A 115,343-nucleotide genomic window follows, 5' to 3' on the forward strand; every position below is an offset into this window, starting at 1 on the left:
TTTTATTTTTATTTTTAATTTTATTTTTCATGGTGGGGGGCTGCGGCCCACACCGACTTGGGGGGCGGCATATCGCCGCCGCCCCCCAAGACCCCCCCGGGCTCTTTTACTGCGTTCTCGCAGGCGGGCTATGTTTCAGACACTCCTCCTATTGCCGCAAAATCCCGCCGCTTCGCGGTGCCCTCCGCTCGGGTTACAACCCGCGCAAACAGACGCGCGGTTTTCCACCGCTCCCTCCGGCGTGATTTTTGAGCGCGGCCACTGGCTATGTCATTCAAAAGATCATAGAGACTTAAGTTTTGAATTAAAAAGTCGAAAACGGTGCCACTCCCTCCGGCGTGATTTTCTGTACGGCCACTGGCATTTCAAAATCAAAGGAAATGTGTTTGGTTTTGCTTTACATAGCCTTTGGCCGCGCTCAAAACGACGTCGAATGAACGGTGAGAAACCGCGAGGGTGTTTTTCCGAGCGGGTTCGAACCTGAAATGAGAGGACCGCGTAGCGGCGGAGTTTGCGGCAATAACCGGAGCCGCTGGAATATAGCCAGCGAGCGGCAGCGCGCAGTGAAAAGAGCCTGGGATTCTTAAGGGGGGCGGCGATAAGCCCCCCTTAAGGCCGGTGTGGGTGGCAACCCACGGTCTTGACGTTGAAACTCAGCCCGCGCCCCTAACCCTTACCGTTCTACCCTCATTGAATCCCCATTGCTCCCTTCATGGTGAAGAAAAGATCAGTCTGATCGGTCAGACCCACCACATTCCCTGCGTGTGGACCGAACGCGGCAACGCGCAGTTGCGTGCCGGTGTGGCCCTGGGAATCGTCTTCTGAGTTGCCGTAACTGATGGTCATCGGTGCGCCATCTTTCGTGGTCAGCGTTTGTGTCAGACCCGGCGCTTTGGCGTCGGTTTCGATGATCTGGCTGGAATGCGCGTGGTCGGCGGTGACGATAACCAGCGTGTTGCCGTCCTGACGGGCGAATTCCAGCGCTTTTTGCACGGCTTCGTCTAAATCAACGGTTTCACCAAACTGTCCGCACGGGTTCGCGGCGTGATCCTGTTTATCAATCGATGCGCCTTCAACCTGCAGGAAGAAACCCTTTTCATTGGTTTTCAGCAGATCGATGGCTTTTTCAGTCATGGCGGCAAGCGTCGGGATATCCGCAGTTCGCTGCGGGTTGGCTTCGCAGGTGACGGCAGGTTTATCAATGTTGCCGTGATACGAGGCTTTCGGACCCTGCCAGCGTACCGGCATGTTGCCTTCGGAGAACAGGCCGAGAACCGGTTTTTTCTGGTCGGCTTGCGTTACCGCGCTGAGCTCACCGGCGTTTTCCACCCACACATAACCTTGCGCCAGTGCCTGATCTTTCAAGGATTTGCCCTGGAAATCACCGGCTTTGGCCAGCTGACTGAAGGATTTTCTGCCGCCACCCAGCGTCACATCGGCGCGCGTCTGCAATAACTGTTCGGTGATGGAGCCACGGCCACCGTTTTCCAGCGCGTTAGTGGCGCATTTCTCAGTGGTTTCTTGCGGACCGTAACATTTACGGGAGGTGACGTGGGCGATTTGTGCGGCCGGGGTGGCGTCCTGTAATTCGGCGGTCGACACGTTGCCGGTGGCTTTTCCGGCGGCTTTCGCAATTTCAAGGATTGTCTGGTGATCCTTACCGTTTACATCCACGCCAATCGCGCCGTTATAGCTTTTCACGCCGGTGGACCAGGCGGTGGCTGAAGCGGCAGAGTCGGTGACGTAGTCAGGTTTTTGCGTTTTCTTATCGAGAGAATAATGGGTGTACTGGCCGGTCAGCGGCAGGGCGTCGATGCCTTTGAAATAACCGCCTGCGCCTTCCGCGTAATTTCGCGCCGAGGTGATTTCAGAATCACTCATGCCGTCGCCGATCAGCAAAATAACGTTTTTGACCGTTTTGTCAGAAAGCGAGGCTTTCAGCGCGGCCGTCTGATCACCGCTGAGACGGCGTGCGCCACCTTGTTCGGTCAGGACGCCTTTTGCCGCACGGTCGGTCAGAACGGTGTTTTCATCAGCGAAAGACCCGGCAGAAGCGGAAAGCAGCAGGGCGGCAGCGATGGCGCGGGCGAGCAGAGATACAGGTTGTTGCATTGTCAAAACTCCTTTTTATAAAGCGGAAGAAATACAAATACACAGTTTGATTTATTTTGTTACTGGCAGGGTAAGTCAGAGGGATGACGGATTTATGACAGAGGAGACAGATGTTGTGGCTTGCGGGCTACGTGTCGGGGATTGCCTTACATGGGGGAGTCTCAGAGCGCGTACATCGCTTCCGCGATAAAGCATGTCTGAAAAAAAACTCGGGAGATCAAAGAGGGAGGCACTTTCCTCCCTCTCTGGCGGTGTCGGCACAACGCGTTAAGCGAACACTGCAATTGAGCAACCGACACTGTTTCGGTCAGGGTTAAAGGCCGCCATTGCGGCGGCCACTGATATCAACCCTCACCCGATGGTCATCAGACTCGCATTTCCTCCCGCCGCGGCGGTGTTCACACTCAATGAGCGCTCGTGAAGCAGGCGCTCCAGCAACACATTGTCATCGCCGCGCGCAAAGCCCTGCACTGACACAATGGCGCCAGGGCGGTTGGCGATAATCTGACACAGTTCCCGCAGCTGGTCGGCGTCGCCGTGGTAGATGACCGCATCGAAGACCGGCGCATCGTTTTGCCAGTCTTGTGCGAAGTCCACGCGTTCCTGTACCGCCCCGGGTAACTGGCTGAACAGTTCGCGCTGTAACGGCGCTTCCGGCCACAGGATCCGGCAACCGGTCGCGGTGATGGCGGCAAGCTGGAGCAGGGCGTCGGCCTGATTATCGGCCAGTGCCAGAATACGTTCGCGGGGTAACAGGGCGTAGGTGTTGCGTTCGCCCGTTGGCCCCGGCAGGGTGCGCAATGTGCCGCCCTGGCTGCTTTCGGCGAAGCGCGTGCAGACGTCGATAAAGGCGGCCGGTTGCTGGCTGCGGGTTGCCCACTGCTGCAACGCGCGGTGCGGTGCAAGCAGCGCGTCGCGCACGGACGTGTCCAGCGGCAGATCGCGATCCTGACGCAGCAAGGTTTGTTGCACGGCAAATGGCGGACGGCTGCTGAGCAGGCGATAAAGATAGAGCGGGCCGCCCGCTTTCGGGCCGGTGCCGGACAAGCCTTCGCCGCCAAACGGCTGTACACCAACCACGGCGCCAACCATGTTGCGGTTCACGTACATGTTGCCGACGTGCGCCTGCTGGGTCACACGGTGGATGGTTTCGTCGATGCGGGTGTGAATGCCCAGCGTCAGGCCGTAACCGGCGGCATTAATCTGACCGATCAGCTTATCCAGATCCTGACGGGCATAACGCACCACGTGCAGCACCGGGCCGAAGATCTCTTTCTTCATCTCATCAAAGCTTTCCAGCTCGATAAGCGTCGGTTTTACAAAGGTACCGCGGTTCCATTCCTGCTGGTCAGCGGCGAATTCCTGCGTGGCCTGATACACCGTGCGGCCTTTGGCGCGCATGGAATCGATATGTTTTTCAATACCAGCTTTGGCATCGGCGTCAATCACCGGCCCGATATCGGTAGACAGGCGTTCCGGATTGCCCATGCGGCATTCGGCCATGGCACCGCGCAGCATCTGCAGGGTGTGCTCGGCCACGTCATCCTGAATGCAGAGCACGCGCAGAGCAGAACAACGCTGACCGGCGCTGTCAAAGGCGGAGGCCACCACGTCCATCACGACCTGCTCGGTCAGGGCGGAGGAATCGACAATCATCGCATTCAGGCCGCCGGTTTCGGCGATAAGCGGCGTCGGACGCCCCTGCGGATCGAGTCTTCCTGCAATGTTGCGTTGCAAAATACCCGCCACGTCGGTGGAGCCGGTGAACAGCACGCCGCGAACGCGTTCGTCATTGACCAGTTGCGCACCGACGGTTTCGCCTTTGCCCGGCAGCAGTTGAAGTACCCCGGCCGGAACCCCGGCTTCGTGCAGAATACCGACGGCAAGCGCCGCAATCAGAGGCGTTTGCTCCGCCGGTTTTGCCAGCACGCTGTTGCCTGCGGCCAGTGCGGCCGCGATCTGGCCGGTGAAAATCGCCAGCGGGAAGTTCCACGGGCTGATACACACCACCGGGCCGAGCGGACGGTGCGTGTCGTTGGTGAAATCTTCGCGGATCTGACCGGCATAGTAGTGCAGGAAATCCACCGCTTCGCGCACTTCGGCGATGGCGTTATTAAAGGTTTTTCCGGCCTCGCGCACCAGCACGCCAAGCAGACTTTGCAACTGCGCTTCCATCAATTCTGCACCGCGTTGCAGGATTGCGGCGCGCTCTTCGGGAGGTGTCGCAAACCAGATGGCGCCAGCCGTGGCGGAGGCGTCCAGCGCACGGCTGATTTCCGCTTCTGTGGCTTCACGTACGTGCCCGACGATGTCGGTATGTTCAGACGGGTTGATGACCGGCAAAAATTCGCCGTCGTCAGTGGGCGCATCGATCATCGGCTGCGCGGTGACCGTATGGCTGGCGCTTTGCAACAGGGCGCTGGACAGCGAGGCCAGACGATGCTCGCTGGACATATCCAGCCCGGCAGAGTTGACGCGTTTATCGCCGTACAAATTGCGTGGCAGGGCGATGCGCGGGTGCGGCAATCCGACCTGTCCTTCCGTGGCGGCCAGCGCTTCAACGGCCAGAACCGGATCGGCGATCAGTTCGTCGATTGGCAGCGTGGCATCGGCGATGCGGTTGACAAAAGAGGTGTTGGCGCCGTTTTCCAGCAGGCGGCGAACCAGATAGGCGAGCAGCGTTTCGTGGGTGCCGACCGGGGCATAGATGCGGCAAGGGCGGTTGAGTTTTCCTTCGGCAATTTTACCGACAACCTGCTCGTACAGCGGTTCGCCCATGCCGTGCAGGCACTGGAATTCGTACTGACCCGGATAATAGTTGTTACCGGCCAGCTGATAAATGGCAGCGACGGTGTGGGCATTGTGGGTGGCGAACTGCGGATAAATCAGGTTCGGCACGGCCAGCAGTTTACGGGCACAGGCCAGATAAGAGACGTCGGTGTAAACCTTGCGGGTGTAGACCGGATAATCGTCCAGCCCGTCCATTTGGGCGCGCTTGATTTCACTGTCCCAGTACGCGCCTTTTACCAGACGGATCATCAGGCGGCGACGGCTGCGCTGCGCCAGGCTGGTCAGGTAGTCGATCACCATCGGACAGCGTTTCTGATAAGCCTGGATCACAAAACCGATGCCGTTCCAGCCCGCCAGTTCCGGCTCAAAGCAGAGTTTTTCCAGCAAATCGAGAGAGATTTCCAGACGATCGGCCTCTTCGGCATCGACGTTAATGCCGATGTCGTAGCTGCGGGCCAGCAAGGTCAGCGACAGCAGGCGGGGGTAAAGTTCTTCCATGACGCGTTCGTACTGCGCACGGCTGTAGCGCGGGTGCAGGGCGGAAAGTTTGATGGAAATGCCGGGGCCTTCATAAATGCCACGGCCATTGGAGGCTTTACCGATCGCGTGGATCGCCTGCTGGTAAGACTGCAAATAGGCCTGCGCGTCTTTTTCTGTCAGCGCGGCTTCACCCAGCATGTCGTAGGAATAACGGAAACCTTTGTCTTCGTGCTTGCGGGCATTGGCCAGCGCTTCGGCAATGGTTTCGCCGGTCACGAACTGTTCGCCCATCAGGCGCATGGCCATGTCCACGCCTTTACGGATCAGCGGCTCGCCGCCTTTACCGATAATGCGGCTGAGAGATTTAGACAGGCTGGTCTCGTTGTGCGTGGCCACCAGTTTGCCGGTGAACAGCAGACCCCAGGTGGCGGCGTTGACGAACAGCGACGGGCTGCGGCCCAGGTGAGAGTGCCAGTTACCGTTGCTGATTTTGTCGCGGATCAGCGCATCGCGCGTCGGTTTATCGGGAATGCGCAGCAGGGCTTCCGCCAGACACATCAGCGCCACGCCTTCCTGCGAGGAAAGTGAGAACTCCTGCAACAGGCTTTGCACCATACCGGCACGGCCATTGGCGCTCTTCTGGTTACGCAGTTTGGTGGCGATGTCGGCAGCCAGTTTCTGCGCTGCGTCATGAAGCGGCGCAGGTAAACGCGCCTGTTCGAGCAGCATGGAAACGGCTTCCGGCTCAGGGCGGCGATAGGCGGCGGTGATTGCTGAACGGCTGACGGACTGCGGCTGGATCTGCTCGGCAAAATCGAGGAAGGGCTGATGTGATTCCTGAACCGTCAGCGGCGGGGTATCGTCGGCGTTTTCAGCCGCAGCGCCGTTCAGCGCGGGGATTTCCGGCAGCGCGTCGCCATTTTCCAGCCGTTCAAGATAGGAAAAGATCGCCTGTTTGATCAGCCAGTGCGGCGTGCGGTCAATTTGCTGTGCGGCCACTTTAAGCCTGTCGCGCGTGCCTTCGTCCAGCTTCACGCCCATCGTCGTCATACCCATGCGCCAATACTCCATATAAAGAGGTTCAGGTGATTTCATTATGTTTATGGCAAGCAATATCTTCTATGTTGCAACCTTGTGCAACCTCATTCACGCAGGAAGTCTGCCTGATGTGATTTGGCTGGCATTTTTAACATCTTAACAACCGCGCTGACCTCACAGAGGCCGCTGTGCGGGTTCCTTCGTGATGCTGTGGAGGGTGCAACCTTTGCGTCTGTAACGTGCAACCGGTTATCAGAATAAGTGTGATGGAGCGTGAAGTTTGTGTATCTGATTTGTTAATTATCTTGAATTCAATGGTGTGCTAAACCAGTATCCGCCCGACAGGAAATTTGAATAAAAACCTGATTACCCACCTGTAAAAAGAAAAAATATGGAGAGTAATGCTGCATCCTTTACGGGTTTCAGCCATCATCTCGCCCCGGCATGAGCTTGACCGCGTTTATTGCCGCGTCAGGACAGACAGGTGCCGGCCTGCATGGAATATGCATCGCTCATAAGCACGACAAATAACAAGAAGTGGAGAAAACAATGACAATGAACACACCGATGCTGGTGACGTTTTGTGTTTATATTTTCGGGATGATTTTGATTGGACTCATCGCGTATTTACGGACCAAAAACTTTGATGATTATATTCTGGGTGGCCGCAGTTTAGGCAGCGTGGTGACCGCGCTTTCCGCCGGGGCGTCGGACATGAGCGGCTGGCTGCTGATGGGGTTGCCGGGGGCGATTTTTATTTCCGGCATTTCCGAAAGCTGGATTGCCATCGGCCTGACCATCGGCGCGTATCTGAACTGGAAACTGGTGGCAGGGCGTTTACGTGTGCATACCGAAGCCAACAATAACGCGCTGACCCTGCCGGATTACTTTACCCATCGTTTTGAAGATTCCAGCAAACTGCTGCGCATTATCTCGGCGGTGGTGATCCTGGTCTTTTTCACCATCTATTGCGCCTCCGGCATTGTGGCCGGTGCGCGTTTGTTTGAAAGTACCTTCGGCATGACCTACCAGACCGCGTTGTGGGCGGGGGCGGCTGCAACTATCATTTATACCTTTATCGGGGGCTTTCTGGCCGTCAGCTGGACGGACACCGTGCAGGCCAGTCTGATGATTTTTGCACTGATCCTGACGCCGGTGATCGTCATCCTCGCGGTTGGCGGTATTGATACCTCAATGATGGTCATTCAGGCTAAAAACCCGCAATACACCGACATGTTCAAGAACATGAATCTGGTGGCTATCCTGTCGCTGCTGGGCTGGGGGCTGGGCTATTTCGGCCAGCCGCACATTCTGGCGCGTTTCATGGCGGCGGATTCTCACCGTACCATTCGCAGCGCGCGCCGCATCAGCATGACGTGGATGATTCTGTGTCTGGCGGGCACCATCGCGGTCGGCTTCTTCGGCATTGCGTACTTCAGCAATAATCCGGGCCAAGCGGGGAACGTGACGCAAAACGGTGAGCGCGTGTTTATCGAACTGGCGAAACTGCTGTTCAATCCGTGGATTGCCGGTGTTTTACTGTCCGCGATCCTGGCTGCGGTGATGAGTACGCTGAGCTGTCAGTTGCTGGTGTGCTCCAGTGCTATCACCGAAGACCTGTATAAAGCGTTTCTGCGCAAGGGCGCGAGCCAGCGTGAGCTGGTGTGGATTGGTCGTCTGATGGTTCTGGTGGTGGCGCTGGTGGCGATTGCGCTGGCGGCAAACCCTGAAAACCGCGTGCTGGGTCTGGTGAGTTACGCCTGGGCAGGCTTTGGTGCGGCATTCGGCCCCGTTATCCTGATCTCGGTGATGTGGAAACGCATGACCCGCAACGGCGCGCTGGCCGGGATGGTGGTCGGTGCGGCTACCGTGATTTTGTGGAAGCAGTACGGCTGGGCCGAGCTGTATGAAATCATCCCCGGCTTTATCTTCGCCTCGCTGGCTATCTGGATTGTCAGCCTGACCGGCAGCAAGCCGTCAAAAGCGGTTGAAGAACGTTTCAACACGGCGGAAGCCGAATACAACAGCATCTGATTTTCGCCCCGGGCGGTGAATCAGACAGTGACCTCACGGAGCCTTCAGGGCTCCGTTTTCTTTTACGGCACCCTGTATCCGGGGTGCTGAAACAACCGGCAATATTTTTTCGTGCGCTTTTCCCCTCCCGTGCTCAAAAAACAGCATGCGGCCTCTTGTATTTATCTCGCCAGGAATGATAATCACTATCGTTTCGATTTTACTTTTCTTTACAGAGTGCTTGCACAAACTGTAAGTCATTTGTTCTACGGGAGTTCCGCTATGTTCGTTCCGTTTCTCATTATGTTCCGCGAAGGGCTGGAAGCCGCGCTTATCGTCAGCCTGATCGCCAGTTATCTGAAACGGACGCAGCGCGGGCAGTGGCTCGGCGTGGTCTGGATTGGCGTGATCGTGGCGGCAGCATTGTGTCTGGCGCTGGGTATTTTCATCAATGAAACCACCGGCGAGTTTCCGCAAAAGCAGCAGGAGCTGTTCGAAGGCATTGTGGCGGTTGTGGCCGTCTGCATTCTGACCTACATGGTGTTCTGGATGCGTAAGGTGTCGCGTTCAATCAAAGTACATCTGGAAGGCGCGATTGATAACGCGCTCAACTCCAGCCGCGGGCAGGGCTGGGCGCTGGTGGCGATGGTGTTCTTTGCGGTGGCGCGCGAAGGGCTGGAATCGGTGTTCTTCCTGCTGGCTGCGTTCCAGCAAGACGTGGGTATCGAAGCGCCGATTGGCGCACTGCTCGGCCTGGGCGCGGCGATCGTGCTCGGTTTCCTCATCTATTACGGCGGCGTGAAGCTGCATCTGGCGAAATTCTTTAAATGGACCAGCCTGTTTATTCTGTTTGTCGCCGCCGGTCTGGCTGCGGGCGCGATCCGCGCGTTTCACGAAGCAGGGTTGTGGAACCGTATGCAGGATATCGCCTTTGACCTGAGCGGGACGCTCTCCACGCACTCTTTATTCGGAACCTTGCTGGAAGGCATGTTCGGGTATCAGGAAGCGCCGACAGTCAGTGAAGTCGCGGTGTATTTCCTGTATCTGATCCCGGCGCTGTTCCTGTTCTTTATGCCGCAGAGCAAATCGCCTGTGGCCGCTGCGGCATCTGCCGGGCACAAAACACAACGCTGATTTTACGTTAATTGTCTCTTCACACAGTTTGTCATGGAGTGGTACATGTCCTATTCATCCCCGCTGTTTCGCCGTAAAGCTTTACAGATTGCACTGTTGTCTCTGCCCGCTTTTGCGCTGAGCGCCAACGTGCTGGCTGCTGATGTTCGTCAGGTAAAAATTACCGTTAATGATAAACAGTGTGAACCGATGGCGCTGACCGTGCCTGCCGGTAAAACGCAGTTTGTCGTGCATAACGCCAGCCAGAAAGGTCTGGAATGGGAAATTCTCAAAGGCGTGATGGTGGTGGAAGAGCGCGAAAATATCGCGCCAGGTTTCACCCAGAAAATGACGGCTAACCTGGAACCGGGCGAATACGACATGACCTGCGGTCTGCTGAGCAATCCAAAAGGCAAACTGACCGTGACCGCAGAAGGCGCAGCGGCCGCCACCAAACCGGACGCCATGGCGCTGGTTGGCCCGATTGCGGAATACAAAGTCTATGTGACTCAACAGGTGGGTGAACTGGTTTCCCACACCAAAGCGTTCACTGAGGCGATTAAAAAGGGCGACCTGAAAAAAGCGCAATCCCTGTACGCTTCTACCCGCGTTTATTACGAGCGCATTGAGCCCATCGCCGAACTGTTCTCCGATCTGGATGGCAGCATCGACGCCCGTGAAGACGATTTCGAGAAAAAAGCGGAAGATCCTAACTTCACCGGTTTCCACCGTCTGGAGAAAATCCTCTTCGCCGATAAAACCACCCAGGGCACCGAGAAATTTGCCGATAAGTTGTACGCCGATACGGTGGATCTGCAAAAACGCATTACCGATCTGACCTTCCCGCCAAGCAAAGTGGTCGGCGGGGCAGCGGGTCTTATCGAAGAAGTGGCATCCAGCAAAATCAGCGGTGAAGAAGACCGTTACAGCCGCACCGACTTGTGGGATTTCCGTGCCAACCTCGATGGCGCTCAGAAAATCGTTAACCTGCTGCGTCCGTTGCTGGAAAAAGCCGACAAACCGTTGCTGGATAAAATCGACGCTAACTTCAAAACCGTCGATACGCTGCTGGATAAATACAAAACCAAAGACGGTTATGAGAATTACGAAAAACTGTCTGATGCAGACCGTAACGCAATGAAAGGGCCAATCACCACCCTGGCAGAAGATTTAGCCAAACTGCGTGGTGTTCTTGGTTTAGATTGATTTTTCAGCGCCTTTCCCCTGACCGGGAAGGGCGCTTTTAAATTTCCGAGGCAGAGTAATGAGTCATAAAAACAATAATCAGGATGACGTTTCTTCTTCACGCCGCAGTTTACTCAAAGGCGTGGGATTGTTAGGCGGGGCATTTGCCCTGGGCGGCGCATCCACTGTGCAGGCCGAAAAAACACCCGGTGCAAAACCAGAGTACACACCAGGTACGGTGTCCCCGGACGAACGCTGGGGCAGGCAGCCTTACTATGGTGAACATCAGGCCGGTATTCTGACGCCACAACAGGCGTCGATGATGCTGGTGGCGTTTGATGTGCTGGCGACAACGAAGGCCGATCTGGAGCGTCTGTTCCGGCTGCTCGACACCCGTTTCAGCTTCCTGACCACCGGTGGCACCGCGCCTTCTGTGGATCCTAAATTCCCGCCGATGGATTCCGGCGTCATGGGTAGCGAGATTTATCCGGATAATCTCACCCTGACGCTCTCCGCCGGTGATTCCCTGTTCGATGAACGTTTTGGGCTGGCCGCGCACAAGCCGCTGAAACTTCAGCGCATGGCGCGTTTCCCGAACGATTCTCTTGATGCCAAACTTTGCCACGGCGATTTGCTGCTGCAAATTTGCGCCAACAACAGCGATACCGTGGTTCATGCGCTGCGTGACATCATCAAATACACGCCGGATTTGCTCAGCGTGCGCTGGCGCCGCGACGGGTTTATTTCGTCCCACGCTGCGCGCAGCCAGGGCAAAGAAACGCCGATCAACCTGCTGGGCTTTAAAGACGGCACGGCCAATCCTGACAGTAAAGACAAGGCGCTGATGGACAAAGCCATCTGGGTTACTGCCGATCAGGGCGAACCGGCCTGGACCGTCGGCGGCAGCTATCAGGCCACCCGGATTATCCCGTTCCACGTCGAATTCTGGGACCGCACGCCGTTGCAGGAGCAGCAGACCATCTTTGGCCGCCACAAGGCCACAGGTGCGCCGCTGGGCATGGAAAAAGAGCACGACGTGCCGGATTACACTAAAGATCCGGAAGGGAAGGTGATCCCACTGGATGCGCACATTCGTCTGGCTAACCCGCGCACCAAGGCCACTGACGATAATCTGATGCTGCGCCGTGGATACAGCTATTCTCTGGGCGTCACCAATTCCGGCCAACTGGAGATGGGTCTGCTGTTCGTCTGCTTCCAGCACGATCTGGAAAAAGGCTTTCTCACGGTACAAAAACGCCTGAACGGCGAACCGCTCGAAGAGTATATCCGCCCGACAGGCGGCGGCTTCTTCTTCACGCTGCCAGGTGTGCAGGATGAGAAACATTATCTCGGACAAACGCTGATCGAGGCGTAATCCCTGCTCCTCCTTCCTGCCGGAAGGAGGAGTCCCGCTGTATGTTGTGACCACGCGATTGTGACCACGCGATTGTGAAAAACTAGTTGTGGAAAAAGCCCTCTGGCTGATGCGCGGTTTAACTGAGTTTGTGTAATCTGTTCATCTAACATCAACAGAATCAGTGAAACCCTGACATGCCCCAATTGAATCCTCCCGCAGAAACCAGCCCGTTATGGCGGCTGACCGCAGCCACTTTGTGTACCGGCATTCTGGCCGGTCTGGGCGGCATGCTGCTGGCGCTGCTGCTGCATTTCATCCAGCACCTTGCGTTTGGCTACAGCCCCGACTTTATCATCAGCAACGAAAGCTTTTTACAGGGTGTCAGCGAGGCCACGCGCTCGCGGCGTCTGGCGGTGCTGGTCTTGTGTGGCGCCGTGGCGGGGTTCGGCTGGTGGGCGCTTTACCGCTGGGGCAAGCCGCTGGTCAGCATTGCGGCGGCGGTGAAATCTGATCAACCGCGTATGCCTCTTGTCAGCACCACGCTCCATGCGTTGCTGCAAATTATTACCGTGGCGCTCGGTTCGCCGCTCGGGCGCGAAGTCGCGCCGCGCGAGATCGGGGCGGTGTCTGCCAGCTGGCTGGCCGGGCGGTTCAGCCTGACGGTGCGTGAAACGCAGATCATGATTGCCTGCGGGGCAGGCGCCGGGCTGGCGGCGGTGTATAACGTGCCGCTGGGTGGCGCGGTGTTTGTACTTGAAGTGTTGCTCGGCGCGTTCAGCTGGCGGTTGCTGTTACCGGCTATCGCGACTTCCTCCATTGCGGCGCTGGTGGCGTGGATCGGGCTTGGCAATGAATCGCAGTATCATCTGATGCAACTGAATACCACGCCCTCGCTGATGGTCTGGTCAGTGGTGATGGGGCCGGTATTTGGCGTGGCCGCATACGGGTTTACGCGCATGACCAACCGCGCAAAAGCGCAGGCACCGCGCGATGCCCGGCTGATTATTTTCAATCTGCTGAACTTTGCGTTCATCGGCATTCTGGCGGGCTGGTTGCCGCAATTGCTGGGCAACGGGAAGGGGCCAGCACAGCTCAGTTTTGATAATCAGATTACGGTGGCGCTGGCGGCAACGGTGCTGGCCGGCAAACTGGTGATCACCTGGAGTACGCTGCGCGCCGGTGCGCAGGGCGGATTGCTGACGCCGGGGCTGTCTAACGGCGCGCTGCTGGCCTGTATTCTGGGTGCCGTGTGGAATATGTTCTGGCCCGGCACCTCGCTCGGTGCGTTTGCCATTATCGGGGCGGCGGCATTTCTGGCCTCTTCAATGAAAATGCCGTTAACCGCGGTGGTGCTGATTATGGAGTTTACGCGGGTTGATCATGACTTTTTAATTCCGATTCTTTTCGCCGTCAGCGGGTCGATCGCCTGCTTTACCTTATGCAGTAAAATCAGCGGGGAAAAATAACCGGAGGGAGGATCCCAAAAAGATCCTCAAGATCCTGTTGACGAAGACTACAAATTTTTTTACATTTTAGTAACGCATTTATTTCAGGTGTCATTATACTGAAATCATAGCGCGATAGTTTTTGAGTGGTACGGTAAATAGGTTTTTGAGCAGCACTGTAAAAGGTTTTTCTGAGTGTACGGCCAATGCCGTTAATAACACTGCGGGGAGCGCGAATGGTAAAGTCCTTGTTTGGGCTGGTGAGAGTAAATAACAGGCTTCACTCATTCACTCGTTGTTGTCGCGTCACTGCAAACGAGGGCAAGGCTTCCGACTCTTTATTATTTCGTCACGCATTTTCAGCATATTCCTATCTTTCTTCACTGATGTTTTCATCCACGCAACAACAACCCTGTTCTTTAACTGACTCTTCTTCTCCTAAATCCGGGAGACTCTTTCACACTGGTGCGAACAGCATTGGCTTTAATTCTGGCAATTTTATTGTGCGGGTCAGCGGTTTGTCATTATTGACATTCAGTTCATTACTGACAATGCCTCTTCGTGAAAAGAAAACAGCCAGGAGATTATTTCTTAATCAATGGGATCGATTTTCCTCTTCACGTTATTCATTGGCTTCAATTGGTCTAAAAGGAGACCAAAACCTCATTTGTGAGTGAAACATAACCGTGCGGGAAACCGCCTTAGCGTTAAGTGAATCAAACTGTAAGGTGCCACTATGGGAAGACAGAAAGCAGTGATCAAAGCTCGCCGTGAAGCAAAACGAGTCATTCGTAGCGACTCACGCAGTCACCGCCAGCGCGAGGAAGAATCTGTGACATCACTGGTACAGATGGGCGGTTTGGAATCGATTGGAATGGCACGGGATACACGCGACCACTCCGTAATCGAAGCACGTACCGAAGCTCAAGGTCATTACTTATCAGCCATAGAGAATAAGCAGTTAATTTTTGCCACAGGTGAAGCCGGTTGCGGCAAAACATTCATCAGCGCTGCGAAAGCAGCTGAGGCATTAATTCACAAAGAAATCGACAGGATTATTGTGACACGTCCGGTATTGCAGGCCGATGAAGATCTCGGTTTCCTGCCAGGCGATATTTCAGAGAAGTTTGCCCCTTATTTCCGCCCGGTCTACGACATCTTATTACGTCGCCTGGGATCTTCATTCCTGCAATATTGTTTGCGGCCGGAAATTGGGAAAGTGGAAATTGCGCCTTTTGCTTACATGCGTGGACGCACTTTCGAAAACGCAGTGGTTATTCTGGATGAAGCGCAGAATGTCACCGCCAGTCAGATGAAAATGTTCCTGACCCGACTGGGTGAAAATGTGACGGTGATTGTGAATGGTGATATTACCCAGTGTGATTTACCACGTGGCGTAGTATCAGGGCTCAGCGATGCATTATCCCGTTTCGAAGAAGACGAAATGGTGGGCATCATTAAGTTTGGTAAACAGGATTGCGTGCGCTCTGAGTTGTGCCAGAGAACGCTGAATGCTTACTCATAATTAATTCCCCATAAATGACCGAATTGATGACAATAAAAAGGCCGCTCCGATGAGCGGCCTTTCTTGTTATGGCGTTTATCTGCCAGGGTTAAAGCATAATAATCATCATATAGGCACAGAATAAGGCCAGATGCGCCGTTCCGTTCAGGACATTAGTACGTCCGGTCGAGAATGAAATCTGACACAGGATCAGCACCGCCAGCATCACCACGATGTTCGCCGGGTCGAGGCCGAAAATCAGGTCCTGACCGGTGAGGGTGGCAATCACGGTCACCGCCGGAACGGTCAGGGAAATGGTCGCAAGCACCGAGCCGAAGAACAAATTCATCGCACGCTGTACCTGGTTTTGCAGCACCGCTTTCAGCGCGCCCAGCCCTTCAGGGGAGAGGATCAACAGCGCCACCAGGAAACCGGTGAACTGCGCAGGGGCGTTCAGTTCAGTCAGCAGGCTTTCCAGCGGATTGGCATTGAATTTAGTGACGGCGATAACCAGCACCAGATGCACGATAAGCCATAAGGTGTGCGTCAGATTACTTTTGGAAGAGGGCTTTCCGTGGCCGCTTTCTTCATCGTCATCTTCGTGCTCGTAAATAAACAGGCTCTGATGCGTTTTGGTCTGAATGAGCAGGAACACGCCGTACATGGCGGCGGAAATCACGGCGACAAACAGAGCCTGCGTGGTGGAGAAGTTACCGCCGGGCAGCGCAGCAGGCAGAACCAGCACGATAACGGCCAGCGGGAAAATCGCCATCAGATATTGTTTGATACCACCAAGATTAACGTACTGAGTCGCAAATTTACGACCGCCCAGCAGCAGGGCAACGCCCACCAGGCCGGCAGTGACGATCATGATGATCGAGAATAAGGTGTCACGCATCAGCGCGGGAGCGGCATCACCGGTCGCCATCAGGGCAGAAATCAGGCTGACTTCGAGGATAACCACTGAAAGGCTGAGGATGAGCGAGCCATAAGGTTCGCCAAGACGGTGTGCCAGCACGTCCGCATGACGCACTACGCTGAATGCACTGGCAAGGATCCCCACCAGAGCAATGAGATTGATACCAACGACCGAGGCAAAGTTACTGCTGTTGCCCCAAAAAACGAGGACGATAAGGGCGGCAATGGGAAAAATCAGGGAATATTCCTGATGGCGGGTTTTGATTTTGGGATGTTCCTGAGACGACACCATGATGATTTTTCTCCTTATAAACATGCGTGACCCTGCAAAGCGGGTGTCACGAAGAAAACAATAACCGCCTGTCCGTCGGTTATCAGTAAAAACGCGCTGTTGCGTAATGGTGTAACCTGTTAAGTATAGTAGATAAATTAATCTATTAACAGAAAATAATGCAGGTTAACCACAAAAAAACGACGTACTGCCTGTTTATCAGCAGGTTTGGCGAATTAAAGGCGATTATAAGCAGACTTAACTTCCCGTGTTAAATAATTAAAACAATATTAATCAATCAGTTGGGTTTTCATATTTACCTTATGGAGGCATTGCGTCAACTTATGTAAATAAACACGATACCCACAGGCTGAACAGGTGAAAAACCGCTTTTTTCGCTCAGATAAGGCGATTCATAAGCGGCCTGTGCATGGCCTCCCGCAAGCGTAGCACCGGTCTTGCGGCGAGGCAGATCTTGTCGGTTTATCTGTGATATTCCCGCCTCAAATTCAACATTCATACAATGTTCATAAAATAATCACTTTATTTTCGTTTTGTGATCGTTCTCAACCTTGATTGCAACGAGAGAAACGAATAAGGTTTCAAAGAGTGGGGTATACCAAAAATCTTAAATCTGATCGCCCCGCAGACCATCACTAACCGCGATAACGGAGAACACAGCGTTAACAGCATGGCATGTTCAAAAGTACGTCGTAATGAAGGAGGGAATGAATGTTAACCCGAGATTTTCTGCGTAACGCAGATTGTAAGACAGCATTCGGCAGCATCGACGAATCGATGTTATTAACCTCCGAACAACGCGCCGCCTCACTCGATTGCACGCTGGCGAGACGCCCTGACAACAGTCCTGTGTGGATTTTTGGTTATGGCTCGCTGATGTGGAACCCGGTCTTCGACTCGGAAGAGGCACGGCCTGCCACTTTGCACGGTTATCATCGTGCTTTCTGTTTACGCCTGACGGCAGGGCGCGGCACCCACGCGCAGCCGGGACGTATGCTGGCGCTGCGTGACGGCGGCCAGACGACCGGCCTGGCATTTCGTCTGCCGGAAGATAAGCTGCACGAGGAGCTGGAGTTGCTGTGGAAGCGTGAAATGCTCACCGGCTGTTACCGCCCGACCTGGTGCGAACTGGCGCTCGATGATGGGCGCATCGTCACTGCATTGGTGTTTATTATGGATCCCTCGCACCCTCAGTACGAAGCGGATACGGATTATCAGATCATTGCGCCGCTGATCGCCCGGGCGAGTGGCCCGTTGGGCACCAATGCGCAATACCTGTTTGCCCTTGAGAAAGAGCTTGAGAGTTACGGTATGCGCGATGACTGCATGAGTGAACTGGTGAAGCAGGTGCGTATGCTGCTGGCGGTTTCTCCCGGCTTCGATGTGCCCGGCCTGAGCTGACGCTGTTGTTTACGTTTTGCAGGCTGCGTGATGTCCCTACGCAGTCTGTTTTCCTTCCGCATTATTTATTCCCCAGATTTCAGTGAATTACCCGCCTGACGAATAATAAAATTCCTAACCCACAATAAATAACCTTTTTAACATCCTGTTTACCCTGAGGTTATTACACCGAAGTCGGTTGCAATTAGAGTCCCGATAAGCATAATTCAAATCGTTTTGATAATTATTACTATTACCATTTGAACTTTTCAGGGAACTCTCATGCATACTGAAAGTGAAATTTTTCACTCTTCTGTTTCACCGTGTACGCCTGTTTTTAAACGCAAAATGTTACCCGCCGTTATTTCTGCTGCGCTGGGAATGCTGACGCTGCCTGCCTTCGCGGTTCCCGCGACCGCGCCGGCGAAAGAGGGCGACACCATCACCATCAGCGCAGCACCGCAAACTTTCTCACCGGGCGGCAACGACACTGTTCCAGCTTACCTCGACGGGCAGATCGCCAACGGCGGGCGTCTGGGGATCCTCGGCGAGCAGGACGCCATGAATGTGCCGTTTAACGTGGTGAGCTTTACCGACAAGCTGATACAGGATCAGCAGAGCCGTACGCTGGGTGATGTGCTGAATAACGATGCTGCGGTGCAAACCGGCTACGGTTATGGCAATTATTCAGAAACGTTTGTCATCCGTGGTTTTGAACTCTCCGGCGATGATATTTCGTACGGCGGCTTGTACGGCGTACTGCCACGCCAGATCTTGCCCATGGAATTTGCCGATCGCGTGGAACTGCTCAAAGGCTCCAGCGCCTTCCTCAACGGCGTACCTCCTGGCGGTACCGGTGTGGGCGGGAACGTCAACATTGAACCAAAACGCGCCACGGATACCGCAATTAACCGCGTATCGGTCGATTACACGTCGTCTTCCCAGGTGGGCGGCGCAGTGGATGTTGGCCGCCGTTTTGGTGATAACAACCAGTGGGGCGTGCGGGTTAACGCCGTTCATCGCGAAGGGGAAAGCGCGATCGATGATGAAAAACGGCGTCTGACGCTTGGCTCTCTCGGGCTGGACTACCGCGGCGACCGCTTTCGTTCCTCACTGGATTTCGGCATGAGCAAAACGAGTGTCCACGGCGGGCGTCCGGTGGTGTATCTCGGCAAAGCCACTAAAATCCCTGACGTGCCTTCTGCCACCGGCAATTACGGCCAGCAATATGCCTCGACCGATATGGAAAACGAATTCGGCATGCTGAAAGGCGAGTATGACGTGGCCGATAACTGGACTGTCTACGCGGCAGCAGGCGCCAACCATACGCACGAATTTGGTAAATACAGTTCGCCGACGCTGCAGGACAACGACGGCAACGCCACCATGAGCCGCATGACGGTACCCTATTTCGCCGACAGCTTATCTTCACAGGCTGGCGTTCGCGGTAAGTTCGACACCGGATTCGTCAACCACAGCGTGAACCTCGGTGTCTCGACGCTGTATCGCAAATACAAAACTGCCTACACCATGACGGCGGCATCGATCAGGACCAACATTTACGACCCCGTTGATTACAGTGAACCGCTGACCAACTTGTACAAAGGCGGCGACATGAGCGATCCGCTGGTGCGTAACCGCACCCGGACCTACGGCGTTTCGCTGTCTGACACGATGTCCGTACTCGACGATCGTCTGCAGTTCATTGCCGGTTTACGCCGCCAGAACGTGGTGGTGAAAAACTACAATTACGACGGATCGGAAAATACGTCATTTGACGAAATGAAAGTGACACCAGCCTTAGGTCTGGTGGTCAAGCCGTGGGAACACTACTCCTTCTACGCCAACCACATCGAAGCCTTACAGGCGGGCGAAACCGCAGGCACCACCTATAACGGCAGCATCGTCTCCAACGGCGGGCAGGTGAGCGGCATCGAAACGTCGAAACAAAACGAAGTGGGTGTTAAAGCCGATTTTGGTCGCGTGGCGGGTTCACTGGCGCTGTACGAAATCAAAAAACCGATTGGTATGTACCGCGCAACCGGCGAGGGTTACACCTACGGCAACTACGGTGAAGTACGAAACCGTGGGGTCGAGCTGAACGTCTTTGGTGAGCCGGTGCTGGGTGTGCGCGTCAACAGCAGCGTGACCTGGATGAACCCGGAAATGACCAAAACGCAGGGCGGCACCTATGATGGAAACGATGCCGTCGGTGTGCCGCGTTATCAGTGGGTGGTGGGCGGCGAGTGGGATATTCCCGGCGGCAGCGGCGTGACCGCGACCGGTAAAGTGATCCGTTCTGGTTCGCAGTATGCGGACGAAGCCAACAAACTGAAAGTGGATGGCTGGACGCGTCTTGATCTCGGCGTGCGCTATGCCATGCCTGTCGGGCAGAGCACGCTGACCTGGCGCGCAAATCTGGAAAACGTCACCAACGAGAAGTATTGGGCCTCCGCCACCGGCGGTTATCTGACGCAGGGCGATCCGCGCGAATTCAAGCTCTCCGCAACCTACGACTTCTGATTTTGAGCCACTCCCTTTCCCACACGGCGAAAGGGAGTATTTCTCCCACTTTTGTACAGTAACAATTCCCTGCCAGCCCGCATTCCGTCGCTTTAATAACCAATCAGATAACGTTATGCAAAATTCGCATAACGATAGTATTTATCAGACTTTCTGGGGAGTTGAAGAAACTTTACACTCCGTGTATTGGTTATTAAATAAGAGCAATTTCGCTACTTTGGAGAGTCTGTCTTGATGAAAGCTTTATTACCGTCCGTCCTGTTTACGGCTATTGCGGCTACTTTCTCTGTTCAGGCAGCCACACCGCCGGACACACTGGTGATCGCTCAGTCCATTGATGATACCTCCAGCTTCGACCCGGCTCAGGGTTTTGAGCTGACGACGGTGCAGGCTTTCAATAACATTTATCAGCGTCTGGTGCAGTCTGACCCGACCAATCCGATTGATTTAAAACCGACGCTGGCGACCTCCTGGGAAGCGGCAAAAGATAACCGCAGCCTGACGTTCACGCTGTCACCGAAAGCGACCTTTGCCAGTGGCAACCCGTTGACCGCCGATGACGTCATTTTCTCTCTGTCCCGCGTGGTGAAACTGAATCTTGAGCCGTCATTTATCCTGACGCAGCTGGGCTGGAACGACAAAAACGTCGATACCTTCCTGACCAAAATCGACGATCAGCACGTAAAAATCAGCTGGACCGCCGACGTCAGCCCGTCTTTCGTGCTGAGCCTGTTGTCTGCGCCGGTGTCTTCCATCGTGGACAGCAAACTGGTGAAAACCAATGCCGCAGGGGATGATCTGGGCCACCAGTGGCTGAGCAACCATTCCGCCGGTTCCGGTCCGTACCAGATCCGCAATTATATCCCGCATGAAGTGGTGATTCTGGCGGCTAACCCGACGTCGCCAGAAGGCGCGCCGAAGCTGAAAACCATCCTGATCAAAAACGTGCCTGATCCTGCGGCCCGCCGTCTGTTGATTGAGCAGGGCGATGCCGATATGGCGCGTAACCTCGGTTCAGACCAGATGGCCGCGCTCGAAGGGAAGAAAGGGGTGAAACCGCTGGCTATCCCTTACGCCTCGTTGTATTTCATGCAGTTCAACGCCAAAGCCTCCCCGGCGCTGGGCAACCCGGCCTTCTGGGAAGCGGCGCGTTATCTGTTCGACTACAACCACATCGCCCACGACCTGATGAAAAATCAGTTCCAGGTGCATCAGTCATTCCTGCCTGAAGGTTACCTCGGCGCCGTAAACGACACGCCATACACTTATGATCCGGCGAAGGCCAAAGCGATTCTGGCGAAGGCCGGTCTGACTAACGTCAGCTTCACGCTTTCCACCTCTAATCAGCCACCGTATCTCGACATTGCCCAGGCGTTGCAGGCCAGCTTTGCGCAGGGTGGCGTGACCGTGAAACTGGATCCGGGTCTGAGTCAGCAGATTTCCACCAAAGTGAAGTCACATGATTACGACGCGTACATGTCTTCATGGGGCCCGGATTACTTTGACCCGAACACCAACGCCTCGGCGTTTGCCTTCAACCCGGAAGACGGCAGCAAAACGCTGGCATGGCGCGCTAACTGGTCAATTCCAGCGCTGAACAAACTGACGCTGGCCGCCATCGCGGAACCGGATCAGGCCAAACGCGTGGCGGATTACCGTCAGCTGCAACTGGAAGTGCAGAAGAACTCACCGTTCGTCATCGGCCTGCAAGCCAAAAGCCTGATTGCTGTGCGTGACAACATCAAAGGGTACGTGCAGGGCATCAACCCTGACATGGTCTTCTACAGCAAGGTCACCAAGTAATGACAGACAGTTCAACACCCGCCGGATTCGTCCGGCAGGGTTGGCGCTGGTCAGGCCGTCTGCTGACCGGCGTGATTTCGCTGGCGCTGACGTTGCTCGGCCTGCTGGCGTTCACCTTTACGCTTTCCCATCTCGCGCCGATTGACCCGACGCTGCAGGTTGCAGGCGATCACGCCAGCGAAGCCACCTATGCACAGGTGCGTCGCGATTTAGGGCTTGATCAGTCAGTGCCGGTGCAGTTCGCCCGATATCTCGATCATCTGGCGCATGGCGATATGGGGATTTCCCGCATCACCGCGCAGCCGGTTGCCAACGATCTGATGCGCACCTTCCCGGCAACGGTGGAACTGGCGACCTGCGCCATTCTGCTCGGCGGGAGTTTCGGCATTCTGCTGGCGTTACTGGCGGTGTGGAAGCCGGGAAGCTGGCTGGATAACGTGGCGCGACTGGTGTCGCTGCTCGGCTATTCTGTACCGATTTTCTGGCTGAGCCTGCTCGGCCTGTTGCTGTTTTACGCCGTGCTGCACTGGGCTGGCGGGCCGGGGCGCCTTGACGATGTGTATATGTACACCATGACGCCGCGTACCGGTTTTGTGCTGATCGATACCTGGCTTTCCGGCGACCGCGACATGTTCTACAACGCCATCAGCCATTTATGGTTGCCGGTGACGGTGCTGGCGATGCTGTCGATGGCCGGGATTACCCGTCTGCTGCGTGCCTCGATGCTCGGTGAAATGAACAAAGAGTATGTGATTCTGGCGCGGTCGAAAGGCGCGGGCAGGGTGCGCGTGCTGCTGTGCCATGTGTTTCCCAACGTGCTGGGGACGCTGATTACCGTGCTGACGCTTTCCTACGCCAGCCTGCTGGAAGGCGCGGTTCTGACCGAAACGGTGTTTGCCTGGCCGGGCGTCGGACGTTATCTGACCACAGCACTGTTCGCCGCCGATACCCCGGCAATTCTTGGCGCTACGCTGCTGATCGGCACCTGTTTCGTGCTGCTTAATGCGCTGGCTGACGCCCTTACTTATCTGCTCGATCCGCGAACCCGGTAGTGGCTGCTTATGACACAAATGATCCCCGAACAACCGACGCAGGTTGAGGCTGAGGCCGACACGCCCGTCTGGAAACCTGCGCGGCGCATTACCACACTTTCCATCGGCACGGTGCTGGTGGTGATTCTGGTGCTGACCGCGCTGCTGGCCCCCTGGCTTGCACCCTTTGACCCGAATATTCAGCACATCGAACTGCGCCTGCTGCCGCCTTCGCACGCCCACTGGCTGGGCACTGACGGCTTTGGCCGCGACCTGCTTTCGCGCGTGGTGTACGGCGCGCGTCCGACACTGCTGCTGGTTTCGCTGATCCTGTTGCTGACCATTCCGGTCGGTTTGCTGATCGGCATCAGTGCCGGTTACATCGGTGGCTGGTTTGAGCGCATTGTGATGCGCCTGACCGATATCGTGATGTCACTGCCGAGTCTGGTGATGGCGCTGGCGCTGGTCGCCATCCTCGGCCCCGGCCTGATGAACGGTGCGCTGGCGCTGGCATTTACCAGCTGGCCGCCGTTTGCGCGTCAGGCGCGGGCGGAAACGCTGGCGCTGCGCCGCAGTGATTATCTGGCAGCCGCGCGCATGCAGGGCATTGGCGGTTTTCGGCTGATGTTCGGCCATATTCTGCCGTTGTGTCTGCCAAGCGCGGTAGTGCGTGCGGCACTCAGTCTGGGCGGCATCATTCTGGCGTCTGCCGGTCTGGGTTTCCTCGGCATGGGGATTCAGCCGCCGACCGCCGAATGGGGCTCGATGGTGGCTGAGGGCAGTAAAGTGATTTTCGATCAGTGGTGGGTCGCCGCTGCACCAGGCGGGGCAATTCTGTTTGCCAGCCTGGCTTTCAACCTGCTGGGCGATGGCCTGCGTGACAAAATGGATCCACGACATGGCAACTGATGCGCTCTCTCTTCATCAAAAACACAATCATGCCAAAACGCTGCAAAACGACCGGCTGATTGCCAGGGATATGACCATCTGGCTGCCGGGTGAACGCCCGGTAGAGCTGGTGAAATCGCTCTCCCTGAACGTCGGGCAGGAGCGTGTGGCGCTGGTCGGGGAATCCGGTTCCGGTAAATCCCTCACCGCCCGCGCGCTGATGGGCCTGCTGCCACACCCTTGTCAGATGCGCGCAACGCAGCTGACGCTGGGCGATAACGATCTGACCACGCTGAAAGAGCGCGAGTGGAGCCGTTTGCGCGGTAACCGCGTCTCGATGGTGATGCAGGATCCCAAACATGCGCTGAACCCGACGCAAAAAATCGGCAAGCAGGTGGAAGAACCGCTGCGCCTGCATACCCGTCTCGGGCGCAAAGAGCGCCAGGAAAAAGTGACGGAAATGCTCAGCGCCGTCGGCCTGCCGAATCCGGCATTTCTGCAACAGCAATATCCGCATCAGCTTTCCGGCGGCATGGGGCAGCGTGTGATGCTGGCGATTGCGCTGATCAACGATCCGCAATGGCTGATCGCTGATGAACCGACGTCGGCGCTGGATTTTGACATGCGTGAACAGGTGCTGGGGCTTATCGAGCGTTTAGTCGAGCAACGCAACATGGGGCTGATTCTCATCAGCCATGATTTACAACAGGTGGCGCACTACTGTGAGCGCGTGCTGGTGATGTACAAAGGCGAACTGCTGGACGAACTTGCGGCGGACCAGCTGGCGCATGCCACGCATCCCTACACGCAGACGCTCTGGTCGTGTCGTCCGAGTAAGTTTACTCACGGTGAACGTCTGCCGGTATTGGATCGCGAGCTTCTGGCGTCGCTGAAAAAGGAGCCTCGCCATGAGTGAAGCTATCGCTGAACTGCAACAGTTAAGCGTTTCCCACCGTATGGGGCATGAAGTGCGCACCGTGGTGCATAACGTGAATCTGACCATCAACAAGGGCGAATGCTTCGGTCTGGTGGGGCCGTCCGGTTGCGGTAAATCGTCGCTGCTGTGGGTGCTGGCGGGTCTGAACGGCCAGTGGGACGGCAGCCTGACGCTGCTCGGGCAGCAGGTCAAACCCGGCAAACCGTTCACCGGCAGCCTGCGCCGCGACGTGCAGATGGTCTTTCAGGATCCGTATGCCTCGCTGCATCCGAAACATAAACTGCTGCGCACGCTGGCAGAGCCACTGAAAATCATCAAAGAGCAGGACATTGAGCAAAAAATTGCCGAAGGTTTCCGGCAGGTCGGGCTGGATCCGGCGCTGATGAAGCGTTATCCGCATCAGCTCTCTGGCGGACAGCGTCAGCGCGTCGCGATTGTGCGCGCTTTATTGCTCAAACCGAAACTGCTGCTGCTTGATGAACCGACCTCCGCCCTGGATATGTCGGTGCAGGCAGAAATCCTCAACCTGCTCAACGATTTAAAATCCGCAGGGGATCTGACCATGTTGCTGGTCAGCCATGATGCTGACGTGATTGATCATATGTGTGATCGTGCGGTGCATATGGCCAAGGGATATGTTTTGAGCTAAATCTAATTTATTAAATAACAAAGCTTTTATTGATGGTTCTTGCGCTGAGGTTGCCCGTCTACACTCGAAAAAAATGTCTTTTCATCTGTGGAGATCGACCTTAATGAAAGTACGAGTGCCTTCCCTGTTATTTTTACTCATGATGGCGGTAACCCGTGTGGATGCGGCGACGCCAGCCGATACGCTGGTGGTGGCGGGGTCGCTGGAAGGGATCATCAGTCTGGATCCGGCGGAAAGTTTTGAAACCGTCAGCTCCGGCAATCTGGTTAACCTGTATCAGCAACTGGTGGTGTCTGACCGCCAGCATCCGGACCAGCTCGATCCCGATATCGCCGCCAGCTGGCAGGCGGGGGCGGACGGGCGTAGCCTGATTTTTACCCTCAAGCCGGGACTGAAATTTTCCAGCGGCAATCCGGTCACCGCCGATGATGTGATCTATTCGTTTACCCGCGTCGTCAAACTCAATAAAAGCCCGTCGTTTATTCTCGGAGAGCTGGGATGGACGCCGGAAAATGTTGACGGCAATCTGAAAAAGCTGGCTGACGATAAAGTGCAGCTGACCTGGTCTGCGGATATCGGCAGCGGTCTGGTGCTGAGTATTCTCTCTGCACCGGTGGCGGGGATCGTCGACAGCAAATTGCTGAAAGAACACACCGATAAAGACGATTTCGGTAACAGCTGGCTGCGCTCCCGTTCGGCGGGCAGCGGCGCCTATGTAGTGCGTAACTATGTGCCGCACGAAGCGCTGATCTTTAAACGTAATCCGAACGCGAAACCGCTGGCAAGGCTTGAGAACGTACTGTTTAAAAACGTGGGCGATCCGTCCACCCGTCGTCTGCTGGTGGTCAATGGCGACGCCGATGTGGCCTATGATTTAGGTGCGGATCAGTTCAGCTCGCTGCAAAACGAGAAGGGCGTGCACGTGGCGCAGTTCCCGGCGGCGAAGGTGTTCTATCTGGCGTTTAATGTCGGTGACACCACCCAACCGGCGCTGGCGAATCCGGCACTGTGGGAAGCGGCCCGCTGGCTGGTGGATTATCAGGGGATTTCAACCGAACTGCTGAAAGGGCAATACGGCATTCATCAGACCTTCCTGCCGGACGGTCTGGCGGGGGCGATTGACGATCAGCCGTTTAAATATGACGTGGCAAAAGCCAAAGCGATTCTCAGCAAAGGCGGAATTGCGCCGGGGACTAAAATCGATTTGATCGTCATTAACCAGCCACCGTATTCCGATATTGCTCAGGCGTTGCAGGCCAGTTTTGCCAAAGCCGATATCAATCTTGTGGTGCATCCGCTGGTGGAAAGCGATGTGCTGACCCGCATGCGGGCGCATAAATTCCAGTCAATCTTCACCTACTGGGGCGCGGATTATCTCGATCCGAACACCAACGCCAGTACCTTCGCTTATAACGTGCCCAACGGGCCAAAAACCCTGGCGCAGCGCATTCAGTGGGTGATCCCGGAAATCAGTAAACAAACGCGTGCGGCAGCGGCAGAGTCCGACCCGACCAAACGCAAAGCGCTCTATGCAGATTTACAGCGCGAGTTGCAACGCAGTTCACCGTTTGTTGTGGCGCTACAGAGTAAATTGCTGGTGGCAATCCGCGATAACGTGAAGGGCGCAAGCCAGAATGTGGCGGGTAGCCAGTTGTATCTCGATTCGATTACGAAAGAGTAATTTTGACAGTAATACAGGTATCACCGACGTTGCACTTTTTATCAACGCTGCACATCAGCAGGGAATTTGTTGATTAAATGTCGATAAAGTGTGCAAGAAGTAAAGCTGTGATCTTGCAGCTTGTAGTCAAAGCACTGACAAATCAGGTGTTTGTGAATTCACAGTGAGTTGGCATAGAAGCTGCATTATTTATTCCACAGGGTTCACCCCACGGAAGGCTGATCAAAGTTATCAAAAAGGCGTCCGTTAGCGTTCAGGAAAACTGAGCGCTAACTGGACGCTTTTTTTTGCCCCGCGGGCAACTGCCTGAACTTACGCTAGAATCACAGCATCAGGTCAGAAAGAAGGTGCGGATGCAGACATTCACAGGGTGGCAAAAAGGCGGGGCGCTCTGCCTGGCGTTGGGCGGATTGCAGTATGTCGTGGCGGAGAAAATCAGTGCGTTGGCGTGGCGCGCACCTGACTATTCTTATCGTCAGAATTACATCAGTGATTTAGGGATCGCATCGTGCGGTATGACGGCGGACGGACGCGACATTTGCTCCCCGCTTCATGGCCTGATGAACAGCGGATTTGCGCTGGAAGGCGTTTTATTTTTCATCGCCTGCTGGCTGTTAAGGGCAGTGTTTCATGAAAAGGGGCAGGCGCTGTTTCTGTTTTTCGGGCTGCTGCACGGCCTGGGCGGCGTGCTCATCGCACTCTTTCACAGCGGCGGTGGCACTGGCGGCGTGACACTGCATCAGACGGGCGCCGTGCTGGCGATCGCTGGCGGAAATGTTTGCCTGCTGAGCGCAGGGTGGATGAAGCGTGGTATTTCAGGGTGGGAGATATTTTCGGCGCTGAGTCTGCTGTCCGGCTGCATTGGCCTCATCAGCATGATGACGATTTCGCTGGACGTACTGCCAACAGGCCTGATTGAACGCCTGTCGGTTTACACCATCACCGCATGGCAGGTGTGCACCGGTTTGTGGTTGCTCAGACGAAAAAAAGCGCCCGCAGGCGCTTAATTCAGAACGGTATTTGCAGATTAACGGCCAAACAAATCGCGGCGTTTCGGCTTCACAAACTGAGCCAGCAGCACCAGCACACCGATAATCATAAATACGCTGAACACCACGACCAGCCACTGTGGCATGCCGAGTGTCAGGAATTCCCACTGCTTTTCTGCACAGTCACCGGTGGCAACGAACATGCCAGGGAACCATTTGTCCAGAGGCAGCCAGGTCGGGAAGCGCGCGGCGAAATCACAGGTGGCAAACGGAGAGGGGTGCAGCTGGATCATGGTGTGTTCCCATGACAGGCGGATCCCTTCGTAAGCACTGTATAACCAAATCAGAATACCGGCGTAACGCAACCAGGTAGCAGGCGCGATGGCACCCACCAGACCGGCACCGAGAATACCCAGCAAAGCACAACGCTCGTAAATACACATGACGCATGGTTGAAGCAACATGACGTGTTGGAAATAGAGCGCAACCAGCTCAAGGATCAGCGCGGTCAGTGCCATCAGAAGCCAGGCACCGCGTCCCTGTGAGCAGCGGTTAAGATATTGCAACATAGAAATTTTTTCCCTGCAGTTAGCTACTGAGACGCAGTGTAAACCAATTGCTTCCCGCTGCCAGCCTGTCTGCATGAAAATTAGGTAAATAATTGCGTGAATTCGGAGAATTCGACTTTTAATTTCGGTAATTTCCTCCACGGCATACGCATCAGAAATTACCGGGTCTTGCGCCTGCGCCATCAGGCCAGCGAAATCCATCCCATCTGCGTGTACCACTCCGTCATTCCCGGCAGCAGGTACTGCACGCACAGCAGGCCGACCAGCGTCATCACCACCGTATAAGGCAGCGCCATCCACACCATTCTTCCGTAAGAGAGGCGGATCAACGGCGCAAGCGCAGACGTCAGCAGGAACAGAAATGCCGCCTGTCCGTTAGGCGTCGCCACCGACGGCAGATTGGTGCCGGTGTTGATCGCCACCGCCAGCAGCTCGAACTGTTGCAGGCTGACAGCGCCGCTTTCCAGCGCGGCTTTGGCTTCGTTAATGTAAACCGTGCCGACGAACACGTTATCTGACACCGACGACAGCAGGCCATTAAAGAGATAGAACAATGACAGCTGGTTCGACGGGGCAGCCTGAAGAACGAAATGAATGATCGGGCTGAAGAGGTGCTGCTCGATGATCACGGCGACCACGGCAAAGAAGACCGTCAGCAAGGCGGTAAACGGCAGCGATTCCTGGAAGGCTTTGCCGATGGCATGTTCATCGGTCACGCCGCAGAACGCGGTGGCAAAGATGATCACCGAAAGCCCGATCAGGCCGACTTCGGCAAGATGAAATGCCAGCGCGGCAATCAGCCAGACGCCGATCAGCGCCTGCACGGCCAGCCTGATTTGCTCCTGTTTCGTCATGTTTTCGCTGTTTTTCTGGTCGAACTTTTTCAGGACTTCAAAGACTGGCTGCGGCAGCTGCGCACCATAACCAAACCAGCGGAAACGCTCGACCAGCGCGCAGACAATAAACCCGCAGATAAACACCGGTACGCTGACCGGCGACATCCTGATCAGGAAGTCGGCAAACTGCCAGCCTGCGCTTTTGGCGATGATCAGGTTTTGCGGTTCCCCCACCATGGTCATCACGCCGCCGAGCGCCGTGCCGACACCGGCATGTATCATCAGGCTGCGCAGAAAGGCGCGGAACTGCTCAAGGATTGCCTGGCGCTGCGTGTTCCCGGTAAAGGCGCTGTCGTCGCTGATCCCGGCGTCTTCAGGCTGGTTCGAGGCAACGTTGTGATAAATGGAATAGAACCCGACCGACACGCTGATCACCACGGCGATCACCGTCAGCGCATCCAGGAAGGCGGAAAGAAACGCTGCAGCAAAACAAAACGCCAGGGAAAGCGCGATTTTATTGCGCAGGTTTAACAGCAGCTTGGTGAAGACGTACAGCAGCAGTTGCTTCATGAAGTAGATACCGGCCACCATGAAAATCAGCAGCAGGATCACTTCCAGATTGGCAGAGATCTCCTCACGGATGCGCTCTGCGCTGGTCATGCCGATCATCACCGCTTCAATAGCCAGCAAACCGCCGGGCTGTAACGGGTAACATTTCAGCGCCATGCCCAGCGTGAAAATAAATTCCACCACCAGTAACCAGCCCGCCAGAAAGGGGCTGACCAGGAAGAAAACCAGCGGATTAACAATCAGAAAGACCAAAATAGTGATTTTGTACCAACCGGGAGACTGACCCAGAAAGTTTTTTATAAACGCGCGCGTGAAGGTGGTTTCCATATTTCCCCAAAGGCTCCTGTTATTATCATTTATATTTCAAATGGTTAATCAAATAGCATCATAATTAATTTAGCAATGACGGGGCAGACAGCGGCAATAAGTGATTCAAAAATTTAAATTTATGCCAACCCCTGCACAGTTTCCACATTGCCTGTCACTGCGGCCTATAACCGGGGATTTTCATCTGGTATGATGAGCTCAACTTTACCCCCAATAAATGCCCCAAACGGAACGACAAACACATGGTTATTAAGGCACAAAGTCCTGCCGGTTTTGCCGAAGAGTATATCATCGAAAGCATCTGGAACAGTCGGTTCCCGCCCGGTTCAATCTTACCGGCTGAAAGAGAACTTTCAGAACTCATTGGGGTAACCCGAACGACCTTACGTGAAGTGTTACAGCGTCTTTCCCGCGACGGCTGGCTGACCATTCAGCACGGTAAGCCGACGAAAGTGAACAACTTCTGGGAAACCTCCGGCCTGAATATTCTTGAAACGCTGGCGCGTCTGGATCACGACAGTGTTCCGCAGCTGATCGACAATCTTCTTTCCGTGCGTACCAATATCGCGACAATTTTCATCCGCAAAGCGATGCGCACTAACCCGGAAGAGACGCAGAAAGTGCTGGCTACCGCCGAGGTGGTTGAAGACCAGGCCGAAGCCTTTACCGTGCTGGATTACGACATTTTCCGCGGCCTGGCGTTTGCGTCTGGCAATCCGATTTACGGTCTGATCATCAACGGATTGCGCGGTTTGTACACGCGCGTCGGGCGTTATTACTTCTCCAATCCTGAAGCCCGTAAACTGGCTATCGCGTTCTACAAGAAATTGTCAGACATCTGCCACGAAAAAAGTTACGAGCAGATTGTGGATTGCGTGCGCAATTATGGCCGTCAGAGCGGTGAAATCTGGCACAGTATGCAAGGCACCATGCCGGGTGATCTTACCGATCAAAAGAAGTAAAAAATTCAGTCCGTCAGGTCTGAACAGTAAAATGAGAAAAGGGCGCTTAGCGCCCTTTTTTAATGCCTGAACAGACTCTTTTCATCGCAGACGTTCGCCCGTCAGAGCGGTGCAGGGCGCGGCGGGCAACGCTCCAAAAGTTCGACGCTGCCATCGGCGTTCAGTTGCTCGATAAACACATCGAAGCCCCAGAGACGATGAACGTGCTTCATCACTTCGCGGCGGCTTTTATCCAGCGGCGCGCGATCCTGCGGGATATAACGCAGCGTCAGCGAACGGTCCCCGCGCAAATCGACGTTCCACACCTGAATGTTAGGTTCATGATTGCTCAGATTATATTGCGCTGATAACTCCTGACGGATAGCGCGGTAGCCTTCTTCATTGTGGATCGCCGCGATTTCCAGATAGTTATTGTGATCGTCATCGAGCACGGTAAACAGGCGGAAATCACGCATCACTTTCGGCGACAGGAACTGACTGATGAAACTCTCATCTTTAAAATCACGCATCGCGAAATGCAGCGTGGTCAGCCAGTCCGATCCGGCAATGTCCGGGAACCAGTAATGATCTTCTTCGGTCGGTTCCTGACAGATGCGCTTGATGTCCTGGAACATCGCAAAGCCCAGCGCATAAGGGTTGATCCCGCTGTAATACGGGCTGTTATAAGGCGGCTGGTATACCACGTTGGTGTGGCTGTGCAGGAATTCCAGGATGAAACGGTCAGAGACTTTCCCCTCGTCATACAGATGATTGAGGATGGTGTAATGCCAGAAAGTCGCCCAGCCTTCATTCATCACCTGAGTCTGTTTCTGCGGATAGAAATACTGACTGATTTTGCGCACGATGCGTAAAATTTCGCGCTGCCACGGCTCCAGCAACGGGGCATTTTTTTCCATGAAATACAGCAGGTTTTCCTGCGGTTCGGAAGGGAAACGGCGCGCCTGTTCCGGTGCATCGATGGCGTCTTTGCGCGGAAGGGTTTTCCACAGCGTATTCACCTGGCTTTGCAGATATTCCTCGCGGCTTTTTTGTCGCGCCAGCTCTTCCTGCAGCGAGATTTTTTGCGGACGTTTATAGCGGTCAACGCCATAATTCATCAGCGCGTGGCAGGAATCGAGCAACCGTTCCACTTCATCAGTACCGTAACGCTCCTCACACTCACTGATGTAGCGTTTGGCGAACAGCAGATAATCGACAATGGAACTGGCGTCGGTCCAGCTTTTAAACAGGTAGTTATTTTTAAAGAAAGAGTTATGCCCGTAGCAGGCATGAGCCATCACCAGCGCCTGCATCGTAATGGTATTTTCTTCCATCAGATAGGCGATACAGGGATTGGAATTGATGACGATCTCATACGCCAGACCTTGCTGGCCGTGTTTGTAGAGTTGCTCGGTTTCGATGAATTTTTTGCCGAACGACCAGTGTGTATAGTTGATGGGCATGCCGATGCTGGAGTAGGCATCCATCATCTGTTCGGAGGTGATGATTTCGATTTGATGGGGATAGGTGTCCAGCCGGTAAGACTTCGCTACCCGATCTATCTCAGCGAGATAGGTTTGCAACAAATCAAACGTCCAGTCCGGTCCATCGCTAAGACGTTTGTCCTCAGTATTTTTCTTTTGGGTCACTGTCGTCATAAGCCGCACCCTCATTCAGTTATGGACGCTACAGAGTGTTTGATTCACAACCTTTTCTTAAGATTTCGCACGTCCATTAATAATCGTAGCTCAATCTGATTTTGCTGCCTGATAAACACCAGAAATCCATTCCTCTGCCATTCTATATCCCCCGGTCTGCGCGCTGTCAACGTGCGGGTTGCCGGATAAAAAACGCCCTGCGGGCAGGGCGGGGGTGGCGTTCAGGGGCGGCGAGGGGGGTTAACTGCGGATAAACGCCAGCAGATCCTGATTGATTTCCTCTTTGTGCGTGCTGCACAGGCCATGCGATGCGCCCGCATAGACTTTACTTTTGCCGTCCGGCAGAAGTTTCAGCGCGGCTTCGCTGGAGGACACCGGCGGCACGATTTGATCGTCGTCGCCGTAAATGACCAGCGTCGGGATGGTCATCTTTTTCAGATCTTCGCGCTGGTCGGTTTCCGAAAACGCTTTCACACAGTCATACAGAGATTTGATGGACCCCTGCATTCCCTGAAGCCAGAAACTTTCGCGCAGCCCTTCGGACACCTCGGCACCAGGACGGTTGAAACCATAAAATGCGTCGGGCAGATCGCGGAAGAATTGAGAGCGGTCTTTCTGCACACCGTCGCGGATGCCGTCAAAAACGGAAAGGGGTAAACCGTCAGGGTTAAAATCCGTTTTGATCATGATCGGCGGCACCGCTGCAATCAGCACCACTTTTGCCACGCGCGAGGTGCCGTGACGGCCAATGTAGCGGGCGACCTCACCGCCGCCGGTAGAGTGCCCGACGTGCACCGCGTCTTTCAGATCGAGGTACGCGGTTAACTCGGCCATATCATCGCCGTATTGATCCATAGTGTTGCCGTCCCACGACTGCGAGGAGCGGCCATGCCCGCGGCGGTCGGCTGCAATCACGCGATATCCATTGTTGGCCAGAAACAGCATCTGATCTTCGAAGGCGTCTGAAGTCAGGGGCCAACCGTGGCTGAACACCACCGGCTGCCCGCTTCCCCAGTCTTTGTAAAACAACTGCGTACCATCTTTAAGTGTCAGAAAGTTTGAATTATTCACACATCGTCCCCTCAGGCTGGATGAAAAGTTGCTCAACATGAACCGATCGAAGTGTAGGAGATTTTTCCGCCTGTGGCCGGAAAAGTGATCTGCAGCAAATTTTAGCGGGGTGATAAACGCCACAGGCGTCTGCCCTGCAATCTGCGCAATAAATGAGGGAATATCACTGCGCGACTTCTTTGTAGTGGTTTGTTCTGACAAATGGCTTGTATACAAGAATAAATGTCCGTTATGAAAGCCGGGCTGATGGCCTTAAAACTCAGTGACAGCAATGCTGTCATTGCTTTCATAAAACCATAAGTTTCTCTCTGCGCAGCATAAATGTTGCGTGATATCGTTATTTATTTCCGCCTATTGATAAATTTGCTGGTATGAACGATAAATAATTGTGAAACAACTCACGGTTATGAATGCCTGTGTTGGCGATTTTTAACAGTCAGGTTAATTTCCTGTCATCAGAATATTATGCTTTGTTTGGGCGTTGAGTGGAGTCGATATGCGTGTAGTGATTTTAGGCAGTGGTGTGGTCGGTGTCGCCAGTGCATGGTATCTGGCAAAAGCGGGTCATCAGGTGACGGTTATCGATCGTCAGTCCGGCCCGGCAGAAGAAACCAGCGCGGGCAATGCGGGGCAGATCTCACCGGGCTACGCGGCACCCTGGGCGGCTCCCGGCGTTCCGGTCAAGGCGGTGAAATGGATGTTTCAGAAACACGCGCCGCTGGCGATCCGCCTCGACGGTACGCAGTTCCAGCTCAAATGGATGTGGCAGATGCTGCGCAACTGCGACATGAACCATTATCAGACCAATAAAGGCCGCATGGTCCGGCTGGCAGAGTACAGCCGCGATTGCATGAAAGCGCTGCGCGAAGATACCGGCATTCAGTATGAAGGGCGTCAGGGCGGCACATTACAACTGTTTCGTACCGCGCAGCAGTTTGAAAGCGCCGCGAAAGATATCGCCGTGCTGGAAGATGCGGGCGTGCCGTATCAGCTGCTGGAGTCCGCGCAGCTGGCGAGCGCAGAACCCGCGCTGGCACAGGTAGCGCACAAGCTGACCGGCGGGTTACGTTTGCCAAACGATGAAACCGGCGACTGCCAGATGTTTACCCGCAGGCTGGCGGAGATGGCGCGTCAGGCAGGTGTGGTGTTTGAATTTAACCGCACGGTGGATAAGCTGCATGTGGAAAACGGCGAAATTACCGGCGTGCAATGCGGCAATGACATCGTTAAAGCAGATGCTTATGTTGTGGCGTTCGGTTCCTATTCCACCGCGCTGCTGGCCGATCTGGTGTCGATTCCGGTGTATCCGCTGAAAGGCTATTCGCTGACGATCCCGATTACCGATCCTGCTTCTGCGCCAGTTTCCACCGTGCTGGATGAAACCTACAAAATTGCTATTACCCGTTTTGACGACCGTATCCGCGTGGGCGGCATGGCGGAGATCGTCGGCTTCAACCTGAAGCTGGCGCAGGCGCGCCGCGAAACACTGGAAATGGTGGTGAAAGATTTATACCCAAACGGGGGCAATGTCGAACAGGCCACTTTCTGGACCGGTCTGAGGCCGATGACGCCGGACGGCACGCCGATTGTCGGACGCACCCGCATCAAAAATCTGTTCCTCAATACCGGTCACGGTACGCTGGGCTGGACCATGGCCTGCGGCTCCGGCCAGTTGCTGTCAGACATTATGTCCGGCGTGACGCCGGCTATCCCCTCTGATGATTTATCCGTTGAGCGCTACAGCCCGGACTTCATTGCCCGCCCGGCGGGCCCGCATAAAATGCATCCGGTGGGCTGAACCCGATGCGCATTTCCGCCGGTGCAGCCGCTGTGCTGCACCGGCGTTACTTTGATCACTACCGGAGCTGGTATGCCTCGCCCGATTTCTGCCACTATCTCTCTCTCTGCGCTCACACATAACGTCAATGTCATCCGGGGTTTCGCGCCGGACAGTAAAATCTGGGCCGTGGTGAAAGCCAACGGCTACGGTCACGGCATCGAACGTATCTGGAAAAGTTTATCCGGCGCGGACGGCTTCGCCTTACTCGATTTTAAAGAAGCGATTTTACTGCGTGAATCAGGCTGGGAAGGCCCGGTTCTGCTGCTCGAAGGTTTTTTCAGCGCCGCAGATATCGCCACCCTCGATCAGTATCGCCTGACCACGTCAATTCACAGTGAATGGCAGATTGCCGCGCTGGCGCAGGCGCAAGTCAGTCACCCGGTGAACATCTATCTGAAGGTGAACAGCGGCATGAACCGGCTGGGGTTTGCCCCTGAGCGTATTCCTGCGATGTGGGAAAAGCTGCGGGAACTCGGCCAGGTGGGGGAAATCACGCTGATGAGCCACTTCGCCACCGCCGACAGCGCCGAAGGCGTGGACGCGCAAATGCAGGTCATCGCCCGGGCTGGCGCAGGGATCGGCGGGCCGCGTTGTCTGGCGAACTCTGCCGCGACGCTGTGGCATCCGCAGACCCATTACGACTGGGTGAGGCCGGGCATTGTGCTGTATGGCGCATCGCCGAGCGGGCAGTGGCAGGACATCGCCGGTACCGGTCTGCGCCCTGTTATGACGCTGCGCAGCGAGCTTATCGGCATTCAGACGCTGAACAGTGGCGACCGCGTGGGCTATGGCGCACGGTATACGGCGGCGCAGGCTCAGCGTATCGGCGTGGTCGCCTGCGGTTATGCCGACGGCTACCCGCGTCATGCGCCTTCCGGTACGCCGGTCTGGGTGGACGGCGTGCGCACGAGCACGGTCGGGACGGTATCAATGGATATGCTGGCGGTGGATTTAACGCCATGCCCGCAGGCGCAGATTGGCGCACCGGTCGAACTGTGGGGGAATCATCTTCCGGTGGATGAGGTGGCAACGGCGGCCGGTACGCTGGGTTATGAGCTGCTGACCGCGCTGGCCCCCCGCGTACCGGTGACGACTGTCGAATAAACAGCCGTATTAACGTTCCAGACGGGTCAGATTGCCCGTTGATTTTTTGCTGGCGCGACGCGCCAGCATCGCCAGACATCCTCCCGCCAGCATGACCAGCGCCACGCTCAGCTTCGGCTGCAACGGCAGTGCCATCGCAATAAACCCAAGTATCGCGCCACCGGCCATCTGTACTGAACCTACCAGCGCTGAAGCGACACCTGCCTCGCTGGAGTAAGGTTCGAGCGCGTAGCTGGTCGCCGGGCCCATCAGGAATGCCAGTCCGGCACAGGCGCTGGCAACCGGCAACATGTATAACCAGGTGGCGGTTTGCTCTGCCGGCGGAACCAGCGTGATCCCCGCAATCAGCCCTAAACAACCGGCGAACATCAGTATGCCCCCCGTTTTCAGACACACCGGACGTCCCACCTTGCGGATAATGCGGTTAGCCACAAAGCTCACCGCCATAATCCAGAAGCCGTTTGCGCCAAAGACGATGGAGAACTCCAGCGGAGAAAGCCCGGCAACGTTCATCAGTACCGTCGGCGCCAGCGAGACGTAGGTCAGCGCCATGCCCATGGCTCCGGCATTGACCAGTGCAAAAGTGATGAAACGCGGATCCGATAAAATGCGTGCGTACTGGCGGAACGGCAGACCGCGGTTGGTGAGCGTATCCGCAGGGCGGGTTTCCGGCAGTTTGAAAATGACCAGCAGCAGGATGGCGATCGTATAGCCACTGAGCGCCCAGAAGGGCGCACGCCAGCCGTAAAACTGGGCAATCAGGCCACCTATCAGCGGGGCGAGTGCCGGGATAATATTCAGCGTGCCGTTGAGAAAACCGTAAGCGCGGGCGGCATCGTTGCCGCTCATGCGATCACGCACGCCGCTGAAAATTACCACCGAGGTGCAGCAGACTGCCAGGCCCTGAACCACGCGCGAGAGCAGGAACATCCACGGTGCCACGGACGTGGCGGCGATAATTGCCCCCGCCAGATAGACCAGCACGCCGATAATCGCGATCGGGCGACGACCGAATTTATCCACCAGCGGCCCGGCAACCAGTTGCCCCAGCCCCATGACCAGAATGAATAAGGAAATGGAGGACTGAATCACTGCCTCTGAGCTGTCTAAACCCACGGCAATTGCCGGAATGGCGGGCAGGTATAAATCAATACCGAGCGGGCCAAGCAATACCATGCTCAGCAACAGGAAAAGGAATTTTTGCATTGAAAACATCACTGTCAGTCATCCGAAAGGACGATAAGGGTAATGATTTAGTTAATGAATGAAAAGCAACTTGTGACAATCAGGGCGGTACGGGAGAAGAGCGGGGCGGGAAAAAGCACGGACACGCAGAGCCTGTCCGTGCTGACGCGAGATTTGCCGCGTGATTATTTCTTCCAGAAATCGTCGAACACGGTGACCGGCGGCTGGCGTTTGTGCTCAGTGCGCAGATACCAGCCTTCGATGATTTTCGCCGAAGAGTCGTCGATCTTTTTTCCTTCCAGATAATCGTCGATCAGTTCGTAAGTCACGCCGAGCGCCACTTCATCCGGCAAGGCAGGGCGGTCTTCTTCTAAATCCGCCGTTGGCGCTTTGGTATAAAGGTGCGCCGGGCAGCCCATTTCCCGGAGCAACGCTTTCCCCTGACGCTTGTTCAGACGGAAAATCGGGTTGATGTCGGTGCCGCCATCGCCGTATTTGGTGAAGAAACCGGTCACGGCTTCTGCCGCGTGATCGGTGCCGACTACCACGCCTTTCTTCATGCCCGCAATGCTGTACTGCGCTTTCATGCGTTCGCGGGCTTTTTCGTTACCCTTGATGAAATCGCTGAGTTCGATACCGATTTCGCGCAACGTCGCTTCACTGGCTAACACGGCGTTCTTGATATTGACGGTCAGGACCTGATCCGGCTGGATAAAGGTGATGGCATCCTGACAGTCGGATTCATCGGCCTGCACGCCATAAGGCAAGCGCACGGCAATGAACTGATAGCTGTCGTCGGCAGTTTCCGCACGTAATTCGCTAATTGCCGTTTGGCAAAGTTTGCCGGTGAGAGTAGAATCCTGCCCGCCGCTGATGCCCAGTACCAGTGATTTAATAAACGGATGGGCCAGCAGATAATTTTTGAGAAAATCGACGCTGACACGCACTTCCTGCGCGGCATCGATTTGCGGTTTAACGTGCAGAGCCTGAATAATCTCTTGTTGTAAAGCCATTGACCACTCCTCCTGAAGGCTGCCTTCGAGGAACCCGAGGCAAAAAATAAGACGTTATCAGGATAAACCTACCCCGCATCGCTCAAAAGGACAAGATTCAGCAGATCGTTCGGCGCAAATCTGTACGCTGCCGGACGCCGCTTCTGCGCCTCAGGATGCGGTCATGACGTTCACGCCCTGAAACGAAAAATCAAGGCGGGAAAGTGTAATGATTGCGTTTTTTTATGGCAGGAAGTTATGCAAAAAATATAAGTGGTTAGGAACTGTCTAAAAAGGTCGCTTTATTAAGATCTCGCGGGCTGAGTACGTTATATTTGTTGCGGTAAAAATAGTTGTATGTATGTGCCATCGAAACGGAGTTGCCAGGCTTGATTAACGGATCCTAATTAATGGCATAAATCGTGTAGTTCAATATCGTTATTTGCCTTAAGTCTTATTGGGGAAGCAAAATGTTTTTTCGGGTTGTACGTCGTTTACCAGCGTGTGCCGTAGTCTGCGGTGCAGCGCTGTTCAGTATCTCAAGCCTTGCAGACACTACTATTTTCACTGCGTTAGATGATCCCGCTCAGGCGAAGAAGCCGTTCGTAGGGAATGTTCAGGCGGGTTACAGTGCACAAACCGGTAACACCAGCAACTCCACGCTGAATGCCGATACCACCATGACCTGGTTTGATACCAACACCGCTTACAGCTTGTGGGGTTCTGCACGTAACACCTCCTCTTCCGGTGTCCGTTCATCCGAGAAATATCAGGCCGGTGCGCGTACCCGTTACAATATGGACAACGCTAACTACCTGTTTGGTCAGGCAAGCTGGCTGAGTGACCGCTACAACGGTTATCGCGCGCGCGATGTGGCCACCGTCGGTTACGGTCGTCAGATCTGGAGCGGTCCGGTCCACACGCTGAATCTGGAAGCAGGTCCGGGTGTGCGTCATGATGAATTCCAGGCAGGCGGCAATTCCACCCGTGCGCTGGCTTACGGCTCAGGCACTTACGGTTATCAGATCAGCGATACCGCGAAGTTCACTCAGGGCGTTTCAGTATTAGCGAACGATGAAACCACGCTGAACTCCGAAACCGCGCTGACCGTTGCCATCAACAGCCACTTCTCTTTGAAAGTAGCTTACGACGTGACGTACAACACCAAACCACCCGCCAGTGCGCCGGATAAAACCGACACCGTCACTTCTGTGAACCTGGTGTACGGCATGTAATTTTCCCGCCGGGAAGAAGAATTTAAAAAGCCAGAGGAGCAATCTTCTGGTTTTTTTTTGCTTGTGACGGGCGATAAACCTCTGTTCATTCCTTTCCACACTGCTCGACGTTTTCCTCCTTTAATAATAAATTACGTAAAAGTTCGGTAAAAAAACAAACTCTCCTCAAAATCTGCCGATAACTACCTCATCATATTGTCTTGCAGATTAACGGGAGCACAGCCTGAAAAATTCAAATTTGGCATTTGAGGAAGCATGCAGAATGGTAGGCGAGTGCTGCCTGATGTTTGCATCGAATGGGGAGGAAATCAGCCGGGCACGGGTGGCGTTATGGCTTGCCCGCGCCAGAGAAGAAGCCCCGCAGATGAACGGTGAGCAGGAGGATCCGCTGCTACTGGCGATTAACTTCCTGAAAGGGGGATGAGCGAAATGACACTGTCATGAACAACAAAAAAGCCGGCATCTGTGCCGGCTTTTGACATTGACGGGTTCGGTTATCCGTTTTCAGTTTGTTTATGGAAAAGCTCCCTGAAGACCGGATAAATATCTTCCTGTTCACGGATATGCTGCATCGCGAAATTACCGAATTTCTGTTGCAACACTTCGTATTCACGCCACAGCGTCTGATGGGCGCGGCGGGTGATTTCGATATAACTGTAATAACGCACCATGGGCAGGATCTTCTGCGCCAGAAGCTGGTGGCACAGAGGGGAGTCGTCAGCCCAGTTGTCGCCATCGGAGGCCTGCGCGGCGTAAATGTTCCACTGCGCCGGATCGTAACGTTCCTGAATGACTTCATCCATCAGCTTCAGTGCGCTCGACACGATGGTGCCGCCGGTTTCCTGCGAGTAGAAGAACTCCTGTTCATCCACTTCTTTTGCCTGTGTATGGTGACGGATATAGACCACATCGACGTTTTTATACGTCCGACTCAGGAACAGATAGAGCAGAATGTAAAAACGTTTGGCCATGTCTTTGGTCGCCTGATCCATTGAACCCGAGACATCCATCAGACAGAACATCACCGCCTGGCTTGAAGGTTCGGCGCGACGCTCATAGTTGCGATAACGTAAATCAAAGGTATCGATAAACGGCGTTTTAGCGATTTTCGCCCGCAGCTCAGCAATCTCTTTGCGCAGCCGTTCCTCTTCCAGTAACTGTGCCGGTTCGCTGATTTCAACCTCAGAAAGCGTCGATTCCAGTTCACGCAGCTCCCGTTTTTTACCGGCCGTCATCGCCGTTCGGCGTGCCAGCGAGTTTTGCAAAGAACGCACCACGCTGATGTTGGCCGGCACACCGTTAGAGGTATAACCGGAGCGATGGGTTTTATACTCATTCAGCTGTTTATGCTGATTTTTTTTCAAATTAGGCAGCGCCAGATCTTCAAATAACAGATCGAGATATTCGTCTTTGGAAATCTGGAAGGAGAATTCATCTTCGCCTTCACCGTCCTGACTGGCATCGCCCTGACCACTGCCGCCGCCACCGCCCCCTTGCGGTCGCTCGATGCGGTCATTCTGCACAAAGTGGTCATTGCCGGGGTGAACACGGTGGCGTAAGCCACCGCGGCCCTGATGGAACATGGGTTCATTGATATCCGCATTGGGGATCGACACTGACTCCCCGCTGTCGACGTCGGTAACCGAACGCTTGTTAATGGCCTCGGCAATCGACTGTTTGATTTGCGACTTATAGCGGCGCAAAAAGCGCTGGCGGTTAACCGCGCTTTTATTTTTGCCATTAAGCCGACGGTCAATAAAATACGTCATATTTCCCCCAAACGGCGTTGCCAACGATCCCCTGTTACGAGGATTTTCTCACGCGCAGATACCATTCACACAGCAGGCGAACCTGTTTGCGTGTATATCCTTTCTCCATCATTCTGTCGACAAAATCATCATGTTTCTTCTGTTCATCGGTCGACGTTTTGGCATTGAACGAAATAACCGGCAGTAACTCCTCGGTATTGGAGAACATTTTTTTCTCGATGACCGTGCGCAGTTTTTCGTAACTGGTCCAGTTCGGGTTACGGCCGCTGTTATTGGCACGGGCACGCAGCACGAAGTTGACAATCTCATTACGGAAATCTTTTGGATTGCTGATCCCGGCTGGTTTTTCGATTTTTTCCAGCTCGGCATTCAGCGATTCACGGTCAAACAGTTGTCCGGTATCCGGGTCGCGATACTCCTGATCCTGGATCCAGAAGTCAGCGTACGTCACATAACGGTCGAAAATGTTTTGTCCGTATTCTGAGTAGGATTCCAGATAAGCGGTCTGGATCTCTTTGCCGATAAACTCGGCGTATTTCGGGATCAGATAGCCTTTCAGGTGTTCCAGATATTTTTCAGCGACGTCCTGCGGGAACTGTTCGCGCTCGATTTGCTGTTCCAGCACGTAGAACAGATGCACCGGGTTGGCCGCCACTTCCACATGGTCAAAGTTGAACACGCGGGAGAGGATTTTAAAGGCGAAACGCGTGGACAGCCCGTTCATGCCTTCGTCCACGCCCGCATAATCGCGGTATTCCTGATAGGACTTGGCTTTCGGGTCGGTATCTTTCAGGCTTTCACCGTCGTATACCCGCATTTTGGAATAGCTGCTGGAGTTTTCCGGCGTTTTCAGGCGGGAAAGAATCGAAAAGCGGGCCAGCGTTTCCAGGGTTCCCGGCGCGCACGGTGCATGAGAAAGCTCACTGTTGCTGAGCAGTTTGTCGTAGATTTTCATCTCTTCGGACACGCGCAGGCAGTAAGGGACTTTCACGATGTAGACACGGTCAAGGAAGGCTTCATTATTCTTGTTGTTACGGAACGTCACCCACTCAGATTCGTTGGAGTGCGCCAGAATAATGCCGTTGAACGGCAGGGCGGAAATGCCTTCAGTACCGTTATAGTTCCCTTCCTGCGTTGCCGTCAGTAACGGGTGCAGCACTTTAATCGGTGCCTTGAACATCTCGACGAATTCCATCACACCCTGGTTCGCACGGCACAGCGCGCCGGAATAACCGTAGGCATCAGGATCGTTTTGCGCGTGGTTTTCCAGTTTACGGATATCCACTTTCCCGACCAGCGCGGAGATGTCCTGGTTGTTTTCATCGCCGGGCTCGGTTTTCGCGATAGCGATTTGTTCGAGGATCGACGGCCAGACTTTCACGACTTTGAATTTGGTGATGTCGCCGCCAAATTCGTGTAAACGTTTCGCGGCCCACGGCGACATAATGGTGCCGAGGTAGCGCGGAGGGATGTTGTATTCTTTTTCAAGAATGTGCGCATCTTCCTGCGGATTAAACAGACAAAGTGGATGGTCGTTTACCGGACTGCGGTCGCCGTTGGCGCTCAGCACGTAAATCGGTACGCGTTGCATCAGGGATTTCAGCCGTTCGGCCAGTGAGGATTTACCGCCACCCACCGGGCCCAGTAAATAGAGGATTTGTTTCTTTTCTTCCAGGCCCTGCGCGGCATGTTTCAGGTAGGAGACGATCTGTTCGATGGCCTCTTCCATACCGTAAAACTCTTCAAATGCAGGGTAACGTGCAACAACACGGTTCGAGAATAAACGCGACAGGCGAGGTTCAAGCGCGGTATCTACCATCACTGGTTCACCGATTGCCATCAACAGACGTTCCGCCGCATTGACATAAGCACTGCGATCTTGCCGAGCAATGGTAAGAAATTCCTGCAGTGTGAACTCTTCGTCCTTGGCAGCCTCATAGCGCTGGCGATAATGGTCAAATATGTTCATACGATGCCCGTCCTTCGTTATTTTACCTTTCGTTCCTGGGATCGCGTCTGCCATTCCAGTGACTGGGGTAAAGCACAGGTTAATGAGAGCGTAAATCTGGATCTACACAATCGCTCCCGGAAGAAAGATCCCACCTGAATACAGCAACCCTTATGCCAACTTGCAGAACCCCTTGGATGCAGACAGTTGCGAATGACTAAAAACTGTCTTAAATCGGTGGAGCGGGCAACCGGTTCAGGCTAAGTCTTTCATCTATTTATAAGCGTAGTTTGGCATTAGAAAAATTTCCTCTCTGCTTCTGGCGTTTTTTAAGTCATATCAATGACTCAGTTCCTGCAAATCGTCTGAAAAGCCTTACAGGACGTGCCTTCAGGGCCGAAAGTGTTTTCTTTAGTCATTTTTATTTCATATTTTGCAGATAAATTATGCGATCGCCTCTGTTTTACTGAGTAAAGCTGTCTCAGCACAATCTGAAAAACTGTAAATGCTAAGCGCAATGTTTAACGTTCATTTACACTAGCGACGATTTTTTACTTAATGGAATTAAGACAATGAAAATTTCAAACCTTAAAACACTGTCAATCGTGGGCGCGGCAGTGCTTTGCAGCCATGCAGCAGTGGCTGGCACCTGGTCACTCGGCGCATCTGCGCTGGGCGACGTCAACCCGTATCGCGGTTATGACAATAAAGTCTTGCCAGTGCCAATTGTCTCTTACGAGGGGGATGATTTTTATTTCAAATCACTGACTGCGGGTTACTACCTGTGGAAAGACGATAAGAACAAGTTCAGCGCGACCACCACATACGTACCTTTCGGGTTTGACCCGGATGACAGCGATGACAATCAGATGAAACATCTGAACAAACGTCGCGGCACCTTATACGCGGGTCTGGCGTATTCACATATCGAAGACTGGGGTACGCTGCGTGCTACCTTCAACGGCGATGTATTGAATAACAGTAACGGTTTGCTGGCTGATGCGGCGTACCTGTACCCGATCCGCCAGGATAACTGGGCGCTGATCCCGGGCTTTGGTGTGATGTACAACAGCAGCAATCAGAATGACTATTACTATGGCGTTACCAAGGGTGAATCACGTCGCAGTGGCCTGAGCAGCTATTCCGCCGATGACAGCTTCAGCCCGTATGCTGAGCTTTCTGCACGTTATAACTTCACCCGCGAGTGGCAGGCATTCTTCACCGGTCGCTATATTCGTCTGGCGGATGAAGTGAAAGACAGCCCGATGGTCGATAAGTCATATTCTGCGATTATCTGGACAGGTGTCACTTACACCTTCTGATGCAATGCACCGCGACGGTGAACATATTGCACATTAATGGGGCGTTTCGCCCCATTTGCACATTTAGAGTTCAGTGCGCTTTAAAACCATCGAATAAACTTTTCAGCCACGACCCAACCGGAGGAAACAGATGAAAGCGAAAACCGTGCAATTCCCTGATGGCACGACAGTTCCCGCAATCGGACAAGGTACCTGGTATATGGGGGAGCGAAACAGCGATCTCCGCGCCGAAGTACAGGCCTTACAGCAGGGGCTGGACGCCGGTATGACCTTGATTGATACCGCAGAAATGTACGCAGACGGCGGTGCGGAAAGGGTGGTCGGTGAAGCCATTGCCGGGCGTCGTGATGCGGTGTTTCTGGTATCAAAAGTGTACCCGCACCATGCCGGTGGCGCGAAAGCTATCGCCGCCTGTGAACAGAGCCTGAAGCGCTTAAAAACGGAGTGTATAGACCTGTACCTGTTGCACTGGCGTGGTTCGATTCCGTTACATGACACGGTGGCGGCGATGGAGACATTGCAGGCATCCGGCAAAATCCGCCGCTGGGGCGTCTCGAATCTCGACACTGACGATATGCAGGCGCTGTGGAAAATCCCCGGCGGTCAGGCGTGCATGACCAATCAGGTGCTGTATCACGCCGCCGCCCGTGGCATTGAATTTGATCTGCTGCCGTGGTGTGAAGAACACAGCGTACCGGTGATGGCTTACTGCCCGCTGGCACAGGCGGGTAAATTGCGTCACGACGTGCTGACGTCAGCGGTGATGCAGGATATCGCCAGTGCGCGGGGCGTCAGCAGTTCGCAGGTTGCACTGGCGTGGGTCACCCGTACGGGCAACGTGATCGCGATTCCGAAGGCGGTTCAGCCTCAGCATGTTAAAGATAATGCGGCGGCGCTGACGCTCAGCCTGACGGAAGATGAAATAGCGCGAATCGACGCAGCATTCCCGGCGCCGAACCATAAAACGCCGCTGGATATGGTCTGACGCCAGATCATCACTTCAACCTTAAGACGACAAAAAGGGGCCAGATGGCCCCTTTGTTATGTTTATGCAAACGCCAGCCGTTTATTTGCGCAGGGAAAACGTTACCGCCAGACGCGCCGGAGCGGCATGGGTAGAAACGTGCGGATGGGAAACTTGCGCAGTTTCCACGCAGACCATGGTTTTATAACCATCATCGGGCATGTCCGCCATGCTGACGGACAATACCGAGCCTGGGTTCCATGCCACCACATCGCTGTTGTTTTCATGTGCGATAACCAGCGTGCGTTTTAGCACAGGATCGACGATTTCGCTGGTCGCCTGCGGCTGGGTGTAAATGCGGTCAGTCTGGCCGGTGAAGGTCAAATCACCTTCTTCCTGCTTGGCTTTTGCGCCGTCAACTTTATCGATAAAGCTGTTGCCCAGACCTTTAATGCTGACACCGGCGATATCGCCAATGTTGAAATAGGTGTGCAGGGCACTGTTGGCCTCGAAATCACCGGTAGATTCAAGCTCAATGTGGCAGGTTTCACCCAGCGTGAAGCGGGCTGTCAGCGTGAAATCATGTGGCCAAAGTTCGCGCGTTTTTTCACAGCTTTTCAGCGTCAGCGTCAACACCACGCCCTGTTGGGTTTCCTGGTGTTCGGTCAGTGTCCACGGCATGTTTCGTGCGAAACCATGGGAAGGTTTACCGGCAGGGCCGAACCACGGCCAGCAGATTGGAATGCCGCCACGTATTGCCACACCTTCTTTAAATGCGCTGGCGCTGCTCATCCACAGCACCGGTTCTTTGCCTTCCGGTTGCCATGCCAGCAGGTGCGCGCCCTGAAGGGCCACGGCTGCATGAACTTTCGGATGGGCAACCACGATAACCGGCAGTTCATCGATCTGACGCTGGCTGATGGTGGTGGAGATTTGGTTTACAACGGGTAGGGAGAGGAGTTGCTCGATCATTATCTGGTGTCCTGTTGATTTTATATCGGGTAGATAAATAATTACGATGATAAGAACCAAGACTACAGATGAACGGAAGCTTTGTGATTGATCGCACTCATGTGCCTGATAAAAAGTGCATCTGACAGAAAGCAAAAGGGCGACTTGCGTCGCCCTTCAATCAGTTCATCAACATTGCCAATTATTTGGAAACGTGAGAAATCAGATCCAGAACTTTATTTGAGTAGCCAGTTTCGTTGTCGTACCAGGAAACCAGTTTCACAAAGTTGTCGTTCAGAGCGATACCTGCTTTCGCATCAAATACGGAAGTCAGTTTTTCGCCGTTGAAGTCGGTAGAAACAACGTCGTCTTCGGTGTAACCCAGAACGCCTTTCAGATCGCCTGCTTCAGAAGCTGCTTTGATCACTGCGCAGATTTCTTTGTAGGTCGCTGGTTTTTCCAGACGTGCAGTCAGGTCAACCACGGAAACGTTAGGGGTAGGAACGCGGAACGCCATACCAGTCAGTTTGCCGTTCAGAGCTGGGATAACTTTACCTACTGCTTTAGCAGCACCGGTAGAAGAAGGGATGATGTTCTGAGATGCGCCGCGGCCGCCGCGCCAGTCTTTGTGAGACGGGCCATCGACAGTTTTCTGAGTTGCGGTAGTTGCATGAACAGTGGTCATCAGCGCTTCAACGATACCGAAGTTGTCGTTGATCACTTTAGCCAGTGGTGCCAGGCAGTTAGTGGTGCAAGATGCGTTAGAAACGATTTCCTGACCTGCGTATTCTTTATGGTTAACGCCCATAACGAACATAGGGGTGTCATCTTTAGATGGACCAGTCAGAACCACTTTCTTAGCGCCAGCAGTGATGTGCTTACGTGCAGTCGCGTCGTCCAGGAACAGGCCAGTTGCTTCAGCAACAACATCAACGTTCACTTCATTCCATTTCAGGTTAGCTGGGTCACGCTCAGCGGTAACACGGATGGTTTTGCCGTTAACAACCAGGTGACCGTCTTTCACTTCTACGGTACCGTTGAAACGACCATGAGTTGAGTCGTACTTCAGCATGTATGCCATGTATTCTGCGTCTAACAGATCGTTGATTGCTACGATCTCGATGTCAGAACGTTCCTGAGCAGCACGGAAAACAATGCGACCGATACGGCCAAAACCGTTGATACCTACTTTGATAGTCATATATTCCACCAGCTATTTTTTTAGTGAATAAAAGGTTGGTTGTAAAATTACAAAAACCTTGCTGAGCGTCAAGCGGAATCGTGTCAATTATTGCTGTAAGTCAAAGCGACGACCTACTGTTGTTCGCTTATTGCACGTTCCGTTTTTTTAATCGGCTCACAACCACATGGGGGCGAAAAACTGAATATAAAGGGTCACAAGAGCAGGATTGTGATCGCCATCACAAGTTGGAGCTGGCTAACGCTGATGCCCTACAGTTTAGGACAAAACAGGCAGACCTGTTGTTAATTTTTTGTTATTATAAACTGTTATTTTAGTTGATTTTTCTATTCGTCAGAGAACGATTATTATGAGCAATGAATCCAAATCATCTTCTTCACTCGAACAACTTACTGAAATTCAACGTTATGTGACGCAGGAGCACGGTACGGAGCGTCCGTATACGGGTAAACTGCTGCACAATAAACGCGACGGCATCTACCATTGCCTGGTCTGCAACGCGCCTCTGTTCTACTCCGACACCAAATATGACTCCGGATGCGGCTGGCCAAGTTTTTATCAGCCGGTTGAGCACGACGCCATTACTTACCTGACCGACAATACCCACGGTATGGAGCGGGTGGAAATCCGCTGTTCGAATTGCGAAGCGCATTTAGGGCACGTTTTCCCTGACGGCCCGGAGCCGACCGGTGAGCGTTATTGCGTCAACTCCGCGTCGATGAGTTTTATCGACGGTGAAAACGGCGATAAAACCGCAGGCTGAGCGATAAAGACAACCTGACGTAATTTTACCGACAAAATCGATTCAGCAATTATTCAAATTCCCGTGAATAATGGTGGCGAGCAGGGGGTAGCAGATGGAAATAAATCAACTCATTGATGTGATGACGCCGGAAATTTACGCGCGTCTGGCACAGGCCGTCGAACTGGGCAAATGGCCCGACGGCGTGGCGCTGACCCCGGAACAAAAAGATCACAGTTTGCAGGCAGTGATGCTGTATCAGTCGCGTCACAACGTGGATGCGCAACACATGAGCATCGGCACCGACGGCCAGATTGTCACGAAAAGCAAACAGGAACTGAAACAGCAGTTCGCGGAAGAGACGTTGATTCGGCTCAGACCGGAGTAACAGAAAATCTTTCGGATAAATACCTTCTGTTTTACCTGGGTTGGGGGGAAATTTCCTTTTAACCCGCCGTCGTCAACAGAAGGTAACAAGCCCCGATCTGCGGGGCTTGGGTTTTCTGATTTCCCCGGCATTCATTATCTTTCAGAGCTGGCGCCGTTATAACGCACTTTTCATCAGAATATAGGTGGCGTCTTTGCGTTTGTGTTGGTCAATCAGCGGGACAAGCCGTTTGAAGTGCTCACTGGCACAATGTGCCTCGAGCGCTGCATGGTCTGGCCACTATTCAATAAAAATGAAATGACCCGGATCCTTTTCATCAATGAACAGATGATAAGCAAGGCATAAAGGTTCCCGCTGAGTGGCTTCAACCAACTCGGAATACAATGGCATGACTGTGCCGATCGACTCCGGTTTAATAAAATCTTCTGCAATCACTTTTAACATGTTTTTCTCCTGAGATGTTCTCCCTCCAGAGTTTCCAACATCGCGTCAAGTACATCGCCCGGCCTTTCCAGCACGGCCAGATGCGTGATGGCATTCTCCAGCCGTTTCACCGCAAAGAAATCATGATCCGCCGCGAAACGCTGTTGTAAAAGCAGGTACTCGTCATTTCTGTCGAGGGAATAAATGTGGGTAGCCTTTGGCGGATGACGGAGTTTTTCGAGGCGACGCAGAGGCGAACCGTGCTGATGATAAGCATCGGCGATGACCTGCCCTGCAAGTCGCCACAGCTGGAAACTGGATCCGGACATTTCGGTTTTAAGATGGTGGATGATGTCGGGTGACTCGCTTCCTGCCAGCCAAAATTCGTACAGGTCATTTCGGGCGTTTTTCCAGCTATTTTCATCCTGCATCTCTTCGATTGAACTGAAGAATTCCGGCACGGGTTGATTCATTATCCAGTCAAGGAAGACCACTGCAGGCACGCGTTCTGGTAAACGTTCCGCCAGATCAACGGCTATCCAGCTGGCATGCGCAACGGAAACAGGGATTACCCGCAGAAGGTTGAGGTGTCCGATGAGTACCAGAGCGTCGTTTAATAACGCCGCGCCGTCAAAATCCCGGCCATCGGTTGATGATTTTCCATGACCTCGCCAGTCGATAATCACCACGCGAAAGCTGCTGGCCGCCAGCGCAGCGAACTCATGGAAAACCGTTTTCGGCTGACACCAACCCGGCATGAGAAAAAGCGTCGTATCACCCGCACCCATGTCCTGATAATCGATATCGCCATGTGCTGTGTGCAAAACAGGCATGCAAACGTCCCTCGTGAAATGAATGAAGGACTACCCTAACCGATCCCGCTAATTAAACAAGATTAAACTTGGTAAATTAACGTCAAGGTGTTCGGACATACAGTGTCACGCCTGAGTCTTTCGGACATTTTCTTTAATTTCAGGGGAATGCACGGCATCGGGGCGCCTGCGACAAAGACGCCCCAAAACGAAATTACGCCAGAACCTCAGCCGAGGTGCTCACTTTCGCGCCCGCCTGTTGCATGGCGTCAATGGCGTCGCTGCTGTCCTGCGGTTGAAGATTTACACCACGGCAGCCGTCGGTGATCAGTGTGACCTCGTAACCCTGCGTCAGCGCATCCAGCACGGTAAATTTCACGCAGTAATCCGTGGCGAGGCCCATGACGTACAGATGGGTGATTTTGGCCGCTTTCAGCCAGTCGTTCAGCATGGTTGCCGAAAGATGTCCGTTATCGTAAAACGCGCTGTAACTGTCGATATCCAGATTCGTGCCTTTCTGCACCACGAAATCCAGACGTTGTGTCTCCAGCGCCGGGTGAAACTCTGCGCCGGGTTCGTTTTGCACACAATGCACTGGCCACCAGACCTGCGGCAGGCCGTCCAGTTCACCCATCGTCCAGGCTTCTGCATGTGAGTTCACCGCAAAACTGCGATGCTTTGCGGGGTGCCAGTCCTGAGACGCCACGACGGCGACATTGCGCTTTTTACACCACGCCATCATCTGATTGGCGACCGCAATCGTGGCATCACCTTCAGCGACGGCTAATGCGCCGCCCTGACAAAAATCATTTTGCAGATCAACCAGCAACAATGCAGATTTCATATCGCCTCTTATTCAGTGAGTTCGCCGCGCAGGTTTTGCTGCATCAGTTCCCGGATCGCTTCGGGGGTATGCGACTGGCTGAGCAGATAATGCAGTTTGGTCAGCGCCGCCTCAACGGTCATATCAAACCCGCTGATCACACCCGAATGCGCCAGCGCGTTGCCGGTGGCATAGCCGCCCATGTTCACGCGACCGGAAATACATTGCGTCAGGTTAACCACCACAATGCCACGCTCCGACGCGTCTTTCAGAACTTTCAGCAAATCGCCTTTCTGCGGCGCATTTCCCACGCCGTAGGAGCGCAGAATTAATGCTTTGACCGGTTGCATCAGGAAGTTTTGCACCACTTCTGCGGAAATTCCCGGATAAATCGTCACCACGCCAATTGGCTGCGGAGTGATGTTGTGGACTTTCAGACTGGCGGCCGGCACCTGCGGCAGGGACGGCGTGGAAAGGCGGCGGATGTGGATCCCGGCTTCCAGAAGCGGCGTCAGATTCGGTGATGCGAAGGCATCAAAACCATCCGCATGCGCTTTGGTGCTGCGGTTGCCGCGATACAGACGATTGTTGAAGAACAGCGTCACTTCGTTGACCGGATGATTCGCGGCAATGTACAGGGAATTGAGCAGGTTGATTTGCCCGTCAGAACGCAGCGCTTCCAGCGGAATTTGTGACCCTGTCACAATAACCGGCTTGCTCAGGTTTTCCAGCATGAACGACAGCGCCGAGGCGGTGAACGCCATCGTGTCGGTGCCGTGCAGGATAACGAAACCGTCGTAATCTTCGTAATGTGCCTGAATATCATCAGCGATGTGTTGCCAGTCTTCCGGCGTCATGTCGGAGGAATCCATCAGCGGGGCGTATTCCTGAATGGTGAACTCAGGCATTTCAGGGCGATGGAATTCCGGCATCAGCGCCAGTTGTCGCTGCAGGTGGCCGGAAACCGGAATGTAACCCTGTTCTGAACGCTGCATACCGATGGTGCCGCCGGTGTAGGCAACATAAATAGATTTTTTAGTCATCGAAGGTGTTCTTTTTATAGAAAGGTGAAAGCAACTGCGGTGAGTATAAAGACTTCGTTGCCGGTGTCCCACCCAAAAAAAGCCCGGAGTCTCGGGAAGAGGCTCCGGGCTGACTGTTTGCGGTATAAATGAACGTTACTTCACGTCACCGCAGGTCAGGCACAGGGCATAACGGTTTTGCGGATCGTTCATGTTATTGAACAGATCGGCCTGTGATTTCAGCTCCATCGCCATTTTGCTCACCGGTGCAGGCAGGTAAGCCTGAACCACCGCAGGCAGCATGGCGTGAACGGACGCGCTCACTTGTGAAAACACCATATCACTCAGGCTTGGCTGACTGACATACCAGTTCAGCTGCCATTTCGGCAGTTTCGCAAGCTCTGCGGCTTTCTTCACGGCATCGTCGAAATCACCCAGTTCATCTACCAGGCCGTTGGCTTTGGCATCAGAACCGATCCACACATGCCCCTGGGCGATCTGGTCGATCTGCTCAGGCGTTTTGTGGCGCGCATCAGCCACCAGGCCGAGGAAGGTTTTGTAACCGTTCTCGATATTCAGTTGCATCATCTGCGAGAACTCCGGCGGCAATGCTTTGGTGGACGCGATGTCTGCCAGCGGGGAGGTGGCCACGCCGTCAGTGTGCACACCGGCGTAATCGAGCGTGTTCTGGTACGTGTTGATCACGCCAAAGATACCGATGGAACCGGTGAGGGTGCTCGGGCTGGCAATGATGTAGTTCGCCGGCGTGGAGATCCAGTAACCGCCGGACGCCGCCATGCCGCCCATTGACACCACCACTGGCTTACCGGCAGCTTTCGCGGCGGCAAGTTCAGAGCGGATCACTTCGGAGGCGCTGACGCTGCCGCCAGGGCTGTTCACGCGAAATACAATCGCTTTCACTTTCGGATCCAGACGGGCATCGCGAATTTGTTGTGCGGTGGTATCCCCGCCGACAGCACCCGGTTGTTCTTCACCGTCGTTGATCGCACCGGTCGCAAAGATCACGGCAATTTGCGGATCGTTATTGTCAGCTTTTGGTTTTGGCGAGTAATCGTAAATGCTGGTGTAATTAAAGTCTTTGGTGGTTTTATTCCAGCCAAACGCTTTGACCATGTCATTTTCTGTTTCACTGCGTGATGCCAGAGCATCCACCAGTTTGGCTTTCAGCGCGTACTGCGCCATGTCGCCGCCGGTGGCCTGCATCCCGGCCAGAACGCCTGCCGCACCCGGGAACAGTTGCTCAGGGGTAATCTGACGATTAGCAGATACGGTATTCAGATAATTTGTCCACAATCCGCCAACCCAGCGGCTGTCTGCTTCACGGGCAGCAGGGGACATGTCATCACGGATCAACGGCTCGACAGCGGATTTGTATGTCCCGACGCGGAAGATATTGGTGGTGACTTTCAGCTTATCCAGCAACGATTTGTAATACAGATTGTTGGTGGCAAAACCGTGCAAATCGACCGCGCCCTGTGGCGAGAGGTAAATTTTGTTGGCGTAGCTGGCCAGATAATATTGCGACTGGTCGTAGCTGTCATCGATGGCATAAATCGGTTTGCCCGCGTCGCGAAATTCACGCAGCGCCTTGCCGATATATTGCATAGAGGCCTGATCGGTGCCGGTGAAGTCAGTCAGCTGCAACACCATACCGGTGATGTTTTTGTCATCTTTCGCCGAGCGGATGGTATCTACCAGGTCAAAGAGGGCATTTTCCTGCAGGCGGCTGCTGGAAGTGCCCAGCAGTTCGCGGCCCCACTGGCGCACTTTATTATTGACCGAAGGCTTATCCACCACGGATCCGCTGAGGTCGACCAGCAACGCACCTTTGGTGGTGTCAGCGGGTTTATCCTGCACGGCATACCAGATGCCGACCCCGGCCAGAATGATCACTATAAGAAATACGTTGAGAATAAATTCTCGGACGAAATTAAGAAGACGCCAGGTCCACTTAAAAAAACCGGCGATAATTCGCCACAATGTGCGCATGGTCTCTCCAACAAGACGGGAAAAGTATCGCTATCCTAATGACCCGCCGGAGAAAAGTCAGCTTTAAATCATTTCAGAATTTACCGGTGACAGATTATCTGAAAGCCATCAGCCGGTTGGAAAAAGGCCTCGTGCCTATGTTAACGTACGGTTAATAGCAATTATTCTCAGTTCTGCTCAGGAGTTTTCAATGGATGCTTTAGATTTATTACTCAACCGCCGTTCTGCTTCACGTCTGGCCGCGCCAGCCCCGTCCGGTGAGGCGCTGCAAAACATCATTAATGCCGGTCTGCGCGCACCGGATCATGGTGCCTTACAGCCGTGGCGCTTTGTCATTGCTGAAAACGACGGGCTGGTGCGTTTTAGCGAACTGCTGCGTGCGGCAGCGATTAAAGACGGCGCGGATGAAAAGGCCATTGAAAAAGCCACTCAGGCGCCGCTTCGTGCGCCGCAAATCATCACCGTGATTGCCGCCTGCAAAGAAAGCGCAAAAGTGCCACAGTGGGAGCAGTTACTCTCTGCCGGTTGCGCGGTTCAGGCCATGCAGATGGCGGCGCTGGCGCAGGGCTTCAACGGTATCTGGCGCAGCGGGGCGTGGACCGATCATCCTGACGTGCGCAAGGCATTTAAATGCGGTGAAAATGATAAAATTGTCGGGTTCCTGTATCTCGGCACGCCGCAGTTAAAAGCCAGTCTTCAAATCATTCCGGTCGACAGCACGCCATTCGTCAGCCACTTTTAAGCAGGGCGCACAACGTCATCACTCGCCGGTTTTTCTCAGTGCTTTCTGATTAAACCGGTTTTTTGCTGCCTTAATGAGCGACCGTCATCTCAGATACCTTTAACCGTCTTACTAAATGTGCCGCCAGCGGCTAACATAGCCCCCTCTGGATGATGAGGACGTTGTGAATGAAGGATGGGACAATGAAAATGTTAGCCGTTAACACTCTGACGGGCGCTGTCTGATGCGTCTGTTCATTGCGGAAAAACCCAGCCTTGCCCGCGCCATTGCGGATGTTCTGCCGAAACCTCATCGTCGCGGTGACGGTTATATTGCCTGTGGTAACGATCAGGTGGTCACCTGGTGCGTAGGTCACTTGCTGGAGCAGGCTCAGCCGGACGCCTACGACAGCCGCTTTGCGCGCTGGTCGCTGGCCGATCTGCCGATCATCCCCGAAAAATGGCAACTCCAGCCGCGTTCCTCCGTGGCTAAACAACTCAACGTCATTAAGCGCTTATTGCTCGAGGCCTCTCAGGTCGTCCATGCCGGTGACCCGGATCGCGAAGGGCAATTGCTGGTGGATGAAGTGCTGGATTACCTTGAGCTGACGCCGGAAAAACGTCACGCCACCCAGCGCTGCCTGATTAACGATCTCAACCCGCAGGCCGTCGAACGCGCCATTGAACGGCTGCGGGATAACCGGGATTTCATCCCGCTGTGCGTTTCCGCGCTGGCCCGCGCCCGCGCAGACTGGCTGTACGGCATCAACATGACCCGCGCTTACACTATTCTGGGTCGCAACGCCGGGTACAACGGCGTGCTCTCCGTGGGACGTGTACAGACGCCTGTCCTCGGGCTGGTGGTGCGTCGTGACGAAGACATTGAAAACTTCGTGCCGAAAGATTTCTTTGAAGTGAAAGCGCACATCGTGACGCCCGCCGACGAGCGTTTTGTCGCCCTGTGGCAGCCGAGCGAATCCTGTGAACCTTACCAGGATGAAGAAGGGCGTCTGCTGCACCGGCCGCTGGCCGATCACGTGGTGGCACGCATCGGCGGCCAGCCTGCCATCGTCACCGGCTATAATGACAAGCGTGAGAATGACATTGCGCCGCTGCCGTTTTCGCTTTCCACCTTGCAGATTGAAGGCTCCAAAGCCTTCGGGCTGAGTGCGCAGCAAATTTTAGATATCTGTCAGAAATTATACGAAACGCACAAATTGATTACGTATCCGCGTTCAGACAGCCGATATCTCCCTGAGGAGCATTTTGCCGGACGTCATGCGGTGCTTAACGCCATCGGCGTGCATCAGCCGGACCTGATGCCGCAACCGGTCATGGACACGGATATTCGTAACCGCTGCTGGGATGACAAAAAAGTCGATGCCCACCACGCGATCATCCCGACCGCCCGCAGCAGCAAAGTGCACCTGACAGACAACGAACAAAAGATTTACGGCCTGGTGGCGCGTCAGTATCTGATGCAGTTCTGCCCGGATGCGGTCTACCGCAAATGCGTGATTGATCTCGATATCGCCGGTGGCAAGTTTATCGCCAAGGCGCGTTTTCTGGCCGAGGCGGGCTGGCGCACGTTGCTGGGCAGTAAAGAGCGTGACGAAGAGAATGAGGGCACACCGCTGCCGGTGGTGGCGAAAGGCGACGAATTACTCTGTGAACGGGGTGAAGTGGTGGAGCGTCAGACCCAGCCGCCACGGCCTTTCACCGATGCCACGCTGCTTTCCGCCATGACCGGTATTGCGCGATTTGTGCAGGACAAAGCGTTGAAGAAAATTTTGCGTGCGACCGACGGGCTGGGTACGGAAGCCACGCGCGCCGGGATTATCGAACTGCTGTTCCGCCGTGAATTTTTGTACAAGAAAGGGCGCTACATTCATTCCAGTGATACGGGCCGCGCGTTAATCCACTCGCTGCCGGATATCGCCGGAAGGCCGGACATGACCGCCGACTGGGAATCGACCCTGACGCGCATCAGTGAAAAGAACTGCCGTTATCAGGATTTCATGCAGCCGCTGGTCGCGACGTTGCAGGATCTCATCATGCAGGCGAAAACGAACCGGGTATCTTCGGCATTCCGCAGTCTGCCTTCCAAACCAGCGGGCGCAGCGGCGAAAGGCAAAAGCGCCCCTAAACGACGTAAAGCGAGCACCAAAGGTAAGGAAGCAAGCAGTGATGAATAATATGAAAAACGTGCTGATGATTTTACTGGCGGGTTCGGCGTGGCTGTCTGCCCACGCGCTGGCGAACCGCACCGGTTATAACAATGGTGCTGACGTCGTGGTGCCGCTGCCGCCGCAAATCTGGGAGAACAGCGGCAACAGTAATAACAACAGCGCACCGACCTGTCACAACTGCTGTATTTACAATAATCAGAGCTACAGCGAGGGCGCGGTGGTGACCGCCGACAGCGTGGTATTGCAATGCGTGCGCGATCCGCTGGTGGTGGGCACCAATGAGCTGAAGTGGCAGGTGCTGAAGAAGTAGTGTTCAGCCTGACGTGAATGTACAGACACTCATTTTCAGACAGTAAAAAGGCGCGGAACTGTATTCAGTCCGCGCCTTTTTTAATGCGTGACAGTCAGCCGCAATATGCGCGCTGATAAGCGTCGATCAGCGGAACGTCTGCCGGTGCCAGCTCAAAAGAGTGCACGTCGGCAGGCTCTACCCAGCGGATTTCGGAGTGACACTGTAACGTTATCACTCCCGTGAAATCACTGACCCGCCAGCCGTGCAGGCGAATCAGCCGCGCGGGCTGTTGCAGTTCGCTGGTCGCGACAAATTCTGCAACCGTCGCGTCGATCCCCAGCTCCTCCTGCAATTCGCGGATCAGCGCGGCCTGCTGGCTCTCACCGGCTTCGACTTTCCCGCCAGGAAACTCCCACAAACCGGCCTGATCGCCGGTGGCATCACGACGGGCAAGCAGCAATTTCCCCTCGCGCTCAATCAGTGCGGCCACCACATCGACAATCTTCATTATTTCAGGTCGAACGTCGCCCAGATTGGCGCGTGATCTGAAGGTTTTTCCATTCCACGGATATCGTAATCGATACCGGTTTCGATGCAGCGTGAGGCAAGCGGCGTACTGGCCATGATCAGATCGATACGCAGGCCACGGTTTTCATCGAAGCCGCGTGAACGGTAGTCAAACCACGAATATCTGTCGGCGGTTTCCGGGTTGGCGGCGCGGAAAGTATCAATCAGCCCCCAGCCTTTCAGGCGTTCCATCCACTCACGCTCTTCCGGCAGGAAAGAGCATTTACCGGTGCGCAGCCAGCGTTTACGGCTGTCTTCGCCGATACCAATGTCGAGATCGGTGGGGCTGATATTCACGTCACCCATCACCACCACCGGATTATTCACCGACAGACTGGTGTTCAGGTAATCCTGCAAATCGCGGTAAAACTTCTCTTTTGCCGGGAATTTGGTCGGGTGGTCACGGCTTTCGCCCTGCGGGAAGTACCCGTTGATGACCGTCAGCACGCCCTGCGGCGTTTCGATGTCGGCCATGATAATGCGGCGCTGAGACTCTTCGTCATCACCAGGGAAACCACGGCGTACAGCCAGCGGTGCCTGTTTGGTCAGCATGGCAACGCCGTAATGGCCTTTTTGCCCGTGATAGAAAACGTGATAGCCATACTGGCTGACATCTTCGAGCGGAAACATATCGTCATGGACCTTGGTTTCCTGCAAACCAATGACGTCAGGCTGATGCTGTTCGATAATTGCCGCAAGCTGATGCGGGCGGGCGCGCAATCCGTTGATATTAAAGGAGACAAACTTCATAGTCGGGAACCATTTGGCGATGAAATCAGAAGGGCGATAGTAGCAGATAAAGGGGCAGATGGCGAAACCGCTACGCTGATGAAAAGGCCAGCAAAGGCGCATTGCGGGGCAAACAGTCTGCCCAAACTTTGTGACAATCCGGATTGAGTTGTACAATTAATTTGTCAACTTTTCGTGACAGTCTCTTCTGCCACTGTACATGAAAGAGTATTATGCCACTCAGCGATTTCCGCACCGGCAGAAAAAGGTCAACACTGATGCGTCTGGAAGTTTTTTGCGAAGACCGCCTGGGTCTTACCCGTGAACTCCTTGATTTACTGGTTTTACGCAGTATTGATTTGCGCGGTATCGAGATTGCCTCGATTGGCCGCATTTACCTGAATTTTTCCCAACTGGATTTTGATACTTTTCGCGCCCTGATGGCTGAAATCCGTCGTATTGATGGCGTGACCGACGTCCGCACCGTGCCGTTCATGCCCTCCGAGCGTGAGCACCGCGCACTGCGTGCTTTACTGGTGTCCATGCCGGAACCGGTATTTTCCATTGATATGAAAGGCAAAATTGAGCAGGCCAACCCCGCTGCAATCGCGCTGTTCGAACTTGATGAAGAGAAAATCCGCACTTACAACGCCGTGAATTTGATTACCGGTTACAACGTCACGCGCTGGCTGGAAAGCGAAAGCACCCAGCCTCACAGCGAGCGTGTGGTGATCCGCAGTCAGGATTTCCTGATGGATCTCACCCCTATTCATATGGATGACGAAGAGCAGACCGGCGTGATGGCGGGCGCTGTGATCATGCTGAAATCCGCCGCGCGCATGGGCCGGCAGTTACAGGATCTCACCGTCAATGACGACAGTGAATTCGACCATATTGTCGCGGTAAGCGGCAAAATGCGTCAGGTGCTGGATCAGGCACGCAAACTGGCGATGCTCGATGCGCCGCTGCTGATTGTCGGCGATACCGGCACGGGTAAAGATTTGCTGGCACACGCCTGCCATCTGCGCAGCGCCCGCGGCAAAAAACCGTTCCTTGGCCTCAACTGTGCCTCGCTGCCGGATGACGTGGTCGAAAGTGAACTGTTCGGCTATGCCGCCGGTGCCTACCCGAATGCGCTGGAAGGCAAAAAAGGCTTCTTCGAGCAGGCTAACGGCGGTTCCGTGCTGCTTGATGAAATCGGTGAAATGTCGCCGAGAATGCAGATCAAACTGCTGCGTTTCCTCAACGACGGGACTTTCCGCCGCGTGGGTGAAGAGCACGAAGTGAAGGTGGATGTGCGCGTGATGTGCGCCACGCAGAAGAATCTGGTGGAACTGGTGCAGCGCGGAGAATTCCGTGAAGATCTGTATTACCGCCTGAATGTGCTGAGCCTGACGCTCCCGCCGCTGCGCGATCGTCCGGCAGACGTGATGCCGCTCACCGAACTGTTTGTCGCGCGTTTCTCTGATGAACAGGGTATGCCGCGCCCGAAACTCTCTTCACAGCTGGCGAATTATCTGACGCACTACGGCTGGCCGGGCAACGTCCGTCAGCTGAAAAACGCCATTTACCGCGCGCTGACGCAGCTGGAAGGCGGAGAACTTCGCCCGCAGGATATCGTCCTGCCGGACTTTGATGCCGAGGTGACCATCGGCGAGGAAGCGCTGAACGGTTCACTTGACGACATCAGCAAGCGTTTCGAGCGTTCGGTGCTGACCCGTCTTTATCGTACTTATCCAAGCACGAGAAAACTGGCGAAACGTCTGGGCGTCTCACACACGGCGATTGCTAATAAACTGCGGGAATACGGTTTAAGCAGCAAAAGGTCTGACAGCAGCGAGGAGTGACCCGGTTGTCTCTTTATCGCTAATAAGATCACATCCTTATTCACCGCAAATTAAACCTAAGTAAGCTTCTTACTTAGGTTTTTTCATTCATTAACCTGCGAAATATCCGGCGTTCTTCATCAGAATATTCACAGTATGTTGTGTGGTTGACAGGCGATATAAAAAATATCGTGATCATGACATTTCTCCTTAAAGTAATAAATGACAGTTCATTGCCTCAATCATTTATTAAATAAAAGGAATTTATAATGGATACTTCATCAACATCAGTGATGTCTACAGAAAAAGAAATCAGTCATGTTCCTGCATCAGATAAACACATATTACAGAGCACAAACGACGGACAGGAATTTAGTCAGTCGGATGCTTTATCATTTGCCAGCTTCCGCCGGGGGAGCGTTGACCCTCGCACCGGAAGTTTTAATTATACAATACCTGTGGCCAGGATCACCGGAAATAGCCGCAGAGGGCCGTCGCTGCAACTTTCATTGAAACATAATCATTTCTCCAGCAGAAACGAAGGTTTTGGTGCCGGCTGGTCGCTGGGGTTGAGTAAGTTTTTCAAAGATAATGACCGGATGAAGCTGCTGTTAAAAGACGGAAGAATTATCGATCTTAAAGAAAAGAATGGGACTTACCTTGTCGAAACGGTTGATCTGAAGAACTTCATATTGACTAAGCTTACCGGTTCAGACAGCGGTTACAAAATAGCGTATAAAGACGGTTCAACAGAGATATTAAAACCCGTTACATCAGATAATAAATTTGTTTATGTGACGGAAATAATACAGGAGGATGGCTATAAATTAACTATTGACTATGATTTCAAAGAATCTGTTTCTCTGGAACCTTTTGTCAGACGAATTTATGATGATTCAGGAGAAGAGTTAATTTCTATCTCCCGTAACGGCACCAATATAAGATATAACGTTATCATTGAAATTTTCAAAAGCATCAGTAATCTGGCCAGTAAACTTAACCTGACAATAAAAGAGGCGACCAGTAATTCGATTGAGTCCTGTCTCGCCATCTCTGATAAAACCACCAATATATTAACATTTACTTATCAGCAGGGGGCGTATTTCAGGCTGATAAAAAAGGTTGAGAGTAATTTCTTTGGCCCCGCGACAGAAATCATCAGTTATGATATTCAACTTGCTGCGCCGAAAGGCTCAACGTTCGCGACATTACCCGCGGTGAGTGCATACCAGTTCACTATGGTTTCCCCGGCAACAGGAAAAACCAGTACAGAGGAGTATAAATACAGTTATGGTGAAAATATTTGGTCTAATAATTTTTTAGGCAATAATGGTGTGGCGGCATGGGATAAGAATGCTATCGATAATATTTATTCCTGCCGGGCAGATTATACATATTTTACGCAGCAAACATTATTTCTCGATAATGTAGAAGAGTGTAAAAGCAAATTTACCTATGATAAATTCCACCGCGTAATAAGAGAGGATATTACCGTTTCACGTGTTGTCGCCCCTGTCGTGGCGCAAACTATTACCACTCAATACACTTACTCAGGTAACGTTTCAGAAACCTATTTTTCACTGCCCGCCACCTATAAACTTCCTGTCTCAATCAGAAAAGACTATGTCGAGAAAGATGATCAGGACAGCCATATGAGATCGGAAACTTCTTCGTTCACCTATGACCAATACGGTAATATAGAAACCCATAGCGACAGTGGCGGGGTGTCAATAGATTACATCTATTATCCTGCCGCAGGTATGACAGGTAAATGCCCAAAGGATAAGAATGGATTTGTCCGCCATCTGTATTACAGTAATAAATATCGGAATGATTTATCAGTGGATTCGGTGGAAAACACCTACACTTATCTCTCTTTGCAGGTAAAAGAGGGGTATGACTATGTAGTGGAGAACAGTGAAACGGAAAGAAAAATAATTTCCACGCACTGGAGCGATAACTCTAAAAAAGTGGTTAAAACTTACTATGGCATGGATGAAAAGAATGTGTTCAACCGGGGTAAGTTAAAAAATACAACGTTAATTATAAATGGTCAGGAATGCATGACCATAAGCCATGATTATTCGCTGAGTAAGACTGGGAATGAATTCATCATCAGTACGACGCAAAAAGGGGCTGACGGTAAACAGTTCGTGTATTCAGAGACGGCGATGACCCGGACCGGGTGGCCGGTTTGCATGACTGATGCATTGGGAGTGAAGACGACCCTGACTTACGATAATGTCGGGCGCATCGTCTCTGCGACCAGAGCCGAAGGAACCCCTTATGAAAGCACAACGAATTACAATTATGCTTATGATCCCATAAAGAACTTTTTCTCGAAAACCACGCAGGCCCCTATGTCGGGCAGGGTGACTGAAACCTATGACGCGCTCGGTAATGTGGTTAAACAGGTCATAGACAATAACGTCGTCTATATTGCTGATTTTAATACCCGATCGCAGTTATTATCAGAAGTAAATTATGACTATGATGTACCCCTGTTAAATAATAAATACGGTGAGCTGAGGATTACTGAAAATTATCTCTATGATGCATTAGGTAATGTGCGTGAAGTGAGAAAAAATGATGCCACTGTCCACTTTAGTCGATTTAACATCGGAGATGCAGTACTGACGGAATACATAATAGCGCCTGACAGGAATGGGTATTACTGTTATGAAGAAAATGAATATGATCGCAGATGCGGGCTCCCTCTCAGTTCTACAGATTACAATAAAGATGGAAAAACCAGGGCATTGCAGAAGAACTATTATTATGATGCTTTTCATCGGGTAAACAAAATCTCCTCCAAAGATGCCGTCAATGGCTCCACGTTCGTTGAAAATTATGAGTATGATTTTTTCGACCGGCCAATAACACGAATAGAAAGCGGAGAAGAGGGCGCTTGCCGGACAACGGAAATGCAGTATTGGAATTATGGTCAGGAAAGTAAGCTGACGCAAATTTCTATCGATAATGTCCCTGTTGGTTATCAGACCTTTGATACCTTAGGTCGCCTGATAGAGCAGGATCGTAACCCGGCGAAGAAAAACGCATTCACCACTCGCTACAAATATAAAGACAACTGCACGTCAGCTTATGAAAAAATCACCCCTGACGGCGACGTGATTAACTATGTTTACATCCCTGAACTGGATCTTCTTCCTGCTGAAATAACCATGCCGGGAAATAAAGAAAGTTTTAGTTATGTGTATGACAAAGACACGCTCAAACTGGTGGAGGAAATGCATAAGACAGCCTCTGGTGAATCCATTCGCACGCTTGAGTATGACAACCAGCAAAGACTTATTAGCGAAGTGTTTTCAGATAATCCAGGAAAGATCAGTGGTCAGAATGTTTTCACGTATACCTGTGGTGGCCGCTTAACCTCGGTCACTAAATTATTAACGGGGCAGCCGACCCAGACAACCTGCTACCGGTATGATGATAATGGACGTCTGGCCGCGCTTTCAGCAGGGCATGACAATGAAGCCGATCTTGAAATAGAAGTGTCATACCTTGCAGGCAATTATCCTTCACTCATCAGGTATCAGTTGATTCAGTCTGACAGAAAAATTGTAAAATACAGTATGCAATTGAATTATGACCATAAGTTTAGAATAAGTGAAAAACGTTACTATGACAGTGCCGGAAATCTTATCTCTAAAAACGCTGAAAAATTCAATGGTGCAGGAAAAGTCACAAGCAAAGAGGTTTTTGTTAAGCCTGATAAAAAAAGCATGACGAACTTTAAGTTTGATTACCTTGGGCGTTTAATCCATGCGGCAATAGAAGATTCATCCACTCAATATCCTCTGGATCTGAATGCGGAAGAGGTCAGTCAGTTCGATTATCAGTACGATAACTATGACAATATGACGTCCAGCAAAGCCACCGAACGATACTCGGGATACGTCAATGAAACCCGCTATTCCTATGCGGGGAAAAATCCCTTTGAGCTGACTTCTGCGTTAATGAACGGGAAGAGTCCCCGTAGCCCTTTGCTACTCACCTATGATGCTGCCGGAAATGTGATTAAGAAAAAAGCCGGTAATATGGAGGCAGTGGAATACCAATACGATGCATTTAATAAATTAATGAAATCCACGGCCGCCAGTAATACCACGTCTTTACGTTATGATGGCAGCGGTAATATGCAAAGCCTTGGGCTGAGCATAGGCAGCAGCGAGGCTCAGTCCCGCAAAAGTCACTATCATTACAGTAATGGTGTTTTTGATGTGTCAGAGAGAAAGCAATCACCTGATGCACGTAGTCAGGATATTGCGACCTATATTAAAAGTCCTGTGAGTACAGAGGCCATCAATATTCTCAGTGGCAGTTCAGGCGCCTATAAAAAAGAACAAAATTTATTGTTAAGCGATCGTCTTGGCTCTGTCTATGCTGAACTGAAGGATTCCGATACGGATAATATTACGCCTTTAACCTATACGCCTTATGGCCATTTGTTAAACGGTGCAGCAATACCTGCTTATGATCCCGTACGTTTTGCCGGAGAAAAATATGATGATCTTACCGAGTTATATCATTTAGGAAACGGAACCCGTTCTTATGATCCTCTCCTCATGCGTTTCATGCAGTACGATTCGATGAGTCCTTTTGGCGAGGGGGGCATAAACCCTTACAGCTATTGTGGCGGTGACCCTGTTACGTTCTCTGACCCTTCCGGGCATGGTCGTGATGTGGCGATTATGTTCGCCGCAATGGGATTGGTATTTTCGTTGCTGTTCCTGGGGCTGGGCGTGTTGGCACTACTGGGTGGGGCGGCACTCTTGCTGGGTGGAATTGCGGTGGCTGCCGGAGTATTGGGCACGACAGGCAGTGCGCTGGGTGTGGCTGCTGCTGCGGTCGAAGATGAGGAACTCTCGCAAAAATTATCTATCGCGAGCGGGGTCTTCACAGGGGCATCTTTGGCATTAGGTTTATTCCCGGCATTATTATTTGGCGGTCATAAATTATCGTGGAAATTAATGCAAGCCTTCTCAAAGGGCCGGGTCTTTCAGGCAAGGTTGCAGAATGTCAGATTTTATCCTGGTGCCAGTTATCGTGTATCTATGCCGTTTAAATATAACAATCAGTCAGTCAGGCTCGTGAATGCCCATGGGAATGGCGATAGAGGGTTGTTATCTCATGCCGTCGAAAATACGTCTCATCCGGGTCAATGGGTCGACAAACCGGTTTCTGTCGATCAGTTTGCACAATTCACCAAAAATATTTTGGTCAATGAACTGAGGGACAACGATAGCGCACTCTTTATAACCGCCTGTGGTGGCTCACAAGCCGGTGCGAATAGTAACGCCCAAAGTTTGGCTAATTGTATGAACCGAAGTGTTTATGCATTTCCGTCAGGTGTGGTTTCCTCCCATATTCAGGGATCTATGGCTGACGCGAATGTGACCTATTATGGCGTACCGTGGTTTGCAAAACCTAAATTGTTCAGCCCGGTCACTGCGGGGGGGAATGCCATACCTATGTTACCGCTGGCGTGAATATCTAAAAAAAACCAGCCCGTTATTTCCCGATATCAGGATGAAGTAACGGCAGGGTAGTCTGAATAAAAACGCACCGTACAATATAATGTCGGTGCGTTTTTTTTAAATCAGGCTTATTACTTTAATACTGCCAGCGCAGACTCATAGTCTGGCTCGGTGGTGATTTCGTTAACCAGTTCGCTGTACAGCACGTTGTCCTGACCATCCAGAACCACAACCGCACGGGCAGTCAGGCCAGACAGCGGGCCTTCAGCGATAGCCACGCCGTATTCGGATTTGAAGTCGCCGCCGCGCAGGGTGGAAAGTGTGACCACGTGGGTCAGGCCTTCCGCACCGCAGAAGCGGGATTGTGCAAACGGCAGATCGGCAGAAATGCACAGCACAACGGTGTTGTCGATTTCGCCTGCCAGTTGATTGAATTTACGCACGGACGCGGCGCATACGCCGGTATCAATGCTCGGGAAAATGTTCAGGACTTTACGCTTGCCCACGAAGCTGCTCAGGCTGACATCAGAAAGGTCTTTAGCGACCAGAGTGAAAGGCTTGGCGACGTCGCCTTTTTGCGGGATTTTACCTGCTACGGTAACCGGGTTGCTCTGAAAGTGTACTGTCTGGGTCATGATGTGTTCCTATGTCCATTGGAGTCAAACGGCTTTCAGTTTAGGGTAACAATTGTAGGTTGGATATAGATTATTTGCTAAATAGTTGTATACATTGAATGTATGCCGTCGGGCATTGATCCATTTAGGGAGCCTCTATGAGAAGTGTTCGCTTTTATCCGGAAGCCTGGCCGTTACATACCGCCTTTGTTATCTCTCGTGGCAGCCGCACTGAAGCGCGGGTGGTGGCGGTTGAAATTGAAGAAAACGGCATTCGCGGCGTGGGTGAATGCACGCCGTATGCGCGTTATGACGAAAGTGAGGCGTCGGTGATGGCGCAAATCGCCAGCGTTGTGACCGCCATCGAACAGGGTGCACATCGCGAACAGTTGCAACATTTGCTGCCCGCCGGTGCCGCGCGAAATGCGCTCGATTCGGCGTTGTGGAATCTGGAAACACAAACCAGCGGCCTGAATTTGTGGCAGCTCACCGGTACAGAGCCTCTCGCGTCGGTGAGTATGGCGCAAACCGTCAGCATCGGTACGCCGGAAGAGATGGCCGAAGCGGCGCTGGCATTGCAGAAAAAGGGCGCGACGCTGCTGAAAATCAAACTCGATGACCGGCTGATTGCCGAACGTCTGGTGGCTATCCGTACCGCCGTGCCCAATGCGTCGCTGATTGTTGATGCCAACGAAGCCTGGCAAAGTGACGGGCTGGCCGAGCGCTGCCAGCTGCTGGCCGATCTCGATATTCTGATGCTCGAACAGCCGCTGCCTGCGGGGGAAGATTCGGCGCTGGAAAACTTCATCCATCCGCTGCCGATTTGCGCTGATGAAAGCTGCCATACCGTCGAAGGGTTACCGGCGCTAAAAGGGCGCTACGAAATGGTCAACATCAAGCTGGATAAAACCGGCGGGCTGACCGGCGCACTGCGTCTGGCGCAGGAGGCACGCGCGCTGGGCTTTGAGATCATGCTTGGCTGCATGTTGTGCACGTCCCGCGCGGTTCGCGCCGCTTTACCGCTGACGGCTGGCGCGAAGTTTATCGATCTCGACGGTCCGACCTGGCTGGCGCAGGACGTTGAGCCGCCCATGAAATTCCATTGTGGCGGGATCGACGTCGCGGGATCTGCCTGATTTTACGGCGGATGTCGCACTTTTGTGCGCGGGGGCAAAACTGGAGCGAATTCTTATAGGGGATGAATTGAAGAAATGATACAACTCCTTCATTGCTCATAGTTTTTATGAATGTCAGGAGAAATTCATGTCGCAGGGAAAATCGCTTCCGCGTCTCTCATATTCCGTCTGTGCAGCGTTAGTCGCACTGAGCTTCGGCCCGGCTAACGCCGCAGACGTTCCCGCCGGAACACAACTGGCCGCCAGACAAGAAATCGTCCGGCATATCAAAGACGAGCCCGCCTCACTGGATCCGACCAAAGTGATCGGCCTGCCGGAAGCGCAGGTGGTGCGTGATCTGTTCGAAGGGCTGGTCAGCCAGGATGCTCACGGAAAAAACATTCCGGGCGTCGCTGAAAGCTGGCAGAACCAAAATAATCAGGTGTTTATCTTCAACCTGCGCAAAGACGCTAAATGGTCCAATGGCGATCCGGTGACCGCACAGGATTTCGTTTACAGCTGGCAGCGTCTGGTGGATCCCAAAGGCCTGTCGAGCGGCGCGTGGTTCGCCGGGCTTGCCGGAATACAGAATGCGGATGCGATCATCGCCGGTAAAATGCCGACCGATAAGCTCGGCGTGACCGCCATCAGCCCGACGCAGCTGCGCGTCACGCTGGATAAACCGGTGCCTTATTTTGTCAGCCTGCTGGCAAACTTCAGCCTGTTCCCGGTGCATAAAGCCACGGTGGAGAAATATGGCGAAGACTGGACCAAGCCCGGCAATCTGGTGGGGAACGGCGCTTACGTGCTCAAGGCGCGCGTGGTGAATGAAAAGCTGGAACTGGAACCCAATCCGCATTACTGGGATCACGCCCGCACGGTGCTGACCAAAGTGACGTTTGTTCCCATCAACAAAGAGTCCAACGCCACCAAACGTTATCTGGCCAATGATATCGACATCACCGAGTCCTTCCCGAAAGATCAGTATAAAAAACTGATGCATGATATTCCGGGGCAGGTATACACGCCGTATCAGCTCGGCACTTACTACTACGCTTTTAACACCCGCCGCGCACCGACCGATGACGCCCGTGTGCGCCTGGCGCTGTCGATGAGTATTGATCGCAGCGTGATCGCCGATAAGGTGCTGGGCACCGGTGAAAAACCGGCGTGGCATTTTACGCCTGATGTGACGAACGGGTTTACACCGGTGAAAAGCGAAATGCAGCAATATTCGCAGGAAGAACTGAATGCGCAGGCCAAAGCGCTGCTGGCGGCGGCGGGTTACGGCCCGGCTAAACCGCTGCATCTGACCCTGCTGTACAACACCTCAGAAAGTCATCAGAAGATTGCGATTGCCGTCGCCTCAATGTGGAAAAAGACGCTGGGTGTGGATGTTAAACTGGTGAATCAGGAATGGAAAACCTACATCGACAGCCGTAACACCGGCAATTTCGACGTGATCCGCGCCTCGTGGGTGGGAGATTACAATGAAGCCTCGACGTTCCTGTCGCTGTTAACCTCAACGCATAACAGCAACATCAGCAAATTCAGCAACGCCGACTACGACAAAGCCATCGCCGACGCCAGCCGTGAAACTAACGACGCGCGCCGTAATGACGATTACAACAAAGCCGAACAAATCATCGCCGAACAGGCACCGATCGCGCCGATCTATCAGTACACCAACGGTCGCCTGATCAAACCCTGGGTGAAAGGTTATCCGATTGAAAACCCTGAAGACGTGGCTTACAGCCAGGAAATGTACATCATCAAACACTGATGACTGAGCCTTCAGAAATGCCAAAAGCGCCCCGACATCAGGGCGCTTTTTTTATGTGTCAGCGAACACTTTACCCGTTGCGGCTGATCAAACGCACGATAAGCGCCGCGGCGGCGGCCACCGTTGCCAGCAGCACGACGCCCGCCCAGCCGCCCGCCTCAAGGGCTTTACTGCCGAGCGCCGCACCCGCCGACATGCCGATAAACACCACGGTGAACAGCAGGGCATTAAGACGGCCACGCGCGGCAGGTTCAAGGCCGTAAACCAGGGTCTGATGGGCCACCAGAGTGGCCTGGATCCCTAAATCAAAGCCGACCGCGCTGAGCACAATTAACGCCAGTTGCGCATGGGGCGACAACAAGGGCAGCAGAAACATCGCGGCAAAGGAAACCATCACCAGGGCCGCGCCGATTTGCGTCACCCTGGCCGGGCCTTTTTTGTCCGCTAACGCCCCGGCCAGCGGCGCTGCCAGCGCACCGGCGGCACCGGCAAGACCAAAAGCTCCGGCAACGGCGCTGCCCAGGTGATACGTGTCATTAAGCATGATGGCGAGTGTGGACCAGAACGCACTGAACGCCACGGAGAGCAAACCCTGAGCCAGCGCGGCACGGCGCAGCGGTTTATAGTGTTTCCACAGACCAAACATCGAGTGCATCAGCGCGGCATAGCTGATGCGAGTTGCAGGAGTAAAGCGGGGCAGCACGCGCCACAGCGCAAAACCTATCAGCGCCACGCTGATTGCCGCGAGCTGATACATCACCCGCCAGCCAAAGTATTCGGCCACAAACCCGCTGACCACGCGGGAGAGCAGGATCCCGACCAGCAATCCGGTCATCACCGTGCCCACCGTTTTACCCCGCTGTGCCGCCGGCGCGAGGTGCGCGGAGGCGGGCACAATATCCTGTGCCATGGTCGCGCCAATGCCGGTGATGAGGCTCGCCGCCAGCAGCCCGTGAATACCGGGCACAAACCCACACAGCAGCAGCGCGGCGGCCAGCAAAATACTTTTCAGCAAAATGATCGTGCGGCGGTCATGGCGGTCACCCAGCGGGATCAGAAACAAAATGCCCAGCGCGTACCCTGCCTGCGTCAGCGTGGGGATCAGGCCCACTGACGTTGTGCTGGCATGCAGATGGCTGCCCATAATCCCGAGCATCGGCTGGCTGTAATAAATCGAGGCCACACTCAGGCCGGCTCCCGCCGCCAGAGTAAAAATAATTTTGCCTGACAGTGCAGATTCGGGTTCTGCCGGTTTTGCAGCAATAATATCGGACATTATGTATTCCTGAGACAATGAGGTAACCAGGAATGCATTCTTCACCTGAATGGTTATGAGTGGTAGGCTGCGGTAAGGTAAAACTGTTATACGCGGGACGTATGAATACACCTCTCACCAGCGGCATTGACCGCATCGATCTGATGCAAACATTTATCCGGATTGTCGAAAGCGGCAGCCTTTCGGCGGCGGCCATTCAACTGAGCACCAGCCAGCCGACCGTCAGTCGCAGGTTACAGTCGCTGGAACGCCTGCTTGGCGCGAAACTCATCCTGCGTACCACCCATGCGATGAAACTCACCGACGACGGCGAACGCTGTTATCAGCAGGCAAAATTATTACTCGAACACTGGGCGGCGCTGGAAGATCAGCTGAGCGGCGCGGGTGATGAACCCGTGGGCACGCTGCGCGTCCGTGCGCCCCATGCCTTTGGCCAGGATCAGATGATTGAACCGCTGACGCGCTATTTACAGCGCTATCCCAACGTGACGATTGACTGGATGCTCAATGACCGCACGCCGGATTTCCTGTCAGAAGATATCGACTGCGCGATCCAGGTGGGTAACGTAGCGGATCCGTCGATGGTGGCGATCCTGCTGGCAGAGGTTCCGCGGATTGTGGTGGCCACGCCGGAATTATTGCAGCAGCATCCGGTGACCCAGGTGAGCGAGTTGGGGCAGCTGCCGTGGATCGCGTTCAGCACTTTTTATCGCAATGAGGTGACGCTGCGTCACGACAGCGATGACATCACCGAAAGTTGTGTCATTTCGCCGCGAATGGCGACAGACAGCCTTTATGCCGTTCGCAAAGCCGCGCTCACCGGGCTGGGGGCGGCAATCGTCTCCGCGTGGGTGGTGAATGACGACATTGCCGAAGGGCGGTTGCAGCGGGTTCTGCCGGGCTGGAATGCCTTGCCACTGCCGGTCTATCTGGTTTACCCCTACGCCACGTATTATCCGGCGCGGTTGCGCAAGTTCTTCGACGTCATGCGCAGTGTGATGCCCGAACTGGCAGAAATGCGGGTGGCCCTGTAACGTAAAGTGGATAAATCACCGCAGGGTTGAGTTTTTGAACTTCAGGCACTTAACGTTACACTGAACAGAATTTGAGAATGAAGGCGAGGAACATCGTGGAAGTCATCAAGGGAAAAGAACTACAGGTACCCGATGCTGTGTATTCCTTCCAGCTCGACGGTCAGGGCGGTGTGAATGATATCAGCGCGCAGTGCGTTGCCACGGAGGAAAAACCGTGCTGGCTGCATCTGGATTATACCCGCCCGCAGAGTGAAAACTGGATCAACACCACGCCTGTCTTGCCGGACGCCGTCCGCGAGGCACTGGCCGGTGACAGCGTGCGTCCGAAAGTCATCCGTATGGGCGAGGGGACGCTTATCACCCTGCGCAGTATCAATCTCAACGCGGATTCGCGGCCTGATCAGCTGGTCACCATTCGCGTGTATCTCACCGATAAAATGATCGTCTCCACGCGTCACCGCAAAGTGTTCTCCATGGAAGAGATGATCAATGACATGCAGCAGGGCAGCGGGCCAAAGAATACCGGCAGCTGGCTGGTGGAAATGTGTGATGCGCTGACCGATCACACCAGCGATTTTATCGAAGATTTGCACGATAAAATCATTGATATCGAAGATGACCTGATGGAACAACAGGTGCCGGAGCGCGGCCAGATGGCGTTGTTGCGTAAACAACTGATTGTTCTGCGCCGGTACATGGCTCCCCAGCGCGATGTGTTTTCCCGTCTTTCCAGCGAGCGTTTACCCTGGATGAATGATGACGAACGCCGTCTGATGCAGGAAATCTCTGACCGTTTAGGGCGCGGGCTCGACGATCTCGACGGCAGCATCGCCCGCACGGCCGTGCTTTCTGACGAAATCAGTTCCCTGATGGCCGATTCCCTTAACCGCCGCACTTACACGATGTCGATGCTGGCGATGGTTTTCCTGCCGACCACCTTCCTGACCGGGCTGTTTGGCGTCAACCTTGGCGGGATCCCCGGCAATGAATCCCATTTAGGCTTTACGATTTTCTGCGTGTCGCTGGTCGTGCTGGTGGGCGGTGTGGCCTGGTGGCTGAAGAAAAGCCGCTGGCTGTAGTGCGTGTTTTGCTGAAAAAAAACCAAAAAAAAGCCGGTCATAAGACCGGCGTCGTTCGAATCAAAAAGTGCTATGCATTAATTCTAAAAATTTGGAAATAAGACAATATGGAGCACAACGCCCATCGCTTGACGTTGCATTCACCTGCGGAATGGATAGTGCACCGATTCAGCAGTTCCAATGTTGATTTGGCTCAATCTTTTTGAGGTTTATGTGCGGTTAGCTTTTTCAGAGGGCATTTTTGCCACAGGGCTCTCAACACTTGCGGTCAGGAGTTTGTCTTGCATACCGGAAAAATGATCCATCAGGCATACGAAGAGACGACCCGGCGGACGCTGGGTTTATGGCAGGCACATCCGCAGACGGGAGAGGTCAGATCCGCGCCTTTCTATCATCCCACCCGGCTGGCAATTACCAGCGGCAACCGGGCTGGCGCACCGATGGCGGGGTTATTAGCCCGCGCAGAACACGCAGCGCAAGGCGATCCGCTGGCCGATATCGCGCCGCCCGAGGGTATGCACTTTACCTTTTTCGCCATCACACAGGCGTTGTATGACCGGCCGGAAGAGGCAGAAGGTCTGGCGGAACTGACTGACATTTTCAGGCAGCATTGTGCGGGGCATGTGATGCGCATAAGCGATCTGCGGCTGGTGGCACTGGCGGATCAGCTTTTGCTGGCGGGCATTCCCGATGAGGAAAGTTTGCGGGTCAGGCAGTCGCTGGTGGAACATTTACTGGGGACGCCGTGGGCGGGAAAAATTAAAGATCGCTATCCGGGCGCGGCCATCCCGCAAATATTCTGGCACAGCACTTTGCTGCGCTACAGCGCTCAATATTTGCCTTCCACCCTGCGGGATTTTTTCCACGAAAATCAACATCAGCGGTTCGGCGAAATCAGCCTGCCGGTGAAACTGGTGATGACCAATTACAACTGGACCGACACCGTCGATCTGTGCTGAAAATGCAAAAGCCCGCACAGGCGGCGGGCTTTCGACAGTAAACGGTTAACGCCTGAAGATTATTTAATTTCCAGCACGTTCAGACGCTCAACCACCGCGATGGTTTCATCGTCTTCCGGCTGCCAGCCCACCGGCTGCATCGGGATCTCTTCCCGGTCGAATGCCAGATCCCCGCCGTCTACCACGTCGCTGCCGTGCTGAATCCCTTTAAAATCAAAAAGATTCATATCATTAAGATGTGAAGGCACCACATTTTGCATCGCGCTGAACATGGTTTCGATGCGCCCCGGATACTTTTTATCCCAGTCTTTCAGCATGTCACCGATCACCTGGCGTTGCAGGTTTGGCTGCGAACCGCACAGATTACAAGGAATGATCGGGTATTCACGGGCAATCGCGAAACGTTCGATGTCTTTCTCGCGGCAGTACGCCAGCGGGCGGATCACGATATGTTTACCGTCATCGCTCATCAGTTTCGGTGGCATACCTTTCAGCTTGCCGCCGTAGAACATGTTGAGGAACAGCGTTTGCAGAATATCGTCGCGGTGATGGCCGAGCGCGATTTTGGTACACCCCAGCTCTGTTGCGGTGCGGTACAAAATGCCGCGGCGCAGACGTGAGCAGAGGGAACAGGTGGTTTTGCCTTCCGGGATCTTATCTTTGACGATCGCATACGTGTCTTCGGTGACAATCTGATATTCCACGCCCAGTTCCTGCAAATATTCCGGAAGAATATGCGCCGGGAAACCCGGTTGTTTCTGGTCAAGATTGACGGCAATCAGGGAGAAATTCACCGGGGCACTTTTTTGCAGATTGCGCAAAATTTCCAGCATGGTGTAACTGTCTTTACCGCCTGACAGGCAGACCATAATGCGGTCGCCTTCTTCGATCATTCCGAAATCCGCAATCGCTTTACCGACGTCACGACGCAGGCGCTTTTGCAGTTTATCAATGTTGTATTTTTCTTTCTGAATTGGACTTGTCACAAATTTCTCTTTCGCAAAATCGCGGCGCACAGGCCGCCAGTGTCTATGCGCAGTAGGGTACGGATTTTGGTGCCTGCTGTCAGGTGGATTTTTGTGAAAACCCGCTTTTTTTGCGTCCAAAAAACAGCCAAAAAACTTCCGTTTGTCTGATTTTGGGCTGAATGTGAAATTCGTGACTATAGTTAATAGACTAATTGTTAAGTCAAAACCCCAATTCAGGAGGGAAGATATGAAAAGGAAAAACCTTATTGCCGCATCGCTGGCCGCCGTCTCAATACTGTTTGTTGCAGGCTGCGCCTCGAATCAGGCAATAAAAACGACGGACGGAAAAACCATCGTAACGGACGGAAAACCACAGGTCGATGACGATACCGGTCTGGTGTCGTACAAAAATGCAGAGACAGGTAAGACAGAGCAGATTAACCGTGATCAGGTTAAAAACATGAGCGAACTGGATAACTAATTTTTCAGGTCAACAATGACAAAGGAGAGAACGATGAACAGGAAATTGATTTTGCCACTTGCCGCATTAATCAGTGTCGCAGCGTTGTCAGGCTGCACCCGCACGAGTTATGCCATTCAGACGAATGATGCCCGTACCATCATCAGTGACGGAAAACCGAAAGAAGCTGAAACTGGCTTACTGGAATATACCGATGCGAATGGTGTGAAACAGCAAATCAGCAAAACTGAAGTCAAACAAGTGACGGAACTGCCAAAGTAATATCGCTTTATGTCTGTTTTTTCCGAAATCTCAACCCGCCTCATGAGGCGGGTTTTTTTATGGGTTAAACACGCCACGCCTTAGCGTTGCGACGCCACGATTTTGACCTTATCTGCCGCCGCTGCTTTCTCTGCTTTAGCGGCATTCATGCCTTTTTCTGCGCTGCGGTGCAAAATCCAGCCGAAAACAAGAATCGACAGGGCGCAGAGCAGGAACAGAATCCGTCCCCACAGCGGATTTGGCACCAGGACCATCAGCAGTAATCCGGCACCCATGTACATGGAAATCCGCCCGATTTTATCCCGTTGCAGGCGGTCGAATTCATCCTGTTCGTTGTCGGCATACACCGGGGTTTCCATGTCGATGAAGAACTGTTTGCGCTGGGTTTCGCGCGCCGTGTTGGCTTCGCGATAGAACAGGGTGGTCAGGCAGAAGAAGCCGCCGGTAAACACCAGATGCGAGAAGATGTTCCACATGATCGCCACATCCAGCAGCTCACGTGCGGTCAGCGTAATGCCGGCGAGCCGGGCGACGTCCGGCGCGGTGAACACATTGGCGACGATGTAAGACACGCACAGCCCGAACAGCACGGTGACCCAACCCGCCCAGTCCGGCGTTTTACGGATAAACACCCCGAGGAACAGCGGTACCACGATCGGCGCCTGCATCAGCGTACCGACTTTCATCATCAGGTCGAACAGGCTGACGGTCTGCATCGTGTGCATATATTGCGCCACCAGAATCACCAGCACGCCGTTGACCACGCAGGCGATCTGGCCGACGCGCAGCTGATATTTGTCGCTGCGCTCGCCGTTGCGGTTGACGATCGGCGTCCAGAAACTGCGCACAAAGATCCCCGAGTTACGGTTCAGCGCACAGTCCATCGAAGACATGGTGGCGGCAAACAGCCCGGCCATCAGCAGGCCGACGGTGCCAAGCGGCATCGCGCGTTCGGCGAAAATCAGATACACCGCATCCGTGGCGTTTTTCCCCAGTTCAGGGTGTGCGGTGGCGGCGTCCGGATAAAGAATGGCCACCGCCCACGGCGGGATAAACCAGATAATCGTGCCGACCAGCATCAGCAGCAACGCAAACAGCGCGGCCTTTTTCGCATTGAAACTGTCTTTGGCATTCAGAAAACGATAGGAATCCTGGAGGTTATTGATGCTCTGCACATTTTTGATGAAAAAGAACAGGAAGCAGGCCACCAGTATCGAGATGTAATGCGGCCCGACGTCCGGCCCGGTGAAGAAGCCGGAAGGAAATTCGGTCACCAGTTTGACCGGTCCGCCGACTTTAAACAGCGCCACCACCGCGCAGGCGATGGAAATGATCGCCACCACCAGCGTCTGCACGAAGTCACTCGCCACCACGCCCCATGCGCCGCTCAGCAATGAAATCACCAGCACCACCACGCCGGTCACCCACAGCGTCAGCGTAATGTCGTGCTTGAACACTGCGCTGGCAAACACCGCCAGACTGTTCAGCCACACACCAGCACTCAGAATACTCAGCGGAATGATCATCCAGGTGAAAAACTGTTCGTTACCTTTGCCGAAGCGATGGTTGATCGCCTCTGTGGCAGTATCGACCCGTAACTGACGAAAGCGGGTGGCGAACCACCACCAGGCGATCAGGTAACCGAACACGTTACCGGCGAACACGCTGACCACGTTGAAGCCGTAACGGTAAGCCTGTCCGGCGGCACCGGTAAAAGTCCAGGCGCTGAACTGGATCATGAAAGCGGTGGCGCCGACCATCCACCAGAGCATGCGTCCGCCGCCGCGAAAGTAATGGCTCGAGGAGCCGGATGCCATTTTTTTGAAGGCATAACTGATGGCAATCATTAAGACGAAGTAACCGATCATGACCAGAACATTGATATCCATTGTCGTTACTCTCTCGTTTGCAGGTGAGGTGTTTTTGGTTATGTATTGAGCAAGCGTAGAAGAGGGTGATGAAATTAAAAGTCCGACAAATAAGAAATGCTTAGTTTGTTATCGATTTGTGAAGCGGGTCACTTGTTGGGCGTATTGTGGCTTTTTAAGCCAATTCTGACTGGCGCTTCTCAGCATTCATTGCTTTATTTGTAGTACTAAAGCGAACATTCATTGTAATCCGGAGAACGCATGATGTTATTTCAGTGCCGTACCCTTGGGGTAAAAAAGCTCGCCGCCGCGATGGCGATGACATTTTGCTGCGCAGGCGCACTGGCGGCAGAACCGGCCTTTTTGAATACCGCACAGATGGACGTTGTGCGTCAGCAACTGCATGACAACACCGCTGCCCCGCAGACCTCAGACGCCTATCGGCAGTTGCTGGCGGCAGCGGATTCGGCGCTGAATAAACCCAACCTCAGCGTGACCGATAAAGGCATGACGCCGCCCGGCGGTTCGAAACATGACTATCTCAGCCTGAGCGCCTACTGGTGGCCCGACGAGAGTAAATCCGACGGATTGCCGTGGATCCGCAAAGACGGTCACGTCAATCCGGCCAGCAAAAATGATCAGAGCGACGGTGTGCGGCTGGCGGATTTCACCGCACGGGTGCAGAACCTGACGCTGGCCTGGTATTTCTCCGGCGAACAAAAATACGCTGACAAAGCCGCCAGCCTGCTGCGCACCTGGTTTATCACCCCGCAAACCCGCATGAACCCGAACCTGAATTTCGCGCAGGGCGTGCCGGGGATCTCGCCGGGCCGCAACGCGGGCGTGCTGGACGGGCGTTATTTCTCCATCCGCATTGTCGATTCGCTGGTGCTGCTGCGCGGTAATCCGGCGTGGAGCGACAACGATGATCAGCAGTTACGGGCGTGGATGACGGAGTATCTGCACTGGCTTCAGGGCAGCAAAATCGCCAAAAAAGAGGGGCGGACTGAGAACAATCACGGCAACTGGTACGTCACGCAGGTTTCCGGCATCGCCTGGTATCTCGGTGATAAAGCGGTGATTGGCGAGATGGCGACGCTGATGAAAAGCAAACTCGACGTACAACTTCGCCCCGACGGCACGCAGCCCGCCGAACTGGCGCGTACCCGCTCCTTCCATTACAGCTATTTCAACCTGCAGGCGATCAGCATGATGGCGGTGCTGGCGCAGAAAAACGGCATCGATCTCTGGCATTACAAAACCCCGCAGGGCGGCAGCCTGCTGACCTCGCTGGATTTCATGGCGCGCTTTAGCGATCCCGCTGTGCCCTGGCCGTATAAATCCATCGATCAGATCCGTGTGCGCCCGCTGCCGTTACTTTCCTGGGCGGATAACGCCACCGGCCAACAGCGTTATCAGCAAAAAATCCGCAGCGCGACCTTCACTTTACCGCCAGCGGATAACACTAAAAAAATGGCGGGCGGATATCACGAAGACGTCACCCGTGGCGCCGTGCGGGAGGCTGAACGCGAAACCTGGCTGCTTTCGCTGCCGTCGTTTGCCACCGGGTATGTCGCGCCTCAGCCACAGGAGAGTGGAAAATGAAACCCTGGCTGCCTTTGCTGATCTCCGCTGATGAAGCGGAAAAATTGCGTGCGGAAATTAACGCGGATTCACTGGCGGGCGAGGCACTGCGCGGGCAGATTTCCGCGCTGGAGCATTACATGCTGAACGCACCGCAGATCCCCGGCCAGGGCGAGGCGGGCGGCCCGGAGCACGCGCAGCACAAACAAAATTATCTTTATATCCATCTCGCCGGACGCCTGTTTCTGATCACCGGCGAGCCGCGTTACCGTGATTTCGCGCTGGCGCTGCTCACCGGCTATGCCGATATCTACCCCTCTCTCGGCAGCGCCACCAGCAAAGACAGCAACGCGCCGGGGCGGTTGTTCCACCAGACGCTGAACGAAAACATGTTCTGGTTGTATACCGTCGAAGGCTACCACTGTCTGATCCCCACGCTTGACGCCGGTCAGCGTGAACACATCGAAGCGGGTCTGTTCCGCGTGATGGCCGACGATGCGCTGAACCGGCACAGCAAAGATTTCGATATCGTGCACAACCACGGCATCTGGTCGGTGGCCGCTGCCGCTTTCAGCGGCTATGCCCTTGACTCTCCGTCACTGGTCGAAAAAGCCCTTTACGGGCAGAAAGGCGACAGCGACAGCGGCGGATTTTTCGCCCAGCTCGGCCAGCTGTTTTCACCGGACGGCTATTACATCGAAGGGCCGTATTATCACCGCTTTGCGCTGCGCCCGCTGCTGATGCTGGCGGAAGTGATCGAACGCCGTCAGCCGGAATTACAGATTTACGCCTTCCGCGATCAGATCATCCGTAAAACCTGCGAAGCGCTGATGCAGACCGCGTTTCCCGACGGCATCTGGCCTGCGCTCAACGACGCCTCCAAAACCATGGGTATCGGCGACGAGGGCGCGGTGATCGCCGCCAGCGTCTGTTATCACCGTTATGCGCACAACCCGCAGTGGCTGGCCGTCGCCCGGCAGCAAAACACCGTCTGGGTCAGCCCGGCGGCGCTCGATTTATCGGCGGCGTTGAAAAATGCGCCAGCCGCACCGGTGAGCTGGGGAAGTGTTGCCCTGCGCGACGGGCCGCAAGGTACGCAGGGCGGCCTGGGGATTTTGCGCACTCCCGGTCAGGAGATGGCGCTGATGTGGTACGGCCAGCATGGCAGCATTCCGCGTCTGCATTCGGCGCTCAACCATGGCCATTTCGACGGCCTGCATCTCAGCCTGTTCAGCCGCGGGCGCGAATATTTACGTGACTACGGCTTTGGCCGCTGGGTAAACGTCGAGCCGAAATTCGGCGGTCGCTACATTCCCGAGAACAACAGCTACTGCAAACAAACCGTCGCGCATAACACCGTGGTGGTGGATGAGCAGAGCCAGAACGGCGGGCACAGCCTGGAGGCCGAAACCCGCTGCGGCGAGCAGCATTTCTTCGTGACCGATAACCCGGCAGGACAGGGCATGAGCGCGCGGCTGCATGACTATTACCCCGGCGTGGAACAGCAGCGCACCGTGCTGATGCTGCAACTGCCGGAGTGCAGTGCGCCGCTTATCGTCGATGTTTTCCGTCTGATCAGTGCGCAGGCGCATCGCTATGATTATTGCCAGCATCATCTCGGCCAGTTTGTGCGCAGCGACGTGACGCTGGCGGTGGCAGAGCACCTGAAACCGCTGGGTGAAAGCCACGGTTATCAGCATCTGTGGGATTGCGCCCGCGGCCAGGTGGCGGCGGGAGAGTCGGCTTTATTCAGCTGGCTCGACGGCGATGCCTACCGCACGATGATCAGCGCCTTCCCGGACGGTGGCGAGCTGATTGTCGCCCGCACGGGAGCGCAGGATCCTCATTTTAACCTGCGTAATGAACCGGCACTGTTGTTGCGAACCCACGGCAGCCGGGCGATTTTCGCCAGCGTATTTGAAACGCACGGCTATTTCGACGAGGCCAGCGAAACCTCGGTGGACGCGCGCGGAAAGGTTGAGCGCGTCAGCGTGGTCAGCCATGACGATGAGCACACGGCACTGACTATCGGCTTTGCCTCACAGCGGACGCTGAGCGTTCGCATCAACAACCGCGCCGCGCCGACGTCTGCCAACGCGTTCAGCGTGGCGTGGCAACCCGACACACCTCTGAACATCCCTGAATAATGAAGGAGTCATCATGTTTAACGATTTAAAAGGTCAGCGAGTTTTGATTACCGGTTCAACCAAAGGTATCGGTCTGGCGGCGGCCAAAGCCTTTGCGGCGGCGGGGGCTAAGGTCGGTATTAACGGCCATCGCCACGATGCCAGCCTCAACCAGCTGGCGTCGGAAATTGAAAGTCACGGTGGCGAAGTGGTCTATTTTGGCGCAGACGTCACCCGTTCCGCCGAGTGCGAGGCGCTGGTGTCGCGCTTCGTCGAACATTTTGGTGGCCTTGACGTGCTCATCAATAACGCGGGCGGTCTGGGCGGACGTCAGGGGCTGGAAAGCATTGACGACGATTTTTACGACCATGTCATGGATCTTAATGCCCGCTCGGCGCTGATGGTCACGAAATACGCCATTCCGCATCTGCGTCGTTCGGCGAAAGAAAGCGGTAAAACCACCTCGGTGATCAGTACCGGTTCCATCGCCGGGCGCGAAGGCGGCGGCCCCGGTGCCAGCTTGTACGCGGCGTCCAAAGCCTGGCTGCACAACGTTCACCGTAACTGGGTGAAAGAGTTCACCAAAGATAACATCCGTTTCAACGTGATTTCGCCGGGCACCATCGACACCGTTTTCCACGCGGATAAAAGCGTCGAAGTGCGGGAGAAAATCGCCGGTTCGATCGCCATGGGGCGCTTTGGCACCAGCGAGGAGCTGGCACCCAGCTTCCTGTTTTTCGCATCTCACGCCTGCAGCGGCTACATCACCGGCCAGATCTTAGACATTAACGGCGGGCAGATGGCGCCGTAGCGCACAGTTCTTCAGTTTCAAAGCGGAGGGCGCATGCAGCGTGCCTCCGCCTGAACTATGCTGTCGGCAATCTGCACTGAAAAAGGGAAGAGTATGACGATGCAGTTTGAAACCGCCGCAGGCATGACGCGTGGGCTGAACACCCACATTGCCCGCGATATCGCCCGTAAAATTCTCTCCGGCGAACTGGCTTCGGGTGCCATTTTGCCGAGTGAAATCGAGCTCGGCGAACAGTTCGGTGTCAGCCGCACGGCCCTGCGTGAAGCGCTGAAATTGCTCACCTCTAAAGGGCTGCTGGAATCACGTCCAAAAATCGGCACCAGGGTAAAAGAGCGTCCGCAATGGAACATGCTCGACCCGCAACTGCTGGAATGGATGCAGGGCATGGAAGCGACGGAAGAGATTTATCACCAGTTTCTGGAGTTTCGCAAAGCCATCGAACCGCACGCCACCGCACTGGCGGCCGTGAATGCCAGCAAAGAGCAGCGCATTGAACTGTCGCGCATTTATCGCCAGATGTGCCACGTCTCGGAGAACTTCGACGCGCAGGCCTGGGTGGAGATCGACACCCAGTTCCACCGGATGATTTTCATCTCATCCGGCAACTGTTTTTATGTCCCGTTCGGCAATGTGCTGACCACCATTTTCAAATGGTTCTTTGAATACTCCTCCAAAGAAGGCGGCATGTGCCTCAACGAGCATAAAAAAATTTATGAAGCGATCATGGCAGGAGACGAAGGCGCGGCGTATTCGGCATCGCTGGGGCTGATGAAAGGGCATAAACATAGGTTGAATCGGGGAGGGGGCGTGTAACTCTAAGGTCAAGTTCAAAACCTTGGGCTCGCCGCCCAAACGGGCCCAAAGGGTTTTAAACGAAACCCTTTGGAATCCTGCGTTTTTTTAACTGCGCGCTACCGCTCGCAGGCTATGTTCCAGGTACTCCTGCTATTGCCGCAAAATCCCGCCGCTGCGCGGTGCCCTCCGGTCGGGTTACAACCCGCGCAAACAGACGCGCGGTTTTCCACCACTCCCTCCGGCGTGATTTTTGAGTGCGGCCACTGGCATTTCAAAATCAAAGAAAATGTATTTGGGTTTGGTTTTGCTTTTCTCCTTTCACATCGCAGGGGGAGGAGAAAAACCTCCGTTTTACATAGCCTCTGGCCGCGCTCAAAACGACGTCGAATGAACGGTGAGAAACCGCGAGGGTATTTTTCCGAGCGGGTCCGAACCTGAAATGAGAGGACCGCGCAGCGGCGGCGTTTGCGGCAATAGCCGGAGCCGCTGGAATATAGCCCGCCAGCGGCAGCGCGCAGTGAAAGAGCCCGGGATTCTTAAGGGGGCGGCGATAAGCCCCCCTTAAGGCCCGTTTGGGCGGCGAGCCCAAGGTCTTGACGTTAAAACGCATTCGCAGCCGCTAAGGCCAGTGTGGGTGGCAACCCACGGTCTTGCCCTTGACCTGAAGCCAGATATGAAATATCCCCATTCCCCCTCTATTGTCATTTATGACACAAATATCACTATTACTTACGCCCCAGTGCCAACCCGCCTTATAGACTTGTCATCACTATTACGCTTTAATCATGCCATCGGAGCGGAATAATCATTCAGGGACCAGGATGAATAATTAAATCCCTTATAAGGAATTAACTCGGTGATTTTATGAGGACATTACAGGTCAGGGATTTCTTTCTTTCAGAACAGCACGCTTTCAGTTTATTCGATATGAATCACCAAATGATGGAAGATGTCCACCGGCATGAATTTGATGAGTTGGTTATTGTTCGTCACGGCAGCGGGTTTCATATTATTAACGATCAGGTGGAGTTTATCTATAAAGGCGACTTCTTTCTGGTGGCGGCTAATGATATTCACTGCTATCAGTCAACCAATAAATTGTCCGTGATAAATGTCTTGCTGCATAAAGAAAGGGAATTTAAATTCATTCAAAACATTGACGCGTTAATTCATCCGATCGCCGAGCCTCCCTGTACGATGAAAAAGCATCGCGTAAGTCTTACCGATGAGGAACTGAATAAAATAGGCAGCGTGGCTGACATGATTAATTCACAGTGCGACGCAGAGTTTGACAGCCATTACTTTGCCTGCGCGGAGTCCGGCCTGCTGTCGATCATCGTGACGCTCTTTCAGTGCGCCAGCAGAAAAGGGGACCGCATCCACAACACTCATAGCGGCAAGCGACACCTGCTCAATTATTTACGCGAGAATTACGCCAGCAGCATTAACTGGGACTATTTATGCGAAGAAAGCGGCGTCGCGAAAAGAACCATGTTCCGCTTTATTAAAGAAATAACCGGTTATACGCCTGAACAGTTTCAGAGCCGGTATCGCCTGTTAAAAACGCAGGAGTTATTACGCACATCCGATTATCCGATTGGCAAAATTGCTACGCTGTGCGGATTTAATAACGCCCCGCGCTTAACCGAAGCCTATAAAAAACAGTTTCAACGCACACCTTCTCAGGAACGTGCGCGGGTGAGTAATAGTGTTATTTGAACGTCACGGGTAAAAATAAGTTATTCCTCTGCAAAACAAAAACAGTGAGAGATAAAATTAACGATAACTCATAAAGGTAATTATTATGTCAATCATCAAACGGACAAATCCCTGGTATGTGGGGGGAGTCTCTGGCATGGCCTCTTATATTGATTCTTCGGCAATTGTATCAAACGGAACGGCGCTGGTTATTTATCAGAAAGCCATTGGAACAACGTCAGTGGAAATCGGGATCCTTTCCGGTGTATTAACGTTATGTATTGCGCTCGGCGCACTTCTTGGCGGCAGGCTGGGAGATTGCTATGGCAGACGTAAAGTCTTTATCACCACCATGGCGATGATTATTACCGGCACCCTGTTACTGGCGTTTGGCATTAATTTCCAGATGCTGCTGATCGGCACTCTTTTCGTCGGGCTGGGAACGGGGGCCGATCTGCCGGTTTCATTAGCCACCATTGCCGAAGCGGCTACCGATAAAAACCGGGGCAAAATTATCGGGCTTTCGAATCTTTTATGGTTCCTGGGCATCGTGATGACGATGGCGATTTCCGCCATGGTGGGCGGCTGGGGCCAGGCTGGGGCGCAAATCATGTACCTTCATGTTTGCGTGGTCGCGGCAATATTACTGTTATTACGCTGCACAATACCGGAATCGGGATTATGGCTGAGTGCTAAACAAGATCGTGAAAAAGGCATATCCAGCGTTCGTGCCCAAAAAACAGCATTTAAAGATCTGATCCGGGGAAAATATCTCTGGCCCTTCGTCGCGCTGTGTATTTTTTACAGCTTCACCAATCTTGCTGCGAATACAGGCGGGCAGTTTGGGACTTATATTGCGGTGAACGTGGTAGGCATCAGCGTGGAGAAAAATTCACTGTGGAACCTGATGACCATGCCGGTAGGCGTGGTGGCGGGAATTATGTTTATGCGGTTTGTCGATACGAAAAAACGGATGCCGACATTTATTCTCGGCGCCTTCTGTTTTGCCGGGGGGTTTTTCCTGCCGGTGATATTTAATTTCTCTCCCATCTCCTGGTTCAGCTGTTTGTTCTTTACCGCGCTGGGCAGCGGGCTGGCGTTTGAAGGCATTATGAAAGTCTGGTCGCAGGAATCATTCCCGACCATGCTCCGCTCAACGGCGCAGGGCATTATTGTGGCCATCTCCCGTTTATCCTGCGGTTTGCTGGCCTTTGTCACCCCGTTATTACTCGATGCCGGGCCGATTGCGCTGTACTCGATTTTATCCACGGTCGTGGCACTCGGATTATTAATTGGCTGGCTGTGTTTCCACGGTAAACCCCGTAATGAATTTAAAAGTGAGGCTGAACCTTTCTTTGACGATTCACCGGTATTTCATATTGATACGCCCGCAGCAAAAATTTAATTCTTTCACCGTGAAAGGATCCCCTTACATAAGGAATGCGAAATGATGTTATCAGTGAGCAAACTGACGTTAGATCACGAACCGGCTTTATCGGGCGTGGAAAGGTTACCCGTGATGGGATGGAAAATCGAAAGCCGTCATCGCAATGTCAGACAAACCTCGTATCAGCTGCAAATCAGTCAGGATATATGTTTTAACCAGATCGTTTTCGACAGCGGCGTCCAGCACAGTGAACAGTCGAACAATATTGTTTTAGCGAATGTCGCATTAATACCTTCTGCCCGCTATTTTGTCCGCGTACGTGTACAGGATAATTATGCTGAAACCAGCGCCTGGAGCGAACCCGCCGGGTTTATTACCGGTCTGCTTGATAGCGGTTGGCGCGCAGAGTTTATTTCGGCGGAGAAACCAGAAGACAAAGATAATTCAAAAGCCACGCTGGTAAGAAAAACCTTCGAAGCAGACAGTCATAAATCCATTTCCTCTGCGTTTGCGCATGTCAGTGCGTGGGGTATTTATCAGTTGTATGTGAATGGGAATAAAGTCGGCACGGATGAGCTGACGCCGGGATGGACCAGTTACGCTCATCATCTGCTTTATCAGACGTATGATCTCACGGATATCCTCAGCGGCGGGCTAAATGTTATCGGCGCGATGTTAGGTGCCGGCTGGTATAAGGGCGATATGGGGTTCACCCGCGACCGTAATTATTATGGCGAAAATACCGCGCTTATTTGTCAGGTAGTCATTACCTATACCGACGGCTCACAAGACATCATTAACACTGACGAAAGCTGGGAAGGGGACGATTCTCCCATTCTGTTTGCGGAAATTTATGACGGCGAAATTTACGACGCCCGGCAGGAACAAACCGGCTGGAGCTCGCAGAAATTCACCCCGCGTGTCTGGCGGCCGGTCAGGGTGATGGCAGGCGATAAAACGGTGCTTAAAGCGCAGGCAAGCGGCACGGTTAAGCAGACAGAAAGGCTGAAACCGGTCGCGATGATCACTACGCCGCAGGGCGACCGCGTGATCGACTTCGGTCAAAACCTCAGCGGCTGGGTGGAATTTTGCGTTAAAGGCCGCGCGGGGCAGAAAGTGATATTGCGCCATTTCGAAGTGCTGGACGCCGCGGGAAATGTCTATCTCGATAATCTGCGCTCCGCGAAGCAGCGCACCGAATATGTGCTCAGGGGGGAGGGGGAAGAGTGCTGGCATCCGCACTTTACCTGGCAGGGATTCCGCTACGTAAAAGTCGAGGAGTATCCGGGTGACGTGGATCTGAATAATTTCACCGCCATCGTCCTGCACTCTGCGATGGAACAAACCGGCGAATTCTCCTGCTCCAGTGCGGAACTCAATCAGTTGCATCACAATATTCTGTGGGGACTGAAAGGCAACTTTATCGATGTGCCAACGGACTGCCCGCAGCGCGATGAGCGTCTCGGCTGGACGGGGGATGCGCAGATTTTCTGCCGCACCGCCAGTTATCTGATGCAGACGCGAAATTTCTTCGCCAAATGGCTGACCGACCTGCGTTGTGACCAGACGCCTGAAGGCGGCGTGCCGCATGTTGTCCCGGACATTCTGACCAATCATTGCGGCAAAGATCGGTTGCTGGCCGATGGTGGCACCCATTCGGCTTCTGCGTGGGCCGATGCGGCGGTGATCAACCCCTGGACGATGTATCTGATGTACGGCGATACGCGGGTGCTTGAAGATCAGTATGACAGCATGAAAGGCTGGATTGATTTCATGGAGGCGCATTCAGAGCATCACCTTTGGCGCTATAAACTCCAGTTTGGCGACTGGGTGGCGCTGGACGCAAAAGAGGGCAGCTATTTCGGGGCAACGCCCAACGATCTGACCTGCACGGCCTACTTTGCTTATTCCACGCTGCTGTTTTCTAAGGCCGCCAGCGTATTAAACCGCACCGCGGATCACCGCAAATACGCCGATCTGCATGACAAAATCGTCCACCTTTTCCAACAGGAGTTCTTCATTCCCGCCGGCAGGCTGGCGGCCAGGACCCAGACGGCACATATTCTGGCGCTCTATTTTAATCTGGTTCCGGAGGCCTTCCGCCAGAGAACCACCCAGACGCTGGTCGAACTGTTAAACGAACACGACGGCCATCTGGTGACCGGCTTCGTCGGCACACCTTATTTCTGTCATGCCCTCAGCCAGAATGGCCGGCTGAAGGAGGCCTGGCAGTTATTGCTGAAAGACGATTTCCCTTCATGGCTGTATCAGGTCAAAGCTGGTGCGACGACGATCTGGGAGCACTGGGATGGCATCAAACCCGACGGCTCAATGTGGAGCGCGGAGATGAATTCATTCAATCATTACGCCTATGGCGCGGTGGGCGAATGGTTATACCGGGTAGCGGCAGGCATTGAAGCTGACGAAGATCAGCCCGGATTCAAACATGCGGTCATTCAGCCGCGGCCCGGCGGCGGCCTTGACTGGCTTGATGCCCGTTATCAGTCGATTTACGGCGCGATAGGCGTGCGCTGGGAGGTGAGTGGTCAGACAGTGGATCTTCGGGTCAGCATTCCGGCGAACACCTGCGCGACGCTCCTGCTGACGGACGGCAAAACATTGCATGAAACCGATGGCATTGATTTTGTGCCCTGCGTGCAAGGGTATACGGCGGAAGTGGGGTCGGGGGAATATCGGGTGAAATATGCGTTAGTTTGAGTTTCAGGTCGTGCGCTGCCGCTGGCGGGCTATATTCCACCAGCGGCTCCGGTTATTGCGTCAAACCTTAAGACTCCGTTTTCTTCCCTGCCAGCATCGCCAGAAAATCATATTTCTGCTGCAACTCTTTCTCCGCTGCGGCATACAACATTTCCGCGACTTCCGGCTGCTGCGCATTCAGCCTTCTGAAACGCTGCTCGTTATTGAGCGTGTCAGTCAGCCCGCTGGATGGCGGCCTTGAGTCGAGCGCCAGCGCCGGTTTCCCTTCTTCCACACGACGCGGGTCGAAGCGGTACAGCGGCCAGAAACCGGTGGTGGTCAGCTGTTTCATCTGATCGTGGCTGAGTGCCAGATCATAGCCGTGTTCCTCGCACGGGCTGTACGCGATAATCAGCGACGGCCCCGGATAGGCTTCGGCTTCCTGAATGGCTTTGACGGTCTGGTTGAGCTGCGCACCGAGGGAAATCTGCGCGACGTAAACATGGCCGTACATCATCATGCTGACACCCAAATCTTTGCGCGATTTGCGTTTGCCCTGTTCGGCGAATTTCGTCACCGCGCCGAGCGGGGTGGCTTTCGACTGCTGTCCGCCGGTGTTGGAATAACACTGGGTATCGAGCACCAGCACGTTGACGTTTTCCGTCAGGCTTAACACGTGATCCAGCCCGCCGAAACCAATGTCATACGCCCAGCCGTCGCCGCCAATCAGCCAGATGGATTTATCCACCAGATAATCGGCGTCCGTTGCCAGCTGCCGTGCGTCCGGCGTGTCGATGTCTGCCAGAATTTTACGCAGCGCCGTGACATGTTCGCGTTTCACTTCCGGCGTGGAAGTGTCATCGCGCAGGCCGCCTAAGACGTCCGCCGGAATATGTTCTTCCAGCGAGGCGACTAAGCGCAGCACGCGGCGGCGGTGCTGATCAACCGTCAGCCGGAAGCCAAGACCGAACTCGGCGTTATCTTCAAACAGCGAGTTCGCCCAGGCCGGACCACGGCCTTCGGCGTTGGTGGTGTAAGGCGTGGACGGCAGGTTACCGCCGTAAATCGAGGAACAACCGGTGGCGTTGGCGATCAGCAAGCGGTCGCCATACAGCTGGGTAATCAGTTTGATGTACGGCGTTTCGCCACAGCCGGAGCAGGCACCGGAATACTCAAACAGCGGCGTGATCAGCTGCGACGTGCGGATGTCGATGCGTTCCAGCGTGCTTTGATCAATCTCCGGCAGTTTGAGGAAGAAGTCGTAGTTTTCGCGCTCTTCCTCGAGGTGCTCAATGCGATCCGCCATGTTAATGGCTTTGATCGACGGATCCTGACGATCTTTTGCCGGGCAGACTTCGACGCACAGATTACAGCCGGTGCAGTCTTCCGGTGCGACCTGCAACACGTATTTCTGGCCGCGCATATCGCGGGATTTTACATCCAGCGATTGCAGGGCAGACGGCGCAGCGTCCAGATATTCAGGCTGAACCACTTTGGCGCGGATCGCCGAATGCGGGCAGGCGGCGACGCAGTGGTTGCACTGGGTACACAAATCCGGTTTCCAGATCGGCACTTCTTCGGCAATGTTGCGTTTTTCCCACTGCGTGGTGCCGGTCGGCCAGGTGCCGTCCGGCGGGAACGCCGAAACCGGCAGCGCATCGCCAAGACCTGCCAGCATCGCGGCGGTCACCGTTTTCACAAAGTCCGGTGCGGCATCGGAGACGATCGGTGGGCGTTTGCGCGGGTTTTCGGGAATGGGCTGTAACGGCACGGCAACCAGTTCTTCCAGCGTTGCCCCGAGCGCCATCCAGTTGCGGGTCACCACGTCTTCGCCTTTGCTGCTGTAGCTGCGGGCGATTGCACCCTGCAATTCTTTCAGCGCTTCGTCACCCGGCAGGATCTGCGTCAGGTGGAAGAACGCCATCTGCATGACGGTATTAATGCGTGCGCCGAGTTTACATTCGCGGGCAATTTTGGCGGCGTTGATCACGTAGAAACGGGCTTCACGCTGATGCAGGGTCGCCTGCACTTCCAGCGGCAGCCGCGCCCAGACTTCATCGGCGCTGAACGGCGTATTCAACAGGAAAATGCCGCCATGACGCAGGCGCTCTGCCATCTGGTAAAGATCGATAAACTGCCACTGATGACACGCCACAAAATGCGCCTGCGTCACCAGATAGGCAGATTTGATCGGAGTGTTACTGACGCGCAAGTGCGACACCGTCAGGCCACCGGCCTTTTTGGAGTCGTAAACGAAATAACCCTGCGCGTACATCGGCGTACTGTTACCGATGATTTTGATGTTGTTTTTGGTCGCCGATACCGAGCCGTCGCTGCCCAGCCCGTAGAACAACGCTTCCAGAGAGGCGCGCTCCGGCAACTCTTCTTCTGTTACCGGCAGGGACAACCCGGTGACGTCGTCATAAATGCCGACAGTAAAGCGCGGGCGCGGCTGGCTCAGCGACAGTTCGCGAAATACTGACATCACGCAGTCCGGGCCGAACTCTTTCGAGGATAATCCGTAACGGCCGCCGATCACTTTCGGCAGCGAATCACGTTCGCCACGCGAATAGGCTTCGGCCAGCGCGGTCATCACGTCGAGGTACAACGGCTCGGCCAGCGAGCCCGGCTCTTTGGTGCGATCGAGCACCGCAATGCTTTTCACCGTTTGCGGCAGCACGGACAACAGATGTCCGGCACTGAACGGGCGGTACAAACGCACTTTCAGCACGCCGACTTTCTCGCCACGCGCATTCAGGGTTTCGATCACTTCTTCTGCGGTGCCAATGCCGGAGCCCATCAGGACGATCACCCGTTCGGCCTGCGGATCGCCGACATAGTCGAACGGCTTATATTCGCGGCCGGTGAGGGCGGCAAATGCATTCATTGCGTCAATAACATGCTGGCAGGTGGCGTTGTAGTAAGGATTGGTGGCTTCGCGCGACTGGAAATACGTGTCCGGGTTAGCGGAGGTGCCACGGATCACCGGATGATCAGGTGAAAGTGCGCGGGCGCGGTGGGCGTCAATCTGCGCCTGCGGCAGCATCTGCTGGAGGGTATCGTCACTCAGCGGGGCAATTTTATTGATTTCATGCGAGGTGCGGAAACCGTCGAAGAAATGGATAAACGGCACGCGGCTGTTGAGGCTGGCGACCTGCGAAATCAGCGCGAAATCCTGGGCTTCCTGCACACTGGCGGCAGAGAGCAGGGCGCAGCCGGTCTGGCGTACCGCCATAACGTCGGAGTGATCGCCAAATATCGACAGCGCGTGCGTCGCCACGGTACGGGCGGCGACGTGCAATACAAACGGCGTCAGCTGACCGGCCAGTTTGTACAGGACCGGGATCATCAGCAACAGACCCTGCGACGAGGTGAAAGAGGTCGATATTGCGCCGGTCTGCAACGCGCCGTGGACGGTGGAAATCGCGCCAGCCTCAGACTGCATTTCCATTACCGTCGGGACATCGCCCCACAAATTTTTCTTTCCTTCGCCTGACCAGGCACCGGCAATTTCGGCCATGGTAGAACTCGGCGTGATCGGATAGATGGCAATGACTTCGTTAGTGCGATAAGCCACGGAAGCGACTGCGTTATTACCGTCAGTGGTGATCATGGAATACCCTTTGCTTGCTCACAAAACAGGCCGGTCAACATGCGGTTTTACCGGCAAGAATGATAAAAGCTTAGCAGAGGGCGGAATAATCAATTTATCCTGATTGTGTGCAAGGTTTTTTATTAGTCAGGTGAATGAATGGGCCGTGCGGGAAGCGAAAGTGTTTCTGTTTATGAACAAAACCCCGATTTTTAGGAAAAAGTTGATGTTCTTTCGCCGGAAGGCTCGACGCAGACGAAAAACGTCGGATATGATGACCGTTCTATAATTCCCCGCTATATCGCACTATTCAGGAGCAGGACAGATGATCACTGCGTTTCGCGTGTTACTGGCCACCGGCGTGCTGGTGTTATCCGCATGCAGCAGCCACGAAGAGTCGGCTGATGTTCCACAAAAAGGCAACAGCGTGAATGTTGGCCAGCGCACCGTGAATATGGACAGCCCTGCGTTTGCTGCCTGTTCTATGGCAGGCGGACAATTGCGACTGGCTCCTCAGCTTGACGGCAGCCGCGTCGGGATGTGTTCAATGGCGAATGGCCGTCAGTGCTCTGAAAGCGCGTTGATGCAGGGCCGTTGTACTGCAGGTTAATGTACCGCAGGCTAAGCTTTTTACCCCAGTCACTGACCTTGGTGAGCTTCCGGGGCATGATGTCAGTTGTTGCTCAGACCTGATCCCAAACGGGATTACATCCGGTCTTTGAGGCGATAAATCAGCGTATGTTTGCCCTGTGTCAGGATCATTTTGTGATCCTGCAAGGTCACTGCTGCGCCATGACTGAGCACATCACCTATCACCTGATCCCATTTGTTCAGATTCTCGTCGCTGCACAGCATCCGGGTGGAGGCCAGCCCTTTCACGGTCAGCACGTTGTTTTGCAACTCGCCCTGGCCGAAGAAGTTATTACACATTTTGCCGGAAACGTGCATTTTCTCCCCAAACTCGATTTCCGGAATTCGCCCCTGCGCCGCCGGAACGGTCTGCCCGTCAACGCTCAGCAGTTCAAACCGGTGATGCTGTAAATCGTGTTGTTTCACGGTGGTGTCCTGACCCATGCTGCATGCGCTCAGTGTGATGGCTGTCGCCAGAATAAACAGTGCCTTTTTCATCTTCTCTCCTGAGAAATATTCCATTCACATTCTCCGATGCAATAGATTCATCTGAATAATGCGTGATTTTCAATCCTATTGTAGCGTGAATAAATAAGGATGTTAAAGGCCAGATTGGCCTGGGAGAGCCACTGCGCCCGTTCCGCCCGTCTTCCTCCTGTCATCTGCACATCATAAAACCGTCATTTTACCCCGCTAGGTTATGCCCATCCTCGGTCACAGAGATGCATTACGGGCATGAGCTATTTATCACTCCATCACATCCAGAAATCATGGGGAAACAAGGTCGCACTTAACGACATCAGTTTTGATGTGGAAGAGGGCGATTTCATTGCGTTACTGGGGCCGTCAGGCTGCGGTAAATCCACCATGCTGCGCACTATCGCCGGGCTGGAGTCTGCCGACAGCGGGACGATTAATTTCCGTCAGGAGGATGTCACCGCGCTCTCGCCGTCGCAGCGCAAACTGTCGATGGTCTTTCAGTCCTATGCGCTTTTCCCGCACATGAGCGTGCGCGAAAATCTGCTGTTCGGCCTGCGTGCACGGGGGGAAGACAAGCGCCATTTCGCCGCCCGTCTGGCTGAGGTCGGTAAACTGATGGAGTTGGATCAACTGCTTGACCGGTTGCCGTCGCAGCTTTCCGGCGGACAGCAGCAGCGCGTGGCGCTCGGGCGGGCGGTCATCGCCAATAATAAGCTCTGCCTGATGGATGAACCGCTGTCTAATCTTGACGCCAAACTGCGCCAGAGCATGCGCCGCGAAATCCGCGCGATTCAGAAAAAGCTCGGTCTGACGATGGTTTATGTCACCCATGACCAGACAGAAGCCATGAGCATGGCCGATAAAATCATTCTGCTTAATGACGGCTGCATCGAGCAGCACGACACGCCGGACAACCTCTATAACAACCCGACCAGCATTTTCGCTGCGCAGTTCATTGGTGCGCCGCCGATGAATATCCTGCCGCTGGTGCATCGCGGTGCGCATCATTATCTCGCCAGCATGCCGGTACCGGTGGTGGAACATCCGGACGAGGCGCTCAGTCTCGGGCTGCGGGCTGAAGATATTCAGCTGACCGACGCAGCGCACGCCGGTCTTATCGCGCAGGTCATCAGCCATGAATACATGGGTGCCGACACCCTGGTGGTGTGCGCGCTGGCCGGATACCCGGAGCCGCTGACCGTAAAAGTCGCCGGTATGCGCCGCTTTGCCGAAGGCCAGGCGGTCGGGCTGCAATGGGCAACCGGCGCACAGTATTTTTTCTTCACGGCGGGCGGCAAGCGCTGTTATCGCGCTGAACGTGCCTGTTTACCCTCAGAAAATAAAGTCGCTGTGTAATTTGTACCTTTTGTTTTTATTCATTTTTTGACTTCACAACACGGTTAAATGCCAAAGGGAAAATCATGTCACCTGCTCATCGTTTCTCACGCCTTGCCACTGCATTGTTGTTGATCACCGGCACCTCCGCATTTGCGGCTGATCCGGTTAAATTGCAAATGTATTACCCGATCGCCGTTGGCGGCAAAATCAGCCATACGGTAGATACCCTGGTGGAAGACTTCCAGAAAACCCATCCGGACATCAGCATTCAGCCGGTGTATACCGGCGATTACGCCACCACCGTCACCAAAGCGCTGACCGCGTTTCGCGGTGGCAATGCGCCGCAAATCGCGGTGATCGGTGATATCGAAGCCTATTCCCTGATTGACGCGGGCGCGATCCTGCCGGTCAGCGATCTGGCCAATGACGCCGAGGGCAAAAAGTGGATCGACGGCTTCTATCCGGCGTTTATCCGCCACATTCAGGACAAAGTGTGGAGCATTCCGTTCCAGCGTTCGACCGTGGTGTTGTACTGGAACAAGCAGGCGTTTGAGAAAGCCGGTCTGAACGGCGACACGCCACCGGCCAACTGGCAGCAGGTGGTGGATTTCGGCAAGAAACTGGTGATCCGCGACGGTAACGACGTCAAACAGTGGGGCATCGAAATCCCTTCCACGCCAAACGGCTACTGGAACTTCCAGGGGATCGCCGCCACTAACGGCAGCCATCTTGATAACGGCAAAGGCACGGCGGTCACCTTCGACACGCCGGCTAACGTCGAAGCCTTACAGTGGCTGACCGATCTGGCACAGAAAGACGCGGTATCGCCTAAAGGCGCGATTGCCTGGGGCACCACGCCGCAGGACTTTATCGACGGTAAAACCGCGATGATGGTCACCACCACCGGTAACCTGACGACCGTGCGCGACAACGCGAAATTCCCGTTCGGCGTGGCGATGCTGCCTGAGAAAACCCGGCGCGGCAGCCCGACCGGCGGCGGTAACCTGTACGTCTTCAAAAATACCACGCCGGAACAGCAGAAAGCGGCGATGGCGTTTATCCGCTGGGTCTCCGCGCCTGAACAGGCTGCCCGCTGGAGTATCGCGACCGGTTATGTAGCGACGTCACCTGCCGCGTGGGAAACACCGGTGATGCAGGAGTACGTTAAAAAAGTGCCACAGGCGCTGGTTGCCCGTGAACAGCTGAAATATTCCCAGCCTGAGCTTTCCACTTACAACAGCGTGCAGATCCAGGAACTGATGAACCATGCGATCGAAGCCGCCGTGACGCAGGCGAAAACCCCGGCAGATGCGCTCAGTTCTGCGCAAAAACAGGCTGACCGTCTGTTGAAACCGTACCAGTAAGGAACGGCATGAGCACTCTGCACGCTGTCGCACCGGCACCCCGCACACGCGGGTTGTCTTTACAGGTTTATGGCTACCTGCTGCTGTTACCGGCACTGGGCTTTTTGCTGATGTTTACCCATTACCCGATGCTGGCAACGCTGTGGGAAAGCGTGTTCAGCGCCGCGCGTAACGGGCATCCGGCGCAGTTTGTCGGGCTGGATAATTACCGCGCCTTGCTTGACGATGATACTTTCCTGTTGTCGCTGCGTAACAACCTGTTGTACGCGGCGATCACCATTCCACTGTCTGTCGTGCTGGCGCTGCTGATGGCGCTGGCGGTTAACCGCCGCCTGCGCGGCAACGCCGTCACCCGCGCGGCCTTCTTCATTCCTTCTTTACTGCCGATGGTGGCGATCGCCAATTTGTGGCTGTTTTTCTACACGCCGCAGCTCGGGTTGCTCAACAAACTGCTGGCGCTGTTTTCTCTGCCCGCCGTCAACTGGCTCGGGCAGCCGGATACCGCGCTGTACAGCCTGATGGCCGTCTCGGTATGGCGTGAAGCGGGATTCTTCATGATTTTTTATCTCGCTGCGTTGCAGCAAATCGATCCGCGTCTTGCCGAGGCGGCTGAAATCGAAGGGGCGTCGCGGGGGTATTATTTTCGTCGCGTGCAGTGGCCGCTGCTGATGCCCACCACGCTGTTTATTTTGATCAACGCCTCGATGAACGCGTTCCGTATTGTCGATCAGGTGATCGCCATGACCAACGGCGGGCCAAACAACAGCACCAGTTTGCTGCTGTTTTACATCTACCGCACCGCTTTCAGTTACTGGGATTTGCCGTATGCCTCGGCGATGACCGTTGTGCTGCTGGTGATCCTGGCGAGCATTGCGCTGATCAAATTTAACCTGATGGATAAAAGGGCACATTATCAGTGAAACCCGATGCATTGCGTCACACCGCGTTCGGCCAGTACGGCCTGAATCTGATCACCTGGCTGGCGGCCTTACTGTGGTTTTTGCCGATTCTGGTGGCTATCTGGGTCGCGCTTCATCCCGCGTCCGAGCAGGGCAGTTTCTCGCTGTTTGCGCCGCTGACGTTGCAGAATTTTATCAACGCCTGGCATGCCGCGCCCTTTGCCCGCTACTTTCTCAATACCACGTTGCTGGTACTGATGATCGTGGTCTGCCAGATGGTGCTGGCCACGCTGGCGGCCTACGCGCTGGTGCGGTTCAAAATGAAAGGCGGCGGACTTATTTTTGCGCTGATTTTATTGCAGCTGATGATAAGCCCCGACGTTCTGATCCTGAATAACTATAAAACCATCAGCGCGCTCGGATTGCGCGACAGCCTGCTGGGGATTGCCTTACCGTATTTCGCCTCGGCGTTTGCCATTTTCATGCTGCGTCAGACCTTCAAAAGCATTCCGCTGGTGCTGGAAGAGGCGGCGATTGTGGAAGGCGCCAGCCGGTTTTACATTCTGCGCAAAATCTACATTCCGCTGGCAAAGCCGATTTATGTGGCGTTTGCGCTGGTATCGATAAGCTTTCACTGGAACGACTTCCTCTGGCCGCTGGTCATCACTGATTCGGTGAAGGTCCGGCCAATCACCGTGGGCTTGCAGCTTTTCTCCGCGCCGGAACAGGGCGTGCAGTGGGCGCTGATCAGCGCCGCGACGCTGATGACCGTGCTGCCGCTGCTGGTGTTGTTCCTGGTGTTTCAACGTCAGTTTGTTCAATCCTTTATGCGGGCGGGCATCCGTTAATTCGCCCGACAGGAGTTTCTTATGACCGATATTCTCACTTCTCCGTCGTTGTCCCCGGAGCAGGAACAGGCGCTCGGTAAGGTTAGCGCGCTCTATCAGACACCGAAGATGCATGATGCCAGCGTCTCCGGTCAGCGCCTGCGTTTCGGGCTGATTGCCGACCCGCAATATGCCGACGCCGTGACAGAAAAGGATCGTTATTACCGCAACAGCCTGAATAAACTGGCCACCGCGATCACCGAGCTCAATGATCTGAAACTGGATTTCGTGGTCACGCTGGGCGATCTGGTCGATCGCGACTGGTGCAGTTTCGAACCTGTGCTGAACACCTACGCCGCGCTGCGCCATCCGCATGCGGCGCTGATCGGCAACCATGATGCGCAGGTGATTTCACAACATCTGGGCGCGCAGACACCGGCGCTCGGCTTGCCGAAAAGCTACTACGCGTTCACGTTGCCGGGTTACCGCTTTCTGGTGACCGATGGCAACGACGTCAGTCTGTACTGCAATCACGCCAACGGCGACGATCATCAGCTGGCAGAATTTATGCTCGATGAACTGACCGAATGCCAGCAATCGCAGGCGCAGCCGTGGAACGGTGCGGTAGGGCGCAAACAGCTGGCGTGGATCGAAGAACACCTGAAACAGGCGAAAGCGCAGGGCGAAACGGTGCTGGTGTTCGGGCATTACCCGCTGACGCCGGTGAACAGCCATAATCTGTGGAATTGTGAAACGCTGGTGGAACTGCTGTGCCGCTATCAGGTGCGCGCCTTCTTTGCCGGGCACGATCATCGCGGGGGTTACGACCGGATCGAAAACACCGACTTCATCACCCTGAAAGGCATGGTGGATGGCGAAAACCGTTTGCCGTTTGCCAGTGTCACGCTGGACGGTGATGTCCTGACGATCACCGGCTACGGGCCTGAAGTCAGCCGGGTGCTGAGTTTTTAAGGGCAGGTTCTGCCGGATGACCCAAAAAAAAGGCTCACCGCAGTGAGCCTGATTTTGCACAAACCGTTTCGCGCAGTAGTTACGCCGTCAGCAGATTTGGACAGGCCACGCCTTTCCCCAGCTGATCAATATTCATCAGCGTGGTTTCTGAAATGCTGGTCAGCGCGTCACTGGTCAGGAATGCCTGATGTCCGGTGAACAGCACGTTGTGGCAGGAAGAGAGGCGGCGGAAGACGTCGTCGAGAATGACTTCGTTGGAGTTGTCCTCGAAGAACAGATCGCGTTCGTTTTCGTACACGTCCATCCCCAGTGCGCCGATTTTCTGCTTTTTCAGCGCATCAATGGCGGCGGTGGCATCAAGCAGTGCGCCACGGCTGGTATTGACGATCATCACGCCATCTTTCATTTTGGCGAAAGATTGCGCATTCAGCAGATGGTGGTTTTCCGGCGTCAGCGGGCAGTGCAGGGAAATCACGTCAGACTCGGCGTACAAAGTGTCCAGATCGACATATTCTGCGCCAAGTTCCAGCGCCAGCGGGCTTGGGAACGGATCGTAGGCCAGAATGCGCATACCGAACCCTTTCAGGATCCGCATGGTCGCCACGCCGATTTTACCGGTGCCGATGATCCCGGCGGTACGCTGATACATGTTAAAACCGATCAGACCTTCCAGTGAGAAGTTGGCTTCACGGGTACGCTGATAGGCGCGGTGAATGTGACGGTTGAGACACAGCATCATGCCGACCGCGTGCTCGGCGACGGCTTCCGGGGAGTAGGCCGGGACGCGCACAACGTCAATGCCCAGCTCCCGGGCGGCGTCCAGATCGACATTGTTAAAGCCCGCACAGCGAAGCGCCAGCGTTTTCACCCCGAGGGTCGCCAGCTCCTGTAACACGTCACGCGATCCGTCATCATTCACGAAAATGCACACGGCATCTGCGCCGATAGCGGTTTTCGCCGTTTGCGGGGTCAGCAGAAAATCGAAGAACTCAAGTTCATAGCCATAATGCTGATTCACCAGTTCCAGATATTTCCGGTCATAATTTTTAGTACTGTAGACAGCCACTTTCATGGTGTTTCTCCGCAGTGAGTTTGAATCTGTGGCGATGTTGTTTCCTTATGTTTTCTAAGGAATAAAACGTTTTGGAAACAATTCGCGCAATACGACCAAAGTAACAGAGCGCGGGATGGCAGACAATTTTTCCTGTGCTATTCAGGCTCAGGGTACTGGTTTTTCAACCATCAGTTGTTACGCTAATTATGTTATCTTGCGGGCAGTTACACATTTAGCGAAGAACAAGGCAAGTCATGCGGAACGGACTTAAGAAAAGCGTACAGGTGATCCTGAGTATAGTGGTGATTCTTGTCCTGCTTATTTGGGTGTTATGGAAAACCGTGCCGCGCTGGCTGCCGCCTCTCGCCAGCCACTGGTTGCCCGCGGGAACACAGCTGTCGCTGAACGGTTCCCCGCACTGGTCGGGCGGCAGCCTGCAACTGCCGGGGCTGCGCTATGCCGCCGGTGATTGCGTGCTTGCCAGCGCAAAAGATGCGCGCCTGAGCAAAAAGACCGGGCGCTGGGCGCTGGATCTGGACACCCTCACCGTTGACACCGCCTGCCTTACGAAGCTGCCCGCCAGTGACGGCCAGTCCACCTTATCGCTGGCCGACATCCAGAGTGTGCTTCCCGCAGGGCGGGTCAATATTGCACATTTCTCTGTCACGCCGTGGCAGCGCTATGCCGGGAAATTACAGCTCGATAATACCGGCGGCGTGCAGCACCTTTCCTTTAACGGCGAATCGCTGACGCTGGATGCAATCCTCGATGGCAACCGTACACTGGCGATCCACACTTTCAGCCTGACACCGCCGGGCAGTGATCAGCCCATCACCCTGAGTGGAAAACTGCTGCTTCCCGCCACCTTTGACAGGCTGCCTGAATCCGGTGAACTGCATGCTGAAATGCGCACCGCGCAGGTGCCCAACCCGCTGGATATTCAGCTGAGCTGGCAGGCCACCGAAGGCGTACTGACGCTGACCGAAAAAGGCAGCGAGTCGCCACTGGCGAGATTACCGTGGAAGCTCAATGACAAAGAGCTGAACATCACTCAGGGACAATGGCGCTGGCCGTACGCCCTGCAACCGCTGGCGGGCGGCATCAACCTGACGCTCAGCGACTGGACGCAGACCTTTGATCAAACCAACATCACCGCGCGCCTGAACGTGCTGACTCAGGGTCACAATGGTAAAGCCAACGTGGTGCTGACGATGGGGCCGGGCCGTATCGGGCTGCTCGACAGCAATCTTGATTTCCGGCTGACCGGTCAGGCGAATTTGCAGGCGACCTCGCTGAGCGCGTCCCTGCCTGGCGTGCTCAGCGGCTCGGTGCTCAACCCGACGCTGTTATTGCGCAGCGGTTCCCTGTTACGGGCCTGGGGTAAACCCGTGCCTGAACTGACCATTACCGATGCCCGCTGGCCGCTGGCCGGTGTGAAAGTCTCTGCGCAAGGCGTCAGCGGACCCTTACAGGCGATCCTCAAAGCGCAGCACAGCTACTGGGGCAAGTTTGATTTGCATCTGAACGGAAAATCGCAGGCGTTCTGGCCGGATGCCGGGCAGTGGGATTTCAATTACTGGGGGAACGGGCATCTGCCGCCGCTCAGCGGCCGCTGGGATATGTCCGGAAAAGGCCAGTGGCATGACAACGTGATCCGCATAAACAGCCTGTCGACCGGTTTTGCCCGGCTGCATTACGGCATTGTGGATGTGGATGCGCCGCGCCTGACGCTGGAACAGCCGTTTGTCTGGCAACGTCCGGTGCCTGAACGTTTCAGGAAACAGTACCCGGATCAGCCTACGGTGTTTAAAGGCGACATCCGGCTAGTGGCGAAGAAAATCGCCTTTACCAACGGCGGTTATCTGCCGCCTGCAACCCTGACGCTGCAACTCAGCGGCGATACCCCCTCGCACTTTACCCTTCGCGGATCGCTTGACGCCAAACCGATTGGCCCGATCCGCCTGTCCGGGCGCTGGGACGGTGAGCGTCTGCGCGGAGAAGGCTGGTGGCCGAAACAACAGCTCACGGCGTTTCAGACGCTGCTGACACCGGATCTCGACATCAAATTACGTGAAGGATCTTTCTACGCGCAGTCGGCATTTTCCGCCGCGCGCGGTCAGGGTTTCATTGCGGGCGGGCACTGGGTGGTGAAAAACGGCGGCATGTGGCTGAAAGACGGCGACCTGAGCGGGCTGGATTTCAGCCTGCCGTATCGCCTGCAGGATGCGGTCTGGCAGCTGGGCGTCAAACAGCCGGTGATGCTGCGCATCGGCGAAATCAACAACCTGATCACGATGAATAATATTACGGCGGATTTGCAGGGCCATTATCCGTGGAGTGAAGACAAACCGCTGACGCTCTCCAATCTCGGTGTGGACGCGCTGCGCGGGCACCTGAGTTTGTCGGCGCTGCGTATGCCGCAACACGATGCGGCCGTGCTCAAACTGGAAAAAATCAGTCTCAGTGAATTATTCACCGCCCTGAAACCCAAACAGCTGGCGATGTCAGGAATGATTTACGGAGAGTTACCGCTGTATGTGGACAATCCAAAATGGATTATTCATAACGGCTGGATAAAAAATGACGGCGGCCTGACCCTGCGTCTCGATCAGCAATTTGCCGATGCGATGGCCAGTGGCAACTTCGCCAATGGTATGGTGATTGGCCTGCTGCGATATATGGAAATCAGCCGGTCAGAGGCGCAGGTCAGCCTCGATAATCTCGGTGAAATGACGATGGCCGCAAAAATCGATGGCGTGAATTATACCGACACGACGCACGGCGGTGAAAAAGAGAAACGGGAAGTCGTGCTCAATTACACCCATCAGGAAAATATCTATCAGCTGTGGCGCAGTTTGCGCTTTGGCGACAATCTTCAGGAATGGCTGCAACAGCAGGTTTCCTTACCCGCGAATGCGCTGTCGAAAAGCCCCGCAGACGGCGGGCAGAAAAAGGATCAATCAGTGAGGAAGGTACAATGAAACAGCGACTTGTCGGCCCGTGCGTGGTGCTGGGCGTTATGATGCTCAGCGGCTGCGTTCCCCGCATCGAACTGGCTGCGCCAAAAGAGCCGATCACCATCAATATGAACGTCAAGATTGAGCATGAGATCCACATCAAAGTGGATAAAGACGTCGAAAATCTGCTTAAAAACCAGAACGATCTGTTTTAGGAGCCGATATGCCCAGGGCATTTATCAAAAGATTCAGCCTTATGCTGCTGACCAGCGGATTACTGCTGTGCAGTCAGGCGTTCGCGTTAACGCTCAGCGAAGCGAAACAGCAAGGTCTGGTGGGGGAAACGCTTTCCGGCTATCTGGCGCCGGTCAGAGAAGATCAGGAAAGTATCGCCTTCGCGACGCGCATCAACGACGCCCGCAAACAGCAGTATCAGCAAGTCGCGCAGGATAATCAGGTCACCACCGACGATGTCGCCAAACTGGCCGGGCAAAAACTGGTCGCCAGAGCCGGAAAGGGCGAATGGGTGCGCGGCATTAACGGGAAGTGGTTGCAGAAGTAAAAACAGACGTATTTATTCATGAGGCAGGGAAATAAAAAAGCGCGCTATATAAGCGCGCAAGAGGGTTTTCACAACAACATCAGAGCGGGTTTTCAGACACAGATTTTAAAGAGAGTAGCCCGCGCCCTGATTGTGAAAATTAAGCAGCAGCCAGTTCTTTGATCGCGGCGTCGATGGCGGCTTTCGCATCAGTCTGCGCTTTGGTCGCCACTTCAGGGCCGTATGCGATGCCTTCCGCGTAAACGAATTCTACGTCGCTCATGCCCAGGAAGCCCAGGAACAGAGACAGGTAAGGGGCAACCAGGTCGCTCGGGGTGTCTTTATGGATGCCACCACGGCTGGTCAGAACGATAACGCGTTTGCCTTTCACCAGGCCTTCAGGGCCTTTCTCGGTGTATTTGAACGTCACGCCCGCACGCGCTACCAGGTCGAAATAGGTTTTCAGCTGTGTAGGAATGTTGAAGTTGTACATAGGTGCAGCGATAACGATCACGTCGTGCGCCTGCAGTTCGTCGATCAGGGTGTTGGACAGCGCCAGTGCTTCTTCCTGACGTGGTGACAGCGGAGCATCGGAAGGACGCAGCGCGCCAACCAGTTCACCGTCGAGTACCGGGATCGGGTCCGCAGCCAGGTCACGTACTGTCACGGTAGAACCGCTGTTCGCAGCCTGATACTGTGCAACAAGATAATCAGCCAGTTGGTTTGACTGAGAGAAGTTAGCCAGAATGCTTGATTTCAGGACGAGTACTTTGCTCATTAGAGAGTTCCTTAACTGTGTGATACATAGGGTGCAGGTTTTTATAACCAGAACGTACCCGGAATGGAACTTACTTTATTCAGAAAGCTTATGCAGTGATAGCGCAATATTTAGAGATCTATCATCAGTTTTTTTGAATAAATCAGAAACCGAACATTCCTCGCCCGATTTTCAGCATGTTCAACACCTTGTGCTAACATAGCGCCAGGCAGGTAAGGCGTGGCCCTTCCTCATCACCCATTCAGATTCAGTTGACGGCATCTCTGATCCCCGTCAGCAGACATGTAACAAGGAATTCCGAACGTGAAATCACCGCTCGCGGCACTATCAGCGCAGTTAGACGGGCTGATGCTACGTGACCGGCAACGCCTGCAACGTCGTTTGCAGGGTGCCAACAAGATCAACAAGCCTGAAGCCCTCGAGGCATTAAGTGCTGAAATCCAAAGCGCGATCACTGAAAGCCTGAAAAAAGTCAGCTCCCGCGAAGCATCACGACCAAAAATCAGCTATCCGCAAAATCTGCCGGTCAGTCAGAAAAAAGACGATATCTTTAACGCCATTCGCGACCATCAGGTGGTGATCGTTGCCGGGGAAACCGGTTCCGGTAAAACCACCCAGATCCCAAAAATCTGCATGGAGCTTGGCCGCGGGATAAAAGGCGTGATCGGCCACACCCAGCCGCGACGTCTGGCGGCGCGTACGGTGGCGAACCGTATTGCCGATGAGCTGGACACCACGCTTGGCAACACGGTCGGCTATAAAGTCCGCTTTACCGACCAGGTCGGTGACAACACGCTGGTCAAACTGATGACTGACGGTATTCTGCTGGCCGAAATCCAGCAGGATCGCATGCTGATGCAATACGACACGCTGATCATCGATGAAGCGCATGAGCGCAGCCTGAACATCGATTTCATTCTCGGTTATCTGCGTCAGTTGTTGCCCAAACGCCCGGATCTGAAAGTCATCATTACCTCGGCCACCATCGATCCGCAGCGCTTCTCGCGTCATTTTAACAACGCGCCGATCATTGAAGTGTCAGGCCGAACCTATCCGGTTGACGTGCGTTACCGGCCGATTGTCGATGACGCTGACGATGTGGACCGCGATCAGCTGCAGGCGATTTTTGATGCCGTCGATGAGCTTGGCCGCGAAAGCATGGGCGACATCCTGATTTTCATGAGCGGTGAGCGTGAAATCCGTGATACCGCCGATGCGCTGAACCGGCTGGATTTACCGCACACCGAGATTTTGCCGCTGTATGCGCGGCTGTCGAACAGCGAGCAGAACCGCGTTTTCCAGTCGCACACGGGCCGGCGCATCGTGCTGGCAACCAACGTCGCCGAAACCTCGCTGACCGTGCCCGGCATCAAGTATGTGATTGACCCCGGCACTGCGCGTATCAGCCGCTACAGTTTCCGCACCAAAGTGCAGCGCCTGCCGATTGAACCCGTCTCACAGGCCTCCGCCAACCAGCGTAAAGGCCGCTGTGGCCGTGTCTCGAAAGGGATTTGTATCCGTCTCTATTCTGAGATGGATTTCCTGTCGCGCCCTGAATTTACCGACCCCGAAATTCTGCGCACCAATCTGGCGTCCGTTATTTTACAAATGACCTCGCTCGGGCTGGGCGATATCGCCGCGTTCCCGTTCGTCGAAGCGCCGGATAAGCGCAATATTCAGGACGGCGTGCGTCTGCTGGAAGAGCTGAACGCCATCAATAATGCCGTCGATGGACGTTACACCCTGACCCCGCTTGGTCGTCAGCTGGCGCAGTTGCCGGTGGATCCGCGTCTGGCGCGCATGGTGCTGGAAGCGCAGAAAAACGGCTGCGTGCGCGAAGTGATGATCATCACCTCGGCGCTGTCGATTCAGGATCCGCGTGAGCGCCCGATGGACAAACAGCAGGCGTCCGATGAGAAACATCGCCGCTTTGCCGATAAAGACTCTGATTTCCAGGCGTTCGTCAATTTGTGGGATCACCTGAAAGTGCAGCAAAAAGAGCTGACCTCGGCACAGTTCCGTAAGCTGTGCCGCAGCGATTTTCTGAACTACTTGCGCGTTCGCGAGTGGCAGGACATCTACACCCAGCTGCGTCAGGTGGTGAAAGAGCTCGGGCTGCCGGTGAACAGCGAACCGGCTGAGTATCGCGAAATTCACTGTTCGCTGCTGACCGGTTTGCTGTCGCATATCGGCCAGAAAGATGTGGATAAACAAGAGTATACCGGTGCGCGCAACGCCCGTTTTGCGGTGTTCCCTGGCTCCGGTTTATTCAAAAAACCGCCAAAATGGGTGATGGTCGCCGAACTGGTGGAAACCAGCCGCCTGTGGGGGCGCATTGCTGCACGTATCGAACCGGAATGGATCGAACCGCTGGCGAAGCATCTGGCGAAGAGCAGTTACAGCGAACCGCACTGGGAAAAAGCCCAGGGCGCGGTGATGGCGACGGAGAAAGTGACGCTGTACGGCCTGCCGATTGTGGCGGCGCGCAGCGTCAATTACGGCACCATCGATCCCGTGGTGTCGCGCGAACTGTTTATCCGCCATGCCCTGGTGGAAGGCGACTGGCAGACGCGTCACGCGTTCTTCCGCGCCAACCTGCGTCTGCGTTCTGAGGTCGAAGAGCTGGAACACAAATCCCGCCGCCGCGATATTCTGGTGGATGAAGAGACGCTGTTCCTGTTCTACGAGCAGCGTATTGGCATGGAAGTGGTTTCAGGCCGGCATTTTGATACCTGGTGGAAAACACAGCCGCAGGACAGCCTCAACTTCGAAAAAAGCATGCTGATCAAAGAGGGCGCAGGCAATATCAGCGCCCATGATTACCCGAACTTCTGGCATCAGGGCAACATCAAACTGCGCGTCACTTATCAGTTTGAGCCGGGTACCGATGCCGACGGCGTCACGGTGCATATCCCGCTGCCGCTGCTTAATCAGGTCAGCGAACAGGGCTTTGACTGGCAGATCCCCGGCATTCGCCGGGAGCTTATCATGGCACTGATCAAGTCGTTGCCGAAGCCGTTACGCCGTAACTTTGTTCCCGCACCAAACTACGCGGATGCCCTGATGGGGCGCATCAAACCTTTTGAGATGCCGTTGCTGGATGCGATGGAAAAAGAGCTGCGTAAGATGAGTGGCGTGACGTTGTCACGTGAAGACTGGCAGCTGGATCAGGTGCCAGACCATCTCAAGATGACGTTCCGCATTGTTGATGACAAAAACAAAACACTGCGTGAAAGCAAAGACCTGACGGCGCTGAAAGCCGGCCTGAAAGAGCAGGTGCAGCAGACACTTTCCGCCGTCGCCGACGACGGTATCGAACAACGTGACTTGCATGTCTGGAGTTTTGGCACGCTGCCCGAGCGTTATGAACAGAAGCGCGGCGGGTATGAGGTGAAAGCCTATCCGGCGATTGTTGATGAAAAAGACAGTATCGCCATCCGATTATTTGACAGCGAACTGGAACAGCAACAGGCAATGTGGGGCGGAATGCGCCGCCTGCTGCTGCTGAATATTCCTTCACCCATCAAATATCTGCACGATAAGTTGCCGAATAAAGCCAAGCTGGGGCTATATTTCAACCCGTACGGCAAAGTGCTGGATCTGATCGACGACTGCATTTCCTGCGGCATCGACAAACTGATCGCTGAGTCCGGCGGGCTGGTGTGGCGCGAAGAGGATTTCGCCAAATTACACGAGCACGTTCGCGCTAACCTGAATGAAGCCGTGGTGCAGATTGCCATTCAGGTCGAGCAGATCCTGACGACGGTTTTCAACATCAATAAACGGCTGAAAGGACGTATTGATATCAGCCTGGCGCTGGCGCTTTCAGATATCAAAGCGCAAATGTCCGGCCTGATTTACCGTGGTTTCGTGACGCAAAACGGCTGGAAACGTCTGCCGGATACCCTGCGTTATCTCAATGCTATTGAGCGCCGGATGGACAAACTGGCGATGGATCCGCACCGTGACCGGGCGCAGATGCTGAAAGTCGAGAGTATTGAGAAACAGTGGCAGCAGTGGCTGAATAAGTTACCGCCGGTGCGCCAGCAAAGTGAAGACGTGAAGGAAGTGCGCTGGATGATAGAGGAACTGCGCGTCAGCTATTTTGCGCAGCAACTCGGCACACCGTATCCGATCTCAGATAAACGGATTTTGCAGACCATGGAGCAGCTGGTGTAATTCATTTTCGTGTGCAATAAAAAGCCGCCGGTTGTCCGTTGAACAACCGGCGGCTTTTTTATTTCCGCAGAGCGTCTGGCTTAGGGCGCTGGCGTTGTGCTCGCGCTGATCACGCCGGAAGAGAGCGTGCTCAGGGCATCGCGGATGGCCGGAACGGCCAGTGCGCGGTTATCGGCCAGATAGCGGTCCTGCGCGGCGGGCGCCGAGCTTTGGATCGCCACCAGTGACCAGCCGTCGGCATTTTTTATCAATAACGGCGAACCGCTGTCACCCGGGAGCGTGTCACAGCGGTGCGACAACACGCCTGGCTGCGCCCATCCGGTGACCTGACAATCCTGATGGACGTACAAATCATCCAGATGATCTTCCGGGTACCCTGCCTGCGTCACTTTCCGGCCTTCCTGTTTGAGCAGGGCGGTCAGATCGTCGCGCGATCCACTCCATAACGGCAGGGGTTTGATCGGCAACGCCAGCTTCTCGTCAGTCAGGCGGATCAACGCAAAATCAAAAGGTGCCGCTTTCGGTGGCACAATCCAGCCTTCGCCATCGGCTTTGAGTTTCTTACCCAGTTTAGGATCCACCAGCGTTTGCAACGCGGTGATCTGATAACGCCATTTCTGATTATGGGAAATAAAACGCAGGGCGACGACTTTATCGATGTTGCCCGGAGGCGCGAGAACGCAATGGCCGGCGGTCAACACCAGGTGTTTGGAAATCAGGGTCGCGGTACATAAATTACCGCTGGCGGTTTCTATCTGTCCGATAGCCTGCCAGGGCCAGTGCGACGAGGCAGCCACAGGCTGGCGCTGGTCATGACCAAAGAACAGGGCAGTTTTTTCTTTAACAGAGATAGCAGGTGCGTCATCGTCTGCATCATCCGGGGAGTCTGCATGGACAAGGGAACTGGCGGTAAAACAGAAAAAGCACAAAAACAGCGGTAACGCGATGCGCATAACATTCTGACCTTGAAAACAGGGAGAACCCAAGAACCCGTTATTATTGAACGATTATAGACGGTTATCATTGATGGTGGCTATTTTTGTATGATAATTCAATCTTTTGAGCAGATAACGAGCGTCATCTTAGCGGGTATAAACACTTCAGAAGTAGAAGAACAAGGTGATCAGACCGCAGAGGATCAGAGAGCACAGGGTGATTTCGAACAGGTAGCGGCGCAGCATCTTCCATCAGTACCTCAAGATAGAAACCGGAGAAAAAAACACCCGGCGAACCGGGTGTTAACTCTTCAGTCTTGATAATGGTGAGTGGATACGCTCACAAAGACTTCTTAGTACATCTTATGCAGCTGGTGTTGCTTTTGCAGCAGGAGCGGCTTTCTTAGCATGTTTTACGTGTTTTTTAGCAGCCTGCGCTTTCTGAGCAACCGGCGCTGCTTTTTTAGCGTGTTTCACGTGTTTCTTAGCAGCCTGCGCTTTCTGAGCAACTGGCGCTGCTTTCTTAGCGTGTTTCACGTGTTTTTTAGCGGCCTGCGCTTTCTGAGCAACTGGCGCTGCTTTATTAGCGTGTTTTTTGTGTTTTTTAGCAGCCTGCGCTTTCTGGGCTACTTTCTTGTGAGTTTTGTGTTTAGCAACGTGCTTGGTAGCAGGTGCCGGAGCTGCTGTTGTAGTTGAAGCAGCAGGTGCAGGTGTTGCTGTAGTTTCAGCAGCAAAAGCGACAGAAGACAGACCCATTGCAGCGGCAACAACCAGAGCTAATACTTTTTTCATCTTTAATTCCTCAGAATTTTTGTTTAAGTGTCCACCCCACTGCGGGGCCGGTGAAAGAATAATAGGCGTAAGGGATCATGTTGTCCGTGAGTGATTGGTATCGGCGTGTAACGGAATGTACAGAGGGGGCTGATTAATAAAATCAATGAGTTAGTGGGGGCAGTGGGGGATTTAGGTTAAGGTCAAGTTCAAGGTCGTGGGCGTCGGCCCACACCGACTTGGGGGACGGCATATCGCCGCCGCCCCCCAAGACCCCCCGGGCTCTTTAACTGCGCTCTCGCAGGCAGGCTATGTTTCAGAAACTCCTCAACTTTAACTTTAACTTCAACTTCAAGGTCGTGGGCGCCGGCCCACACCGGGTTAAGGGGCGTAAACGCGCCCCTTAACAATCCTGCGTTTTTTAACTGCGCGCTGTCGCTCGCGGGCTATGTTTCAGAAACTCCGGCTATTGCCGCAAACGCCGCCGCTTCGCGGTACTCTCATTTCAGGTTCGAACCCGCTCGGAAAAAACTCGCGGTTTCTCACCGTTCATTCGACGTCGTTTTGAGCGCGGCCAAAGGCTATGTAAAACGAAGGTTTTTCTCCTCCCCCTGCGATGTGGGAAGAGAAAATCAGAACCAAACACATTTCCTTTGATTTTGAAATGCCAGTGGCCGCACTCAAAAATCACGCTGGAGGGAGTGGTGGAAAACCGCGCGTCTGTTTGCGCGGGTTGTAACCCGAGCGGAGGGCACCGCGCAGCGGCGGGATTTTGCGGCAATAGCCGGAGCAGCTGGAATATAGCCAGCGAGCGGCAGCGCGCAGTGAAGGAGCCCGGGGGGTCTTGGGGGGCGGCGGCGATATGCCGCCCCCCAAGTCGGTGTGGGCCGACGCCCACGACCTTGAACTTGAAGTTGAGGTTGAGGTTAAAGTGGACCCCCACCCAATACTTACAGGTATCTGCTCTCCAGATGCGCCCGGAAGAATGCCGGATTCAGGGTTTCGCCGGTGGCATTGGTCATCAGCTGGTCAGTGGTAAAACGGCTGCCGTGCTGCCAGATATTTTGCTGCAACCACTGGAACAGAGCCGTCAGGTCGCCGCGTGCGATGTCAGCCTGCAAGGTCGGAATGGCGCTGTTGGCGGTCTGGAACAGTTGCGCGGCGTACATTGCGCCCAGCGTGTACGTCGGGAAGTAGCCGAAACCGCCGTCGGTCCAGTGGATGTCCTGCATACAGCCGTCGCGGTAATTGCCGACGGTATCGATGCCCAGATATTCCTTCATCTTGCTGTTCCACAAGGCTGGAATATCATCGACTTCAATGTCGCCTTCCATCAGCGCTTTTTCGATCTCGTAGCGCAGGATGACGTGTGCCGGATAACTCAGTTCGTCAGCATCCACACGGATAAAGCCTGGCTGGACGCGCTGGTTCAGCGTCATGAAGTTGCGCTCATCCAGACCCGGACGCTCGCCGAACTGCTCGATAACCAGCGGATACACGGATTTCAGGAAAGGTTCGCTGCAACCGAGTTGCATTTCAAACAACAGGCTTTGGGATTCGTGAACGCCCATCGAACGCGCATTAGATACCGGCTGGCCGAGCCACTCTTTTGGCAAGTTTTGCTCATAACGCGCATGGCCGGTTTCATGGATCACGCCCATCATGGCACTGAGGAATTCGTCCTGGTTATAGCGCGTGGTGATGCGCACATCCTGAGGCACGCCGCCGCAGAACGGGTGGGCGCTGACGTCAAGACGACCGGCGTCGAAATTAAAACCAAGACGGTCCATCACTTTCAGGCCGAGCTGGCGCTGCTTCTCGATATCAAACGGCCCCTGCGGTGTGATACGGCTTTCTGATTTCTGTTTTTCCACCACGGTCTGCAACAGATCCGGCAGCCATGTTTTCAGATCACCAAACAGGGTGTCGAGCTTTTGCGATGTCATACCCGGTTCGTATAAATCGAGCAGGGCGTCATAGCGGCTGATCCCGGCGGCTTCGGCACGGAACTGCGCTTCCTGACGGCTCAGTTTCACCACTTCTTTCAGGTTCTCAGAGAAACCTTCCCAGTCGTTGGATTTACGCTGAATGCGCCATGCCTGCTCGCAGCGGGCACCGGCCAGTGATTTTGCCTGCACCAGGCTTTCCGGCAGCAGAGCCGCCTGCTGATACTGGCGACGCATTTCACGCAGGTTAGCCTGCTCAACGTCATTGAGTTGCTCGCCACCCGCCTGTTCCAGCCATTCACCGACCTGCTTTGCGGTCAGGATCTGATGCGTCAGAACGCTCAGTTCCGCCAGCGCTTCTGAACGTGCCTGCCCGCCCTGGGGCGGCATCATGGCCGCGGCATCCCAACCGGCAATCGCAGATAAATGGCCGAAACGGGATAAACGGGCGAAGGTGTCGTGCAATTTTTTATACGCGATGGTCATTATTAGCTCCCTTCATGGTTTTGGTCTGGTTGTTCGACAACCAGATTGAAAGTGGGTTTTACCGGCCAGCTGAAACGCATACTGGCACCGCCGAGCGTGCTGCTGTCGACGGCGACGCGCCCCTGATACGCGACGGCAATGGAGTGCACAATTGCCAGCCCCAGCCCGCAGCCGCCGGTGGCGCGATCGCGGCTCGGATCCAGGCGGACAAAGGGCTCGAATACGCGCAGGCGTTCTTCAGGCGGTATGCCGGGGCCGTCATCTTCAACTTGCAGACAGGCCGTTTCGCCATCGAGCCACAGGCTGATGCGGATCATTTTCTGCGAGTAGCGCAAACCGTTGTTAACCAGGTTATCCAGCACGCGCTCCATCAGACGTAAATCGACGCCGCCGAAATCGATGTTTTGCGGCGCCTCAAAAGCCACTGTCCTCTGCGCGTTGATCAGGCGGAAATCATCCACTTTGTCTTCCAGCCAGTCGGCCAGATTCACTTTTTCCAGATGCAGCGCGACCTGCGGGCGGTCGAGGCGGGCGTAAGTCAGCAGTTCATCAATCAGCGCTTCGAGCTGGCCGATGTCCCGGTTGATGGCGTTTTGTTCCGACTCTGGCAGGTTTTCGCTGATCGCCAGACGGTAGCGCAGGCGCACCAGCGGGGTACGCAGTTCGTGGGCGATGCCGTCGATCAGCTGTTTTTTACTGGCGATCAACGTGCTGATGTTATCCGCCATCTGGTTGAACGCCACGCCAACGCGGGTCAGGCTGGAGGCTGAATCAAAATTCACCCGTTCATCCAGGTGGCCGTTACCGAGGCGCAGCGCCGAGTTCTCCAGACGCAGTAAATCCTGCCAGTGCGGGCGCATCCACAGGAAAACCGGCAACGCCAGCGACAGACCAATGATCATCAGCAGCGCAAGATCGAGCAGCCGCATTTCGTGCATGTAAAACAGATAGGGGATCGGGCCGACCACCAGAACGTAATGGCTGCGGGGAACACGCTGGATGAAGGTATATTCATCGTCGAGTGCGATGATTTCGCCTTCTTTTAACCGTTTGTCCAGTTCGGGGCTGAGTTTACGTTTACCGAGCGGCTCGATATGTAATTTGAAAGACAGGTTAAGATCCAGCGTATTGATGGTCTTGTTCCAGTCTTTAATGGGGATTTCCCTGAGTTCGCTGCGCATCAGGTACAGCGAGCTTTTCATCAGGTCATTCATGGACTGACGGCCTGTGCGTTCGGCGGTGACTTTGTACACCAGGCCGACCAGCATCGCCATGACCATAAAGCAGACCAGCAGTAACAGAAAGAACTGGACGAAAAGCTTTCTCATTCCTGAAGAGACTCCCAGGCGTTCGGGGCAAACAGATAGCCTTTATTGCGCACCGTTTTAATGCGGAAAGGTTCAAGCGTGTTGTCATACAGTTTGCGGCGCAGGCGTGAAATCGCCACGTCGATGCTGCGATCCAGCCCGTCATAGCTGACGCCGCGCAGGTTTTTCAGCAAGGCTTCGCGATCCATAATGCGTCCGGCGTGGGTCGCCAGTTCCCACAACAGATCGAAATCAGAGGTCGAGAGCACGATGGTTTCATCCACCAGCGTGACCTGACGGTTCACCGGATCGATACACAGCTGGCCGAAGTGCAGGGCGTTACCGCTGGTCAGCGTCTGAACCGGCTGTTCGCTTTGCGAGGACAGCGACGGATTCTGTCGCAGATGCAGACGCAGACGCGCCAGCAGCACCGCGGGCGGCGTGGTTTTCAGGATGTAATCACTCGCGCCCATTTCCAGCGATAAAATATGATTCATGTCGCTGTCCAGTGACGTCAGCAACACGATCGGGCCGGGAAAGACGGGGCGCAAATCACGGCATAACGTCATGCCATCTTTGCCGGGAAGCATGATGTCGAGCAGGACCAGATCGGGTTTTTCTTTCTCAATTCTTGCCTGCGCCGTATCGCCGCGGGGTTCAACCAGCACGTCGATATCATGTTTGCCCAGATAGGCGGCAATCAGGTTGCCGACTTCAGCATCATCTTCTACAAAAACGATTTTATTCATTAGGTTGCTGCTGTTAAAAATCCGGTGATTAGCATAGCGTGAGCGCGCGTCCGACGCTATGGGCGGTAATGACTCTTGCGGCACGCATTCCACAATTCAGGCGATTCTGTCGACTAAGTCTGAATTTTCAGTCTCCGCACTTTCGGCCTGCTACAGTCACTGTGTGAAAGCGCCTGAACTGACTGGAAAAGTGTCGGTGAACTATGCCATTATACAGGTGAATAATCGTGTCTATATGCATTGATTTGCTCAATATCGCCGAGTACGCCTTCAGACGTTCAATTGAACAGGCCCTGACCAGGAAGAGGAAGAGGGGATGAATGAAAACCGCCTGGTACCCGATGCGCGCA

The 115,343-nt window shown here is 54.2% G+C and carries 87 protein-coding genes and 1 pseudogene (1 of these 88 cut by a window edge); 54 read left to right on the forward strand and 34 right to left on the reverse strand.

Annotated features, from left to right (window positions below):
* Nucleotides 1-687: 687 nt before the first annotated feature.
* A complete protein-coding gene (phoA, locus tag ACO0U8_RS20070; protein ID WP_421671486.1) occupies nt 688-2,112 on the reverse strand; it encodes an alkaline phosphatase in 1,425 nt (474 codons plus the stop codon).
* A 351-nt stretch (nt 2,113-2,463) separates the two neighbouring features.
* On the reverse strand, nt 2,464-6,438 hold the full coding sequence (gene putA, locus ACO0U8_RS20075) for a trifunctional transcriptional regulator/proline dehydrogenase/L-glutamate gamma-semialdehyde dehydrogenase (RefSeq protein ID WP_421671487.1): 3,975 nt from the start codon (nt 6,436-6,438) through the stop codon (nt 2,464-2,466).
* A 531-nt stretch (nt 6,439-6,969) separates the two neighbouring features.
* Here putA and putP point away from each other — a divergent pair.
* The 6 genes from putP to phoH all read left to right on the forward strand — a co-directional run bounded on the left by putP (nt 6,970) and on the right by phoH (nt 15,058).
* Nucleotides 6,970-8,454 carry a sodium/proline symporter PutP gene (putP, locus tag ACO0U8_RS20080; RefSeq protein ID WP_136375077.1) on the forward strand — a complete coding sequence of 495 codons (1,485 nt, stop codon included), beginning with the start codon at nt 6,970-6,972 and terminating at the stop codon, nt 8,452-8,454.
* 261 nt (nt 8,455-8,715) lie between these two features.
* The gene (gene efeU / locus ACO0U8_RS20085; protein ID WP_122095183.1) at nt 8,716-9,567 is read left to right on the forward strand and encodes an iron uptake transporter permease EfeU; all 852 of its coding nucleotides are present in this window, start codon (nt 8,716-8,718) and stop codon (nt 9,565-9,567) included.
* A gap of 45 nt (nt 9,568-9,612) precedes the next feature.
* Nucleotides 9,613-10,752 carry an iron uptake system protein EfeO gene (gene efeO / locus ACO0U8_RS20090; RefSeq protein WP_183847259.1) on the forward strand — a complete coding sequence of 380 codons (1,140 nt, stop codon included), beginning with the start codon at nt 9,613-9,615 and terminating at the stop codon, nt 10,750-10,752.
* Nucleotides 10,753-10,810: 58 nt separating this feature from the next.
* A complete protein-coding gene (gene efeB, locus ACO0U8_RS20095; protein WP_056770238.1) occupies nt 10,811-12,106 on the forward strand; it encodes an iron uptake transporter deferrochelatase/peroxidase subunit in 1,296 nt (431 codons plus the stop codon).
* Nucleotides 12,107-12,282: 176 nt separating this feature from the next.
* A complete protein-coding gene (locus ACO0U8_RS20100) occupies nt 12,283-13,554 on the forward strand; it encodes a chloride channel protein (RefSeq protein WP_421671488.1) in 1,272 nt (423 codons plus the stop codon).
* Between the two features lie 715 nt (nt 13,555-14,269).
* Nucleotides 14,270-15,058 carry a phosphate starvation-inducible protein PhoH gene (phoH, locus tag ACO0U8_RS20105; RefSeq protein WP_056770246.1) on the forward strand — a complete coding sequence of 263 codons (789 nt, stop codon included), beginning with the start codon at nt 14,270-14,272 and terminating at the stop codon, nt 15,056-15,058.
* Nucleotides 15,059-15,146: 88 nt separating this feature from the next.
* Here phoH and chaA read toward each other — a convergent pair whose 3' ends face one another.
* Both chaA and ACO0U8_RS20115 read right to left on the reverse strand, forming a co-directional pair.
* Entirely contained in the window at nt 15,147-16,247 is a 1,101-nt protein-coding gene (chaA, locus tag ACO0U8_RS20110) for a sodium-potassium/proton antiporter ChaA (protein ID WP_056770249.1), read from the reverse strand.
* A 316-nt stretch (nt 16,248-16,563) separates the two neighbouring features.
* A complete protein-coding gene (locus ACO0U8_RS20115) occupies nt 16,564-16,746 on the reverse strand; it encodes a hypothetical protein (RefSeq protein WP_421671489.1) in 183 nt (60 codons plus the stop codon).
* A 212-nt stretch (nt 16,747-16,958) separates the two neighbouring features.
* Between ACO0U8_RS20115 and ACO0U8_RS20120 the strand changes: the two genes are divergently transcribed.
* The 9 genes from ACO0U8_RS20120 (at nt 16,959) to ACO0U8_RS20160 (ending at nt 28,146) form a co-directional block, all read left to right on the forward strand.
* Nucleotides 16,959-17,648, forward strand: a complete 690-nt coding sequence (locus tag ACO0U8_RS20120; RefSeq protein ID WP_056770253.1) for a gamma-glutamylcyclotransferase — start codon at nt 16,959-16,961, stop codon at nt 17,646-17,648.
* 327 nt (nt 17,649-17,975) lie between these two features.
* Nucleotides 17,976-20,150: a TonB-dependent receptor gene (locus ACO0U8_RS20125; protein ID WP_421671552.1), complete on the forward strand. Its 2,175-nt coding sequence runs from the start codon at nt 17,976-17,978 to the stop codon at nt 20,148-20,150.
* Between the two features lie 234 nt (nt 20,151-20,384).
* Nucleotides 20,385-21,953 carry an ABC transporter substrate-binding protein gene (locus tag ACO0U8_RS20130; protein WP_122095193.1) on the forward strand — a complete coding sequence of 523 codons (1,569 nt, stop codon included), beginning with the start codon at nt 20,385-20,387 and terminating at the stop codon, nt 21,951-21,953.
* Nucleotides 21,953-23,005 (forward strand): ABC transporter permease, encoded by a 1,053-nt coding sequence (locus ACO0U8_RS20135; RefSeq protein ID WP_421671490.1) that lies wholly within the window; start codon nt 21,953-21,955, stop codon nt 23,003-23,005. Before ACO0U8_RS20130 ends, ACO0U8_RS20135 begins: the two co-directional genes overlap by 1 nt.
* Before the next feature lie 9 nt (nt 23,006-23,014).
* Nucleotides 23,015-23,893, forward strand: coding sequence for an ABC transporter permease (locus ACO0U8_RS20140; RefSeq protein WP_082465677.1), 879 nt, complete (start codon nt 23,015-23,017; stop codon nt 23,891-23,893).
* Entirely contained in the window at nt 23,883-24,788 is a 906-nt protein-coding gene (locus ACO0U8_RS20145; RefSeq protein WP_371414284.1) for an ABC transporter ATP-binding protein, read from the forward strand. Before ACO0U8_RS20140 ends, ACO0U8_RS20145 begins: the two co-directional genes overlap by 11 nt.
* Nucleotides 24,781-25,458 (forward strand): ABC transporter ATP-binding protein, encoded by a 678-nt coding sequence (locus ACO0U8_RS20150; RefSeq protein ID WP_056770263.1) that lies wholly within the window; start codon nt 24,781-24,783, stop codon nt 25,456-25,458. Before ACO0U8_RS20145 ends, ACO0U8_RS20150 begins: the two co-directional genes overlap by 8 nt.
* Before the next feature lie 103 nt (nt 25,459-25,561).
* A complete protein-coding gene (locus ACO0U8_RS20155; RefSeq protein WP_421671491.1) occupies nt 25,562-27,139 on the forward strand; it encodes an ABC transporter substrate-binding protein in 1,578 nt (525 codons plus the stop codon).
* Between the two features lie 353 nt (nt 27,140-27,492).
* A complete protein-coding gene (locus ACO0U8_RS20160; protein WP_414070989.1) occupies nt 27,493-28,146 on the forward strand; it encodes a DUF998 domain-containing protein in 654 nt (217 codons plus the stop codon).
* Nucleotides 28,147-28,166: 20 nt separating this feature from the next.
* Here ACO0U8_RS20160 and dsbB read toward each other — a convergent pair whose 3' ends face one another.
* Both dsbB and nhaB read right to left on the reverse strand, forming a co-directional pair.
* Complete coding sequence (gene dsbB / locus ACO0U8_RS20165; protein WP_136376655.1) at nt 28,167-28,697, reverse strand: disulfide bond formation protein DsbB; 531 nt, start codon at nt 28,695-28,697, stop codon at nt 28,167-28,169.
* A 182-nt stretch (nt 28,698-28,879) separates the two neighbouring features.
* Nucleotides 28,880-30,430, reverse strand: a complete 1,551-nt coding sequence (gene nhaB / locus ACO0U8_RS20170; protein WP_421671492.1) for a Na(+)/H(+) antiporter NhaB — start codon at nt 30,428-30,430, stop codon at nt 28,880-28,882.
* A gap of 242 nt (nt 30,431-30,672) precedes the next feature.
* Here nhaB and fadR point away from each other — a divergent pair, with 242 nt between their 5' ends.
* The gene (fadR, locus tag ACO0U8_RS20175; protein ID WP_056770278.1) at nt 30,673-31,392 is read left to right on the forward strand and encodes a fatty acid metabolism transcriptional regulator FadR; all 720 of its coding nucleotides are present in this window, start codon (nt 30,673-30,675) and stop codon (nt 31,390-31,392) included.
* A gap of 101 nt (nt 31,393-31,493) precedes the next feature.
* Here the strand turns inward: fadR and ACO0U8_RS20180 are convergent, their stop codons facing one another.
* Together ACO0U8_RS20180 and ACO0U8_RS20185 are read right to left on the reverse strand one after the other, a co-directional pair.
* A complete protein-coding gene (locus tag ACO0U8_RS20180; protein ID WP_421671493.1) occupies nt 31,494-33,029 on the reverse strand; it encodes a SpoVR family protein in 1,536 nt (511 codons plus the stop codon).
* A gap of 240 nt (nt 33,030-33,269) precedes the next feature.
* Nucleotides 33,270-34,100: an alpha/beta fold hydrolase gene (locus tag ACO0U8_RS20185; protein ID WP_421671494.1), complete on the reverse strand. Its 831-nt coding sequence runs from the start codon at nt 34,098-34,100 to the stop codon at nt 33,270-33,272.
* 496 nt (nt 34,101-34,596) lie between these two features.
* Between ACO0U8_RS20185 and ACO0U8_RS20190 the strand changes: the two genes are divergently transcribed.
* Together ACO0U8_RS20190 and dadX are read left to right on the forward strand one after the other, a co-directional pair.
* Nucleotides 34,597-35,898: a D-amino acid dehydrogenase gene (locus ACO0U8_RS20190; RefSeq protein ID WP_122095203.1), complete on the forward strand. Its 1,302-nt coding sequence runs from the start codon at nt 34,597-34,599 to the stop codon at nt 35,896-35,898.
* A 72-nt stretch (nt 35,899-35,970) separates the two neighbouring features.
* Nucleotides 35,971-37,044 carry a catabolic alanine racemase DadX gene (gene dadX / locus ACO0U8_RS20195; RefSeq protein WP_421671495.1) on the forward strand — a complete coding sequence of 358 codons (1,074 nt, stop codon included), beginning with the start codon at nt 35,971-35,973 and terminating at the stop codon, nt 37,042-37,044.
* 9 nt (nt 37,045-37,053) lie between these two features.
* Here the strand turns inward: dadX and ACO0U8_RS20200 are convergent, their stop codons facing one another.
* Both ACO0U8_RS20200 and nadE read right to left on the reverse strand, forming a co-directional pair.
* Entirely contained in the window at nt 37,054-38,250 is a 1,197-nt protein-coding gene (locus ACO0U8_RS20200; RefSeq protein ID WP_122095622.1) for a multidrug effflux MFS transporter, read from the reverse strand.
* Nucleotides 38,251-38,414: 164 nt separating this feature from the next.
* Nucleotides 38,415-39,242 (reverse strand): ammonia-dependent NAD(+) synthetase, encoded by an 828-nt coding sequence (gene nadE / locus ACO0U8_RS20205; RefSeq protein ID WP_122095207.1) that lies wholly within the window; start codon nt 39,240-39,242, stop codon nt 38,415-38,417.
* Between the two features lie 449 nt (nt 39,243-39,691).
* Here nadE and ACO0U8_RS20210 point away from each other — a divergent pair, with 449 nt between their 5' ends.
* Nucleotides 39,692-40,456, forward strand: a complete 765-nt coding sequence (locus ACO0U8_RS20210; protein WP_056770295.1) for a DUF481 domain-containing protein — start codon at nt 39,692-39,694, stop codon at nt 40,454-40,456.
* A gap of 262 nt (nt 40,457-40,718) precedes the next feature.
* Nucleotides 40,719-40,880 carry a hypothetical protein gene (locus tag ACO0U8_RS20215; RefSeq protein WP_122095209.1) on the forward strand — a complete coding sequence of 54 codons (162 nt, stop codon included), beginning with the start codon at nt 40,719-40,721 and terminating at the stop codon, nt 40,878-40,880.
* Between the two features lie 70 nt (nt 40,881-40,950).
* Here ACO0U8_RS20215 and ACO0U8_RS20220 read toward each other — a convergent pair whose 3' ends face one another.
* Nucleotides 40,951-42,225 (reverse strand): YeaH/YhbH family protein, encoded by a 1,275-nt coding sequence (locus tag ACO0U8_RS20220; RefSeq protein WP_056770300.1) that lies wholly within the window; start codon nt 42,223-42,225, stop codon nt 40,951-40,953.
* Nucleotides 42,226-42,259: 34 nt separating this feature from the next.
* Complete coding sequence (gene yeaG, locus ACO0U8_RS20225; protein WP_056770303.1) at nt 42,260-44,194, reverse strand: protein kinase YeaG; 1,935 nt, start codon at nt 44,192-44,194, stop codon at nt 42,260-42,262.
* 551 nt (nt 44,195-44,745) lie between these two features.
* Between yeaG and ACO0U8_RS20230 the strand changes: the two genes are divergently transcribed.
* Together ACO0U8_RS20230 and ACO0U8_RS20235 are read left to right on the forward strand one after the other, a co-directional pair.
* Nucleotides 44,746-45,495: a MipA/OmpV family protein gene (locus ACO0U8_RS20230; RefSeq protein WP_056770306.1), complete on the forward strand. Its 750-nt coding sequence runs from the start codon at nt 44,746-44,748 to the stop codon at nt 45,493-45,495.
* A gap of 130 nt (nt 45,496-45,625) precedes the next feature.
* Entirely contained in the window at nt 45,626-46,480 is an 855-nt protein-coding gene (locus tag ACO0U8_RS20235; RefSeq protein WP_421671496.1) for an aldo/keto reductase, read from the forward strand.
* An 81-nt stretch (nt 46,481-46,561) separates the two neighbouring features.
* Here the strand turns inward: ACO0U8_RS20235 and ACO0U8_RS20240 are convergent, their stop codons facing one another.
* Nucleotides 46,562-47,431 carry a D-hexose-6-phosphate mutarotase gene (locus ACO0U8_RS20240; RefSeq protein WP_421671497.1) on the reverse strand — a complete coding sequence of 290 codons (870 nt, stop codon included), beginning with the start codon at nt 47,429-47,431 and terminating at the stop codon, nt 46,562-46,564.
* A gap of 181 nt (nt 47,432-47,612) precedes the next feature.
* A complete protein-coding gene (gapA, locus tag ACO0U8_RS20245; protein WP_056770313.1) occupies nt 47,613-48,611 on the reverse strand; it encodes a glyceraldehyde-3-phosphate dehydrogenase in 999 nt (332 codons plus the stop codon).
* A gap of 349 nt (nt 48,612-48,960) precedes the next feature.
* Between gapA and msrB the strand changes: the two genes are divergently transcribed.
* Complete coding sequence (msrB, locus tag ACO0U8_RS20250; protein WP_056770316.1) at nt 48,961-49,374, forward strand: peptide-methionine (R)-S-oxide reductase MsrB; 414 nt, start codon at nt 48,961-48,963, stop codon at nt 49,372-49,374.
* Between the two features lie 94 nt (nt 49,375-49,468).
* Nucleotides 49,469-49,741 carry a YeaC family protein gene (locus ACO0U8_RS20255; RefSeq protein ID WP_056770320.1) on the forward strand — a complete coding sequence of 91 codons (273 nt, stop codon included), beginning with the start codon at nt 49,469-49,471 and terminating at the stop codon, nt 49,739-49,741.
* A gap of 156 nt (nt 49,742-49,897) precedes the next feature.
* Here ACO0U8_RS20255 and ACO0U8_RS20260 read toward each other — a convergent pair.
* The 5 genes and pseudogenes from ACO0U8_RS20260 to sppA form a co-directional block, all read right to left on the reverse strand.
* A pseudogene (locus ACO0U8_RS20260) lies at nt 49,898-50,185 on the reverse strand (putative quinol monooxygenase).
* Complete coding sequence (locus ACO0U8_RS20265) at nt 50,179-50,997, reverse strand: alpha/beta fold hydrolase (protein WP_421671498.1); 819 nt, start codon at nt 50,995-50,997, stop codon at nt 50,179-50,181. Before ACO0U8_RS20265 ends, ACO0U8_RS20260 begins: the two are co-directional and overlap by 7 nt.
* 193 nt (nt 50,998-51,190) lie before the next feature.
* Complete coding sequence (gene pncA, locus ACO0U8_RS20270; protein WP_122095219.1) at nt 51,191-51,820, reverse strand: bifunctional nicotinamidase/pyrazinamidase; 630 nt, start codon at nt 51,818-51,820, stop codon at nt 51,191-51,193.
* A gap of 8 nt (nt 51,821-51,828) precedes the next feature.
* Nucleotides 51,829-52,842: an asparaginase gene (ansA, locus tag ACO0U8_RS20275; protein WP_056770331.1), complete on the reverse strand. Its 1,014-nt coding sequence runs from the start codon at nt 52,840-52,842 to the stop codon at nt 51,829-51,831.
* A 135-nt stretch (nt 52,843-52,977) separates the two neighbouring features.
* The gene (gene sppA / locus ACO0U8_RS20280) at nt 52,978-54,831 is read right to left on the reverse strand and encodes a signal peptide peptidase SppA (protein ID WP_056770334.1); all 1,854 of its coding nucleotides are present in this window, start codon (nt 54,829-54,831) and stop codon (nt 52,978-52,980) included.
* Between the two features lie 190 nt (nt 54,832-55,021).
* Between sppA and ACO0U8_RS20285 the strand changes: the two genes are divergently transcribed.
* The 3 genes from ACO0U8_RS20285 (at nt 55,022) to ACO0U8_RS20295 (ending at nt 58,050) form a co-directional block, all read left to right on the forward strand.
* Entirely contained in the window at nt 55,022-55,573 is a 552-nt protein-coding gene (locus ACO0U8_RS20285; RefSeq protein WP_056770338.1) for an NAD(P)H nitroreductase, read from the forward strand.
* 223 nt (nt 55,574-55,796) lie between these two features.
* Nucleotides 55,797-57,746 (forward strand): DNA topoisomerase III, encoded by a 1,950-nt coding sequence (locus tag ACO0U8_RS20290; protein WP_162997815.1) that lies wholly within the window; start codon nt 55,797-55,799, stop codon nt 57,744-57,746.
* A gap of 1 nt (nt 57,747) precedes the next feature.
* Nucleotides 57,748-58,050 (forward strand): DUF1496 domain-containing protein, encoded by a 303-nt coding sequence (locus ACO0U8_RS20295; RefSeq protein WP_217203655.1) that lies wholly within the window; start codon nt 57,748-57,750, stop codon nt 58,048-58,050.
* Between the two features lie 94 nt (nt 58,051-58,144).
* Here ACO0U8_RS20295 and ACO0U8_RS20300 read toward each other — a convergent pair whose 3' ends face one another.
* Together ACO0U8_RS20300 and xthA are read right to left on the reverse strand one after the other, a co-directional pair.
* Nucleotides 58,145-58,540: a pyrimidine (deoxy)nucleoside triphosphate diphosphatase gene (locus ACO0U8_RS20300; RefSeq protein ID WP_217203642.1), complete on the reverse strand. Its 396-nt coding sequence runs from the start codon at nt 58,538-58,540 to the stop codon at nt 58,145-58,147.
* Nucleotides 58,540-59,349, reverse strand: a complete 810-nt coding sequence (gene xthA, locus ACO0U8_RS20305) for an exodeoxyribonuclease III (protein WP_056771915.1) — start codon at nt 59,347-59,349, stop codon at nt 58,540-58,542. The genes ACO0U8_RS20300 and xthA overlap by 1 nt, the downstream gene beginning before the upstream one ends.
* A gap of 257 nt (nt 59,350-59,606) precedes the next feature.
* Between xthA and tyrR the strand changes: the two genes are divergently transcribed.
* Both tyrR and ACO0U8_RS20315 read left to right on the forward strand, forming a co-directional pair.
* Nucleotides 59,607-61,175 (forward strand): transcriptional regulator TyrR, encoded by a 1,569-nt coding sequence (gene tyrR, locus ACO0U8_RS20310; protein WP_056771919.1) that lies wholly within the window; start codon nt 59,607-59,609, stop codon nt 61,173-61,175.
* A gap of 248 nt (nt 61,176-61,423) precedes the next feature.
* Nucleotides 61,424-66,664, forward strand: a complete 5,241-nt coding sequence (locus tag ACO0U8_RS20315; RefSeq protein ID WP_421671499.1) for an RHS repeat domain-containing protein — start codon at nt 61,424-61,426, stop codon at nt 66,662-66,664.
* Nucleotides 66,665-66,783: 119 nt separating this feature from the next.
* Here the strand turns inward: ACO0U8_RS20315 and tpx are convergent, their stop codons facing one another.
* Nucleotides 66,784-67,287 (reverse strand): thiol peroxidase, encoded by a 504-nt coding sequence (tpx, locus tag ACO0U8_RS20320; protein WP_122095227.1) that lies wholly within the window; start codon nt 67,285-67,287, stop codon nt 66,784-66,786.
* Between the two features lie 137 nt (nt 67,288-67,424).
* Between tpx and ycjG the strand changes: the two genes are divergently transcribed.
* Nucleotides 67,425-68,402, forward strand: a complete 978-nt coding sequence (gene ycjG, locus ACO0U8_RS20325) for an L-Ala-D/L-Glu epimerase (RefSeq protein WP_056770353.1) — start codon at nt 67,425-67,427, stop codon at nt 68,400-68,402.
* Between the two features lie 127 nt (nt 68,403-68,529).
* Nucleotides 68,530-70,164 (forward strand): ABC transporter substrate-binding protein, encoded by a 1,635-nt coding sequence (locus ACO0U8_RS20330; protein WP_421671500.1) that lies wholly within the window; start codon nt 68,530-68,532, stop codon nt 70,162-70,164.
* A gap of 70 nt (nt 70,165-70,234) precedes the next feature.
* Here ACO0U8_RS20330 and ACO0U8_RS20335 read toward each other — a convergent pair whose 3' ends face one another.
* Nucleotides 70,235-71,440: an MFS transporter gene (locus ACO0U8_RS20335; RefSeq protein ID WP_421671501.1), complete on the reverse strand. Its 1,206-nt coding sequence runs from the start codon at nt 71,438-71,440 to the stop codon at nt 70,235-70,237.
* A 101-nt stretch (nt 71,441-71,541) separates the two neighbouring features.
* Here ACO0U8_RS20335 and ACO0U8_RS20340 point away from each other — a divergent pair, with 101 nt between their 5' ends.
* From ACO0U8_RS20340 to ACO0U8_RS20350, 3 genes are all read left to right on the forward strand, one after another.
* Nucleotides 71,542-72,474 (forward strand): LysR family transcriptional regulator, encoded by a 933-nt coding sequence (locus ACO0U8_RS20340; RefSeq protein ID WP_421671502.1) that lies wholly within the window; start codon nt 71,542-71,544, stop codon nt 72,472-72,474.
* Nucleotides 72,475-72,569: 95 nt separating this feature from the next.
* Complete coding sequence (gene zntB, locus ACO0U8_RS20345) at nt 72,570-73,553, forward strand: zinc transporter ZntB (RefSeq protein ID WP_056771922.1); 984 nt, start codon at nt 72,570-72,572, stop codon at nt 73,551-73,553.
* 281 nt (nt 73,554-73,834) lie between these two features.
* A complete protein-coding gene (locus ACO0U8_RS20350) occupies nt 73,835-74,512 on the forward strand; it encodes a hypothetical protein (protein ID WP_421671503.1) in 678 nt (225 codons plus the stop codon).
* Nucleotides 74,513-74,571: 59 nt separating this feature from the next.
* Here ACO0U8_RS20350 and ttcA read toward each other — a convergent pair whose 3' ends face one another.
* Nucleotides 74,572-75,498 carry a tRNA 2-thiocytidine(32) synthetase TtcA gene (gene ttcA / locus ACO0U8_RS20355; RefSeq protein ID WP_421671504.1) on the reverse strand — a complete coding sequence of 309 codons (927 nt, stop codon included), beginning with the start codon at nt 75,496-75,498 and terminating at the stop codon, nt 74,572-74,574.
* Nucleotides 75,499-75,727: 229 nt separating this feature from the next.
* Here ttcA and ACO0U8_RS20360 point away from each other — a divergent pair, with 229 nt between their 5' ends.
* Both ACO0U8_RS20360 and ACO0U8_RS20365 read left to right on the forward strand, forming a co-directional pair.
* Nucleotides 75,728-75,961: a YgdI/YgdR family lipoprotein gene (locus ACO0U8_RS20360; protein WP_056770372.1), complete on the forward strand. Its 234-nt coding sequence runs from the start codon at nt 75,728-75,730 to the stop codon at nt 75,959-75,961.
* 33 nt (nt 75,962-75,994) lie between these two features.
* Nucleotides 75,995-76,222 carry a YgdI/YgdR family lipoprotein gene (locus ACO0U8_RS20365; RefSeq protein ID WP_056770375.1) on the forward strand — a complete coding sequence of 76 codons (228 nt, stop codon included), beginning with the start codon at nt 75,995-75,997 and terminating at the stop codon, nt 76,220-76,222.
* Between the two features lie 80 nt (nt 76,223-76,302).
* Here the strand turns inward: ACO0U8_RS20365 and ACO0U8_RS20370 are convergent, their stop codons facing one another.
* Nucleotides 76,303-78,111: a sodium:solute symporter family transporter gene (locus ACO0U8_RS20370; RefSeq protein ID WP_056770378.1), complete on the reverse strand. Its 1,809-nt coding sequence runs from the start codon at nt 78,109-78,111 to the stop codon at nt 76,303-76,305.
* Nucleotides 78,112-78,402: 291 nt separating this feature from the next.
* On the opposite strand from ACO0U8_RS20370, the gene ACO0U8_RS20375 reads away from it, so the two are divergent.
* From ACO0U8_RS20375 to ACO0U8_RS20405, 7 genes are all read left to right on the forward strand, one after another.
* Nucleotides 78,403-79,695 carry an alginate lyase family protein gene (locus ACO0U8_RS20375; protein ID WP_421671553.1) on the forward strand — a complete coding sequence of 431 codons (1,293 nt, stop codon included), beginning with the start codon at nt 78,403-78,405 and terminating at the stop codon, nt 79,693-79,695.
* Entirely contained in the window at nt 79,692-81,821 is a 2,130-nt protein-coding gene (locus tag ACO0U8_RS20380) for a heparinase II/III domain-containing protein (protein WP_421671505.1), read from the forward strand. The genes ACO0U8_RS20375 and ACO0U8_RS20380 overlap by 4 nt, the downstream gene beginning before the upstream one ends.
* Nucleotides 81,822-81,834: 13 nt before the next feature.
* Nucleotides 81,835-82,611 (forward strand): SDR family NAD(P)-dependent oxidoreductase, encoded by a 777-nt coding sequence (locus tag ACO0U8_RS20385; RefSeq protein ID WP_421671506.1) that lies wholly within the window; start codon nt 81,835-81,837, stop codon nt 82,609-82,611.
* Nucleotides 82,612-82,704: 93 nt separating this feature from the next.
* Nucleotides 82,705-83,424 carry a FadR/GntR family transcriptional regulator gene (locus ACO0U8_RS20390; protein WP_421671507.1) on the forward strand — a complete coding sequence of 240 codons (720 nt, stop codon included), beginning with the start codon at nt 82,705-82,707 and terminating at the stop codon, nt 83,422-83,424.
* Nucleotides 83,425-84,345: 921 nt separating this feature from the next.
* Entirely contained in the window at nt 84,346-85,125 is a 780-nt protein-coding gene (locus ACO0U8_RS20395) for a helix-turn-helix domain-containing protein (protein WP_421671508.1), read from the forward strand.
* Nucleotides 85,126-85,210: 85 nt separating this feature from the next.
* A complete protein-coding gene (locus ACO0U8_RS20400) occupies nt 85,211-86,509 on the forward strand; it encodes an MFS transporter (protein WP_421671509.1) in 1,299 nt (432 codons plus the stop codon).
* A gap of 42 nt (nt 86,510-86,551) precedes the next feature.
* On the forward strand, nt 86,552-89,209 hold the full coding sequence (locus tag ACO0U8_RS20405) for a family 78 glycoside hydrolase catalytic domain (RefSeq protein ID WP_421671510.1): 2,658 nt from the start codon (nt 86,552-86,554) through the stop codon (nt 89,207-89,209).
* A 67-nt stretch (nt 89,210-89,276) separates the two neighbouring features.
* Here the strand turns inward: ACO0U8_RS20405 and nifJ are convergent, their stop codons facing one another.
* A complete protein-coding gene (gene nifJ, locus ACO0U8_RS20410; protein ID WP_421671511.1) occupies nt 89,277-92,801 on the reverse strand; it encodes a pyruvate:ferredoxin (flavodoxin) oxidoreductase in 3,525 nt (1,174 codons plus the stop codon).
* Nucleotides 92,802-93,105: 304 nt separating this feature from the next.
* Between nifJ and ACO0U8_RS20415 the strand changes: the two genes are divergently transcribed.
* Complete coding sequence (locus ACO0U8_RS20415) at nt 93,106-93,390, forward strand: DUF333 domain-containing protein (protein WP_056770399.1); 285 nt, start codon at nt 93,106-93,108, stop codon at nt 93,388-93,390.
* A 95-nt stretch (nt 93,391-93,485) separates the two neighbouring features.
* On the opposite strand, the gene hslJ is transcribed toward ACO0U8_RS20415, so the two are convergent.
* Complete coding sequence (gene hslJ, locus ACO0U8_RS20420) at nt 93,486-93,908, reverse strand: heat shock protein HslJ (protein WP_056770403.1); 423 nt, start codon at nt 93,906-93,908, stop codon at nt 93,486-93,488.
* Between the two features lie 237 nt (nt 93,909-94,145).
* Between hslJ and ACO0U8_RS20425 the strand changes: the two genes are divergently transcribed.
* From ACO0U8_RS20425 to ACO0U8_RS20445, 5 genes are all read left to right on the forward strand, one after another.
* The gene (locus tag ACO0U8_RS20425) at nt 94,146-95,246 is read left to right on the forward strand and encodes an ABC transporter ATP-binding protein (protein ID WP_421671512.1); all 1,101 of its coding nucleotides are present in this window, start codon (nt 94,146-94,148) and stop codon (nt 95,244-95,246) included.
* 65 nt (nt 95,247-95,311) lie between these two features.
* Nucleotides 95,312-96,592, forward strand: a complete 1,281-nt coding sequence (locus ACO0U8_RS20430) for an ABC transporter substrate-binding protein (protein WP_183847191.1) — start codon at nt 95,312-95,314, stop codon at nt 96,590-96,592.
* Nucleotides 96,593-96,600: 8 nt separating this feature from the next.
* A complete protein-coding gene (locus tag ACO0U8_RS20435; RefSeq protein WP_056770412.1) occupies nt 96,601-97,512 on the forward strand; it encodes a carbohydrate ABC transporter permease in 912 nt (303 codons plus the stop codon).
* Between the two features lie 11 nt (nt 97,513-97,523).
* On the forward strand, nt 97,524-98,339 hold the full coding sequence (locus ACO0U8_RS20440) for a carbohydrate ABC transporter permease (RefSeq protein WP_122095627.1): 816 nt from the start codon (nt 97,524-97,526) through the stop codon (nt 98,337-98,339).
* A gap of 21 nt (nt 98,340-98,360) precedes the next feature.
* Nucleotides 98,361-99,290 (forward strand): metallophosphoesterase, encoded by a 930-nt coding sequence (locus tag ACO0U8_RS20445; RefSeq protein ID WP_056770417.1) that lies wholly within the window; start codon nt 98,361-98,363, stop codon nt 99,288-99,290.
* A gap of 79 nt (nt 99,291-99,369) precedes the next feature.
* Here the strand turns inward: ACO0U8_RS20445 and ACO0U8_RS20450 are convergent, their stop codons facing one another.
* Nucleotides 99,370-100,362, reverse strand: a complete 993-nt coding sequence (locus tag ACO0U8_RS20450) for a 2-hydroxyacid dehydrogenase (RefSeq protein WP_056770420.1) — start codon at nt 100,360-100,362, stop codon at nt 99,370-99,372.
* Between the two features lie 236 nt (nt 100,363-100,598).
* Between ACO0U8_RS20450 and ACO0U8_RS20455 the strand changes: the two genes are divergently transcribed.
* From ACO0U8_RS20455 to ACO0U8_RS20465, 3 genes are read left to right on the forward strand one after another with little or no spacing between them, the layout of a single operon-like run.
* Complete coding sequence (locus ACO0U8_RS20455; protein WP_421671513.1) at nt 100,599-103,325, forward strand: YdbH family protein; 2,727 nt, start codon at nt 100,599-100,601, stop codon at nt 103,323-103,325.
* Entirely contained in the window at nt 103,322-103,516 is a 195-nt protein-coding gene (locus tag ACO0U8_RS20460) for a YnbE family lipoprotein (RefSeq protein WP_122095252.1), read from the forward strand. Before ACO0U8_RS20455 ends, ACO0U8_RS20460 begins: the two co-directional genes overlap by 4 nt.
* An 8-nt stretch (nt 103,517-103,524) precedes the next feature.
* Nucleotides 103,525-103,863, forward strand: a complete 339-nt coding sequence (locus ACO0U8_RS20465; RefSeq protein ID WP_240993871.1) for a YdbL family protein — start codon at nt 103,525-103,527, stop codon at nt 103,861-103,863.
* Nucleotides 103,864-104,002: 139 nt separating this feature from the next.
* On the opposite strand, the gene ACO0U8_RS20470 is transcribed toward ACO0U8_RS20465, so the two are convergent.
* Nucleotides 104,003-104,620: an FMN-dependent NADH-azoreductase gene (locus ACO0U8_RS20470; protein WP_056770427.1), complete on the reverse strand. Its 618-nt coding sequence runs from the start codon at nt 104,618-104,620 to the stop codon at nt 104,003-104,005.
* Nucleotides 104,621-104,923: 303 nt separating this feature from the next.
* Here ACO0U8_RS20470 and hrpA point away from each other — a divergent pair, with 303 nt between their 5' ends.
* A complete protein-coding gene (hrpA, locus tag ACO0U8_RS20475; protein WP_421671514.1) occupies nt 104,924-108,799 on the forward strand; it encodes an ATP-dependent RNA helicase HrpA in 3,876 nt (1,291 codons plus the stop codon).
* 80 nt (nt 108,800-108,879) lie between these two features.
* Here the strand turns inward: hrpA and ACO0U8_RS20480 are convergent, their stop codons facing one another.
* From ACO0U8_RS20480 to rstA, 5 genes are all read right to left on the reverse strand, one after another.
* Nucleotides 108,880-109,752: a trypsin-like serine peptidase gene (locus ACO0U8_RS20480; protein WP_217203631.1), complete on the reverse strand. Its 873-nt coding sequence runs from the start codon at nt 109,750-109,752 to the stop codon at nt 108,880-108,882.
* A 345-nt stretch (nt 109,753-110,097) separates the two neighbouring features.
* Nucleotides 110,098-110,526 (reverse strand): acid resistance repetitive basic protein Asr, encoded by a 429-nt coding sequence (asr, locus tag ACO0U8_RS20485; protein WP_421671515.1) that lies wholly within the window; start codon nt 110,524-110,526, stop codon nt 110,098-110,100.
* Between the two features lie 929 nt (nt 110,527-111,455).
* Nucleotides 111,456-112,937, reverse strand: coding sequence for a carboxypeptidase M32 (locus ACO0U8_RS20490; RefSeq protein ID WP_421671516.1), 1,482 nt, complete (start codon nt 112,935-112,937; stop codon nt 111,456-111,458).
* A gap of 2 nt (nt 112,938-112,939) precedes the next feature.
* Nucleotides 112,940-114,265, reverse strand: coding sequence for a two-component system sensor histidine kinase RstB (gene rstB, locus ACO0U8_RS20495; RefSeq protein ID WP_421671517.1), 1,326 nt, complete (start codon nt 114,263-114,265; stop codon nt 112,940-112,942).
* Complete coding sequence (rstA, locus tag ACO0U8_RS20500) at nt 114,262-114,993, reverse strand: two-component system response regulator RstA (RefSeq protein WP_421671518.1); 732 nt, start codon at nt 114,991-114,993, stop codon at nt 114,262-114,264. Before rstA ends, rstB begins: the two co-directional genes overlap by 4 nt.
* A gap of 316 nt (nt 114,994-115,309) precedes the next feature.
* On the opposite strand from rstA, the gene ACO0U8_RS20505 reads away from it, so the two are divergent.
* A protein-coding gene (locus ACO0U8_RS20505) for a hypothetical protein (RefSeq protein ID WP_421671519.1) crosses the window boundary here: on the forward strand, nt 115,310-115,343 show its 5' end (the start). The gene runs 386 nt beyond the window's last position; 34 of the gene's 420 nt are visible here — the first part of the coding sequence; it begins with the start codon at nt 115,310-115,312; the stop codon falls past the right edge of the window.

Source organism: Rahnella sp. EDr1-12 (assembly GCF_049206505.1).
GTDB classification, from domain to species: Bacteria; Pseudomonadota; Gammaproteobacteria; order Enterobacterales; family Enterobacteriaceae; genus Rahnella; species Rahnella rivi.

Coding starts and splice junctions, on each gene's coding strand:
- ACO0U8_RS20370 (WP_056770378.1), bottom strand. CDS start 78,111: ATGGATATCAATGTTCTGGTCATGATCGGTTACTTCGTCTTAATGATT.
- rstA (WP_421671518.1), bottom strand. CDS start 114,993: ATGAATAAAATCGTTTTTGTAGAAGATGATGCTGAAGTCGGCAACCTG.
- chaA (WP_056770249.1), bottom strand. CDS start 16,247: ATGGTGTCGTCTCAGGAACATCCCAAAATCAAAACCCGCCATCAGGAA.
- dadX (WP_421671495.1), top strand. CDS start 35,971: ATGCCTCGCCCGATTTCTGCCACTATCTCTCTCTCTGCGCTCACACAT.
- xthA (WP_056771915.1), bottom strand. CDS start 59,349: ATGAAGTTTGTCTCCTTTAATATCAACGGATTGCGCGCCCGCCCGCAT.
- ACO0U8_RS20230 (WP_056770306.1), top strand. CDS start 44,746: ATGAAAATTTCAAACCTTAAAACACTGTCAATCGTGGGCGCGGCAGTG.
- ACO0U8_RS20395 (WP_421671508.1), top strand. CDS start 84,346: ATGATGGAAGATGTCCACCGGCATGAATTTGATGAGTTGGTTATTGTT.
- ACO0U8_RS20265 (WP_421671498.1), bottom strand. CDS start 50,997: ATGCCTGTTTTGCACACAGCACATGGCGATATCGATTATCAGGACATG.
- ACO0U8_RS20465 (WP_240993871.1), top strand. CDS start 103,525: ATGCCCAGGGCATTTATCAAAAGATTCAGCCTTATGCTGCTGACCAGC.
- ACO0U8_RS20480 (WP_217203631.1), bottom strand. CDS start 109,752: ATGCGCATCGCGTTACCGCTGTTTTTGTGCTTTTTCTGTTTTACCGCC.
- dsbB (WP_136376655.1), bottom strand. CDS start 28,697: ATGTTGCAATATCTTAACCGCTGCTCACAGGGACGCGGTGCCTGGCTT.
- ACO0U8_RS20290 (WP_162997815.1), top strand. CDS start 55,797: ATGCGTCTGTTCATTGCGGAAAAACCCAGCCTTGCCCGCGCCATTGCG.
- ACO0U8_RS20450 (WP_056770420.1), bottom strand. CDS start 100,362: ATGAAAGTGGCTGTCTACAGTACTAAAAATTATGACCGGAAATATCTG.
- ACO0U8_RS20210 (WP_056770295.1), top strand. CDS start 39,692: ATGTTTTTTCGGGTTGTACGTCGTTTACCAGCGTGTGCCGTAGTCTGC.
- ACO0U8_RS20425 (WP_421671512.1), top strand. CDS start 94,146: ATGAGCTATTTATCACTCCATCACATCCAGAAATCATGGGGAAACAAG.
- putP (WP_136375077.1), top strand. CDS start 6,970: ATGACAATGAACACACCGATGCTGGTGACGTTTTGTGTTTATATTTTC.
- nhaB (WP_421671492.1), bottom strand. CDS start 30,430: ATGGAAACCACCTTCACGCGCGCGTTTATAAAAAACTTTCTGGGTCAG.
- nadE (WP_122095207.1), bottom strand. CDS start 39,242: ATGGCTTTACAACAAGAGATTATTCAGGCTCTGCACGTTAAACCGCAA.
- putA (WP_421671487.1), bottom strand. CDS start 6,438: ATGGGTATGACGACGATGGGCGTGAAGCTGGACGAAGGCACGCGCGAC.
- efeU (WP_122095183.1), top strand. CDS start 8,716: ATGTTCGTTCCGTTTCTCATTATGTTCCGCGAAGGGCTGGAAGCCGCG.
- gapA (WP_056770313.1), bottom strand. CDS start 48,611: ATGACTATCAAAGTAGGTATCAACGGTTTTGGCCGTATCGGTCGCATT.
- phoA (WP_421671486.1), bottom strand. CDS start 2,112: ATGCAACAACCTGTATCTCTGCTCGCCCGCGCCATCGCTGCCGCCCTG.
- ACO0U8_RS20190 (WP_122095203.1), top strand. CDS start 34,597: ATGCGTGTAGTGATTTTAGGCAGTGGTGTGGTCGGTGTCGCCAGTGCA.
- ACO0U8_RS20335 (WP_421671501.1), bottom strand. CDS start 71,440: ATGTCCGATATTATTGCTGCAAAACCGGCAGAACCCGAATCTGCACTG.
- ACO0U8_RS20400 (WP_421671509.1), top strand. CDS start 85,211: ATGTCAATCATCAAACGGACAAATCCCTGGTATGTGGGGGGAGTCTCT.
- ACO0U8_RS20220 (WP_056770300.1), bottom strand. CDS start 42,225: ATGACGTATTTTATTGACCGTCGGCTTAATGGCAAAAATAAAAGCGCG.
- ACO0U8_RS20200 (WP_122095622.1), bottom strand. CDS start 38,250: ATGCAAAAATTCCTTTTCCTGTTGCTGAGCATGGTATTGCTTGGCCCG.
- ACO0U8_RS20215 (WP_122095209.1), top strand. CDS start 40,719: ATGGTAGGCGAGTGCTGCCTGATGTTTGCATCGAATGGGGAGGAAATC.
- ycjG (WP_056770353.1), top strand. CDS start 67,425: ATGAGAAGTGTTCGCTTTTATCCGGAAGCCTGGCCGTTACATACCGCC.
- ACO0U8_RS20385 (WP_421671506.1), top strand. CDS start 81,835: ATGTTTAACGATTTAAAAGGTCAGCGAGTTTTGATTACCGGTTCAACC.
- yeaG (WP_056770303.1), bottom strand. CDS start 44,194: ATGAACATATTTGACCATTATCGCCAGCGCTATGAGGCTGCCAAGGAC.
- ACO0U8_RS20150 (WP_056770263.1), top strand. CDS start 24,781: ATGAGTGAAGCTATCGCTGAACTGCAACAGTTAAGCGTTTCCCACCGT.
- nifJ (WP_421671511.1), bottom strand. CDS start 92,801: ATGATCACCACTGACGGTAATAACGCAGTCGCTTCCGTGGCTTATCGC.
- ACO0U8_RS20120 (WP_056770253.1), top strand. CDS start 16,959: ATGTTAACCCGAGATTTTCTGCGTAACGCAGATTGTAAGACAGCATTC.
- ACO0U8_RS20100 (WP_421671488.1), top strand. CDS start 12,283: ATGCCCCAATTGAATCCTCCCGCAGAAACCAGCCCGTTATGGCGGCTG.
- ACO0U8_RS20285 (WP_056770338.1), top strand. CDS start 55,022: ATGGATGCTTTAGATTTATTACTCAACCGCCGTTCTGCTTCACGTCTG.
- ACO0U8_RS20375 (WP_421671553.1), top strand. CDS start 78,403: ATGGCGATGACATTTTGCTGCGCAGGCGCACTGGCGGCAGAACCGGCC.
- ACO0U8_RS20365 (WP_056770375.1), top strand. CDS start 75,995: ATGAACAGGAAATTGATTTTGCCACTTGCCGCATTAATCAGTGTCGCA.
- efeO (WP_183847259.1), top strand. CDS start 9,613: ATGTCCTATTCATCCCCGCTGTTTCGCCGTAAAGCTTTACAGATTGCA.
- rstB (WP_421671517.1), bottom strand. CDS start 114,265: ATGAGAAAGCTTTTCGTCCAGTTCTTTCTGTTACTGCTGGTCTGCTTT.
- ACO0U8_RS20455 (WP_421671513.1), top strand. CDS start 100,599: ATGCGGAACGGACTTAAGAAAAGCGTACAGGTGATCCTGAGTATAGTG.
- efeB (WP_056770238.1), top strand. CDS start 10,811: ATGAGTCATAAAAACAATAATCAGGATGACGTTTCTTCTTCACGCCGC.
- msrB (WP_056770316.1), top strand. CDS start 48,961: ATGAGCAATGAATCCAAATCATCTTCTTCACTCGAACAACTTACTGAA.
- hslJ (WP_056770403.1), bottom strand. CDS start 93,908: ATGAAAAAGGCACTGTTTATTCTGGCGACAGCCATCACACTGAGCGCA.
- ACO0U8_RS20125 (WP_421671552.1), top strand. CDS start 17,976: ATGTTACCCGCCGTTATTTCTGCTGCGCTGGGAATGCTGACGCTGCCT.
- ACO0U8_RS20255 (WP_056770320.1), top strand. CDS start 49,469: ATGGAAATAAATCAACTCATTGATGTGATGACGCCGGAAATTTACGCG.
- ACO0U8_RS20360 (WP_056770372.1), top strand. CDS start 75,728: ATGAAAAGGAAAAACCTTATTGCCGCATCGCTGGCCGCCGTCTCAATA.
- ACO0U8_RS20140 (WP_082465677.1), top strand. CDS start 23,015: ATGACACAAATGATCCCCGAACAACCGACGCAGGTTGAGGCTGAGGCC.
- tpx (WP_122095227.1), bottom strand. CDS start 67,287: ATGACCCAGACAGTACACTTTCAGAGCAACCCGGTTACCGTAGCAGGT.
- ACO0U8_RS20300 (WP_217203642.1), bottom strand. CDS start 58,540: ATGAAGATTGTCGATGTGGTGGCCGCACTGATTGAGCGCGAGGGGAAA.
- ACO0U8_RS20490 (WP_421671516.1), bottom strand. CDS start 112,937: ATGACCATCGCGTATAAAAAATTGCACGACACCTTCGCCCGTTTATCC.
- ACO0U8_RS20145 (WP_371414284.1), top strand. CDS start 23,883: ATGGCAACTGATGCGCTCTCTCTTCATCAAAAACACAATCATGCCAAA.
- ACO0U8_RS20180 (WP_421671493.1), bottom strand. CDS start 33,029: ATGACGACAGTGACCCAAAAGAAAAATACTGAGGACAAACGTCTTAGC.
- ACO0U8_RS20160 (WP_414070989.1), top strand. CDS start 27,493: ATGCAGACATTCACAGGGTGGCAAAAAGGCGGGGCGCTCTGCCTGGCG.
- ACO0U8_RS20340 (WP_421671502.1), top strand. CDS start 71,542: ATGAATACACCTCTCACCAGCGGCATTGACCGCATCGATCTGATGCAA.
- ansA (WP_056770331.1), bottom strand. CDS start 52,842: ATGACTAAAAAATCTATTTATGTTGCCTACACCGGCGGCACCATCGGT.
- ACO0U8_RS20390 (WP_421671507.1), top strand. CDS start 82,705: ATGACGATGCAGTTTGAAACCGCCGCAGGCATGACGCGTGGGCTGAAC.
- ACO0U8_RS20295 (WP_217203655.1), top strand. CDS start 57,748: ATGAAAAACGTGCTGATGATTTTACTGGCGGGTTCGGCGTGGCTGTCT.
- ACO0U8_RS20330 (WP_421671500.1), top strand. CDS start 68,530: ATGTCGCAGGGAAAATCGCTTCCGCGTCTCTCATATTCCGTCTGTGCA.
- pncA (WP_122095219.1), bottom strand. CDS start 51,820: ATGAAATCTGCATTGTTGCTGGTTGATCTGCAAAATGATTTTTGTCAG.
- ACO0U8_RS20315 (WP_421671499.1), top strand. CDS start 61,424: ATGGATACTTCATCAACATCAGTGATGTCTACAGAAAAAGAAATCAGT.
- ACO0U8_RS20115 (WP_421671489.1), bottom strand. CDS start 16,746: ATGAATGTTGAATTTGAGGCGGGAATATCACAGATAAACCGACAAGAT.
- ACO0U8_RS20470 (WP_056770427.1), bottom strand. CDS start 104,620: ATGAGCAAAGTACTCGTCCTGAAATCAAGCATTCTGGCTAACTTCTCT.
- ACO0U8_RS20460 (WP_122095252.1), top strand. CDS start 103,322: ATGAAACAGCGACTTGTCGGCCCGTGCGTGGTGCTGGGCGTTATGATG.
- ACO0U8_RS20235 (WP_421671496.1), top strand. CDS start 45,626: ATGAAAGCGAAAACCGTGCAATTCCCTGATGGCACGACAGTTCCCGCA.
- phoH (WP_056770246.1), top strand. CDS start 14,270: ATGGGAAGACAGAAAGCAGTGATCAAAGCTCGCCGTGAAGCAAAACGA.
- asr (WP_421671515.1), bottom strand. CDS start 110,526: ATGAAAAAAGTATTAGCTCTGGTTGTTGCCGCTGCAATGGGTCTGTCT.
- ACO0U8_RS20435 (WP_056770412.1), top strand. CDS start 96,601: ATGAGCACTCTGCACGCTGTCGCACCGGCACCCCGCACACGCGGGTTG.
- ACO0U8_RS20380 (WP_421671505.1), top strand. CDS start 79,692: ATGAAACCCTGGCTGCCTTTGCTGATCTCCGCTGATGAAGCGGAAAAA.
- ACO0U8_RS20130 (WP_122095193.1), top strand. CDS start 20,385: ATGAAAGCTTTATTACCGTCCGTCCTGTTTACGGCTATTGCGGCTACT.
- ACO0U8_RS20240 (WP_421671497.1), bottom strand. CDS start 47,431: ATGATCGAGCAACTCCTCTCCCTACCCGTTGTAAACCAAATCTCCACC.
- ACO0U8_RS20405 (WP_421671510.1), top strand. CDS start 86,552: ATGATGTTATCAGTGAGCAAACTGACGTTAGATCACGAACCGGCTTTA.
- ACO0U8_RS20445 (WP_056770417.1), top strand. CDS start 98,361: ATGACCGATATTCTCACTTCTCCGTCGTTGTCCCCGGAGCAGGAACAG.
- ACO0U8_RS20135 (WP_421671490.1), top strand. CDS start 21,953: ATGACAGACAGTTCAACACCCGCCGGATTCGTCCGGCAGGGTTGGCGC.
- fadR (WP_056770278.1), top strand. CDS start 30,673: ATGGTTATTAAGGCACAAAGTCCTGCCGGTTTTGCCGAAGAGTATATC.
- tyrR (WP_056771919.1), top strand. CDS start 59,607: ATGCGTCTGGAAGTTTTTTGCGAAGACCGCCTGGGTCTTACCCGTGAA.
- ACO0U8_RS20415 (WP_056770399.1), top strand. CDS start 93,106: ATGATCACTGCGTTTCGCGTGTTACTGGCCACCGGCGTGCTGGTGTTA.
- ACO0U8_RS20155 (WP_421671491.1), top strand. CDS start 25,562: ATGAAAGTACGAGTGCCTTCCCTGTTATTTTTACTCATGATGGCGGTA.
- sppA (WP_056770334.1), bottom strand. CDS start 54,831: ATGCGCACATTGTGGCGAATTATCGCCGGTTTTTTTAAGTGGACCTGG.
- ACO0U8_RS20430 (WP_183847191.1), top strand. CDS start 95,312: ATGTCACCTGCTCATCGTTTCTCACGCCTTGCCACTGCATTGTTGTTG.